Source organism: Streptomyces sp. NPDC006140, assembly GCF_040628815.1.
Taxonomy (GTDB): domain Bacteria; phylum Actinomycetota; class Actinomycetes; order Streptomycetales; family Streptomycetaceae; genus Streptomyces.
Map to the genome: position 1 here is coordinate 56,551 of NZ_JBEXTS010000015.1, position 112,233 is coordinate 168,783.

At 73.0% G+C, this 112,233-nt stretch carries 99 protein-coding genes and 1 pseudogene (2 of these 100 cut by a window edge); 45 read left to right on the plus strand and 55 right to left on the minus strand.

Going from position 1 to position 112,233, the window contains the following annotated elements:
• The 4 genes from ABZ386_RS32410 to ABZ386_RS32425 form a co-directional block, all read right to left on the minus strand.
• A protein-coding gene (locus ABZ386_RS32410) for a DUF6458 family protein (protein WP_114254201.1) crosses the window boundary here: on the minus strand, positions 1-179 show its 5' portion. 70 nt of this gene lie to the left of the window's left edge; the window shows 179 of its 249 coding nt (coding positions 1-179); the start codon lies at positions 177-179; its stop codon lies beyond the left edge, outside the window.
• An 86-nt stretch (positions 180-265) separates the two neighbouring features.
• Positions 266-1,564 carry a M18 family aminopeptidase gene (locus tag ABZ386_RS32415; RefSeq protein ID WP_351340264.1) on the minus strand — a complete coding sequence of 433 codons (1,299 nt, stop codon included), beginning with the start codon at positions 1,562-1,564 and terminating at the stop codon, positions 266-268.
• 74 nt (positions 1,565-1,638) lie between these two features.
• Positions 1,639-3,465, minus strand: coding sequence for an acyl-CoA dehydrogenase (locus tag ABZ386_RS32420; protein ID WP_351340262.1), 1,827 nt, complete (start codon positions 3,463-3,465; stop codon positions 1,639-1,641).
• A 135-nt stretch (positions 3,466-3,600) separates the two neighbouring features.
• Positions 3,601-4,425: an intradiol ring-cleavage dioxygenase gene (locus ABZ386_RS32425; RefSeq protein ID WP_351340259.1), complete on the minus strand. Its 825-nt coding sequence runs from the start codon at positions 4,423-4,425 to the stop codon at positions 3,601-3,603.
• 132 nt (positions 4,426-4,557) lie between these two features.
• Here ABZ386_RS32425 and ABZ386_RS32430 point away from each other — a divergent pair, with 132 nt between their 5' ends.
• Complete coding sequence (locus tag ABZ386_RS32430) at positions 4,558-5,022, plus strand: SseB family protein (RefSeq protein WP_351340256.1); 465 nt, start codon at positions 4,558-4,560, stop codon at positions 5,020-5,022.
• 30 nt (positions 5,023-5,052) lie between these two features.
• Here ABZ386_RS32430 and ABZ386_RS32435 read toward each other — a convergent pair whose 3' ends face one another.
• A complete protein-coding gene (locus ABZ386_RS32435; protein WP_351340254.1) occupies positions 5,053-5,790 on the minus strand; it encodes a TetR/AcrR family transcriptional regulator C-terminal domain-containing protein in 738 nt (245 codons plus the stop codon).
• Between the two features lie 138 nt (positions 5,791-5,928).
• Between ABZ386_RS32435 and ABZ386_RS32440 the strand changes: the two genes are divergently transcribed.
• The 3 genes from ABZ386_RS32440 to ABZ386_RS32450 all read left to right on the plus strand — a co-directional run bounded on the left by ABZ386_RS32440 (position 5,929) and on the right by ABZ386_RS32450 (position 9,839).
• On the plus strand, positions 5,929-7,431 hold the full coding sequence (locus ABZ386_RS32440; protein WP_358967127.1) for an MFS transporter: 1,503 nt from the start codon (positions 5,929-5,931) through the stop codon (positions 7,429-7,431).
• Positions 7,432-7,590: 159 nt separating this feature from the next.
• Positions 7,591-8,568 (plus strand): pirin family protein, encoded by a 978-nt coding sequence (locus tag ABZ386_RS32445; protein WP_351340249.1) that lies wholly within the window; start codon positions 7,591-7,593, stop codon positions 8,566-8,568.
• A gap of 182 nt (positions 8,569-8,750) precedes the next feature.
• The gene (locus ABZ386_RS32450; protein ID WP_351340246.1) at positions 8,751-9,839 is read left to right on the plus strand and encodes an AI-2E family transporter; all 1,089 of its coding nucleotides are present in this window, start codon (positions 8,751-8,753) and stop codon (positions 9,837-9,839) included.
• Positions 9,840-9,850: 11 nt separating this feature from the next.
• Here the strand turns inward: ABZ386_RS32450 and ABZ386_RS32455 are convergent, their stop codons facing one another.
• Entirely contained in the window at positions 9,851-11,989 is a 2,139-nt protein-coding gene (locus ABZ386_RS32455) for a SpoIIE family protein phosphatase (RefSeq protein WP_351340243.1), read from the minus strand.
• 167 nt (positions 11,990-12,156) lie between these two features.
• Between ABZ386_RS32455 and aspS the strand changes: the two genes are divergently transcribed.
• Both aspS and ABZ386_RS32465 read left to right on the plus strand, forming a co-directional pair.
• Positions 12,157-13,920 (plus strand): aspartate--tRNA ligase, encoded by a 1,764-nt coding sequence (aspS, locus tag ABZ386_RS32460; protein WP_358967129.1) that lies wholly within the window; start codon positions 12,157-12,159, stop codon positions 13,918-13,920.
• A 180-nt stretch (positions 13,921-14,100) separates the two neighbouring features.
• Positions 14,101-15,444: an MFS transporter gene (locus ABZ386_RS32465; protein WP_351340238.1), complete on the plus strand. Its 1,344-nt coding sequence runs from the start codon at positions 14,101-14,103 to the stop codon at positions 15,442-15,444.
• A 61-nt stretch (positions 15,445-15,505) separates the two neighbouring features.
• Here ABZ386_RS32465 and ABZ386_RS32470 read toward each other — a convergent pair whose 3' ends face one another.
• The 4 genes from ABZ386_RS32470 to ABZ386_RS32485 all read right to left on the minus strand — a co-directional run bounded on the left by ABZ386_RS32470 (position 15,506) and on the right by ABZ386_RS32485 (position 20,786).
• Entirely contained in the window at positions 15,506-16,420 is a 915-nt protein-coding gene (locus ABZ386_RS32470) for a hypothetical protein (RefSeq protein ID WP_351340235.1), read from the minus strand.
• A gap of 86 nt (positions 16,421-16,506) precedes the next feature.
• Entirely contained in the window at positions 16,507-16,872 is a 366-nt protein-coding gene (locus ABZ386_RS32475) for a PH domain-containing protein (RefSeq protein ID WP_351340232.1), read from the minus strand.
• 129 nt (positions 16,873-17,001) lie between these two features.
• Complete coding sequence (metG, locus tag ABZ386_RS32480; RefSeq protein WP_351340229.1) at positions 17,002-18,618, minus strand: methionine--tRNA ligase; 1,617 nt, start codon at positions 18,616-18,618, stop codon at positions 17,002-17,004.
• 89 nt (positions 18,619-18,707) lie between these two features.
• On the minus strand, positions 18,708-20,786 hold the full coding sequence (locus ABZ386_RS32485; protein ID WP_358967132.1) for a VWA domain-containing protein: 2,079 nt from the start codon (positions 20,784-20,786) through the stop codon (positions 18,708-18,710).
• Positions 20,787-21,066: 280 nt separating this feature from the next.
• On the opposite strand from ABZ386_RS32485, the gene ABZ386_RS32490 reads away from it, so the two are divergent.
• A complete protein-coding gene (locus tag ABZ386_RS32490; protein ID WP_351340224.1) occupies positions 21,067-23,157 on the plus strand; it encodes a PhoX family protein in 2,091 nt (696 codons plus the stop codon).
• A gap of 43 nt (positions 23,158-23,200) precedes the next feature.
• Here the strand turns inward: ABZ386_RS32490 and ABZ386_RS32495 are convergent, their stop codons facing one another.
• Positions 23,201-24,202 carry an endonuclease/exonuclease/phosphatase family protein gene (locus ABZ386_RS32495; protein WP_358967135.1) on the minus strand — a complete coding sequence of 334 codons (1,002 nt, stop codon included), beginning with the start codon at positions 24,200-24,202 and terminating at the stop codon, positions 23,201-23,203.
• A gap of 43 nt (positions 24,203-24,245) precedes the next feature.
• The gene (locus ABZ386_RS32500; protein WP_351340219.1) at positions 24,246-25,073 is read right to left on the minus strand and encodes an alpha/beta hydrolase; all 828 of its coding nucleotides are present in this window, start codon (positions 25,071-25,073) and stop codon (positions 24,246-24,248) included.
• A gap of 108 nt (positions 25,074-25,181) precedes the next feature.
• Between ABZ386_RS32500 and ABZ386_RS32505 the strand changes: the two genes are divergently transcribed.
• The gene (locus tag ABZ386_RS32505) at positions 25,182-26,528 is read left to right on the plus strand and encodes a PLP-dependent aminotransferase family protein (protein WP_356503929.1); all 1,347 of its coding nucleotides are present in this window, start codon (positions 25,182-25,184) and stop codon (positions 26,526-26,528) included.
• On the opposite strand, the gene ABZ386_RS32510 is transcribed toward ABZ386_RS32505, so the two are convergent.
• Both ABZ386_RS32510 and ABZ386_RS32515 read right to left on the minus strand, forming a co-directional pair.
• Entirely contained in the window at positions 26,425-27,393 is a 969-nt protein-coding gene (locus ABZ386_RS32510; RefSeq protein WP_356503927.1) for a hypothetical protein, read from the minus strand. The two genes, ABZ386_RS32505 and ABZ386_RS32510, sit on opposite strands and share 104 nt — an antisense overlap.
• A 104-nt stretch (positions 27,394-27,497) precedes the next feature.
• The gene (locus ABZ386_RS32515; RefSeq protein WP_355727889.1) at positions 27,498-27,938 is read right to left on the minus strand and encodes a hypothetical protein; all 441 of its coding nucleotides are present in this window, start codon (positions 27,936-27,938) and stop codon (positions 27,498-27,500) included.
• A gap of 196 nt (positions 27,939-28,134) precedes the next feature.
• On the opposite strand from ABZ386_RS32515, the gene ABZ386_RS32520 reads away from it, so the two are divergent.
• From ABZ386_RS32520 to ABZ386_RS32535, 4 genes are all read left to right on the plus strand, one after another.
• Positions 28,135-29,196: a hypothetical protein gene (locus ABZ386_RS32520; protein WP_356503926.1), complete on the plus strand. Its 1,062-nt coding sequence runs from the start codon at positions 28,135-28,137 to the stop codon at positions 29,194-29,196.
• 125 nt (positions 29,197-29,321) lie between these two features.
• The gene (locus ABZ386_RS32525; protein ID WP_351340207.1) at positions 29,322-29,657 is read left to right on the plus strand and encodes a hypothetical protein; all 336 of its coding nucleotides are present in this window, start codon (positions 29,322-29,324) and stop codon (positions 29,655-29,657) included.
• 4 nt (positions 29,658-29,661) lie between these two features.
• The gene (locus ABZ386_RS32530; RefSeq protein WP_358967138.1) at positions 29,662-32,187 is read left to right on the plus strand and encodes a substrate-binding domain-containing protein; all 2,526 of its coding nucleotides are present in this window, start codon (positions 29,662-29,664) and stop codon (positions 32,185-32,187) included.
• On the plus strand, positions 32,187-33,587 hold the full coding sequence (locus tag ABZ386_RS32535; RefSeq protein ID WP_355724656.1) for an extracellular solute-binding protein: 1,401 nt from the start codon (positions 32,187-32,189) through the stop codon (positions 33,585-33,587). The genes ABZ386_RS32530 and ABZ386_RS32535 overlap by 1 nt, the downstream gene beginning before the upstream one ends.
• Before the next feature lie 2 nt (positions 33,588-33,589).
• Here ABZ386_RS32535 and ABZ386_RS32540 read toward each other — a convergent pair whose 3' ends face one another.
• Together ABZ386_RS32540 and ABZ386_RS32545 are read right to left on the minus strand one after the other, a co-directional pair.
• Positions 33,590-34,552 carry a hypothetical protein gene (locus ABZ386_RS32540; RefSeq protein ID WP_356615979.1) on the minus strand — a complete coding sequence of 321 codons (963 nt, stop codon included), beginning with the start codon at positions 34,550-34,552 and terminating at the stop codon, positions 33,590-33,592.
• Between the two features lie 89 nt (positions 34,553-34,641).
• Entirely contained in the window at positions 34,642-34,794 is a 153-nt protein-coding gene (locus tag ABZ386_RS32545; protein ID WP_351340196.1) for a hypothetical protein, read from the minus strand.
• Positions 34,795-34,922: 128 nt separating this feature from the next.
• Between ABZ386_RS32545 and ABZ386_RS32550 the strand changes: the two genes are divergently transcribed.
• The 4 genes from ABZ386_RS32550 (at position 34,923) to ABZ386_RS32565 (ending at position 39,271) form a co-directional block, all read left to right on the plus strand.
• Positions 34,923-36,266, plus strand: coding sequence for a tetratricopeptide repeat protein (locus ABZ386_RS32550; RefSeq protein WP_356520748.1), 1,344 nt, complete (start codon positions 34,923-34,925; stop codon positions 36,264-36,266).
• 70 nt (positions 36,267-36,336) lie between these two features.
• On the plus strand, positions 36,337-37,344 hold the full coding sequence (locus ABZ386_RS32555; protein ID WP_351340194.1) for a permease: 1,008 nt from the start codon (positions 36,337-36,339) through the stop codon (positions 37,342-37,344).
• Positions 37,341-38,132 (plus strand): TIGR03943 family protein, encoded by a 792-nt coding sequence (locus ABZ386_RS32560; protein WP_358967140.1) that lies wholly within the window; start codon positions 37,341-37,343, stop codon positions 38,130-38,132. The genes ABZ386_RS32555 and ABZ386_RS32560 overlap by 4 nt, the downstream gene beginning before the upstream one ends.
• A 425-nt stretch (positions 38,133-38,557) precedes the next feature.
• Positions 38,558-39,271: a GAF and ANTAR domain-containing protein gene (locus tag ABZ386_RS32565; RefSeq protein WP_358967244.1), complete on the plus strand. Its 714-nt coding sequence runs from the start codon at positions 38,558-38,560 to the stop codon at positions 39,269-39,271.
• A 17-nt stretch (positions 39,272-39,288) separates the two neighbouring features.
• Here the strand turns inward: ABZ386_RS32565 and ABZ386_RS32570 are convergent, their stop codons facing one another.
• Positions 39,289-40,071 carry a hypothetical protein gene (locus tag ABZ386_RS32570; RefSeq protein WP_351340188.1) on the minus strand — a complete coding sequence of 261 codons (783 nt, stop codon included), beginning with the start codon at positions 40,069-40,071 and terminating at the stop codon, positions 39,289-39,291.
• A 506-nt stretch (positions 40,072-40,577) separates the two neighbouring features.
• Here ABZ386_RS32570 and thrS point away from each other — a divergent pair.
• A complete protein-coding gene (gene thrS, locus ABZ386_RS32575) occupies positions 40,578-41,798 on the plus strand; it encodes a threonine--tRNA ligase (protein WP_351340186.1) in 1,221 nt (406 codons plus the stop codon).
• 342 nt (positions 41,799-42,140) lie between these two features.
• Here thrS and ABZ386_RS32580 read toward each other — a convergent pair whose 3' ends face one another.
• Positions 42,141-42,965 (minus strand): nucleotidyltransferase domain-containing protein, encoded by an 825-nt coding sequence (locus ABZ386_RS32580; protein ID WP_358967142.1) that lies wholly within the window; start codon positions 42,963-42,965, stop codon positions 42,141-42,143.
• 47 nt (positions 42,966-43,012) lie between these two features.
• Positions 43,013-43,942: an RNA polymerase sigma factor SigJ gene (sigJ, locus tag ABZ386_RS32585; protein ID WP_355717057.1), complete on the minus strand. Its 930-nt coding sequence runs from the start codon at positions 43,940-43,942 to the stop codon at positions 43,013-43,015.
• A 156-nt stretch (positions 43,943-44,098) separates the two neighbouring features.
• Here sigJ and ABZ386_RS32590 point away from each other — a divergent pair, with 156 nt between their 5' ends.
• Entirely contained in the window at positions 44,099-44,638 is a 540-nt protein-coding gene (locus ABZ386_RS32590) for a YceI family protein (protein ID WP_351340180.1), read from the plus strand.
• A gap of 157 nt (positions 44,639-44,795) precedes the next feature.
• On the plus strand, positions 44,796-45,773 hold the full coding sequence (locus tag ABZ386_RS32595) for a nucleoside hydrolase (RefSeq protein ID WP_358967145.1): 978 nt from the start codon (positions 44,796-44,798) through the stop codon (positions 45,771-45,773).
• An 85-nt stretch (positions 45,774-45,858) separates the two neighbouring features.
• Here the strand turns inward: ABZ386_RS32595 and ABZ386_RS32600 are convergent, their stop codons facing one another.
• Positions 45,859-46,803, minus strand: a complete 945-nt coding sequence (locus ABZ386_RS32600; protein ID WP_351340174.1) for an LAETG motif-containing sortase-dependent surface protein — start codon at positions 46,801-46,803, stop codon at positions 45,859-45,861.
• Positions 46,804-47,099: 296 nt separating this feature from the next.
• On the opposite strand from ABZ386_RS32600, the gene ABZ386_RS32605 reads away from it, so the two are divergent.
• Entirely contained in the window at positions 47,100-48,782 is a 1,683-nt protein-coding gene (locus ABZ386_RS32605; protein WP_356669663.1) for a glycoside hydrolase family 13 protein, read from the plus strand.
• A gap of 175 nt (positions 48,783-48,957) precedes the next feature.
• Positions 48,958-49,740, plus strand: coding sequence for a carboxypeptidase regulatory-like domain-containing protein (locus ABZ386_RS32610; protein ID WP_358967149.1), 783 nt, complete (start codon positions 48,958-48,960; stop codon positions 49,738-49,740).
• 69 nt (positions 49,741-49,809) lie between these two features.
• On the opposite strand, the gene ABZ386_RS32615 is transcribed toward ABZ386_RS32610, so the two are convergent.
• Entirely contained in the window at positions 49,810-50,184 is a 375-nt protein-coding gene (locus tag ABZ386_RS32615; protein ID WP_351340166.1) for a DUF6479 family protein, read from the minus strand.
• 265 nt (positions 50,185-50,449) lie between these two features.
• On the opposite strand from ABZ386_RS32615, the gene ABZ386_RS32620 reads away from it, so the two are divergent.
• Positions 50,450-50,863 carry a DUF5994 family protein gene (locus ABZ386_RS32620; RefSeq protein ID WP_351340163.1) on the plus strand — a complete coding sequence of 138 codons (414 nt, stop codon included), beginning with the start codon at positions 50,450-50,452 and terminating at the stop codon, positions 50,861-50,863.
• Here ABZ386_RS32620 and ABZ386_RS32625 read toward each other — a convergent pair whose 3' ends face one another.
• The gene (locus tag ABZ386_RS32625; protein WP_351340160.1) at positions 50,864-51,226 is read right to left on the minus strand and encodes a DUF1304 domain-containing protein; all 363 of its coding nucleotides are present in this window, start codon (positions 51,224-51,226) and stop codon (positions 50,864-50,866) included. It lies immediately after the preceding gene.
• Positions 51,227-51,436: 210 nt separating this feature from the next.
• Positions 51,437-52,834, minus strand: coding sequence for a glycoside hydrolase family 43 protein (locus tag ABZ386_RS32630; RefSeq protein WP_356615969.1), 1,398 nt, complete (start codon positions 52,832-52,834; stop codon positions 51,437-51,439).
• 362 nt (positions 52,835-53,196) lie between these two features.
• On the opposite strand from ABZ386_RS32630, the gene ABZ386_RS32635 reads away from it, so the two are divergent.
• From ABZ386_RS32635 to ABZ386_RS32645, 3 genes are all read left to right on the plus strand, one after another.
• Positions 53,197-54,522 carry a serine hydrolase domain-containing protein gene (locus tag ABZ386_RS32635; RefSeq protein WP_351340155.1) on the plus strand — a complete coding sequence of 442 codons (1,326 nt, stop codon included), beginning with the start codon at positions 53,197-53,199 and terminating at the stop codon, positions 54,520-54,522.
• A gap of 73 nt (positions 54,523-54,595) precedes the next feature.
• Positions 54,596-56,500, plus strand: coding sequence for a hypothetical protein (locus ABZ386_RS32640; RefSeq protein ID WP_358967152.1), 1,905 nt, complete (start codon positions 54,596-54,598; stop codon positions 56,498-56,500).
• Between the two features lie 401 nt (positions 56,501-56,901).
• The gene (locus ABZ386_RS32645; protein WP_358967155.1) at positions 56,902-57,774 is read left to right on the plus strand and encodes a putative RNA methyltransferase; all 873 of its coding nucleotides are present in this window, start codon (positions 56,902-56,904) and stop codon (positions 57,772-57,774) included.
• Here ABZ386_RS32645 and ABZ386_RS32650 read toward each other — a convergent pair.
• Genes ABZ386_RS32650 through ABZ386_RS32665 form a run of 4 tightly spaced genes read right to left on the minus strand, consistent with a single transcriptional unit; the run spans position 57,768 to position 61,437 of the window.
• Complete coding sequence (locus ABZ386_RS32650; protein ID WP_358967158.1) at positions 57,768-58,427, minus strand: DUF4328 domain-containing protein; 660 nt, start codon at positions 58,425-58,427, stop codon at positions 57,768-57,770. The two genes, ABZ386_RS32645 and ABZ386_RS32650, sit on opposite strands and share 7 nt — an antisense overlap.
• Positions 58,428-58,431: 4 nt before the next feature.
• A complete protein-coding gene (locus ABZ386_RS32655) occupies positions 58,432-58,794 on the minus strand; it encodes a DUF952 domain-containing protein (RefSeq protein ID WP_355726585.1) in 363 nt (120 codons plus the stop codon).
• 7 nt (positions 58,795-58,801) lie between these two features.
• Positions 58,802-59,761 (minus strand): class A beta-lactamase, encoded by a 960-nt coding sequence (gene bla / locus ABZ386_RS32660; RefSeq protein WP_358967161.1) that lies wholly within the window; start codon positions 59,759-59,761, stop codon positions 58,802-58,804.
• A 35-nt stretch (positions 59,762-59,796) separates the two neighbouring features.
• A complete protein-coding gene (locus ABZ386_RS32665) occupies positions 59,797-61,437 on the minus strand; it encodes a penicillin-binding transpeptidase domain-containing protein (protein WP_356615965.1) in 1,641 nt (546 codons plus the stop codon).
• 84 nt (positions 61,438-61,521) lie between these two features.
• Between ABZ386_RS32665 and ABZ386_RS32670 the strand changes: the two genes are divergently transcribed.
• Together ABZ386_RS32670 and ABZ386_RS32675 are read left to right on the plus strand one after the other, a co-directional pair.
• A complete protein-coding gene (locus tag ABZ386_RS32670; RefSeq protein WP_351340135.1) occupies positions 61,522-62,562 on the plus strand; it encodes a LysR substrate-binding domain-containing protein in 1,041 nt (346 codons plus the stop codon).
• A complete protein-coding gene (locus tag ABZ386_RS32675; RefSeq protein WP_358967164.1) occupies positions 62,559-63,431 on the plus strand; it encodes a serine hydrolase in 873 nt (290 codons plus the stop codon). The genes ABZ386_RS32670 and ABZ386_RS32675 overlap by 4 nt, the downstream gene beginning before the upstream one ends.
• A 46-nt stretch (positions 63,432-63,477) precedes the next feature.
• Here ABZ386_RS32675 and ABZ386_RS32680 read toward each other — a convergent pair whose 3' ends face one another.
• Positions 63,478-64,053 carry a TerB family tellurite resistance protein gene (locus tag ABZ386_RS32680; RefSeq protein ID WP_351340129.1) on the minus strand — a complete coding sequence of 192 codons (576 nt, stop codon included), beginning with the start codon at positions 64,051-64,053 and terminating at the stop codon, positions 63,478-63,480.
• Between the two features lie 169 nt (positions 64,054-64,222).
• Here ABZ386_RS32680 and ABZ386_RS32685 point away from each other — a divergent pair, with 169 nt between their 5' ends.
• Positions 64,223-65,206 (plus strand): cytochrome c oxidase assembly protein, encoded by a 984-nt coding sequence (locus tag ABZ386_RS32685; protein WP_356503986.1) that lies wholly within the window; start codon positions 64,223-64,225, stop codon positions 65,204-65,206.
• Between the two features lie 21 nt (positions 65,207-65,227).
• Here the strand turns inward: ABZ386_RS32685 and ABZ386_RS32690 are convergent, their stop codons facing one another.
• The 4 genes from ABZ386_RS32690 to ABZ386_RS32705 are packed head-to-tail and all read right to left on the minus strand — an operon-like array spanning position 65,228 to position 67,299.
• Positions 65,228-65,788 carry a hypothetical protein gene (locus ABZ386_RS32690; RefSeq protein WP_358967167.1) on the minus strand — a complete coding sequence of 187 codons (561 nt, stop codon included), beginning with the start codon at positions 65,786-65,788 and terminating at the stop codon, positions 65,228-65,230.
• Positions 65,772-66,263 (minus strand): RNA polymerase sigma factor, encoded by a 492-nt coding sequence (locus tag ABZ386_RS32695; protein WP_351340123.1) that lies wholly within the window; start codon positions 66,261-66,263, stop codon positions 65,772-65,774. The genes ABZ386_RS32690 and ABZ386_RS32695 overlap by 17 nt, the downstream gene beginning before the upstream one ends.
• On the minus strand, positions 66,260-66,877 hold the full coding sequence (locus ABZ386_RS32700) for a class F sortase (protein ID WP_356503896.1): 618 nt from the start codon (positions 66,875-66,877) through the stop codon (positions 66,260-66,262). The genes ABZ386_RS32695 and ABZ386_RS32700 overlap by 4 nt, the downstream gene beginning before the upstream one ends.
• A complete protein-coding gene (locus ABZ386_RS32705; protein WP_351340117.1) occupies positions 66,874-67,299 on the minus strand; it encodes a sortase-dependent protein in 426 nt (141 codons plus the stop codon). The genes ABZ386_RS32700 and ABZ386_RS32705 overlap by 4 nt, the downstream gene beginning before the upstream one ends.
• Before the next feature lie 179 nt (positions 67,300-67,478).
• On the opposite strand from ABZ386_RS32705, the gene ABZ386_RS32710 reads away from it, so the two are divergent.
• The 4 genes from ABZ386_RS32710 (at position 67,479) to ABZ386_RS32725 (ending at position 72,707) form a co-directional block, all read left to right on the plus strand.
• Positions 67,479-68,654 carry an FAD-binding oxidoreductase gene (locus tag ABZ386_RS32710; RefSeq protein ID WP_356503894.1) on the plus strand — a complete coding sequence of 392 codons (1,176 nt, stop codon included), beginning with the start codon at positions 67,479-67,481 and terminating at the stop codon, positions 68,652-68,654.
• 107 nt (positions 68,655-68,761) lie between these two features.
• Positions 68,762-70,183: a hypothetical protein gene (locus tag ABZ386_RS32715; protein WP_358967170.1), complete on the plus strand. Its 1,422-nt coding sequence runs from the start codon at positions 68,762-68,764 to the stop codon at positions 70,181-70,183.
• A 44-nt stretch (positions 70,184-70,227) separates the two neighbouring features.
• On the plus strand, positions 70,228-71,448 hold the full coding sequence (locus ABZ386_RS32720) for an AAA family ATPase (protein ID WP_358967173.1): 1,221 nt from the start codon (positions 70,228-70,230) through the stop codon (positions 71,446-71,448).
• On the plus strand, positions 71,445-72,707 hold the full coding sequence (locus ABZ386_RS32725; protein WP_351340109.1) for a VWA-like domain-containing protein: 1,263 nt from the start codon (positions 71,445-71,447) through the stop codon (positions 72,705-72,707). Before ABZ386_RS32720 ends, ABZ386_RS32725 begins: the two co-directional genes overlap by 4 nt.
• Positions 72,708-72,720: 13 nt before the next feature.
• On the opposite strand, the gene ABZ386_RS32730 is transcribed toward ABZ386_RS32725, so the two are convergent.
• From ABZ386_RS32730 to ABZ386_RS32750, 5 genes and pseudogenes are all read right to left on the minus strand, one after another.
• A complete protein-coding gene (locus ABZ386_RS32730) occupies positions 72,721-73,359 on the minus strand; it encodes a response regulator transcription factor (protein WP_356503888.1) in 639 nt (212 codons plus the stop codon).
• Positions 73,356-74,546, minus strand: a complete 1,191-nt coding sequence (locus ABZ386_RS32735; RefSeq protein ID WP_358967176.1) for a sensor histidine kinase — start codon at positions 74,544-74,546, stop codon at positions 73,356-73,358. The genes ABZ386_RS32730 and ABZ386_RS32735 overlap by 4 nt, the downstream gene beginning before the upstream one ends.
• Positions 74,547-74,551: 5 nt before the next feature.
• Positions 74,552-76,775, minus strand: a pseudogene (locus ABZ386_RS32740) (MMPL family transporter).
• A 109-nt stretch (positions 76,776-76,884) separates the two neighbouring features.
• Entirely contained in the window at positions 76,885-78,876 is a 1,992-nt protein-coding gene (locus tag ABZ386_RS32745; protein ID WP_358967179.1) for a glycoside hydrolase family 97 catalytic domain-containing protein, read from the minus strand.
• Between the two features lie 178 nt (positions 78,877-79,054).
• Positions 79,055-80,722 carry an alpha/beta hydrolase gene (locus ABZ386_RS32750; protein WP_358967184.1) on the minus strand — a complete coding sequence of 556 codons (1,668 nt, stop codon included), beginning with the start codon at positions 80,720-80,722 and terminating at the stop codon, positions 79,055-79,057.
• A 335-nt stretch (positions 80,723-81,057) separates the two neighbouring features.
• Here ABZ386_RS32750 and ABZ386_RS32755 point away from each other — a divergent pair, with 335 nt between their 5' ends.
• Positions 81,058-81,552 (plus strand): signal peptide protein, encoded by a 495-nt coding sequence (locus tag ABZ386_RS32755; protein ID WP_356671981.1) that lies wholly within the window; start codon positions 81,058-81,060, stop codon positions 81,550-81,552.
• Positions 81,553-81,633: 81 nt separating this feature from the next.
• On the opposite strand, the gene ABZ386_RS32760 is transcribed toward ABZ386_RS32755, so the two are convergent.
• The 3 genes from ABZ386_RS32760 to ABZ386_RS32770 form a co-directional block, all read right to left on the minus strand.
• A complete protein-coding gene (locus ABZ386_RS32760; protein WP_358967192.1) occupies positions 81,634-82,437 on the minus strand; it encodes a cation transporter in 804 nt (267 codons plus the stop codon).
• Between the two features lie 2 nt (positions 82,438-82,439).
• Entirely contained in the window at positions 82,440-82,775 is a 336-nt protein-coding gene (locus tag ABZ386_RS32765) for a metalloregulator ArsR/SmtB family transcription factor (RefSeq protein WP_351340088.1), read from the minus strand.
• Between the two features lie 85 nt (positions 82,776-82,860).
• Positions 82,861-83,463 (minus strand): hypothetical protein, encoded by a 603-nt coding sequence (locus ABZ386_RS32770; RefSeq protein WP_358967195.1) that lies wholly within the window; start codon positions 83,461-83,463, stop codon positions 82,861-82,863.
• Positions 83,464-83,657: 194 nt separating this feature from the next.
• On the opposite strand from ABZ386_RS32770, the gene ABZ386_RS32775 reads away from it, so the two are divergent.
• Complete coding sequence (locus ABZ386_RS32775; RefSeq protein ID WP_356615949.1) at positions 83,658-84,071, plus strand: hypothetical protein; 414 nt, start codon at positions 83,658-83,660, stop codon at positions 84,069-84,071.
• Between the two features lie 188 nt (positions 84,072-84,259).
• Here the strand turns inward: ABZ386_RS32775 and ABZ386_RS32780 are convergent, their stop codons facing one another.
• From ABZ386_RS32780 to ABZ386_RS32810, 7 genes are all read right to left on the minus strand, one after another.
• Positions 84,260-84,607, minus strand: coding sequence for a hypothetical protein (locus tag ABZ386_RS32780; protein ID WP_351340079.1), 348 nt, complete (start codon positions 84,605-84,607; stop codon positions 84,260-84,262).
• 152 nt (positions 84,608-84,759) lie between these two features.
• Positions 84,760-85,395, minus strand: coding sequence for a hypothetical protein (locus tag ABZ386_RS32785; RefSeq protein WP_351340076.1), 636 nt, complete (start codon positions 85,393-85,395; stop codon positions 84,760-84,762).
• 290 nt (positions 85,396-85,685) lie between these two features.
• Entirely contained in the window at positions 85,686-86,255 is a 570-nt protein-coding gene (locus ABZ386_RS32790) for a hypothetical protein (RefSeq protein ID WP_356673308.1), read from the minus strand.
• Between the two features lie 207 nt (positions 86,256-86,462).
• Positions 86,463-86,813 carry a hypothetical protein gene (locus ABZ386_RS32795; RefSeq protein ID WP_351340071.1) on the minus strand — a complete coding sequence of 117 codons (351 nt, stop codon included), beginning with the start codon at positions 86,811-86,813 and terminating at the stop codon, positions 86,463-86,465.
• Positions 86,813-86,983: a hypothetical protein gene (locus tag ABZ386_RS32800; protein WP_356615943.1), complete on the minus strand. Its 171-nt coding sequence runs from the start codon at positions 86,981-86,983 to the stop codon at positions 86,813-86,815. The genes ABZ386_RS32795 and ABZ386_RS32800 overlap by 1 nt, the downstream gene beginning before the upstream one ends.
• A 277-nt stretch (positions 86,984-87,260) precedes the next feature.
• Entirely contained in the window at positions 87,261-88,445 is a 1,185-nt protein-coding gene (locus ABZ386_RS32805; RefSeq protein ID WP_351340065.1) for a helix-turn-helix transcriptional regulator, read from the minus strand.
• 105 nt (positions 88,446-88,550) lie between these two features.
• Entirely contained in the window at positions 88,551-89,027 is a 477-nt protein-coding gene (locus ABZ386_RS32810; RefSeq protein WP_351340063.1) for a MarR family transcriptional regulator, read from the minus strand.
• Between the two features lie 59 nt (positions 89,028-89,086).
• On the opposite strand from ABZ386_RS32810, the gene pip reads away from it, so the two are divergent.
• On the plus strand, positions 89,087-90,046 hold the full coding sequence (gene pip, locus ABZ386_RS32815) for a prolyl aminopeptidase (protein WP_351340060.1): 960 nt from the start codon (positions 89,087-89,089) through the stop codon (positions 90,044-90,046).
• On the opposite strand, the gene ABZ386_RS32820 is transcribed toward pip, so the two are convergent.
• On the minus strand, positions 90,033-90,935 hold the full coding sequence (locus ABZ386_RS32820; RefSeq protein ID WP_355718168.1) for a LysR substrate-binding domain-containing protein: 903 nt from the start codon (positions 90,933-90,935) through the stop codon (positions 90,033-90,035). The genes pip and ABZ386_RS32820 overlap by 14 nt on opposite strands.
• Before the next feature lie 122 nt (positions 90,936-91,057).
• Here ABZ386_RS32820 and ABZ386_RS32825 point away from each other — a divergent pair, with 122 nt between their 5' ends.
• Entirely contained in the window at positions 91,058-91,402 is a 345-nt protein-coding gene (locus tag ABZ386_RS32825; protein WP_355718195.1) for a nuclear transport factor 2 family protein, read from the plus strand.
• Positions 91,403-91,801: 399 nt separating this feature from the next.
• Here the strand turns inward: ABZ386_RS32825 and ABZ386_RS32830 are convergent, their stop codons facing one another.
• Positions 91,802-92,788, minus strand: coding sequence for a LacI family DNA-binding transcriptional regulator (locus tag ABZ386_RS32830; RefSeq protein ID WP_351340812.1), 987 nt, complete (start codon positions 92,786-92,788; stop codon positions 91,802-91,804).
• A 336-nt stretch (positions 92,789-93,124) separates the two neighbouring features.
• Between ABZ386_RS32830 and ABZ386_RS32835 the strand changes: the two genes are divergently transcribed.
• A complete protein-coding gene (locus ABZ386_RS32835) occupies positions 93,125-95,173 on the plus strand; it encodes a glycoside hydrolase (RefSeq protein WP_351340054.1) in 2,049 nt (682 codons plus the stop codon).
• Between the two features lie 157 nt (positions 95,174-95,330).
• Here ABZ386_RS32835 and ABZ386_RS32840 read toward each other — a convergent pair whose 3' ends face one another.
• From ABZ386_RS32840 to ABZ386_RS32850, 3 genes are all read right to left on the minus strand, one after another.
• Positions 95,331-95,879 carry a DUF1062 domain-containing protein gene (locus ABZ386_RS32840; protein WP_358967200.1) on the minus strand — a complete coding sequence of 183 codons (549 nt, stop codon included), beginning with the start codon at positions 95,877-95,879 and terminating at the stop codon, positions 95,331-95,333.
• Between the two features lie 221 nt (positions 95,880-96,100).
• A complete protein-coding gene (locus tag ABZ386_RS32845; RefSeq protein ID WP_351340049.1) occupies positions 96,101-96,778 on the minus strand; it encodes a response regulator transcription factor in 678 nt (225 codons plus the stop codon).
• The gene (locus tag ABZ386_RS32850; protein ID WP_358967202.1) at positions 96,775-98,013 is read right to left on the minus strand and encodes a sensor histidine kinase; all 1,239 of its coding nucleotides are present in this window, start codon (positions 98,011-98,013) and stop codon (positions 96,775-96,777) included. The genes ABZ386_RS32845 and ABZ386_RS32850 overlap by 4 nt, the downstream gene beginning before the upstream one ends.
• A 198-nt stretch (positions 98,014-98,211) precedes the next feature.
• Between ABZ386_RS32850 and ABZ386_RS32855 the strand changes: the two genes are divergently transcribed.
• Positions 98,212-99,582 carry a glycosyltransferase 87 family protein gene (locus ABZ386_RS32855; RefSeq protein WP_358967204.1) on the plus strand — a complete coding sequence of 457 codons (1,371 nt, stop codon included), beginning with the start codon at positions 98,212-98,214 and terminating at the stop codon, positions 99,580-99,582.
• 6 nt (positions 99,583-99,588) lie between these two features.
• Positions 99,589-100,725, plus strand: a complete 1,137-nt coding sequence (locus ABZ386_RS32860) for a glycosyltransferase family 4 protein (protein ID WP_358967206.1) — start codon at positions 99,589-99,591, stop codon at positions 100,723-100,725.
• A gap of 224 nt (positions 100,726-100,949) precedes the next feature.
• Here ABZ386_RS32860 and ABZ386_RS32865 read toward each other — a convergent pair whose 3' ends face one another.
• Complete coding sequence (locus ABZ386_RS32865; protein WP_351340037.1) at positions 100,950-101,612, minus strand: helix-turn-helix domain-containing protein; 663 nt, start codon at positions 101,610-101,612, stop codon at positions 100,950-100,952.
• 171 nt (positions 101,613-101,783) lie between these two features.
• On the opposite strand from ABZ386_RS32865, the gene ABZ386_RS32870 reads away from it, so the two are divergent.
• Genes ABZ386_RS32870 through ABZ386_RS32880 form a run of 3 tightly spaced genes read left to right on the plus strand, consistent with a single transcriptional unit; the run spans position 101,784 to position 105,963 of the window.
• Entirely contained in the window at positions 101,784-102,563 is a 780-nt protein-coding gene (locus ABZ386_RS32870; protein WP_358967208.1) for an SDR family oxidoreductase, read from the plus strand.
• A 47-nt stretch (positions 102,564-102,610) separates the two neighbouring features.
• On the plus strand, positions 102,611-104,407 hold the full coding sequence (locus tag ABZ386_RS32875) for an NAD(P)/FAD-dependent oxidoreductase (RefSeq protein ID WP_358967211.1): 1,797 nt from the start codon (positions 102,611-102,613) through the stop codon (positions 104,405-104,407).
• Positions 104,404-105,963 carry a hypothetical protein gene (locus ABZ386_RS32880; protein ID WP_358967213.1) on the plus strand — a complete coding sequence of 520 codons (1,560 nt, stop codon included), beginning with the start codon at positions 104,404-104,406 and terminating at the stop codon, positions 105,961-105,963. Before ABZ386_RS32875 ends, ABZ386_RS32880 begins: the two co-directional genes overlap by 4 nt.
• 15 nt (positions 105,964-105,978) lie before the next feature.
• Here ABZ386_RS32880 and ABZ386_RS32885 read toward each other — a convergent pair whose 3' ends face one another.
• Positions 105,979-107,424 (minus strand): DEAD/DEAH box helicase, encoded by a 1,446-nt coding sequence (locus ABZ386_RS32885; RefSeq protein WP_351340027.1) that lies wholly within the window; start codon positions 107,422-107,424, stop codon positions 105,979-105,981.
• Positions 107,425-107,577: 153 nt separating this feature from the next.
• Positions 107,578-107,781 (minus strand): cold-shock protein, encoded by a 204-nt coding sequence (locus tag ABZ386_RS32890; RefSeq protein WP_033323720.1) that lies wholly within the window; start codon positions 107,779-107,781, stop codon positions 107,578-107,580.
• Positions 107,782-108,131: 350 nt separating this feature from the next.
• Between ABZ386_RS32890 and ABZ386_RS32895 the strand changes: the two genes are divergently transcribed.
• From ABZ386_RS32895 to ABZ386_RS32905, 3 genes are all read left to right on the plus strand, one after another.
• Positions 108,132-110,336: an MMPL family transporter gene (locus ABZ386_RS32895; protein ID WP_358967215.1), complete on the plus strand. Its 2,205-nt coding sequence runs from the start codon at positions 108,132-108,134 to the stop codon at positions 110,334-110,336.
• Between the two features lie 105 nt (positions 110,337-110,441).
• On the plus strand, positions 110,442-111,680 hold the full coding sequence (locus ABZ386_RS32900; RefSeq protein ID WP_351340022.1) for a sensor histidine kinase: 1,239 nt from the start codon (positions 110,442-110,444) through the stop codon (positions 111,678-111,680).
• A protein-coding gene (locus ABZ386_RS32905; RefSeq protein ID WP_114254276.1) for a response regulator transcription factor crosses the window boundary here: on the plus strand, positions 111,677-112,233 show its 5' portion. It continues 121 nt past the right edge of the window; the window shows 557 of its 678 coding nt (coding positions 1-557); the start codon lies at positions 111,677-111,679; its stop codon lies off the right edge, out of view. The genes ABZ386_RS32900 and ABZ386_RS32905 overlap by 4 nt, the downstream gene beginning before the upstream one ends.

A 112,233-nucleotide genomic window follows, 5' to 3' on the forward strand; every position in this document is an offset into this window, starting at 1 on the left:
GGTGGCACCACCACACGCCGGCGCCGGGCGATGCTGCTGAAGGTCGTGACGCCGATCAGTCCGACGATCATCAGGATGACGCCGACCAGGTCGAGGTTGACCCCCTGCATGTCCCAGTCGGTCGCGAACGTGAGGATGGCTCCCACGGCGATGAGAATGATGCATCCGCCGAGGCCCATGAGTGTCGCCTCCCTGTACGGTCCGGTCGTTCCGGTCCGCACACCGGGTACCCCCGTGGGGAACACCCATGCGGCGGCGGCCAGTTCTATCCCTCCAGGAACGCCGCGAGCGCGTTCGCGAGCAGGAACGGGTCGTCGGCGCCGCACAGTTCGCGCGCGCTGTGCATCGACAGGATGGCCACGCCGATGTCGACGGTCCTGATGCCGTGCCGGGCGGCGGTGATCGGGCCGATCGTGGTGCCGCAGGGCATGGAGTTGTTGGAGACGAAGGACTGGAAGGGCACGTCGGCCCTCTCGCAGGCCGCCGCGAACTCCGCGCGGCCCGAACCGTCCGTGGCGTAGCGGTTGTTGACGTTGACCTTGAGGATGGGGCCGCCGTTGACGCGCGGGTGGTGCGTCGGGTCGTGCCGCTCCGCGTAGTTGGGGTGGACGGCGTGGCCCGTGTCGGAGGAGAGGCAGACCGTGCCGGCGAAGGCGCGGGCCCGGTCCTCGAAGGAGCCGCCGCGGGCGAAGACCGAGCGCTCCAGCACGTTGCCGAGGAGCGGTCCGTCGGCGCCCGTGTCCGACTGGGAGCCGTTCTCCTCGTGGTCGAAGGCGGCCAGCACCGGGATGGACGCCGGCTTGGACGCTCCGGAGGCCACGGCCGCGAGGGCCGCCGTGCCGGCGTGCACGGACAGCAGGTTGTCCATGCGGGGGCCGGCCAGCAGTTCGCGGTCGCGGCCCAGGTAGGCGGGCGGTTCCACGGAGTGCGTCATCAGGTCCCAGCCGGTGACCTCGCCCGCCGGGATGCCGGCCGTCTCCTCCAGGAAGGCGACCAGGTCGCCGTCCCGGACGTCGTTGCCCAGGCCCCAGACCGGCTGCATGTGCCGCTGCTTGTCGAGCTTGAGGCCGTCGGCCGTCACCGAGCGGTCCAGGTGGATGGCGAGCTGCGGGACGCGCAGCAGCGGCCGGTCGACGTTGACGAGGCGTGTCGAGCCGTCGCGCAGGGTGAGGCGGCCGGCGATGCCGAGGTCGCGGTCGAGCCAGGAGTTCAGCAGCGGTCCGCCGTAGATCTCCACGGCCACCTGGCGCCAGCCGTGCGCCCCGCTGTCGGGGAGCGGCTTGACGCGCAGGTTGGGGGAGTCGGTGTGGGCGCCGACGATCCGGAACGGCGTGTGGGGCGCGGCGCCCTCGGGCACGTACCAGGCGATGATCGCGCCGCCGCGCAGCACGTACTTGCCGCCGCTGGTCCCGTCCCAGGCGTCCGTCTCGGCGACCTGCCGGAAGCCGGCCTTCTCCAGCCGTTCGGCGGCGGTCGCCACGGCGTGGTACGGCGAGGGGCTCGCCGCCAGGAAGGTCATGAGGTCGTCGGTGTGGCCGCGGTCGAAGCGCGCTGGTTCGGTCATGCCCTCACCTTAACGACGGACGAGGGCCTGTTCCCGGGGTAGGGGAACAGGCCCTCGAACAGAGGACGTGAGGATCAGAACGCGGCCTCGTCCAGCTCCATCAGGTCCAGCTCGACGCCCTCGGCGACCTTGCGGGCCAGGGTGACGCCCGGCAGGACGTTGGCCGCGAAGAACTTCGCCGCGGCGATCTTGCCGGTGTAGAAGGCCTTGTCCTTGGCGGAGGCCGTCTGAAGCTTCTCGGCGGCGACCGCGGCGCCCTTGAGCAGCAGGTAGCCGACGACGACGTCACCGGAGGCCATCAGCAGGCGGGTGGTGTTGAGCCCGACCTTGTAGATGTTCTTGACGTCCTGCTCGGTGGCCGCGAGGTCGGTGAGCATCAGGCCGACGATGGCCTCCAGCTCGACGGCGGCCTTGGCGAGGTGCTCGCGGGCCCCGGCCAGCTCCTCGCCGCCGGTGCCGAGGGCGAGGAACTTCTTGATGTCCTCGGCGAGGGAGTTCAGCGCGGCGCCCTGGTTGCGGACGATCTTCCGGAAGAAGAAGTCCTGGCCCTGGATCGCCGTGGTGCCCTCGTAGAGGGTGTCGATCTTGGAGTCCCGGATGTACTGCTCGATCGGGTACTCCTGGAGGAAGCCGGAGCCGCCGAAGGTCTGCAGCGACTGGGCGAGCTGCTCGTAGCCCTTCTCGGAGCCGTAGCCCTTGACGATGGGCAGGAGCAGGTCGTTCAGCGCGTGCTCGGCGGTGGCGTCCTCGCCGGCGGCCTCCTTGATCTGGATGGCGTCCTGGATCGAGGCGGTGTACATCACCAGGGCGCGCATGCCCTCGGCGTACGCCTTCTGCGTCATGAGGGAGCGGCGCACGTCCGGGTGGTGCGTGATGGTGACCTTGGGCGCGGTCTTGTCCATGAAGTTCGCCAGGTCCGGGCCCTGGACGCGCTCCTTGGCGTACTCCAGCGCGTTCAGGTAGCCCGTGGACAGCGTGGAGATGGCCTTCGTGCCGACCATCATGCGGGCGAACTCGATGATGCGGAACATCTGGCGGATGCCGTCGTGCTTGTCGCCGATCAGCCAGCCCTTGGCGGGGTGCTGGTCGCCGAACGTCATCTCGCAGGTGTTGGACGCCTTCAGGCCCATCTTGTGCTCGACGTTCGTGGCGTAGACGCCGTTGCGCTCGCCCAGCTCGCCGGTCTCGAAGTCGAAGAGGTACTTCGGGACGAGGAAGAGGGACAGGCCCTTGGTGCCGGGTCCTGCGCCCTCGGGGCGGGCCAGCACGTAGTGGAGGATGTTCTCCGACATGTCGTGCTCACCGGAGGTGATGAAGCGCTTCACGCCCTCGATGTGCCAGGAGCCGTCCTCCTGCTGCACGGCCTTGGTGCGGCCGGCGCCCACGTCGGAGCCCGCGTCGGGCTCGGTGAGCACCATCGTGGAGCCCCACTGCTTCTCCGTGGCGATCTTGGCTATGTGCTTCTGGACCTCGTTGCCCTCCTCGAAGAGGATGCCGGCGAAGGCCGGGCCCGAGGAGTACATCCACACGGCCGGGTTGGCGCCCAGGATCAGCTCGGCGTACGCCCAGATCAGGGAGCGGGGCGAGGTGGTGCCGCCGATCTCCTCGGGCAGGCCGAGCCGCCAGTACTCGGAGTCCATGAAGGCCTGGTAGCTCTTCTTGAAGGACGCGGGGACCGGCGCGGTGTTGGTCTCCGGGTCGAAGACCGGCGGGTTGCGGTCGGCGTCGGTGAAGGACTCGGCCAGCTCGTTCTCGGAGAGGCGGGTCAGCTCCTCCAGGATGCTCTTCGCGGTCTCGACGTCCATCTCCTCGAACGGGCCGGTGCCGTACACCTTGTCCCGCCCGAGTACTTCGAAGAGGTTGAACTCGATGTCGCGGAGATTCGACTTGTAGTGCCCCATGGCGACGGCTCCCGGCTCCGTAGAGAGATCGGCGAGGCACTGGATCCTCGCGCTAGTTCACGTACCAACAAGTAGCTCCGATGATGCTACCCGTCGGTAATAAGAAGCAACCCCGATCCCGTCATCTGTGACAGGTCACACCGGAACGGTCAGCGTCGCGGTGTAGCCCTCGCCGGTGCTGCCCCGCACCGTCGCCAGCTGCTGGGCGTGGCCGTCGCTGAAGATGTTGTCCGTCTCCAGCGAGAGGCTGCTCAGGTTCCGCACGCTCGCGTCGTAGCCGTCCGTGGCGTACACGGTGTCGCAGACGTCCTTCGGGAAGGCGAGCTGCGAGGTGTTCGTGACGGACGTGGCCGCCGTGGCGTCGGCCAGGCTCCCGTAGACCTCGAAGTGGACGTGCGGCCAGCGGCCGGAGTAGCAGCCGGGGAAGACGCTCGTGAAGGTGACCCGACCCTGGTCGTCGGTCTCCTGGACGCCCCGCAGGTAGTTCTCGTCGGTGACGCCCTCGGAGTACAGGGAGTAGTTGCCCTCCCGGTCGCAGTGCCAGAGGTAGACGGCGGCGCCCTTCTTCGGCGTGCCGCAGCCGGAGGCCGCGTCCACCACGGTCAGCGTGATCGTCAGGGGGACGCCCTCGGCGGTGCCGCCCGCGGAGTCGCCGAAGCTCTTGGTGATGTCGCTGCGGACGACCCCGCTCTCCTTCAGGACGTTCACACCGTTGGAACCGTCGCCGGGGAAGGGCCCGGCCGTCTCCTCGGGGATCTCCGCGCAGGCGGCGGACGACGAGGAGGACGCCGGGGACGACGAGGAGGACGCGGGGGTCTCCTCCTGCGACGTGCAGCCCACCAGCGGTATCAGGCTCGCTCCGGCCATCAGCCGGATCATCCGGCGGCGGGCGAGGACGGGAAGGTCGTGGGAGAGGCCTCGGTCGTGCTCGTGCGGGCCCTCGTCGCGGCGTTCGGTCATGGCTCCGACGCTATGAGCCGAGGCTGTGCCGATCCATAGCGGCGGCTGTCAAGTGGCTGTCGGGTCACTGTCGGTTCGCCCTCACCGCCGTACCGCACCGCCCGCCCGGCCGCTCTCGGTACGCTTGCGCTCATGTACGGCTACGACCAGACAGCGGGCGCGCAGCAGCAGTACGCCCCTCCGCAGCAGCCGATGTCCGGCGGGTACGGGCAGCAGCCGCCGCTGTACCCCGAGCCGTCCCCGCCCTCGCTCGCGGACGCGGTGCGCGCGTTCACCACCGGGCAGATGGCCGCCGAGGACTTCCAGCAGGTCTTCGCGACGTCGAAGGTCTACTGCCCGCGCGGCGACAACCCCGGCTTCCTCGCCCTGCACAACACCCAGCAGCCGGTGATCCCCATGTTCACCACGCTCAAGGAGCTGCGCCGGTACGCGGGCAAGGAGTCCAAGTACTTCGTGATCACCGGCGCCGAGGTGCTGGACCTGCTGCCCACCGGCTACGGCTTCGTCCTCGACATGGAGGGCGAGCACCGGATGGTGTTCGACGCGAAGGCCGTGGAGCAGATGGTCGAGTTCGCGATGCGCCGGATGTATGGCTAGACGCCATTGCTGCGCAGACGGCGGCTGACCCTACTTCGCGAGGCGCAGCGCCAGGCCGTCCAGGACGACCTCCAGGCCGTAGGTGAACTTGTCGTCGCGGAGCCGGGCGGGATCCACGGCCTGGGCGGCGGTCTCGGCGTCCGCGGCCGCCAGGTGCTCGTAGCCGGCCGAGACCTGCTGGGCCGTGGGCAGCAGGCGCGCGACGAACTCGGACTCCGTCTCGCCCGAGCGGGCGACCGTGGTGAGCCACGCGGCCTCGGTCGTGCTCATGCCGATGACGTACGAGAAGACGGCGTCGATCGCCCGGCTCGGCTCCGGGAATCCCGCGGCGGTGAACAGCGCCGCCAGCCGCTCCGAGAAGTTCATGTAGTTGGGGCCCAGGTAGGCGAGCCCCGCCTGCCCCAGGACCAGGGTCAGCCAGGGGTGCCGTAGCGCCGTCGTGCGGAAGGACCCGGCCGCCTCGGTCACCGCCGCGCGCCAGTCGGGGCCGCCGGCCGGCGGGACGTGGATCTCGGCGGCGACCTCGTCCACCGCGAGTTCCATCAGCTCGTCCTTCGTCGCCACGTGCCGGTACAGGGAGGTCGCTCCCGCGTTCAGGCGCGCGCCGAGCTTGCGCATGGAGAGCGCCTCGATGCCCTCGGCGTCGAGCATCGCGATCGCCTCGCGCACGATCGCGTCCCGGCTGAGCGCGGGCTGGTCGGTCCGGCGCTGCTCCCGGGTCCATACGGACGGGATCGGGTTCTTCTCCGTCGCCTTGCTTCTGCTCATGGGTGCTCCTCCTGAATGACCCTCGCGTGCGAACAGCGTGCGCAATCAGCGTACAGAACTCAAGGGTTGCGCACACTGTTCCTCTATGCGTACAGTGTGCGCATCGAAGGAACGGTGTTCGCGGGAGGGGAAGAGGACATGGAAGCTCGCAATCCACGCCGCTGGTGGATCCTGATCGTGCTGTGTCTCAGCACGCTGGTCCTGGTCGTCGACAACATGGCGCTGACGGTCGCGGTGCCCGCGCTGACCGAGGACATCGGGGCGAGCGCCCAGGAGACCCAGTGGATCCTCGACTCCTACGTCCTGGTCTTCGCCGGGCTGCTGCTGACCTCGGGCAGCCTGGGGGACCGGTTCGGGCGCCGGAAGGTGATGCTGATCGGCCTGCTGCTGTTCGGCGCGGCCTCGCTGGGGGCGGTGTTCTGCTCCAGTCCGGGTGAGCTGATCGCCGTGCGGATCGCGATGGGCGTCGGCGGGGCGCTGATCATGCCGTCGACGCTGTCGATCCTGATCACCGTCTTCGACGAGGACGAGCGGCCCAAGGCCATGGCGGCGTGGGGCTCGGTGTCGATGCTGGGGCTGGTCGGCAGCCCGGTGCTGGGCGGGGTGCTCATCGACCACTTCGCCTGGCAGGCGATCTTCCTGATCAACGTCCCGATCGTCGCCCTGGCGCTGCTGGCCGGTGTGCTGCTGATGCCCGAGTCGAAGGCGCCCTGGCAGAAGCCGGACCCGCTGGGCGCGGTGCTGTCGGCGGTGGGCATGACGGCCCTGGTCTGGTGGATCATCGAGATCCCGCAGCACGGCGCCTTCGAGACCCGCTCCCTGCTGGTCCTGGCCGTCGCGGTGCTCGCCCTGGCCGGCTTCGTGGTCTGGGAGAACGTCACCTCCGCGCCGATGGTCCCGCTGGTCCTGTTCCGGCACCGCAACTTCAGCGGTGGCTCGCTCTCCCTCGCCCTCGTCCAGATCGGCAACGCCGGTCTGCTGCTGGTACTGACCCAGTACCTGCAGTTCGTCCTCGGCTGGTCGGCGGTCAAGGCGGGCCTGGCCTTCCTGCCGCTGGCCGTGGCCGCGCTGGCCGGCAACGCGGCCGGGGCGCAGCTCGCCGTGAAGGCCGGCAACCGGTTCGTCATCCTCGGCGGGATGCTGCTGATGGCCGTCTCCTTCGGGCTGCTGACCACGCTCACCGCCGACAGCGGCTTCACCGTCCCGGCCGTGGCGCTGGGGATCCTGGGCCTCGGTGCCGGTCTGGCCATGCCGGCCGCGGTGGCCGCGCTGATGGGCACCATCCCGGAGGAGAAGGCGGGCGTCGGCTCCGCCCTCAACGACACCATCCAGCAGTCCGGCACCGCCCTCGGCATCGCGATCCTCGGCTCCCTGCTCTCCGGCGGCTACCAGGACGAGATGCCGGCCGGCGCCCCCGAGCAGGCCAGGGAGTCCATCGGCGGGGCCCTCGCCGTCGCCGGCGGGGACGCGAGCCTGGTGCGGGCGGCCCGGGAGGCCTTCACCGCCTCGATGTCGACGACCTTCACGATCAGCGCGGTCGGTGTCCTGGCCGCGGCCGTCGTCGCCACGCTGGTGATGCGGGACCGCAAGGCGGCCGAGCCCTCCGGAGCCGGGAGCGAGGAGCGTGAGCTGGTGGCCTGACCAGGGCGGACGAAGGCCGGCACCCCCGGGGTGCCGGCCTTCCGGCTGCTGCGGGGTTGGCTCCCTCCTTCGCTGGGAATGCCCTCCCGGTTTTCTCTGTTTGGGGTGGCAGAAAGTTCAACGCTCAACTAAACTGGGCGTACACGAGGAGGAACCGACATGCCTGCAGTGACCGTCGAGAACCCGTTGACGCTGCCCCGCGTGACCGCGCCGGCCGACGCCGTGGCCCGTCCCGTGCTGGCCGTCACGACCGCTCCGAGCGGTTTCGAGGGCGAGGGCTTCCCGGTGCGCCGGGCCTTCGCGGGGATCAACTACCGCCACCTCGACCCGTTCATCATGATGGACCAGATGGGCGAGGTGGAGTACGCGCCGGGCGAGCCCAAGGGCACCCCCTGGCACCCGCACCGCGGCTTCGAGACCGTCACGTACATCATCGACGGCATCTTCGACCACCAGGACTCCAACGGCGGTGGCGGCACCATCACCAACGGCGACACCCAGTGGATGACCGCGGGCTCGGGCCTGCTGCACATCGAGGCGCCACCGGAGCACCTCGTCATGTCCGGCGGGCTCTTCCACGGCCTCCAGCTGTGGGTGAACCTCCCGGCCAAGGACAAGATGATGGCCCCGCGCTACCAGGACATCCGCGGCGGCTCGGTCCAGCTGCTCACCACCCCCGACGGCGGCGCGCTGCTCCGCGTCATCGCCGGTGAGCTGGACGGGCACCAGGGTCCGGGCATCACGCACACGCCGATCACGATGATCCACGCGACCCTCGCCCCGGGCGCGGAGATCACCCTGCCGTGGCGCGAGGACTTCAACGGCCTGGCGTACGTGCTGGCCGGGCGCGGCAGCGTCGGCACCGAGCGGCGCCCGGTCCACATGGGCCAGACCGCCGTCTTCGGCGCCGGTTCCTCGCTGACCGTCCGCGCGGACGAGAAGCAGGACTCCCACACGCCGGACCTGGAGGTCGTCCTGCTCGGCGGGCAGCCGATCCGCGAGCCGATGGCCCACTACGGCCCGTTCGTGATGAACACCAAGGAAGAACTCATGCAGGCCTTCGAGGACTTCCAGAAGGGCCGCCTGGGCACGGTCCCGGCGGTGCACGGCATGACGGCGGGCGGCCCGCAGGGCTGACGCCCACCCAGGGCTGACGCCCACCCAGGGCTGACGCCCACCCAGGGCTGACGCCCACCCAGGGCTGACGGGCCGATGGGGCTGACGGCCCTTGGTGCTGCCGTGCCCTTGGGCTGACGCCCCGTCACCCGGGCGGGCCGTCCTGACGGGACGGCCCGCCCGGCGCGTGTTCGGCTGGGGGCGTGCAGGTCTCCAAGCCGCCCCTCCCCGGCCCCGGGCCCCTCCTGCCGGACCCCCTCCGGCGTCTCGCCGCCTGGTGCGTGCTCCTCCTGCTCGTCTCCGGAGTCGTCTACGTCGGGATCCGGCTGTGCGACGAGTTCCGGACCGCCGTCGTGCCCGTGCTGCTCGCGCTGCTCGGGACGGCACTGCTCCGGCCGCTGCACCGGCGGCTCGTGAAGGCCGGGGTGCACCGGTCGGTCGCGGCCGGGCTCACCTGTGTCGCCGTCGTCGCCGTGGTCGGCGGGGCCGTCTACATCGTCGTCGCGGCGCTCATCGACACGGGGGACGAGATCGTCGCCTCGCTCAGACAGGCCGCGCGCGGCGTCTCCGACCACTTCGGGGCCGCGGGGACCTCGCTGGACGACATCGCCACCAACGCCCGCGAGCTGCTCGGCAAGTTCGGCGGTACGGCCGCCTCCGGCGTGATCAGCGGGGTCAGCGTGGTCGGCGAGTCCCTCGCCATGGCCGTGCTCGCGCTGCTGCTCGTCTTCTTCTTCCTGCGCGACTCCGACCAGGCCACCGCGACGCTGCGGGCGCTGGCCCCGCGCGGCTCCGCCGACACCCTGGAGGCCATGGCGCGACGGGCGTTCCACGCCGTCGAGGGGTTCATGCGCGGCACCACCCTCATCGCCCTCATCGACGCCCTCTGCATCACGGTCGGACTGCTCGTCCTCGACGTGCCCGGGGCGGCCGGGCTCGGGGCGCTGGTCTTCGTCGGGGCGTACATCCCCTACCTCGGCGCCTTCGTCTCGGGAGCCGTGGCCGTGCTGGTCGCGCTCGCCGACCGGGGGTTCGTCATCGCCCTGTGGGCGCTCGGGGTGGTGCTCGCCGTGCAGGTGCTGGAAGGGCACGTGCTGCAGCCGGCGATCCAGAGCCGGACCGTGCAGATGCACCCGGCGGTGGTGATGGTGACGATCACGGCCGGGGCGTCGGTCGCCGGCGTGCTCGGCATGCTGCTCGCCGTGCCGCTCACCGCGGCCGCCTTCGGGGTCGTCCAGGAGCTGCGCCTCCGCTACGGCGACCAGGAGCCGTCGCCGTCCGAGAAGTCCTGACCCCTGCGGCGCTACGGCGACCAGGAGCCGTCGCCCGAGCCGTTCACGGACTCGTAGAGCTCGAACCAGATGCTCTTGCCCTCGCCCCGCGGGTCCACCCCCCAGGCGTGCGCGAGCAGTTCGATCAGCACCAGGCCGCGGCCGGAGGACGCCAGCTCCCCGGGTCTGCGCTTGTGCGGCAGGTCGTCACCCGCGTCGGTGACCTCGATCCGCAGCCGCCGGTCTCCCACCTCGCCGGTGATCTCGGCGACGAGCAGCGCGTCGGAGTCGGTGTGCACCAGGACGTTCGTCAGCAGCTCGGACAGCAGCAGCACCGCCGAGTCGACCTGGTCCGTCGAGGCCCAGTCGTGCAGCAGCTCGCGCAGCTGCTGCCGGGACACCGCGACCCGCTCGGGCTCGGCCTGCGCGACCGTCAGCACCGAGCGCCGCACCGGAGGCCGCACGATCGAGGACCCGCCGCAGCCGCAGCCCTCGCCGTCCCGGCTCAGCAGCAGCATGGCGATGTCGTCCTCGCGGCGGTCGGCCAGCGGGCCGGTGGTGTGGTGCGAGGACGGCCCGTGCACGGCCTGCACCAGCGCGTCGGCGAGCTCCTCCAGATCGCCCTTGTGCTCCTCCAGGATCGCCCGCAGCCGCCGCCAGCCGGTCTCCAGGTCGTGGCCGCCCGTCTCGATCAGGCCGTCCGTGCAGATCAGCATGGTCTCGCCGGGCTCCAGGGCGAGCCGGGTCGTCGGGTAGTCGGCGTCCGGGTCGATGCCCAGCGGCAGTCCGCCCGACGTCGGCCGCGTCAGCACCGTGCCGTCGGCCATCCGGATCGCCGGGTCCGGGTGCCCGGCGCGGGCGATGTCCAGCACCCCCGTCGCCGGGTCCACCTCGACGTACACGCAGGTCGCGAAGCGCGGGTCGGCCGGGTCCTCGTCGCTGATGCCGTGCAGGAAGCGCGAGGCGCGGGAGAGCACCGCGTCCGGGCGGTGCCCCTCCGAGGCGTAGGCCCGCAGGGCGATCCGCAGCTGGCCCATCAGCCCCGCCGCCCGTACGTCATGGCCCTGGACGTCCCCGATGACCAGGGCGAACCGCCCGCTGGGCAGCGGGATCACGTCGTACCAGTCGCCGCCGACCTGGAGTCCGCCGCCGGTGGGGACGTAGCGGGCGGCGACGCTCATGCCCGGGATGCGCTGCGGGCCGAGCCTCGGCAGCATCGTGCGCTGGAGCCCGTCGGTCAGGGCCCGCTCGCTCTCGGCCACGCCCGCCCGGGTCAGCGCCTGGGCCAGCATCCGCGCCACCGTCGCCAGCACGGACCGCTCGTCCGGAGTGAACGCGACCGGGTAGGCGAAGGCCGCCATCCAGGCGCCCATCGTGCGGCCGGCCACGGTCAGCGGGAGGAACGCCCAGGATTTGCGGCCGAACCGCTCGGCGAGCGGCCAGGTCAGCGGATAGCGGGCCTTGTACTGCTCGGCCGAGGACAGGTAGACGGCCCGGCCGGTCCGGGCCACCTCGGCCGCCGGGTAGTCCGTGTCCAGCGGCATGTCCGAGAACGGGTTCTCGTCCCCCTGCTGCTGCCCGTGGTGGCCGATGACCGTCAGCCGGTCGCCCTGCACGCCGAACACCGCCAGCCCGTCCGGCGAGAACCCCGGCATCGACAGGTTTGCCGTGACCCGCAGGACCTCCTGCGTGGAGCGCGCCTCGGCCAGGGCCCGGCCCGCGTCCAGCAGGAACGCCTCCCGGGAGCGCCGCCAGTCGCCGGTGACCGCGCTGCGCCCGGCCGGGGTGCCCGGCGTCGGCTCCGTGACCTCCTGGAGGGTGCCGATCAGCCGGTACGCCTTGCGGGCCCGGTCGAAGGACGGCTTGGAGCGGCTGCGGACCACCCGGACGACCCGGCCCTGCTCGTCCATGATCCGGATCCGCACCTCGGCGAGGGTGCCCTCGGAGACGGCGAGCTGGATCACGCCGGTGATCTCGTTCCAGTCGACCGGGTGCAGCCGGGCCCGGGCCTGGGCTTCGGTGAGGCTGACCTGTTCGGCGGGCAGCCCGAGCAGCCGTGCCGCCTCGGCGTCGACCGTGACCAGCCCGGTGGCGGTGTCCCAGTGCCACAGGCCGGTCGCGAGGGCGGCCAGGGCCTCCCCCACGGCGGGCAGGGGCTCGCCAGTGCGCATTGCCCTACTTTAAGAAGACGCGCTCGAACGATGCCACCGAAAGCGGAAGCGTGCTCGATCGTCACCTGTGGAGAACTCGGGCGAGTCGATCTTCGCCTGCCCGGTACGCTGGGGACCAGTTTCACGTGAAACACAGACCCCGATCAGCGAAGACTGGATGAACGACGATGCATCGGTACAGGTCCCACACCTGCGGCGAGCTCCGCTCCTCTGACGTCGGCACCGACGTCCGGCTGAGTGGCTGGCTGCACAATCGGCGCGACCTGGGCGGCATCCTCTTCATCGATCTGCGCGATCACTACGGCATCACGCAGCTCGTGGCCCGTCCCGGCACCCCCGCCTACGAGGCCCTCGACAAGCTGTCGAAGGAGTCGACCGTCCGTGTCGACGGCAAGGTCGTCTCCCGGGGCGCCGAGAACATCAACCCCGAGCTGCCGACCGGTGAGGTCGAGGTCGAGGTCGACGAGGTCGAGCTGCTCGGCGCCGCCGCGCCGCTGCCCTTCACCATCAACACGGAGGACGGCGTCAACGAGGAGCGGCGCCTGGAGTACCGCTTCCTGGACCTGCGCCGCGAGCGCATGCACCGCAACATCATGCTGCGCACGGCGGTCATCTCCGCCATCCGTCACAAGATGACGGCCCTCGGCTTCAACGAGATGGCGACGCCGATCCTGTCCGCGACCTCCCCCGAGGGCGCCCGCGACTTCGTCGTCCCGTCCCGCCTGCACCCGGGCAAGTTCTACGCCCTCCCGCAGGCGCCCCAGCAGTTCAAGCAGCTGCTGATGATCTCCGGCTTCGACCGCTACTTCCAGATCGCGCCCTGCTTCCGCGACGAGGACGCCCGCGCCGACCGCTCGCCGGGCGAGTTCTACCAGCTCGACATCGAGATGAGCTTCGTAGAGCAGGAGGACGTCTTCCAGCCCGTCGAGAAGCTGATGACGGAGCTGTTCGAGGAGTTCGGTGGCGGCCGCCACGTCACCTCGCCGTTCCCGCGGATCCCGTTCCGCGAGGCGATGCTGAAGTACGGCTCCGACAAGCCCGACCTGCGCGCCAAGCTCGAACTCGTCGACATCACCGACATCTTCGAGGGCTCCGAGTTCAAGGCCTTCGCCGGCAAGCACGTGCGTGCCCTGCCGGTGCCGGACGTCTCGGGCCAGCCCCGCAAGTTCTTCGACCAGCTCGGCGACTACGCCGTCTCGCAGGGCGCCAAGGGCCTGGCCTGGGTCCGCGTCGGCGAGGACGGCTCGCTGTCCGGCCCGATCGCGAAGTTCCTCACCGAGGAGAACGTCGCCGAGCTGACCAAGCGCCTGTCGCTGGCCCCCGGTCACGCGGTGTTCTTCGGCGCGGGCGAGTTCGACGAGGTCTCCAAGATCATGGGCGCGGTCCGGGTGGAGGCCGCCAAGCGCGCCGGGCACTTCGAGGAGGGCGTCTTCCGGTTCTGCTGGATCGTCGACTTCCCGATGTACGAGAAGGACGAGGAGACCGGCGCGATCGACTTCTCGCACAACCCCTTCTCCATGCCGCAGGGCGGTCTGGAGGCCCTGGAGACCCAGGACCCGCTGGACATCCTCGGCTGGCAGTACGACATCGTCTGCAACGGCGTCGAGCTGTCCTCCGGCGCGATCCGGAACCACGAGCCGGAGATCATGCTCAAGGCCTTCGAGATCGCCGGCTACGACCGCGACACGGTCGAGGAGAAGTTCGCCGGCATGCTGCGCGCCTTCCGCTTCGGCGCCCCGCCGCACGGCGGCATCGCCCCGGGCGTCGACCGCATCGTGATGCTCCTCGCGGACGAGCCCAACATCCGCGAGACCATCGCCTTCCCGCTCAACGGCAACGCCCAGGACCTGATGATGGGCGCGCCGACGGAGCTGGAGGAGGCGCGGCTGAAGGAGCTGCACCTGTCGGTGCGCAAGCCGCAGCCGAAGTAGGCGTACGGCGCACATCGTGTGAGTGGCCCGGAACCGGCGTCGGTTCCGGGCCACTTCTCTATCCGCAGCGTTCATGTATATGAATATCTGTCAACCCATTGACCCGGAAGCGGGCCCTCCGTAATCTTCCCGCCTACGTGATTGCTGTTCACGCATGCGTATGCCCCAGGGGAGACAACGATGTCAGACGCTGCGATATCCATACCCGAGGCCGAGCAGCGCGCGGTGAGCAAATTCCTGCGCCGCATGCTGCCGATCCTGGTCCTGATGCTGCTGGTCAACCAGATGGACCGGACGAACGTGGGCTTCGTCCAGGACGAACTGCGCGCCGACGTCGGGGTGAGCGCCACCGCCTACGGGCTCGGCGCGGGCCTGTTCTTCATCGGCTACGCGTTGTTCGAGGTGCCGAGCAACATGTGGCTGGAGCGGTTCGGCGCGCGGATCTGGCTGACCCGGATCATGATCACCTGGGGCGCGGTGATCGTGGCGATGTGCTTCATCCACAACGTGTGGATGTTCTACGCCCTGCGCTTCCTGCTCGGTGTCGCGGAGGCCGGGTTCTTCCCCGGGGTGCTCCTGTACTTCACCCAGTGGCTGCCGGACTCCAGCCGGGGCCGGGCCGGCGCGATCTTCCTGGGCGGCTCGGCGACGGCGTACATCGTGACCGGCCCGATCACAGGCGCGCTGCTGGAGCTGCACGGCGCCGGGGGCATCGCCGGCTGGCGCTGGATGTTCGCCCTCGAGGGAGCCTTCTCCATCCTGGTCGGCTTCATCGCCGGGTTCTTCCTCGTCTCCCGGATCCAGGACGCGAAGTGGCTCACACAGGAGGAGAAGGACGCGCTGAGCGAGGCGGTGGCCCGGGACAAGGAGGCGCGGGACCGGGCGCCGTCGGTCTCCCGCTGGAAGCTGATCCTCCACCCGCAGGTGGCCGTACTGACCGCCGTCTTCTTCGCGATGGCGCTCACCGGCTACGCGATCACGTTCTGGCTGCCGAGCCTGGTGGAGGAGATCGGCGGGCTGTCGTCCTTCCAGATCGGGCTGCTGTCGGCGATCCCGTGGATCTGCGCGGTGATCGCGATGTACACGATGAGCCACTTCACGGACCGGGCCCCCGACCGGCGCCCCTACCTGGCGATCGCCCTGGTCCTCTCCGCGACCGGCACGTTCCTGGCGACACTCGGGTCCCCCTGGTTCGGCCTCGCCGCCCTCACGCTGGCCGCGGTCGGCGGCAAGTGCGCGGCGACACTGTTCTGGCCGATGGCCCAGTCGGGCCTGGACCTGAAGATCGCGGCGCCGGGGCTGGCGCTGGTCAACTCCATAGGAAACCTGGGCGGTTTCGTCTCGCCGACCCTCTTCGGCTACCTGAAGGACACCACGGGGAGCACGAACGGGGGGCTGTACACGCTGTCGGCGGCGTCGGTGCTGGCGGTGGTGGGGGTGGCGTTCGTGCGGCATACGAACCGGAGGCAGATCAGCGGGCAGCCCACCGTGACCGGCAAGCCGGTCGCGGAGGAGGCGCACTGACCCGACCCGCCTCAGGGCCCGCTCCTGGTGAGGGGCGGGCCCGAGCTGCTTTCCGGTCCGCTCACTCCTCGACGAACAGATCCTCCGCCGCGGTGGCCGTCAGGGAGCGGTCGAACCACTGGGTGAGGGTGTCGAGGTCGGTGCAGGAGGTGATGCGGTCGCGGGTTTCCTCGGGGACGGGGATGCCGCGCTTCTCCAGGACGCGCAGAGTGGCTTCGGCCTTGCCCTCCGCCTTGCCCTCCGCCTTGCCTTCGGCTTTGCCTTCGGCCTTGCCCTCCAGGTATGTCTCCTCGAAGAGGGTTCCCCTGCCCGGGAAGTATGTGGCGACCATCTTCTCCAGCTCTCTCCATGTCTCCCGGACCGGAGTGTTCTCCAGCCCGACCTCAAGCCATTCGCACCAGTACTTCGCTGTTGCCTTGTCGAACGACCGCATCCCGCGGGCCAGCATGCCCAGTATGGCGGGGGCGTTTTCGCTTTCGCTATGCACGATGGCGGAGAACGTGGCCATCGCAGGTTCCCGGGCCACCAGGGACTCGTCGGTGATCTCCGGAACATTGTCCGGGCCCAGAACGAACGGGCGCGTGACCTGGGTCGTCCAGGTGCCGACCCGGCACTCGAAGGGACCGGCGGCCCAGGACGCCGTCCGCCGGTTTCTGCAGACCGCGACGAGCAGCACCGGCAGGTCGAACTTCGCGCGCAAATACGCCACGTAGTACGACCAGCTCGCATCCTTTCCCCGGACTCGGGATGTCTGGGCCTCGATGGCGATGAGAAAGGCTTCGCCCTCGGACGGCTCGACCTTCAGCACCGTGTCCGCACGGCGTTCCAGGGGCTTGAGCTCCGTGGCATCGGGGGTGAGTGCCTCGATGATCGCCTTGGCGGGCGGGGGTAATCCCAGTGCCTCGAAAGCGGGAGTGAGAACCTCCGGATGGTCCTGGAAGATCCGGTGTGAGGTCTCATGGGTTGATGTGACCATGTGTGCACGCTAGGCCGATCGAGGTCTGGCATATGCAGCACACAGGGCTTGTTCACCCTTTCGAGGCTGGAAGAAACGTTCAGTGGCTACCTCGCCACGAACTGGGTCAGGATGGCCTGGACCTCGTAGATGTCGACGCCCTTGGTGAAGGTTTTTTCGATGGGGGTGGGGGTGCCGGAGATCCAGATTTTCAGTTCGGCGTCCAGGTCGAACGTGCCGGCCGTTTCCACCGCGAAGTGGGTGATGCTGCGGTAGGGGACCGAGTGGTACTCGACCTTCTTGCCGGTGATGCCCTGCTTGTCGATCAGGATCAGGCGGCGGTCGGTGAAGAGGATGGTGTCGCGGATCAGCAGGAATGCGGCGTGGACCTGTTCGCCGTGGCCGAGGAGGCGGGCGTAGTCCTGCTGGGCGGAGGCGGGGTTGATGGTGTGCGCGTTGCCGAAGAGTGCCATGAACGAAAACCCCCCAGGTGATGTGCGGCGGCCGGGTGGCCGTCCTCAGGGGATCTTCGCAAAGCGCGGGGCCCGGGAGAAGCTTCTCGTTCTCCCGGGCCCCGTGCTGTAGCGAGCGTGTTACCGCTGTTACGCGGTCGGCTTCTCCTCCAGGCGCGGGAAGAGGACCGCGCCCTTGGTGACCGTCGTGCCGGCGGGGAGCCTGCCCCAGGTGCCGGCCTCCTGGACCTTCTGGTCCGCGAGGGCGCCGAGGGAGGCCTCCGCGCCGAGGGAGTCCCAGAGCTTCTGGGAGGTGTCAGGCATGACCGGGTTGAGGAGGACCGCGACGGCGCGGAGGGACTCGGCGGCCGTGTAGAGGATCGTGGCCAGGCGGGCCTTGCCCTCGTCGGACGTGTCCTTCGCGACCTTCCAGGGCTCCTGCTCGGTGATGTAGCCGTTGACCTGCTTCACGAAGTCGAAGACCGCGAGGATGCCGCCCTGGAAGTCCAGGTCGTCACCGATCCGGCGGTCCGCCTCCGCGACCGCCTTCGCCAGGCCGTCGTGGATCGCCTGCTCCGCCTCGCCGTCGGCCGTCGACGCCGGCAGCTCGCCGCCGAAGTACTTGCCGACCATCGCCGCGACGCGGGACGCCAGGTTGCCGTAGTCGTTCGCCAGCTCGCTGGTGTAGCGGGCCGAGAAGTCCTCCCAGGAGAAGGAGCCGTCCTGGCCGAAGGCGATGGCGCGCAGGAAGTACCAGCGGTACGCGTCCACGCCGAAGTGCGAGGTCAGGTCCTGCGGCTTGATGCCGGTCAGGTTCGACTTCGACATCTTCTCGCCGCCGACCATGAGCCAGCCGTTGGCCGCGATCTTGCCGGGGAGGGGGAGTCCTTGCGCCATCAGCATCGCGGGCCAGATCACCGCGTGGAAGCGGAGGATGTCCTTGCCGACCAGGTGGACGTCGGCCGGGAAGGTCTCCTCGAACTTGGCCTGGTTCTCGTTGTAGCCGACCGCCGTGGCGTAGTTCAGCAGGGCGTCGACCCACACGTAGATGACGTGCTTGTCGTCCCAGGGGATCGGGATGCCCCAGTCGAAGGTCGAGCGGGAGATGGAGAGGTCCTGCAGGCCCTGGCGGACGAAGTTCAGCACCTCGTTGCGCGCGGACTCGGGCTGGATGAAGCCGGGGTTCGCCTCGTAGTGGGCGAGGAGCTTCTCGCCGTACTCGCTCAGCTTGAAGAAGTAGTTCTCCTCGCTGAGGATCTCGACCGGCTTCTTGTGGATCGGGCAGAGCTTCTGACCTGCGAAATCGCCCTCGCCGTCGAGCAGCTCACCCGGGAGCTTGTACTCCTCGCAGCCGACGCAGTACGGGCCCTCGTAGCCGCCCTTGTAGATCTCGCCCTTGTCGTACAGGTCCTGGACGAACTCCTGGACGCGGTCCGTGTGCCGCTTCTGCGTGGTGCGGATGAAGTCGTCGTTCGCGATCTCCAGGTGCTCCCAGAGAGGCTTCCACGCTTCGGTGACGAGTTTGTCGGCCCACGCCTGGGGGGTGACCCCGTTGGCCTCGGCCGTGCGCATGATCTTCTGACCGTGCTCGTCCGTGCCGGTGAGGTACCACACCTTCTCGCCGCGCTGACGGTGCCAGCGGGTGAGCACGTCGCCTGCGACGGTCGTATAGGCGTGGCCCAGGTGAGGAGCGTCGTTGACGTAGTAGATGGGGGTCGAGACGTAGTACGCCTTCGCCCCCTGCTTCTCGGATCCAGTGGCCGCCATGGTCGAAATCCTACTGGCCCGCTGAAGATCGACTCACATGCGTTTCGGGGGGTGGACAGGGGTTTCTGTCCTGTCCACCCCGGGTGGGGCTACGGGCGCCAGTTCGCCAGTACGCCGTCGTAGAGCTGCTTGTCCGTGAGTTCTCGGGGGGTTTCGCCCGCGAGGAAGTGGGACGTGTTGGGGGTCTTGAGCTTGCGGAGGTAGTCGAAGGCCTTGTTCTCCGGGTCGCCGAAGGCGACGAAGGAGAAGAAGACGGTGGGGTGGGTCTTGGCGGCGTTCGTGAGGGCCTGGGTGGCGGGGGTCTTGGCGTCGGGGGCGCCGTCGGTCTGGAAGATCACCAGGGCGGGGGTGTCCGGGGTGGCTTCCTTGTCGTGGTGGGCGAGGACTGCTTCGACCGCTGCGTGGTAGCTGGTGCGGCCCATGCGGCCGAGGCCGGCGTGCAGGTCGTCGATCTTGTTCTCGTGGTCGGTGAGGGTGATCTCGCCGGTGCCGTCGAGTTCGGTGGAGAAGAAGACGACCGGGACGGTGGCCTCGGGGTCGAGGTGGGCCGCGAGGGCGAGGGTCTGCTCGGCGAGGGCCTGGGCGGAGCCGTCCTTGTAGTACGGGCGCATGCTCGCGGAGCGGTCGAGGACGAGGTAGACCTTGGCTCGGGTGCCGGTGAGGTTGTGGGTCTTGAGGGTGGTGGTGGCTGCGCGGTAGGCGGTGGCCAGGGTGGGGGCGTGGGTCTTGAGCTGGGCGAGGGTGAGGGCGGGCTTGGGAGCCTGGGGCTCGGCCTCGGCCTCGGCTTCGCCTTCGGCCGTGTTGTTCCCACCCGCACCACCCGTGCTGCTTTCGTCGTCGGGTGCGGGTGGCCCCTGCGGGGGCTGGGCGCCGTCGGCGGCTGCGGGATCGGGGGTGGCAGACGGTTCGGGGTCGGCTGTGGCCTCCGCGTCTGCCGTGGCCTCCGCGTCCCGCGTGGCTTCTGCGGCTGTCTCGGCGTCCGGTTCCGTGTCGGCCTTCGGCTCCGTGTCGGCCTTCGGCTTCTCGGCGGGTGCCGCCTCCGCCTCCGCTTCAGGTGCCGGTTCCGGCTGCGGCTCGGTCTCGGGTGCCTGCTCCGGCTCCGGCTGGGCCGGGGTGGGCTCGGCTTCCGCCTTCGGGGCGGGGTCCGACGTCTCCAGCGGTGCGTCGGTCTCGGCCGCAGCCTTCGCCTCCGGCTGGGCCTCGGGCTCGGGCTGCGCCTCGCCCTCCGGGACGGCCTCGGTCTGTGCCGCCGAGGTCTCGGGCTCCGACGACGACTCGGGCTCGTCGATCGTGTGGGTCTCGGTGGCACGCGTGGTTTCCGCGTCGGCCGCCGGCTCCGCCACCGTCGGCTCGTCCGCCACCGGCTCCTCGGCGATCTCCGGCTCGTCGGCCTTCGCCTTCTCGGCGACCGGCTCTGCCACGACGTCCGGCTCGTCGGCACTCGGCTGCTCGGCAACCGGCTTCTCGTCCGTGGCCGCCCCCTCCGCCTCCGCCGTCGGCGTCACGGGCTCCACGACGGTCGGCTCCGCAGCGCCCGCCGGTTCCTCGGCAGCCGTCGGCTTCTCGGCGACCGGTTCCTCGGCGGCCTCCGGCCCTGCGGTCTCGGGCTCCACGACGGCCGACTTCACGCCGGTCGGCTCGTCCACGGCGTCCGGCCCTGCGGTCTCCGGCTCCACGCCGGCCGGCTCGGCGACGGCCGGCTCCGCAGCCGCCGGCTCCTCCCCGGCCGTCGGCGCCTCCGTAACCGCGGACTTCTCCGCCCCCGCAGAGTCCCCCGCACCCGCCGGCTCCTCAACCCCGGTCGACTCCCCCGCAGCCGCCGACTCCCCGAACCTCTCCCCCTCCGCCGGGCGCGAAGGCCTCGGTACTGTCACGTTGTCGAAGGCCGCTGCCACGAGGTCGTGTTCGTCGGGGGACGACGGGCGGGGGTCGGGGACCGTGGCCGAGGGGGTGGGGGTCGTCGGCTCGGTGGTGGGGGACGGGACCTTCGGGTCCGGGGTGGTGGGGGGCGTCGGGGTCTGCTGGGACGGGACCGTGTTCGGGGACGCCGGCGGCTCCTGTGCGGGCGCCGCCCCCGTGGTCGTCGTCTGCGCCGCACCCTCCGCCTCGGCGGTCCGCGACTTGCGGGACCGTCCGAACGCGTTCCGCAACCGAGTGAGAATGCCCATGTGCGCGCAACCCTTCGCGTGAGTTGAAGCCCGTCAATCCCTGGCCAGGACGGACACGTAAGGTTAGCGGCCCTCCTGCGCGATCTTGGGCAGGGTCAGGTGTGCGGGATCCACCCTGTCAAGGGGCACATCCGGCCTGCGCAGGTGTCGCCACGCTGAATCGCCGCAACCCCCGTACGGCTGCTGTGGGTTCACTCGTTGTTCATCCGGGCGCCCGGCTCCCGCACGTATGTGCCCCTACGGTCACGCTGACACCATGGGCATCCAAGGAGAGAGCAAAGTGCGAAAGCTGCTGCCGTTGATCGGAACGCCGTCCGGTTCGCATCCCGGCGGCCGGTCCGCCCTGACCTGTCGTTTCCGGTGTGGTGACGCCTGCTTCCACGAGGTGCCCAACACCAGCTCCAACGAGTACGTCGGTGACGTGATCGCCGGGGCCCTCAGCCGCCGTTCGATGATGCGCGCCGCCGCCGTGGTGACCGTGGCCGCCGCGGGCGCGGGGGCCGTGGGTGTCGCGCAGGCCCCGCAGGCCGGTGCCGTGCCGACCGACGTGCCGGCCGACGCCGCTCGTGAGGCCGCCCGGGGCAAGGCGAAGGGCGCCCGCGGCCTGCGCTTCGCGCCCGTCGCGCCGAACACCGCCGACGCCGTGACCGTGCCGGAGGGGTACCGGCAGAACGTCGTCATCCGCTGGGGCGAGCCGATCCTGCGCGGCGCTCCCGCCTTCGACCCGGAGCGGCAGAGCGCCAAGGCGCAGGCCGGGCAGTTCGGGTACAACTGTGACTTTCTCGCCCTCCTGCCGCTGCCAGGGGAGCGCGGCCGGCAGCTGCTCGTCGCCAACCATGAGTACACCGACGAGATCCTGATGTTCCGCGGGTACGACGCCGCCAACCCGACCCGCGAGCAGGTCGAGATCGCCTGGGCCGCGCACGGGCTGTCCGCCGTAGTCGTGGAGGAGGACCGCAGGAGCGGGAAGCTCACGGCCGTTCCGCGGCACCAGCTCAACCGGCGCGTCACCGCCACCACCGAGTTCCGGCTCACCGGGCCCGTCGCCGGGTCCGACCTCGTGAAGACCTCCGCCGACCCGAGCGGCACCAAGGTGCTCGGCACCCTCAACAACTGCTCCGGTGGCGTCACCCCGTGGGGCACGACCCTGCACGGCGAGGAGAACTTCAACCAGTACTTCGCCAACAGCAGCCGGGCGACCGACAAGCGGTACGGCATCGGGACCGGGGCCAGCGAGCGGAAGTGGGAGAGGTTCGACAAGCGGTTCGACGTCGCCCAGGAGCCGAACGAGGCGCACCGGTTCGGGTACGTCGTGGAGTTCGACCCGTACGACCCCGCCTCCACGCCGCGCAAGCACACCGCGCTCGGGCGGTTCAAGCACGAGGCGGCGAACATCAGGATGACGGCGGACGGGCGGCCCGTCGTGTACACCGGTGACGACGAGCGGTTCGACTACTTCTACAAGTTCGTCAGCAGCAAGCGGATGAAGCGCGGGACCTCCCGGGCCGTGCGCGAGCACAACCTGTCGCTGCTCGACGAGGGCACGCTGTACGTCGCCAAGCTCACCGGCGACTCCCCGGCCATCGAGATCGACGGCACGGGCAAGCTGCCGAGCGACGGTGAGTTCGACGGCAGCGGTGAGTGGATTCCGCTGGCCACGGCCACCGCCGACGGTGCCGTCTCGCATGTGGAGGGCATGAGCGCCGAGGAGGTGTTCGTCTTCACGCGGCTCGCCGGTGACAAGGTGGGAGCGACGAAGATGGACCGGCCCGAGGACATCGAGCCGAATCCGGTGACCGGCAAGGTGTACGTCGCCCTGACCAACAACAGCAACCGGGGTGTCGGGTCCAACGCCAAGGCGGACGAGGCCAACCCGCGCAACGCCAACAAGCACGGGCACGTGCTGGAGCTCACCGAGCGGTGGAACCGGCCCGAGAGCACCAGGTTCGCCTGGTCGCTGTTCCTGGTCGCGGGTGACCCGGACGACCCGGCGACCTACTTCGCCGGGTTCCCGAAGGACGGCGTCAGCCCGATCTCCTGCCCGGACAACGTCGCCTTCGACCCCTACGGCAACCTGTGGATCTCCACCGACGGCGCCCAGCTCGGCTCGCACGACGGGCTGTTCGGCGTGGCGACCCGGGGTGAGCGGCGCGGTGAGCTGAAGCAGTTCCTGACCGTGCCGAAGGGCGCCGAGACCTGCGGTCCGATCATCCAGGAGCGGCGGGTCCTGGTCGCCGTGCAGCACCCGGGCGAGATCGACGGCGCGTCCGTGGAGAAGCCGGCCAGCACCTGGCCCGACGGGCCCGGCACCTACGTCCGGCCGGCTGTCGTGGCCGTGTGGCGTGCCGACGGGGGCGACATCGGCTGCTGAGCGGGCCGCACCGCGGTGACAGGGGGCGTCCGCCGGGCGTCCCCTAACCGTTCTCGTGCAGCGTGAGGTCCGTGACCACCGCCCGGTGGTCCGTGTCGGCCAGGTCCAGGACGCGGGTGCGGTCGGCCGCGAACTCCTCGGACACCAGCACGTGGTCGATCTGTGTGCCGAACGTCGGGGCGGTCGGGGCCGGCCAGGTGGCCGTGCGGTCGGCGCCGTCCAGGCGGGCGGCGTCGTACAGGCCGGTGTCGAGGATGCGGCGGAAGGCGGCGTGGTCCTGGGAGGCGTTGAAGTCGCCGGCCAGGACCAGGGGGGTGCCCTGGTCGGCGGCGGCCGCGTCGCGTACGGCGTCGAGTTCCCTGTTCCAGAGGTCCACCTGGCCGGGCAGCGGGGGCATGGGGTGGGCGAGCTGGAGCCGTACGGGGTGTCCGTGCACGTCGGCGATCGCGCCGGGCATGCCCATCGTTGCGCGCACGCCCTCCGTGGGGCGGAGCGGGTGGCGGCTGAGGATGACGGAGCCTTCGGAGCCGCCGCCCTCGACGGCGTTGCGGTGCGGGTAGTCCCGGGACAGGTCCGCCTTCAGCCGGGCGTCGCACGTGTACTCGCACTCCTGTACGAAGACGAGGTCCGGTTTCTCGCGCCGGACGGCGGCGACCAGGGAGCCGGTGCCCTGGCCGAACTCGACGTTCGAGGTCAGCACGCGCAGCTCGGCGACCGGGCGACCCGCGGGATCCCCGGTCTTGCCGTACGGCTCGATGAACCAGGCCAGCAGGCCGAGCACGACGACTCCCCAGAGCGTCCCGAGCCACCAGCGGGACAGCAGGGTGAGCAGCAGCGCCAGGGCCGTGGGTGCGAGCAGCCAGGGGAGGAAGGCGAGGACCTGCGGGACGGGGGTGATGCCGTCGCTGTCGGCGGCCCGGAAGCCGACGATCACGCTCACCCCGGCGAGCAGCAGCCCCGCGCACCAGGCGCCGAGCCGCCGTCCGGGGGGCCGGCGCTCCGGCCCGTCGGCGGTGGCGGTCCACTCGGCAGCGGCGGTGTCCAAGGCCCGGCCCTCCGTTCACGGGGTGCGATGCCCGAATCCTCCCTCAAAGACGGGGCGGGGCGGGGGAAGGTTGCCGCTCGTCGACGCGGGCCAGGAAGTCCGCCAGTGCCCGGTCGAACTCCGCCGGGCGTTCCAGGTTCGGCATGTGGGCCGTGCCCTCGATGACGTGCAGGACCGCGTCCGGGAGGGCCGCGTGCATGGCCCGGGCGTCGGAGACCGGTGTGAAGGTGTCGTCGGCCCCGACGACGACCAGGGCCGGGACGGCGACGCGGGTGAGCAGGGCGCCGTAGTCGGGGCGGCGGGCGCGGGCGCGCAGGGCCGCGGCGGCGCCCTCGGGGGAGGTGGCCGTCATCATGCGGTGGACGTGTGCCTTGACCTCGGCCGGGGCGTACGGGGCGACCATCCGCTCCAGGACCTCGTCGGCGTAGCCGCGCATGCCTTCCGCGAGGAGGCGGTCGGCCATGGCGTCGCGGGTGCGGACGCCCTGCGGGGTCTCGGCGGAGGGGAAGGTGTCCGCGAGGACCAGGCCGCGGACGCGCTCGGGGAAGAGGCGGTAGCAGTCCATGACGATCTGGCCGCCCATCGACAGGCCCGCCAGCACGCAGGACTCCACCTCCAGCTCGTCCAGCAGGGCCTCGATGTCCCGGGCGAACCCGGAGAAGTCCGTGACGGCCGGGGCGGTCGGGGAGGCGCCGTAGCCGCGCAGGTCGGGGGCGATGACGCGGCGGTCCGCCGAGAACGTCCGGAGCTGCGGGGTCCACATCGTGCGGTCGAAGGGGTGGCCGTGGACGAGGACCAGGGGAACCAGAGGGACAACCGGCTGCCGGGGTGAGACGGGGCCTTTGTCCTCGTATGCGAGGAAGGGTGCCATGACGTCGACCCTAGGCGGCCCAACTACTCGGTGCAATAAGATCTTTGCTCTCGGTGCAATCCGAGATTCAGGGTGCACGGTTCTAGGTCCAGAGGGGGAGACCGACCGATGGGTGACTACCGGCGTATCGCCGACCGCATCGCCGACGACATCGCCGGCGGGCGGCTCAAGCCCGGGCAACGGCTGCCGCCGCAGCGGGCGTTCGCCCGGCGCCGGGGCATCGCCCCGTCGACGGCCGGGCGGGTGTACGCGGAACTGGTGCGGCGCGGGCTGGTCGTCGGCGAGGTCGGGCGCGGCACGTTCGTGCGGGCCGCTCCGGCCGGGCCGGAGGGGCGGGCGCTCATCGAGGCCCGTCCGGGCGCCGTGCCCGTCAACCTGGAGCTCAACTACCCGTCCGCGCCCGGCCAGCCGGAGCTGCTCGCCCCCGTGCTCGCGCCGCTGCTGCGCCCCGACGTGCTGGCCGAGGCCCTGCTGCCGGCGGCCGCCACCGGCACCGCGGCCGCCCGGGAGGCCGCGGCCGCCCTCCTCGCCACCCCGGGCTGGCGCCCCGGCCCGGAGCGGCTGCTGTTCACCGGCAACGCCCGCCAGGCCATCGCCGCCGTGCTGGCCTCCCTGGTCCGGCCGGGCGGCCGGGTCGGCGTGGAGCAGCTGACGTATCCGCTGGTCAAGGAGATCGCGGCCCGGCTGGGCATCACCCTGGTGCCGCTGGCGGGTGACGCGGCCGGGCTGCTCCCGGAGGCCGTCGCCGCCGCGCACCGGTCGGCGCGGCTGTCCGCCCTGTACGTGCAGCCGACGCTGCACAACCCCACGTCCCTGACGACGGGCCGCACCCGGCTGCTGCAACTCGCCGGGCTGGTGCACGACTTGGACCTGCCCGTGGTGGAGGACCGCATCTGGTCCTTCCTCCACGCCCCCGGCGATCCCTTCGCCGTGCACGCCCCGGCCCTCACCCATGTCGTGGACGGCCTCTCCAAGCGGGTCGCCCCGGGGCTCACGGCCGGCTTCCTCGTCGTGCCGCCGCACCGGGTCGCCGCCGTGGCCGACGCGGTGCGCTCGGGCGGGTGGAGCGCGGGGCGGTTCGCGCTGGAGGCGGCCGTGCGGTGGGCCGCGGAGGGGACGGTGGCGCGGCTGGTGGAGGCCAAGCGGGCCGACGCGGCCCGGCGCCAGCGGATCCTCGCCGAGGAACTCGCGGGCTTCGCGGTACGGTCCGACCCGCACGCCTACTTCGCCTGGTGGGAGCTGCCCGCCCCCTGGCGCGCGGACACCTTCACGGCCGCGGCCGCCGCGCACGGCATCGCCGTCACGCCCGGCCCCGCGTTCGCCGTCTCCCCCGGCCACACGCCCGACGCGGTCAGGCTCGGGCTCGCGTCGGCTCCGGAGCCGGATCTGCGCCGGGCCCTGCGGACCCTCGCGCACGTCGCCGCGCGGCGAGCCGGGGACCGTACCGTCCCGTGAGCCACGCGCCGAGCGCCACCGCGAGGCCCAGGGCGCACAGCAGCCAGGACATCGAGCGCAGGGTGGCGGTGAGGGCGTCGTAGACCGCGCCCGCCGCGGGGCGGTGCGGGGCGTCGTGCAGGTCGGCGAGGGTGAGGCGGCGGCCGATCGCGACGGCGAGGACCAGCAGCGCGCCGCCCAGGGCCGTGCCGAGGCCGAGGGCGGTGACCGCGCGGCGGCGGCAGGCGGCGACGGCGATGCCGGTGGCGGCGAGGACGGCGGCGGCGAGCGGCAGCCAGAAGGCGGCGGTGTCCAGCACGTGGAACCCCTTGCGCAGTCGGTCCGCGTCCGCGGCCGGGAGCACCGGGACGCGCAGGTGCGTGACCGGGATGCGGTGGGCGAACGGCACGTGGTCGGCGGAGAGCCGGTGTCTGACCCGGCTGACGACCGGGGCGATGTCGACGGTGACCGGGCCCCGGTGCGCGGCGTCCTCGCGCAGGGCGCGCAGCACGGCGGCGTGGACGGCCCGGTTCGCCGCGTCCCAGCCCGTGCGGTACGCCTCGGTCCGGGTGAACGACCACAGCGCGTCACGCACGAAGGGTTCGGCCGCGCCGGGCGGCGGACCGGTGTCGAACCTGTGTCCGACTTCCCGCAGGAGGCCGTCCCCGACGGCGTCCGCCACCGCGCGCCGCACGTCCGGGTCGGCGGCGAGCGGCGCCATCGTACGGACGTAGCGGCCGGTGTCGGTCAGCCCGTGCGCCGCCCAGGACGCCAGCGCCCCGAACGGCAGGAGCAGGCACGCGAGGGCCAGCAGAACGGCCGACAGGACGTTCCGCGGTCGTGGGGGCGCCTTGGCGGGTACGGGCGCCCGGTCGCGCTCGGACACCCCTCCAGGCAAGGCGCACCGGGCCCGGTCCGCGAGCCGGATGACTGCATTCGGCCCCACAGGCCGAGCCGGACGGGCGCCCGGGAAGCCCTACCGGCACCGGATCAGTCGACGCGGCGGCCCGCGGCGTCCTCGTGCGTGTAGGAGCGGTAGAACAGCGTCGCGAGGACGCCGGCCCCGACCACCGCCCCCAGCCCGGCCGACTTGAGCACGGACTCGTCGGACTGGCTGATGAGGAAGCCGACCGCGCAGCCCGTGAACACGAACCAGACCAGCGCGCGCAGCTCGCGCCCGAGCCGGGGGGCCACTTTCCACAGGGCGGCGAACACCACGGCGAACACGAGCGCCGTGAGGAAGCCGAACAGCAGGTTCCAGCCCGTGATGGGCCCGGAGTCGCGCCGGTTGGCGGCGGCCCAGTAGCCGTAGACCAGCCCGAGGACGACGGGCAGCGCGACCTTCGCGGCGGCGTGGGTCCGCGCGCTGAACACATCGGGCCTGCGCCGCTGCCGGGTCGCCCCGCGTGAGGCGGGTGCCGCATGAGCCATGAGAGCTCTCCTCTCTCTCCCTGCCCCTGCCTCCAGGGCACACCGCCGTGCGAGCGCGGGCAAGTCGGCGGAGCGCCGCACACCGCGACGAGAGGGGCGAAGCACCCGAAGGCGGGCGTTTGCGGTCCTGGGGCTCACCTTTGCAGCCGCAGCGGTTACGGTGCTGACGTACGTGATCGACACAGGGGGAGGGGCGATGCCCGGAACCGTGCTGCTGCTGGCGGCCTCACCGGTGGGCAAGGGGCGCCTGGTGGACGCCGCCTCCGTGCTCCCCGTCCTGGCCGCCGTGCCGCCCGCCGTGCTGGCCGGTACGGACACCGCGAACGTCGTCGAACTCGCCGACCCGCTGGAACCACAGGCCGTCCTCACCCGGCTGCGGGCCGCCGCCGCGGCCCCCGGACCGCTCACCGTGTACGTCACCGGGCAGCTCCAGCTCGACCGCCGCCAGCGCCTGCCCCACCTGGCGCTGGCCCGCACCACCCCCTCCACCGCCCGCTACACGGCCTTCCCCTGGCACTGGTTCCGGGAGGAACTGCGGCTGAGACCCGCCGGGGCCACGACCCTCCTGCTCGACCTGCACGCGGACGCCGAGACGTGGGAGCTGCTGCGGACCACACCCCTGGACTCCGGCCGGGGCAACGCCGTGCACGGGCGGATCGCGCCGCCGCCGTCCCGGCGCACGGTCGCGGCACCGGCGTACATGAAGGCCGTCGCGACGATCCTGCGCAGCGGGTTCCGGCCGCCGGCGGAGCAGTTGCACCAGCAGGCCCTGGCCCGGATCGCGCCCGAGAGCGCGGGCGCCGACCTCGTGGTGAGCACACCGGGCCCGACGGCCGGGGATCCGCACGCCGTCATCACCGCCGCCGTCCAGGCCGGCCGCCACTCCGACGCCGACGCGCTCGCCGCCCGGCACCAGCAGGCCGCCGTCGCCGCGCACGGGCCCGCCTCCGAGGAGGCCCTGCACTGGGCGGAGGTCCGGGCCGACCTGGCGATGTTCGCCGGGGACGCGGCGCGCAGCTGCCGCACCTGGCTGACGATCGCCACCGCCCGCCTGAACGCCGGGCAGGCGCCGGACGCGCCCGCCGTCGAGGCCGCCGTGGACCGGGCGCACCACCAGTGGGGCCAGGTCCGCGACACCACGCGGGCCCGCGAACTGGGCGCGGCGCTCGCCGAGTTGCGCGGGCGGGTCCCCGGGCGGCGCGAGGGGGCGCTCGATCATGTGCAGCGGCAGTTGAGGCAGTTGCAGACCCAGCCCTGAACACGCGTGCGCCGTGTGCGCCTGGCGTGAAGGGGGCGCGCAATCGCTTGCACGGGTCGCGTCACAGGTCTGCCGCCGAGGCCTGACCCGGTGTCATGATGGCGAGCATGACAGAGGGGGACCAAGTGGCTGTCTTAGGCGTACGCGTGCGGCTGGGCGCCGGCGCGACCGTGGACGATGTCAGAGCCCTGAGGACGTGGCTGGAGCGGGAAGAGTCGCTGGAGGAACTCGTCGCCACCGGGCAGCTCAGCATCGAGGAGCAGGCCGGCACGGACGAGGCCGACGGGCGGCTCGGGCCGGACATCGAACTCGTGCTGAAGGTACTCGGTGACGTCGTCACGGTCGCGGCCCTGACCGAGTACACCGCACGCGCGGTGAAGACCTGGACGAACAACCGCCGCAGGCTCCAGCGCGGCGATCCCGACCCACAGATCCGCTCACTGGACCCCGACGGGGAGTAGGCCGGTGAGCCGCTACGACCCGCGCGGCAGGGGGAACCGGGCGCTGCTGGTCGGAGTGTCCGAGTACGACCACACGGCGCCGGATCCACAGGGCGTCAACGGCCAGCTCCCCGCCGTGCGGCGCAACCGGACGAGCCTCGAGAACGCCCTGAACCGGGGCAACGTGTTCGGCGCGGGTGAGGTGCGGGCCCTGGCCTCGCCGACCCCGGACGAGTTCACGGGAGCGCTGCACCAGGCCTGCGAGGAGGCCCGGGGGCTGCTGCTGCTCTACTTCGCCGGGCATGCCGTGACCTCCACCTCCGGCAACGAGCTGCACCTGCAGCTGCGCACCGCTCGGGTGCTCACGGGCCAGGGCCTGCCCGGCTCGGTCAGCTTCAGCCAGGTGCTGGGCGAACTCGCCGAGAGCAAGGCCGAGCAGGTGGTGGTCATCCTCGACTGCTGCTACGCGGGTAACGCCGCCGGTATCTGGCACCGCTTCGACGACCCGAAGCGGAAGAAGCACAAGATCCTGCTGCTGATGAGCGTGCAGCCCAACCGCTGCATCCTGGGCGGGAACGCCGACATCGCGACGCCGTTCACGCGCGAGATGGTGCACGTCCTCGACGGCGGCGGGGAGGTGTGGCTCTCCCAGCTGTACGACGCGGTGAAGCAGCGGATGGCCGAGGCCAAGTACAAGGCCGAGGACAACGACCCGCAGCGGCCGCAGGCCCTGGCCCCGCCCTGGAACCGGGACGACGTGCTGCTCGCCGCGGGCCCGCTGCCCTGGCCTCGGGTGGACCCGGACCGCGACCGGTTCGCCCGGCTCCGGAAGCTGCTCGCCCGCCCCCGGAAGATGTTCGACCGGCTCGGCCGTACCGCCCTGTCGGTGCTGCTGGCGCTGGTCGCCACCGGCGCCGGCGGCTACGGCGTCCTGGTCCTGACCGGCGACTCCGGCCCCTGCGAACCGCCCCCGGAGCTGCGCGTACTCACCGACCCCGACCTGGAGCCGGCGATGCGGGCGGCGGCGGACACCTACCTCGCCTCGGCGGCCAACACCACCGACGAGGGGTGCCGGCGCAGCGGCATCACCGTCTACAGCGCGGGCGCCGCCCACGTGGTGACCGCCCTGCGCGAGGATTCCGACCCGTGGCAGCAGCCGCGTGACGACCTCAACCCGCAGCGGGACATCGGCCCGCAGCCGGACGTGTGGATCCCCGCGACCCGCGCGGACGTCGGCCGGGCCACCGAGGCGCAGGTGGGCCGTGTCTTCGCCCGGCTGGAGCCGGACGCCGAGCCGCTCGCGTACTCGCCCGTCGTACTGGCCGTCCCGGAGGACCTCGGTGCTGACCTGCCGCCCACCCGGCGGTCGCTGACGGAGCTGATCAACGCCCTCGAGCAGGCCGACCCCAAGGCCGAAGTGCGCAGGCCCGACCCCGAGTTCGGCGACTCGGCGCTGCTGGCGACGGTGGGGCTGTACGGCGACGGGGCCGATGTGCGCCGCGCCGAGCAGCTCATCGACCGGGCCGGACGGCCCGAGTCCTCGGCCGTCAGGCTGCTGTGCACGCTGCCCGAGGACGACGCCGCGGACGGCCGCAGCGCGGTCCTGGTCCCGGAGTTCCTGCTCAGGAGCGGTGTCGGCTGCCATTCGCTGACGCGCGCCGAGCGCACCGCCGCCTACCCCGACGACGTACCCGGACTGGAACCGACGTTCGTGCGGGTGCGCTGGGAGGGCGGTGACAAGGACGCGCAGGCACGGGACGACGAGGTGGACCGGTTCCGCGACTGGCTGACGGGCGAGGACGGCCGGAAGGTGCTCGGCGAGCACGGGTTCAGGTCCGCGACGGGCGAACGCGGCCTGCTCGGCGGGAAGGCGGCCGAGCACGGGCTGACCGCTTCCGTCCCGCCGGCGGACTCCGCCGACGCGACCCGGCTGGACAGGACACTCGAGTCGTACGGCAACGCGCACGGACCCGGCCGGGTGCTGTACCTCCTCGACAGCTCCGGCTCGATGGCCGGCCTGTGGGACGGCCCCAGCGGCGGCCCCGGCATCCTCAAGCAGACGCTGACGGGGCTCGGCCGGGGCGACGAGTACGGGATCTGGGCGGTGCACGGCCTCAAGGGCCGCACGCACACCGAACTGCTGGACTTCGGCACGCACCCCCGCGCGCGAGGGGAGAACGCCCTCAAGACCGGCAAGGGCGGCGCCGAGGTGCGGGACGCGGAAGCCGATCCGCACGCCGCCCTGCTGGACGCGCTGGCGTTCATGCGGGAGCGCGGTGCCTCCGACGAGCGGCCGCAGCTGATCGTGTACCTCACCGACGGCGAGGACGACGAGCGCCTGACCGGCGACCGCCTCCGCGAGGTGGAGGAGCGGGCCCGCACCTCGGGGGTGCCCGTGGTCATGGTGACGCTGAACAGCGGGGGCTGCGACCGGGACCGCCCCGGCACACGCGTCGCTGAGGCCGCCCAGGGCCGCTGCCTGGACGCCGGGGACGACCTCGTGCCCGCGCTGCGCGACGAGGTCGCCCGCACCGGAATGGGGGAGGAATGATGGCCCGACGCCTGCCGGCGGCCGCGCTGGCGCTGCTGTCCTTGCTGTCACTGGCCGCCTGCACCGGCGGTGACGTGCGGGAAGAGCCGACGGCAGCCGACGACCGGCGCCCGATCGTGGTGGCCAGCGGCCAGGACGTCACCGGCAAGAACGGCATACGGCAGCAGCTCATCGACGCCTGGAACGCCGGGGAGAGAGCACAGGGTTACGAGGCCCGGCTGGTGGAACTGCCCGGCTCCGCCGACCAGCAGCGCAGCCAGCTGCTCGGCGCCCTCCAGTCGGGCAGCGCCGACTACGACGTGGTCAACCTGGACGTCACCTGGGTCCCGGAGTTCGCCGCCGCGGGTCTGGTCCGTCCGCTGACCGACGCGGCCGTCAGGGCGCCCGACGACATCATCCCCTCCGTCGACAGCACGTCGTACTGGGACGGCAAGCGGTACGCGGTCCCCTTCAACAGCGACGCGGGCCTGCTGTACTACCGCAAGGACCATCTGCGCAAGGCCGGTGTCTCCCGGGCCGACCTCGGCGACGACGAGATGACCTGGGACGAGCTGCGGCGCATGTTCGACGCCGTGAACGGCGTCGGCACCCAGGCGGACTGGACCACCCAGCTCGCCGCCTACGAGGGCCGGACCGTCAACGCGATCGAGGCGTTCGCCTCGGCCGTGCCGGGCTTCGAGCTGACCGACGCGGACGGTGAGTACACCGCCGACGAGGAGCAGTTGACGGCCGGGGTGACCGAACTCCGCGAGCGCACCGTGTCGCCGTACACCCTCAAGGAGGCCTCCGCGTCCCGCGAGGGCGAATCGCTCAGCGCCTTCGCGGAGGGCCGTACGACGTTCCTGCGGCACTGGCCGTACGTCTACCCGACCCTGTACGAGACCTTCAAGGAGGACCTCGGGGTGGCCCGGCTGCCCGGCAAGGCCGTGCTCGGCGGCCAGAACCTGGCCGTCACCTCGGCCACGTCCGAGCGGCGGGCCGCGAAGGCCGCCGAGCTGATCGCGTTCCTCACCGACCCCGACAGCGAACGCTGCCTGCTGCGCGCCGGGTTCGCCGCGACCCGCGTCTCCGCCTACCAGGAGGCCGGTATCGCCCCGGCCTGCCGGCACGCCCACGCCTACGCCGAGGGCCCCTCGGCGTCCCCCACGGGCGAGAGCGCCGAACGCACGGCGCCCGACCGGATCGCAGGCGGCCACAGCTACTCCCGAGACATCCTGCTCCCGGCCCTCCGCAAGGCGGTCCACCGCCCGCGCACGCCCCTGTACGGCGCGGTCACCCAGACCCTCATCACCGAACTGGACGCCCTGTACGGCCCCCGGGCCGAAACGGACCGCCCGGGGAACGCGGAACTGGGCAAGCGCCTGCACGAGGCGCTGCGCAAGGTCCTGTCGAACCAGTGACGTCAGCCGGGGTGGGCCGCCGGCCGGGGCCGCGACGCCGGCGACTGGCGGTGGGGCGACTGGATCAGCAGCTCGCGGAGGACGCGGCGGCCCTTCTCGTCCAGTCCGGCGACGAACCGCTCGTGGTCGGCGGGGACCGCGGCCCCCGCGAAGGCGACGAGGTTGACGTAGCGCTTCACCAGATGGGGATCCGGCTGGAACAGCTCGGCGTAGCGCGAGAGGGGACGCCGGGAGACTTGCCGGGCCTGTTCCAGCACGCCTGTCGGGGACACCCGCGGACCGGCGTCGGCCCCGACGATGAGCCGGGCTATCACGCCGAGTGACGCATGCAGGTCTTCGGCGCACAGGTAACCGAACTGGTCGCAGGTGTACTTCGAGCAGCGCCAGTAGGGAAGCATCCAGGGCATGACGAACGTCAGCCACCTCAGGTAGTCGAGAACGACCACGGAGAGGGTCAGCCGCCCGTGCCGGGCCTTGAGCCAGCCGATGTAATGGCCCAGCAGGAAACGCAGGGACGCGGGCCCGTCATCCTGAAGGGCGGCCGCCAATTCCCCTTTGATGAGGAGCACCCGCGTCCCGAGCAGGCTGGTCACTTCCATATTGCCTTTGACGTCGTCGAGGATGTAGACGTCGACGGGCCGGTGGTAGTCGAGTCTCCGTCGGAGCTCGGCGATTTCCGCGTGGATCTCCGGGAAACTGTCGGGTGTCACCTTGATCGCCTGGCCGAGAAGCCGCGCTTTCCGCATGCGGTGGAAGAGCCACTCGGAACCGATGACGAAGAGGATCGCCAGGAGGAGGAACAGAAGGCCTGTACCGCCCCCCGGCGCCATCGCGATGACCAGGGCGATGAAGAACGCGATCCACACGGTGCCCACGGCCACGACGAGCCGGGCGCGTTCATGCGGATGTCGTGCGAGCGAATACCGGATATGCGGCTGGGCATCCGGGACAAAGGGATGGGCCATGATTCCTCAGCTCCCTCCGTCCCATTCTCCTCCTGACGTGCCCGTTTCGCCTGCGGAGGGGGGGCGAGGGCGGCGCCGCGCCCGGTGGGTCAGCGGGTGTTGGTGACCGGCTGGGGGGCCTGTTGGGGGGCCGTGGCCCGGGCCGGGCCCGCGTTTGCTGCCAGCAGGAGGGTCGCGACGGCGACCACGGCGGCGGCGAAGCCTCTGGCGTACCGCTCGGCGGTGCGTGTGCGTTCGAGCACGGCGACCTCGCAACAGGGGCGGCGACTATGACGGGAGCGTATTAAGCGAGTCCGACACTGCGGCTTAACACTCCGTTTAACCTAGGGGCTGTCCAGGCCGAACGGCAAGAGGCACAGGGGGAGTTGGCGTGGGGGAACGTGACGATCCGGGGACCATCGGCCGCCGGGTGCAGCGGTTGCGTACCGAACGCGGGCTGACCCAGCGGCAGTTGGCGGAGCCCGTGTACACCCCCGCCTACATCTCCACCCTGGAGTCCGGCCGGGTGCGCCCTTCCGACGACGCCCTGCGGCATCTCGCCGAGCGGCTCGGCGTCGCCTTCGACGAACTCGCCAGCGGGCACTCGGCGCGGCTCGTCACCGAGCTGCGGCTGCGGCTGACCGAGGCGCAGCGCACCCTCGCCGTCGGCGAGGCCGAGGCCGCGGCGGAGCAGTACGCCGGGCTGCTCGCCGAGGCCGAGACGCACGGCCTGGCCGCCGAGCAGGCCGCCGCGCTGCTCGGCCTCGGCGAGTGCGCCCTGGAGACGGGCGAACTGCCGGCGGGCCGGCGGTACTTCGAACGGGCCGAGGCCTGCCTGGCCGGCGCGCCCCTGCCCGCCCGGGTCCCCGCGCTGCGCGGCCGGGCCGTCGCGCACTACCTCGCCGGGGAACTCCGGTACGCCGTCTACCTGCTGGAGAGCACGCTCGACGAGCTGAACCGGGGCGGCCTGCACGACCCGGACGCCCTGCTGCTGCTCTACGCCAGCGCCATCGGCCCGTACATGGACATGGGCGCGCACGCCCGCGCCGCCCAGGCGGCCGAGTTCGCCCTCGCGCTCGCCCCGCAGTCCGGCGACCCCGCCCTGGTCGCCCGGATGCACCGGTCCGTCGCCCGCACCCTGGTCGCCGAGGGCCGCCTCGCCGAGGCCGACGCCTCGCTGGCCAAGGCGGCCGAACTGTACCGGGGCCTGCAACTGCGCACCGAACTCGCCAACTGCCACTGGATGCGCGGCTACGTCTACGCCCAGGACGGGCAACTGGAGCGCGCCGAGGAGGAGTTACGCCGGGCCCTCGGGATGCTGTCGGACAAGCGCGCCGCCCTGTACAGCAGCCAGGTCGCCGTGGAGCTGGCCGACGTGCTGCACCGGCGCGGCAGGTCCGACGAGGCCGCGGCCCTGCTGCACGACGTCCTCGGGCACCTGTCCCCCGAGCGCGGAGCCGTCCACTCCGCCGCCGCGCACCGGCTGCTCGGCATCATCGCCGAGGACGCCCGCCGCACCGAGGACGCCGAGGAGCACTACGTCCGCGCCCTGAGCCTGCTGGAGCGGGCGGGCGCGGCCGGGGACCTGGCCGACCTGTGCCGGCTGCTGGGCGACCTGCTGCGGCGCACCGGACGGGTGGAGGCGGCCCTGGACGCCTACCGGACGGGCCTGGGGCACCGTACGGCCCCCGGCACCACCACCCTCGGACCCGCGCCCGCACAGCCTCCTCTGTGAGGAAGCAACGGCGGCGCACAGCCGTGCGGGTTAGCCTCCTGCGGGGATGTGAACGATCAGGGCGGGGCGCGTGGAGAACCAACGGACGGTGGCCGACGGCATACGGCTGGGCCTGCGCGCCCTGGTGTACGCCGTCCTCGGGGGCGCCGCGCTGATCGCCGTCGTGACGGTGGTGTCGGTGCTCGGGCCGATGGTCGCGCTCGACCTGTACACCCCGCCCGTCGCGGCCTGGTGGACGGTGTTCACCGCGATCGCCGTCCAGGGCGTGCCCTTCCTGCTGCTGGGCACGGTCGTGTCGGCGGCGATCGGGGCGTTCGTGCCCGAGCGGGTCTTCACCCGGCTGCTGCCCCGCCGCGAGGTGCTCGCCGTGCCGGTCGCGGGAGCGGCGGGCGTCGTGCTGCCCGGCTGCGAGTGCGCGTCCGTGCCCGTGGCGGGCAGCCTGATGCGGCGGGGCGTCGCCCCGGCCGCCGCGCTCGCCTTCCTGCTGTCGGCGCCCGCCATCAACCCCGTCGTTCTGGTGGCGACCTCGGTCGCCTTCCCCGGGCAGCCGGAGATGGTCCTCGGCCGACTGGCCGCCTCGCTCGCCACGGCCGTGGTGATGGGCTGGCTGTGGGCGCGGTTCGGGCGGGAGGAGTGGCTGCGGCCGCCGAAGCGGAGCGGCGCGCACGCGCCGGGCGGCGGGCCGCGGGCCTTCGTCGCCGGGCTCCAGCACGACTTCCTGCACGCGGGCGGCTTCCTGGTGGTCGGCGCGGCGGCCGCGGCGACCTTCGCCATCGTCGTGCCGCGGTCGCTGCTGGAGGTGTTCACCGGATCGGCCTGGCTGTCGGTGCTGCTGCTCGCCCTGCTGGCGGTCGTGCTGTGCGTGTGCAGCGAGGCCGACGCGTTCGTGGCGGCGTCGCTGAGCGGCTTCTCGCCGACCGCGCGGCTGGCGTTCATGGTGGTCGGGCCGATGGTGGACCTGAAGCTGATCGCGCTCCAGACGGGCACGTTCGGCCGGGCCTTCGCGGTGCGGTTCTCGGCCGCGACCTGGGTGGTGGCGGTGGGCAGCAGCGTCCTGGTGGGGTGGTGGCTGCTGTGAGGCACTACGGACCGGCCGTACTGCTCACGCTCGTCGGGGCGGCGATCCTGCGGGTGTCGGCCTTCAGCGAGCTGTACCTGCGGTATGTGCAGGCGGGGTTGCGGCCGTATCTGGTGGTGTCGGGGGTGGTGCTGGTGCTGCTGGGCGTGGTGGTGGCGGTCCTGGCGCGAGCGGCCTGGGAGCGGGACGGCCACGACGACGTCCAGGGGGGCGACGACCACGACCAGGGCGGCGACGGCCGCGACCAGGGCGGCGACGACCAGGATCTCGGCCACGGTCATGAGCACGGCCCCGCCGGCCCCCGGGTCGCCTGGCTGCTCACCCTCCCCGCCCTGGCCCTGCTGCTCTTCCCACCGCCCGCCCTCGGCTCCTACAGCGCGCAGCGCGAGGCGGACCAGCGGGCGGCCCAGGGCGTCGGCACCTTCCCGGCGCTGCCCACCGGGGACCCGGTCGACCTCAGCCTCGGGGAGTTCGGCTCCCGGGCGGTCTACGACAGCGGCCGCTCCCTCGACGGGCGCACGATCCGGCTCACCGGCTTCGTCACCCAGGACGGCGACGGCACCTGGTACGTCACGCGCCTCCTCGTCTCCTGCTGCGCCGCCGACGCGTCGACCGCCAGGGCCGAGGTGCGCGGCGCCGACGCCCCGCCCGTCGACACCTGGGTCACGGTCACCGGCACGTGGCGTCCCGAGGGGGCGCTGGGCTCGGACGCCGCCTGGCCGCCGGTCGTCGACGCCACGTCCGTGCGGCAGGTGGCGCAGCCGGACAACCCGTACGAGAAGCGCTGACGCCGGACCCCGCCGCGAGGGCCGCGCTGGGGTTTCGCCCTACCCGCCTCGGGTAGTCGGGGCACGATTCCGGGAGGGCTCCGGGAGGGCTCGGAGCACGGTCGGGGCGGGCACCTGGTGCGGAGCGTGCGGAGTCGGCGCCGGGAGCCGGGAAGCCGGAACCGGGCCCGGTTCCTCGCGGCACCGGTCGTCCGCGGCGCCGGTCGTCAACGGGCGCGGTCGTCCACGGGGGCGGTCGTCCGCGGGGCTGTCGTGCCGGTCCGTCGTCGCCCCGGCCAAAGGGGCCCGCCCCGGAAGTCCGTCAAGCGTGCAGGCCGCGATGATCAGAGGAGGCGGTGGTCGTGCGCCCCAGGGACGATCTCGGAGGCGCCTCCGGCGGTGACCCCGGCGGTGACGCCGGTGGCCGCCGCGCCGGGGGCGGTGACCTGGACCTGGACGGGGCCCGGGCCGCCGACGCGATCGCCCGGGGCGTGCGCGGGGCCGAGCCGGCAGAGGTGCCGGGGCGGCTGTGCGAGGTGGCGGTCGACCTGCTGCCGGTGACCGGCGCCAGCGTGTCGCTGCGCAGCGACGGCATGCCCGTACGGCTGAGCGCGAGCAGCGAGCACGCCGCGCACTTGGCGGAGATCCAGGCGACCCTGGGCGACGGCCCCTGCCAGAGCGCGCTGGCGGCGGGGGAGCCCGTGCTGGCCTGCGACCTGACCAGGGGCCGGGACGCCGGACGCTGGCCCGTCTTCGCCCAGCAGGCCACGGCGGCCGGGGTACGGGCGGTGTACGCGGTGCCGCTGGGCAGCGACGCGGTGTGCGTGGGGACGCTCGACCTCTACCGCGACCGCCCGGGCGGCCTCACCGACCGCCAGTTGCACGTGGCGCTGCTCGTGGCCGGTGTCATGACGGTGGCCCTGATGGCGCTGCCCCGCGAGGCCGAGGCCGAGGCGCAGGGCGGGGAGGCGTGGCTGAGCGGTCTGGCCGCGGACCACCACGAGGTCTACCAGGCCGTCGGCATGATCATGGCGCAGCTCGGCGTCGGCGCCGACGACGCCCTGGCGCGGCTGCGGGGCGACGCCTTCGCGCGCGGGCGTACGGCGCTGGACGTGGCGCGCGACGTGATCGCCCACCGCAGGAGCTTCGACCGGGACTGACGAAGGGCCGGGGCACGTCAGATCTGTGCCCGCCCCTGTCTGCCGATCTCCACGAGCCGCTGTGTCCCGAGTTCCACGGCCTGCTGGGTGACCTCCGCGTACACCTCGTCGAGACCGCCGTGGGTGAGGACGATGGCCTCCTCGCCGACGCGCACGGCGGCGAGGTCCATGGTCAGGTACGTCAGCTCCCCCTCCTCCGTCTCGCCGGCCAGCGTCACCCGCAGGGCCTGGCGGGCGTCCCCCAGCGGCGGCAGCGGCAGGTCGCGGACCTCCACGCCCTGGACCCCGCCGCGGGTCGTCGAGGCCGTGAACTGGCCGCACCTGCCCGGCAGCGACTTCAGCCACTCCAGGGTGCGGTCCACGTCCGCCGGCGGGTGCGCGGCGACCTGGTAGCGCACCTGGGCGTCGGTCTCGGCGTCGTCGAACGCCGAGGTCGCGTGCGGGCCCTGCGGGACGCCGAACAGCTCCTCCGTGTACAGGGCGTCGAGCAGCCGCTGGCACTCCCCGTCCTCCGTGGTCGCCTTGAGCAGACCGTCCCGCCAGGTCCGGGCGCCCCGCGTCGGCCCCCACGGCTCCCCCAGATCGGCCTCGGTGATCAGCGCCGCCCGGGCCTGCGCCTCGGTGAGGGCGGCCCCCGGCCCGGCGGGCTGCTCGACGGCGGGCGAGGCGGCGGAGGCCGAGGCGGAGAACCAGCGCGGCCGCGGCTCGTCCTCGACGGAGCAGCCGGCCGTGGCCAGCAGGGCGGTCACGGACAGCGCGGAGGCCAGGAGGGCACGGGCGGCGGCCGGCGGGTGGGACATCGGGGTGCCTCCTGGTGGGGCGGGCCCGGTGGGAGCGGGCGGGCCAAGATCGGGTACTGCTCTTACGGCACCACCACGACCGCCCGCCCACCAGCGCGACGGGCCGTCCGGGTGAGGCCCCGGCGCGGCGACGCCACGGCGACCGCACGGGAACGGAAAATCCGTCGCCCGATGCCGACGCGGCCGCGCGGGGACGGAAAACCCGTCGCGCCGATGCCGACGCCGCCGCGCGGGGACGGAAAACCCGTCGCGCCGACGCCGCCGCACGGAACGGAAACCCGTCGCACCGACGCCGACGCCGCAGCTCGGGGCGAAAACGCGTCGCCCCGGCCCCGCTCCCCCTGCTACGGTCCCACCCATGAAGCGCGCCCAGTCGTTCCCGTCTCTCACGACGACGCCGGAGAGTGTCCCGGCGCGCTGACAGCTGACCTGAGTGTCCGAAGCCCCGGGGCGAGTGCCCCGGGGCTTCGTCGCGTGGTGCTCGTCCCAACCCTGGAGGAGCCACCATGCACGACCACCGCCGACTCGGCCGTGAACTGGACCTGTTCGACACCGACCCGCTGATGGGCGCGGGGCTGCCGTACTGGCTGCCCGACGGCGCGCTCGTGCGGCACACCCTGGAGGAGTACATCCGGGAGGCGGAGCGGCGGGCCGGCTACCGGCACGTGTACTCGCCCGTCCTCGGCAAACGCGAGCTGTACGAGATCTCCGGCCACTGGGACCACTACGGCGACGACATGTTCCCGCCGATGCAGCTGGGCTCCGAACAGGTCCTGCTGCGCCCCAGCCTCTGCCCCCACCACGCCCTGATCTACCGCTCCCGTTCCCGCAGCTACCGCGAACTCCCCCTGCGCATGGCCGAGCTGGGCGGCATGTACCGCTCGGAGCTGTCCGGCGTGCTCGGCGGACTGACCCGGGTGCGGGCCATCACCCTCAACGACGCGCACATCTTCTGCACCCTGGAGCAGGCCGTCGAGGAGGCGCGGGCCGCGCTGGAGCTGATCGGCCGGGCCTACGCCGACCTGGGCATCAGCGCGTTCCGCCACCGCCTGTCGCTGCCCGGCGAGGGCGGCAAGTACGTGGCCGACCCGGAGCTGTGGCGGCGGGCCACCGCGCTGCTCCGGGAGGTCCTGGACGGCTCGGGCATCCCCTACGAGGCCGCCGAGGGCGAGGCGGCCTTCTACGGCCCGAAGATCGACGTGCAGATCACCGACCCGGCCGGGCGGGAGGCGACCCTGTCCACCGTCCAGATCGACTTCCACCAGCCGGAGCGCTTCGACCTGCACTACATCGGCGCCGACGGGGCGAAGCACCGCCCGGTGATGGTGCACCGCAGCGTCATCGGCAGCGTGGAACGCGCGGTCGCCCACCTCATCGAGGCGCACGGCGGCGCGTTCCCACCGTGGCTGTCCCCCGTACAGCTGGTCGTGCTGCCGGTCGGGGAGGAGCAGGCCGGGTCCGCCCACGCCCTCGCGGACCGGGCCCGGGAGCTCGGTCTGCGGGCCGAGGTCGCCGGGCCCGAGCAGGGCACCCTCGCTGCCCGGATCCGCGCGGCCCGGCTGGTCCCCTACCAGGCGGTGATCGGCGGGCGCGAGGCCGAGGCCGGGCTCGTGGCACCGCGCCTGCGGGACGGCCGCCGGCCGGACGCACTGCCCGCCGGGGAACTGCTGCGGCGCATCGCGGACCGGGTGTCGGCACGCGGCCCCGGCCTCTGGGAACCGGCGTAGGACGGGCGCCGGGCCGGGGTCAGCGCGGGGCGCCCGGGAGGCCGGGGGCGGCGCGGGGCGTCCGGGAGGCCCGGCATAGGACGGGCGGCGGGCCGGGGTCGCCGCGGGGCGTTCGGGAAGCCGAGTCAGCGTGAGGCGTCCAGGAGGCCGGGCAGCGCCGGGCGTCCGGGAGGCCGGGGGTCGGCGCCGGGCGGCCAGAGGTCAGTCAGCGCGGGGCGTCCGGGAGACCGGGTCAGCGCGGGGCGTCCGGGAGGCCGGGGTCGGCGTCGGGCGGCCGGGTGGCTCGGGTCGGCGTCGGGCGGCCGGCAGGACACGTCAGCGCCGGGCGCCCAGGAGGCCGGGTCAGCGCGGGGCGTTCAGCAGGTCGGCGATCTGTTCGTGCAGTTCGTGTGGCAGGTCGAACGTCCAGCGTCCGGCCGCCTCGCCGGCCAGGTCCCGGCTCCAGCGCCAGCTGTGGCGCGCGGCCGTACGCACCTCCTGCTCGCGCGCGGCGGCCGTGGTGGAGACGTAGCGGTCGCGGTCGGCGGCCGGCAGGTCCTGCTCCAGGGCGCGGCTGGGCGTGAGCCAGTGGGCGGTGCTGCCGCGCAGCAGGCGGCAGAGCTGGAGCTGCAGCGGGGCGACGACGGTGTGCAGCCCCGCGTGGGCGCGGGCGATCTCGCCGCGGGCCAGGAGGTGGGCGACCATCAGCGTCCAGTTGGCCAGTTCGTCGGTGAGCTGCCGGGCGGTGGACGCCGGCTCGGGCGGGCGGAACTCGGCCAGCTGCCGGGCGGCCCGCGTCAGCCGTCCGGTGCGGTCGAGCAGGACGGCGTCGTCGGGCTTGGGCAGGTGCACCTGGCCCTGCCAGGTGGGGACTTCGTCGATGCCGGGCCCGGCGGGGGTGAGGTGGAACTCGCCGCGCATGAGGTCGTCGAAGACGACGGCGAGGATGCCGTACATGTTGGTGTACGCGAGCCGGAGGGGCGCGAGCTGCTCCAGGAAGGCGCGGCCGTCGAAGCCGTCGGCCTGGTCGTCCTGGATGTACAGGTACGCCTCGATGTCGGAGTGGGCGTCGGCCTCGCCGAGGGTCCACGAGCCGTAGAGGAGGACGCCTTCCAGTCGGGGATCGGCGTGGGCGAGCTCGCGCAGGCGGTCGATGCGGTCGTCGAGGGTGGGGGAGGCGGAGGGCATGGGCGCGATGCTAGGCAAGGTGCTTCCGAAACGCAGCTGATTTCCCGTCAGGCCGCCGTCCAGGGGCGGAGCTTGTCGGGGTTGAGGACGGCCCAGATGCGGGTGATGCGGTCGCCCGCGACGTCGAACGCCAGCACCGACACGGTGACGCCGTCCTTCCGGGCCATCAGGCCGGGCTGGCCGTTGACCGCGCACTCCTGGAGCGTCACGCCGGGGACCGCGCGGGCCCGGTCGACGAAGAAGCGCGCGATCTGCTCGGCGCCCTCGACCGGGTGGAGCGCGGCCGTGGCGAGTCCGCCGCCGTCGCCGGTCGCGGTGGCGTCGGGGGCCAGCAGGCCGATGAGGCCGTCGATGTCCTGGGCCTCCCAGGCCTGCCGGAAGGAGCGGACGAGGCCGGCCCGGTCGGCCGCCGGGGGCGCGGGAGGCCGGGCCGCGCGCACGCGGCGGCGGGCCGAGGAGGCGAGCTGGCGGCAGGCGGCCGGGGTGCGGCCGACGATCTCGGCGACCTCGGCGAAGGAGTAGCGGAACACGTCGTGCAGGACGAACGCGACCCGCTCGGCCGGGGTCATCGACTCGAGCACGACGAGGAAGGCCATGCTGACGGACTCGTCGAGCGTGACGCGGTCGGCGGGATCGGCCGGGTCGGCCGGGGTGCCGCCCCACCGCCCGCTGACCCACTCGGTGCGGCTGGGCAGCGGCTCCGGGACCCATGCGCCCACGTACCGCTCGCGTCTGGCCCGGGCCGAGCCCAGCAGGTCGAGGCAGACGCGGCCGGCGACGGTCGTCAGCCAGGCGCCGGGGGAGTCGATGGCGTCCCGCTGCCCCGGGGTCAGGGCGTACCAGCGGGCGTAGGTCTCCTGCACGACGTCCTCGGCCTCGGCGAGCGAGCCGAGCAGCCGGTACGCGAGGTTGAGCAGCTTCCGCCGCTCGCGGGTGATCGCGCTCAGGTCGTCTGCGGGTCCGGACGGTGTGCTCATGGTGCGGCTGGCTCCCTCGGTCGCGCGGGTCCTCACCTCTTCGACGGGACAGCGCCCCGGAATGTGAGGCCGGACCGCGCCGCCTCACATTTTCCGGGGCTGTGTCGTCGTACCGCAGAGACCCGCACCAGGCCTTCCCTTCCAGGAGACACCACCATGACGACCACGAGCACACTCGGCGAACTGACCGGCGACTACGTCCTCGACCCCGCCCGCACCCGCATCGGTTTCGTGGCGCGGGCCCTGCTCGTCAGCAAGGTGCGCGGCACGTTCGGCGCGTTCGAGGGCGGCGGGCGGCTGGACGGCGACGACCCGTCGAGGTCCGCCGTGCGGCTCGCGATCCGCGCGGAGAGCATCCGGACCGGCAATGACAAGCGGGACGACCATCTGCGCGGGGGCGACTTCCTCGACGCGGCCGTCCACCCGGCCCTCACCTTCGCCTCGACCCGGGTGGAGCGGGCCGGCGCGACGGGCTTCAGGGTCACCGGTGACCTGACCGTCCGCGGCGTGACCCGCCCGGTCACCGTGGACGTCGAACTGACGGGCTCGGGGAACGACCCGCAGGGCGCCTTCCGGGTCGGTTTCACCGGCCGGGCGACCATCGACCGCGACGACTGGGGCGTGAGCGGGGCCCGGGGCATGGTCGGCCGGAAGGTGGCGCTGGAACTCGACATCGCGGCGATACGGCGGCCCTGAGCAGCCTTACGGCGGCCCTGAGCACCCATACGGCAGCCCTGAGCAGCCTTGGCGGGGCACCTTGCGCCACCGGGGGCGTCGTCCGCGCGCCTCCCGGTCGTAAGGTCGCTGGTACGGCCCCCGCCCGGGGAGAGCCGCAGCGGAAGGAGTCCTCGCCGTGACGGACGGTCAGCGCATCCCGGTGGTCATCGACTGCGACACCGGCGTCGACGACGCCCTCGCCCTGCTGTTCGCCGTCCGGCACCCGGCGCTGGACGTGCGCGCGATCACCTGCGTGGCCGGGAACACGGACGTGGAGGGCGTCGTCCGCAACACCCTGACCGTGCTGGAGCAGGCCGGCGCCCCCGACATCCCGGTCGCCCGGGGCGCCGAGCGGCCGCTGATCGAGGCGCCCCGCTCGGCGCGGCACGTGCACGGCCACGACGGCATGGGGGACCTGGGGCTGCCGGCCCCGGCCCGCAGGCCCGCCGACGTGGACGCGGTGACGCTGCTGCGCCGCGAGATCCTCGCCTCCCCGCGCCCGGTCACCCTCATCCCCACCGCGCCCCTCACCAACATCGCGCTGCTGCTGCGCACCCACCCGGAGGTGGTGCGCAACATCGAGCGGATCGTGTTCATGGGCGGCGCGGCGGCGGCCGGGAACGCCTCGCCCGTCGCGGAGTTCAACGTGTGGCACGACCCGGAGGCGGCGGCGATCCTGCTCACCGCCGGGGTACCGATCACCATGTACGGGCTGGACGTGTTCACCCGGGTCGTCGTCCCGGCGGCGGACGTGCGCAGGCTGCGTGCGAGCGCCGAGCCGGGCGCGCGGCTGGCCGGCGACCTGCTCGCGCACCGCCCGGCGCACCCGGGCAGCCGCCCCGACGACCCCGAGGAGACGGCCGGCGGCCTCGGTGACGCGGGCGCGGTCTGCGCGGTCGCCGACCCCGAGGGCCTGACCACCCACCGCCTCCCCGTCGAGGTCTCCCTCGCCCCGGGCCCCACCCGCGGCATGACGATCGTCGACCGCCGCCCCCGCCCCGGCGAGTCCGAGATCCACGAGGGCACCCGCGAACAGCCGCTGGTGGACGTGGGGCTGGACGTGGACGTGGAGCGTTACGTGAAGCTGTACCTGTCGACGGTCGAGGCCGGCTGACCGCGAGCGGCACACGGACGGCCGCCCCGTCGTCCTCGGGGGAGGACGACGGGGCGGCCGTTCACACGTGGGGTGACCCGGGTTTCTAGGCGTTGCCGCGCTTCGCCGCGCGTCGACGGGTCACGACCAGCATCGCCGCGCCGCCCGCGAGCAGGGCCGCCGCGCCGAGGGCGATCGGGCCGGTGCTGCTGTTGGCGCCGGTCTCGGCGAGGTCGCCGCCACCGCCGTTCGGCTTGGGCGCCGGGGGCGAGGTCGACTCGGAGGCGGACGGCGTGGGCGTGTCCGTGCCGGAGGACGGCGGCGTCGAGGGCTCGGCCGGCTCGGACGGGGAGGCCGGCGGGGTGGTCTCCTCGGCCGGCTCGGAGGGGCTGGCGGGCGGCGTGGAGGCGGGCGGCTCCTCCTCCGCCGGCGGCGGGGTCTGGGTGCAGTCCTTGGTGCCGCCGTTCCAGGCCGCGATCAGCTTGTCCTTGATGACCGGGCGGTCCGGGCCCTTGGGCAGCTCGCCGTGCTCGAAGCCGTCCTTCGCGTCGAGTTCACCGTCGAACTTCACCGCGCCCCGGTAGAGGTCGATCTGCCCGAAGCAGCCCTTGTCCGGGATGGCGATGTCGAGCGAGTCGGTGCCGCCCGGCTTGACCGTCACCGTGTCGAAGTCGACGAAGACCTGCTCGCCGGAGGTCGCGAAGGTCGCGCCGTGCGCCAGGTAGGAGGCGAGGGAGGCCGTGCAGGTGGCCGCGTCACCGGCGGTGCGGACCTTGATGTGGACCTTGCCGTCCTCGGTCGGCTTCAGGTTCTGGTCGTCGACCTTGACCGAGTCCTGGAACGTCGTGCCGTCGAGCGAGAACTGGCAGCGGTCCGTCCCCGTCTCCGTGCCCGCGCCCGTCCCGGGCTTGTAGCTGCCGCCGGACGACCAGCCGTCGCCGCCGGGCGCACCGTGCGCGAACGCGGTGGTGGCGGAGGCGGCGCAGAGGGCGAGGGCCGCGGCGCCCGTCCCCAACAGGCGGCGCGCGGTGACACGTCTCGCTATGGACATGCGTATCCCATTTCTTGGCGTGTACAGGAACCCCGGGTGACGGCATGCGGGCAGCGCGCGGCGCACGGCTGCCGGGGCCGCACCGGGGGTGAGTGGTCTGAGAAACACTGGGCTCATTGGTCACATGCGCCACAGTGAGCCCCCATCGTGGCGGGGCGGCAGCACGCTGTCAACCTGCGGGAATGCAAAGAGAGTTGCCTCTCCATCACACTTCCATCACGTCGGGAACGGCTTGCTCCGCTCGGTCCGGTGGTTCCTTTTTCCGCCAATCTGGACAGGTTTCCTGCTGTCGTCCTATGCACGGAAGAGGAGACCGCGTGACCGATCGCTCCACCCTCGACCTGTCGTCCCGGGATCCCGACTGGTGGCGCCAGGCCGTCGTCTACCAGATCTATCCCCGCAGCTTCGCCGACGCCGACGGGGACGGCCTCGGTGACCTGCGCGGCATCACCCGCCGCCTCACCCACCTCTCCGCCCTGGGCGTGGACGCCCTGTGGCTGAGCCCCTTCTACCCGTCCGAGCTGGCCGACGGCGGCTACGACGTCGCCGACCCGCGCGGCGTCGACCCGCGCCTCGGCACGCTCGACGACTTCGACGCCCTGGTCGCCGAGGCCCACCGCCTCGGCCTGAAGGTCATCGTCGACATCGTGCCCAACCACTCCTCCCACCAGCACGCCTGGTTCCAGGAGGCCCTGCGCTCCGGCCCCGGCTCGGCCGCCCGCGACCGGTACGTCTTCCGGGACGGCCGCGGCGAGCACGGCGAACTCCCGCCCACCGACTGGCAGTCCGTCTTCGGCGGCAGCGCCTGGAAACGCGTGCCCGACGGGCAGTGGTACCTGCACCTGTTCGCCCCCGAGCAGCCCGACCTCAACTGGGAGAACCAGGAGGTCCGCGCCGACTACCGCACCACCCTGCGCTTCTGGTCCGACCGGGGCGTCGACGGCTTCCGCGTCGACGTGGCCCACGCCCTCGTCAAGGACCTGAGCGAACCGCTGCGCGACCTCGGCGCGCCCGAGCTGAGCCGAGAGGAGGCGCTCACCGCGATGCCGCCCGGCACGCACCCCTTCTACGACCGCGACGACGTGCACGAGATCTACCGCGACTGGCGCAAGATCCTCGACGCCTACCGCCCGCCCCGCATGGCGGTCGCCGAGGCGTGGGTGCCCGGGGCGCGGCGCGCCCTGTACGCCCGTCCGGACGAACTGGGGCAGGCCTTCAACTTCGAGTACCTGGAGGCCGGCTGGGACGCCGACGAGCTGCGGCAGGTCATCACCGACTCGCTCGCCACCGCCCGGGCGGCCGGCGCCTCGGCCACCTGGGTGCTCTCCAACCACGACGTGATCCGGCACGCCTCCCGCCTGATGCTCCCGCCGGACACCGACCTCAACGCCTGGCTGCTGTCCGGCGGCCACGCCCCGGCCGTGGACGAGGCGGCGGGGCTGCGCCGCGCCCGGGCCGCCACGCTGCTGATGCTGGCGCTGCCCGGCTCGGCCTACGTCTACCAGGGCGAGGAACTCGGCCTGCCCGAGGTCGCCGACCTGCCCACCGAGGTGCTCCAGGACCCGATCTGGGAGCAGACGGGCCACGTCCGCAAGGGCCGCGACGGCTGCCGGGTGCCACTGCCGTGGACGGCGACCGGACCGTCGTACGGCTTCGGGCCCGGGGGCGCCTGGCTGCCCCAGCCGCCCGGCTTCGCCGCCCACGCCGTCGAGGCGCAGGACGGCGTCGAGGGCTCGACCCTGGAGCTGTACCGCACGGCCCTCAGGCTGCGCCGCAAGCTGCTCGACGGTGAGGAGCTGACCTGGGCGGCGGACGCCCCGGACGGCGTGCTCCAGTTCGACCGCTGGGAGGGCTGGCGGTGCGTGACGAACCTGTCCGGTGCGCCGGTCCGCCTGCCGGCCGGTGAGGTGCTGCTGAGCAGCGCCCCCCTGGAGGACGGTCTGCTCGGGCCGGACACGACGGTGTGGCTGGGACGGTAGCGGCCACGCTCGTGTGCGGCGGCGTCGTGGCTGGTCGCGCGGTTCCCCGCGCCCCTTGCGGGGCGCGGTACCACTCGCGTGGCTCAGCAGCGGGTGCCACCTGCCCGGACGCCCGCGAGAATCGGCGGCGGAGTGTCTTCGACCAGGCCGTGTCCGACAGGGAGCCTCGCCCGCGATGAACAGGTCCAGCAGGTCAGCAGCCGTGGCGGGGGCCGTCGTCGCGGGGGTGCTCGCCTGTGCGGGGACGCCCGCGCAGGCCCGGGACGGCGCGCTGTGGGGCGCCGCGACCATCGCGCCCGGCCGGGAGGGCGCCCTGTGGGGCGCCGCGACCATCGCGCCCGGCCGGGAGGGCATCGTCGAGGTCGCGGGCGTCCCGGAGACCGGCCCGGGGGCCACCCTCACGCTGACCGCGCCCCGGGGCACCCGGGTGACGGGCACGCCGCTCGACGCGTCCGGCTACCGGGGGTCGGTCACCGCCGACGGGCGCAGCGGGTCGTACAGCATCACCGGCGACAGCGCCGCCCGGTCCGAGCCGGACCGTGCCTTCCCCTTCGTGCTGGCGGTGGCCGCAGACGCCGTGCCCGGCACCCGGCTGCGCGACTGCGTGCTGCGGGTCACCGACGGGCGGGGGCTACGGCGGGCCGCCGGCCGGTGTGCCGTGACCGTGGGTCTGGCCGCGCCGACGCTGACCCGCCCCCTGTCCGGCGTGCCGCTGGACACCCGGCCGGAGATCGCCGGCACGGCCCATCCGGGCGCCCGGATCACCGTCCGGGACAAGGACGAGCGCGAGGCCTGCGCGACCACCGCCGCCCCCGACGGCACCTGGACGTGCACCCCCGGCCCGGCCCTCCCGCCCGGCGCCAACCGGCTCCAGGCGGTCGCCGCCCTCAACGGGGTGAACGCCATGAGCGAGCAGATCGACATCGCCGTGACCACCGAGGCCACCGCGGGTCAGTAGCGCAGCGCCCGGGCCACCTCGGCCCGGACCTCTCCGGACAGGCCGTGCGGGCCGCGCGGCCCTACGGCGTCACGTGTGGCCGAGGCCGCCGCCGCCGAAGGATCCGCTGGATCCGGGCAGCCAGCGGCGCGGCTTCTGGTCCTTGCCGGTCCTGGTGCTCGCGTGGTGCAGCTCGTGGGGCAGCAGCCGCTCGCCGTCGCGCGTCACGAGCGGCATCTCGTCCGGCTCCCGCATCTCCCGCATCTCGCGGACCGGTCCGGTCTCCGGGAGGTGCGGCTGCTCGGCGGGGTCGGGGTGGTGGGTGTCCTTGTCCATGACGCGCATCCCGACCCGCACGGCCCAGATCAGTGCGCAGGCCACGATCAGCCCGCCGATGAAGGCGATGGTCACGGCGACCGCGTGATCTGACGACGCCGCCAGCACTTCGTACGTTGCCGTTGTCATAGCTCCGATTATCGCCGACGGATTGCCATAAAGCGCCCGGAATGTCCGAGGCGGGCGGCCGGGCAACCCGCGCGACCCCGGGCGGCGCGGGCGGCCCCGGCCCCCGCGCCGCCCCGCACGGTACGGTGGAGGAACCGGGGGTATGACGCAACCGGTGGCCGAACCGGTCTCGCCCTCGGCGCTCGACGAACCCCCGCCTCCGTACACCGGGCTCGCGGCTTCGCCACCTCCTGGCCACGCACCCCGTCCGCAGCAGGAGCCCCCGATGACGTCCGCATCCTCACCCCCGCCGCCCGTCCCCGCACGGCCCGAGGTCCGGCTCCGGCTCGCGGCCCAGCCGCGCCAGGGCCGCACCGCACGCCGGATCGACGGGGCGTGGTGGCCCCGCTCCTACGACCTGGCCGCGGAACTTCCCGGGCTGCTCGGCGTGCTGCCGCGGGCCTGGGGCCGGATCAGCAGCGTCCTGGTCAACGGGGACGCCTGGCCCGCCTGCCCGGAGCGGTTGCTCGTCGCGGGGCAGGCCGTCCACGTGGGCCGGAAGGACTCGCCGACCGCCCCGCACACCGTCTGCCTGCTCGCCCCCGGCCGCGGCCGCTGGGACCTGCTGGTGGTGCCGCCCGCCACGGCGGAGCCGGAGGCCGGCCGCCTCATGGAACAGGCCGTGGAGCAGGGCGCCTGACTACCCCGCGATCAGCACCAGGGCCAGGGCGGCCAGTGCCGGGACGGTCTGTACGAAGAGGATCTTCCGGCTGGCGGTGGCGGCGCCGTACACCCCCGCGACCGCCACGCACACCAGGAAGAACACCGAGACCTGGAAGCCCACAGGGTCGGACGCCACCGCGCCCCACACCAGCCCGGCGGCGAGGAAGCCGTTGTAGAGGCCCTGGTTGGCGGCGAGGGCCTTCGTTTCGGCGGCGAACTCGGCGGTGGTGCCGAAGGCGGCGCGGGCCCGGGGTGTGGTCCACAGGAACATCTCCAGCACCAGGATGTAGGCGTGGAGCGCGGCGAGGGCCAGGACCGCGAGGGTGGCGAGGGTCGACATGCGCGCATCATCGCAGCTTCGCCCGCCCACCCCGTTCGGGCCTCCCCGGGAGGCGCCGCGGGGTGCCGGGTGGCAGATTGCGGCCAGAGGAAGGCCGGCCGGGCCGTCGCGTCCCCGCGTGTGCCGCTCGGGAGCCCGGTCCGGCCTTCCCGCCCGCCGGGGGTGGCGGATCAGTGGCCGATGTGGCTTCCCGCCCGTCCGTGCGGCGGGTCAGTAGCCGATGCGGAACGTCGCGTCCGCGCGGTCGGTGGCGGTGGCGACGGGGTCGATGCGCAGGGCGTAGCCGGAGTGGCGGAGGTAGCGCGTCGGGTGGTTGTGCGAGCGGAACGACGTCCAGGCGGGGTCGGCCAGCCCGGCGACCTTGTGGAAGGTGGCGTCCTGGGCGAACACGGACGTGCCGTCGTTCACGTCCAGCCGCAGGGCGTAGCTGTAGTGCCGCAGGTACCGGTCCGGGTAGTTGACCGACTGGAAGGACACCCCGGACGCGTCGGCGAGGCCCGGGACGAGCTTCCACTGGGAGTCGGCGTACGGGTCGAGGGGGTAGGGGTCGATCCGGCCGGCGAAACCGGCGTGGCGGACGTAGCGGTCCGGGTGGTTGTACGACTTCAGCCGGTTCCAGGCCGGGGCTCCCCAGTGCGCGAGGAGGTTGTCGTACTGCGTGCCGGTGAGCGGGGCGATGCTGCCGTGCTTGGAGTTCAGCGGCTGTGTGTAGCGGCGCTGGTCGACCGGGGTCCAGGTGCCGGAGGCGAGGTCGGCGGTCTGCCAGGCGTAGAAGACGCCGTTCGGCGTGTACGTGTCACCCCAGAGGTACCAGGTGCCGGTGGAGTGCGACCGGACGAGGATCGGCGCCTCGGTGCCGCCGTGGGCCACCGGGGTGCTGAAGACCTGCCAGCTGCCCGGGGCGAGCGTGGCGGAGCGCGCGCCGACCAGGGTCTGCTTCGAACTGTCCTTGAAGTACATGTAGTGGGTGCCGCCGACGCCGAGGGCGAAGCTGCCGTCGATCACGTCGTAGCCCGGGTCGAAGTAGACCTGGGGCGCGGAGACCGTGCGGAAGTCGGTCGTGTAGTTGACCATCAGCACGTTGTGGCCGCTGGAGTTCACGGACGAGTAGACGATCCCGTACTGCCCGCGTGAGGCGTCCCAGAAGGCCTCCGGGGCCCAGCTGTGCGTGGCCATGTCGTGCAGCTTGAGCAGCCGGTAGCCGGTGAGGGAGCGCAGGTCGGCGGAGTCCCAGACGTGGATGTACGGGCTGTTGCGGTTCCAGTCGGTGCCCTTGAGGTCGGTGGCGAGGACGGTGAAGGTGCCGTCCTGCTTGCGCAGGATGAACGGGTCGCGCAGGCCGCCGGCGCCCTGGGTGGGGGTGACGACCGGCCGGTTCTGGTTGAGCGGCGTCCACTCCAGGCCGTCGAGGCTGACGGCGAGGTGCAGGCCGTACTCGGTGCCGGCGCCGAGGTTGGTCGACTCGGTGAAGTAGCCCATCACGTACGCCGGTCCGGTCGCCGCTCCGGCCGTACCGGCGCCCAGGGCCAGATCGGTGGTCAGGGCGAGCGGCAGGGACGCGGCCATGCCGAGGACGTGGCGGCGGGAGGGTCTGCGGGGGGCGGTCATGGTGGCTCGGCCTTCCGTCGGGGGTCCGGAACGAAGCGATGACGCACGGCTGGATGTCTGAAATACCGAACGGGGTTCGGCAATTCGGCCAGACCGTAGGGCCGGTGACCGTACGGCGTCAATGGCCCGGACGCGAACTCCCGCTGTGCTGCGGGCCTGCTCCGCACCGGCGTCTGACCCTGCCGTGAAGTCGGGGGAAAGCAGCGGCCGTTGACAGTGATTCGGCCGACCGGGGCCGGTTTTCGATCACCCCCTGGAAGGATGTGGGGCCCGCCCGCTCCCCACGACGATGATCCCCGACCTGTTCGAACACGACGTACTCGCATTCCGACGTACTCGAACACCAAGGAAGGGGCAAGCCGTTGCGCATCGCCCGGCTTCTCGGCACCGTCCTGGGCACCACGCTGCTGACGACCACCGCCGTACTGACCGCGCCCGCCCAGGCCGCACCGCCCGCACCACCGTCCACCTCCTCGGACCGCACCTCCCTCGACGAGGCCGGGCTGCAGGACTCGCTGGACGCCGCGCACGAGGCGGGCTTGTACGGCGTCTTCTCCGCCGTCCGGGACGGCCGCGAGCGGTGGACCGGCGCCTCCGGAGTGGCCGACGTGGTCACGGGGCGGCCGGTCACACCGGGCATGCGGCAGCGGGTGGGCAGCATCAGCAAGACCTTCACCGCCGTGGCCGTGCTCCAGCAGGTGGAGCGGGGCCGGCTCCGGCTGGACGCGCCCGTCGCCGACTACCTCCCCGGCCTGATACCCGGCGAGCGCGGCCGGCAGATCACCGTCCGGATGCTCCTCAACCACACCAGCGGGATCGGCGACCACGTCCTGCCCGCCTTCCCCTCCCTGCTGCGGAACTCGCCGGCCAGCCTCGACGAGGAGCGCTTCCGTGCCATCCCGCCCGAGGAACTGGTCCGGCTGGGCCTCGACGCCCCCGCCACCGGACGCCCCGGCGAGGTGCCCGGGACGTACTCCAACACCAACTACGTCATCGCCGGGCTGCTGTTGGAGCAGGTCACCGGCCAGGATTCGGACGCCTACATCACCCGCCACGTCATCGACCGGGCCGGGCTGCGCCACACGTACCTGCCGCGCACGCCGTACATCAAGGGCCCGCACCCGCGGATGTACGAGGCGCTGTACGGCCTGATCGACCCGCCCCGCGACTACAGCGTCTACGACATGTCCTGGCTCCGCTCGGCGGGCGCGCTCGTCTCCACGATGGACGACCTGAACCGCTTCTACCGCGCGCTGCTCGGCGGGAAGCTGGTCGGCAAGTCCGCCCTCGGCGAGATGATGCGCACGGTCCGCGTCGGCGGCATGGAGTACGGCCTCGGCATCCACACCGTGGAACTGCCCGGCTGCGGCCGCTTCTGGGGTCACAGCGGAGCGGTGTTCGGTGCCGGCGCGTTCGCCCTCACCAGCCAGGACGGCAAGCGCCAGATCGCCTTCGCGCAGAACCTGATGAAGTACCAGAGCCTCGACGAGAACGGCGTCCCGCAGTCGCACGCGATCGACGACGCCCTCCGCCTGCACATCGTCCGTGCCCTCTGCCCGGACGCCGGCGAGCCCGGTGTCGCGGCCCGGGACGCCCGGGACGCCCGGGACGCGCTGTCCCGGCTGCTACCCGGAATGGAGCATTCGCAGTTGACCAACCGCATCAAGTTTGATCAGGTGTCTCATTAGTCTTGTTCGATTCTGATCGAGCGATGTCTGGCTCCCAGGGGGGGAGCTTGTGACAAGTTGGGGAGTTTCCTTGATGCATCACGATTCCGTCGTGCTGCGCCGGGCCGGGGTCCGGCGCGGCGCGGCCGCCCTGGCCTTCGCGGCCCTGGCCGCCGGCACGGCACTGACGGGCGCTCCGGCCGCCACGGCCGCCGGCAGCGAGGTGCTCGCCGGGAAGGCGTGCACACCGACGCAGGGCTTCTCCGGGTGCCGGCTCTTCGATCCGACCGGTGCCCGCGAGGAGTTCCAGGTCCCGGCCGGCGTCACGGCGCTGGACGTGCGGGCCTGGGGCCAGGGCGGCGAGAGCACCCCCCACGCCAACGGCGGCGCGGGCGGCTACACCGCGGGCTCGCTCGGCGTCACGCCCGGCGAGCGGCTGTCGGTCGCGGTCGGCGTGCAGGGCTTCGGTGACGCGCTCGGCGGCAAGGGCGGCGGCAAGGGCGGAGCCGTCGGCGGCAACAGCAGCGGCGTCCGCGACGGCAACGGCAAGCCGCTGCTCATCGCCGCCGGTGGCGGCGGCGGTGGATACGGCTACGGGGAGACCGGCCAGGGCGGTCCCGGCGGCGGTGAGCGCGGCCAGGACGACACCGAGTCCGAGCGCGGCGGCAAGGGCGCGGCCGGTGACAGCGGTGGCGCGGGCGGCGGCAACGGCTCCTCGGGCGCCGACGCGTCCGGCGGCGGCAAGGGCGGCTCGGGCGGCTCCGGTTCGGGCGGCGAGGGCGGTGGCGGCGGCGCCGGTTACGCGGGCGGCGGCGGTGGCGGCGGCACCGACGAGGAGCGGGGTACCGTCGGCAGCGGCGGGGGCGGCAGCAGCTACGTCGACCCGGAGCGCGTGAGCGACGCCCGGCTGCTGACCGGCAAGCGCACGGTGCCCGCCGCGAAGGACGACCCGTTCTGGCAGGGCTCCGGCGAGCCGGTGCGCGGCGGGATCGGCGAGGGCGGCGTCAACACCGACCGCTCCGGCCACGGTCGCGTCGTGTTCCAGTGGAAGACCCCCGCGATCGCGGAGCTGGTCCAGGTCTCCGGCGCCGGCCAGACCACGCAGCCGGGCGGCGGCGCCGACCCGGTGGCCGTGGTGGCGCGGGACAAGGCGGGCAAGCCGGTGGAGAACGCCTCCGTCACCTTCACCATCGACGACCCGGACAAGCTGGGCGCCTACTTCTACCTCAAGGGCGGTGCCGACACCACGAAGCTGGCGGTGCCGACCGACGCGCGGGGCCGGGCCCAGTCCCCGCTGATCGAGTCGGGCGGCGGCTCCCGGGAGGGCGAGTTCGCCATCCGCGCGGAGGTCGACGGCGTGTCGACGGTCTTCACCGTGACGGTGAGGAATTCGGCCTACGTCGTGTCCGCGGTGGGCGGTGACGACCAGCAGGCCGAGCAGGGCGAGGACTTCGCCGAGGCCCTCCGGGCCAAGGTGGTCAAGTCCGGCGCCTCGGCACCGGCCGGCACGGAGGTCGAGTTCCGCGTCGAGGACGACAGCGAGGACGCGCCCCGCTTCGAGGGCGGCGAGCAGGTCGTCCGCGTGAAGACCGACGAGCAGGGCGAGGCCACGGCCCCGGCCCTGACCGCCGGCAAGGGCACGGGCACCTACACCGTCGCCGCGTCGGTGGGCGACGCCATGACCCAGTTCGCAGTCGAGGTCGTCCCCGGTGACGGCACCGGCGACCCGAGCCCGGACCCCTCGGGCGACCCGATCCCCTCGGCGACCCCGAGCCCCTCGCCCAGCACCAGCACGGGCCCCTCGGGCACGACCGGCGGCACCGGCACCTCCGGCACCTCCACCACGGGCGGCACGTCGACCAACCTCGACACCGGCAGCCTCGCCTCCACGGGCGCCGGCGGCATCGGCCTGCTGCTCGCGGCGGCGGCGGGCCTGGCAGCGGTGGGCTTCGCGGCCTTCCGCTTCGGGCCGCGCCTGCGGCTCCGCTCGCGCGACTGACGTAGCGTCACCCGACTGCCCGCACCCGGTCCACCGGGTGCGGGCAGTCGGCGTTCCGGGGGGGGGCCGGGGTGCCGGGCACCGTGACCGCTGCTCCTCCTGCGCCGGTGACCCGTGCCGGCCCTTCGCCTCGGGCGGGCGGCTCGTGGTGACGTTGGCGGCGGCCGGTAGCCTTGCCGTATGGCTCTGGCATGCAACGCCCTGCCGCACTGCTTCCTCTGACGCGGCGGCGAGGACGGCGACGTGAACCGCTCACGTCGCCGTCCTCGGCGCGTCCGCCTCCGGCCGCCGCCGACGCCCCGCCGAGGGCGTCGCGGCCGGACCGCGGGCGCCGTGACGCACCGTCCACCGCCCGCACGCGGCCCGGCGCTCCGCCGCGCCGCGTCGTCCTGGAGCATGCCATGCCCTCGGGTCCCACCCGCCTGCCGTCCGATCGGCTGCTGACGATCCTGACCTGCCCCCTGTGCCGAGCCGGCCTCGACCGGGCCGACGGCGCCCTGCGCTGCCCCGGCCGGCACACCTTCGACATCGCCCGCCACGGCTACGTCAGCCTGCTGACCGGCCACCGGCGCGCGCCGAGCGCCGACTCCGCCGACATGGTCCGGTGCCGCGCCGCGTTCCTGCGCGCCGGGCACTACGACCCGCTCGTCCGCACCCTCGCGGGCCTCGCCACCGAACTGGCCCCGCCCGACGCCACCGTGCTGGACGCCGGCGCGGGCACCGGCCACTACCTGGCCGCCGTCCTGGACGCCCTCCCCGGGGCCCTGGGCGTCGGCCTGGACACCTCCGCCGCCGCCCTGCGCGCCACGGCCCGCGCCCACCCCCGCGCGGAGGCCGCCGGCTGGGACGTCTGGCGGCCCTGGCCCGTGCGCACCGGCGCCGCCGACCTCGTCCTCAACGTCTTCGCGCCCCGCAACGGGCCGGAGTTCCACCGGGTCCTGAGGCCCGACGGCGCCCTGCTCGTCGTCACGCCCACCGGCCGGCACCTGCGCGAACTGCACGAGCCGCTCGGGCTGCTGGGGGTCGACGCCAGGAAGGAGGAACGCCTGCGCCGGACCCTGTCGGCCGCCTTCCGGCCCGACCGCGCGGAGCCGCTGGAGTACGCCATGACCCTCACGGCCGAGGACGTCACCAGCCTGGTGGCCATGACCCCGACCGCGCATCACCTCGGCCCGGAGGAACTGCGGCGCAGGGTCGCGGAGTCGGGGACGCCGGTGCGGGTGACCGCCTCGTTCCTGGTGTCGGTGTACCGGCCCCGCCGCTCAGGTCAGTAACCCCCGCGGGCGATGTGCTCCTGCTGCGCCGCCGTCAGCGTGCGGACCACGAGGGCGGCGGCCGCCGCCGCGGCGATGATCACCAGGTCGGCGACGAGCAGGGGCACCACGCCGGTGTAGGCGCGGGCGATGACCTCGTCCGTGGAGTCGGAGTAGACCAGCCCCACTCCGCCCGCCATGCCGGCCAGCCACAGGCCCCACCACCAGTTGACGACGGAGGGCAGCCGCCGGTCGGGGAAGACCGACCGGTGAACGTCCGCGACCATGCCCCGGGGGATCCAGAGGTTCCCGACGGGCACGACCCAGCCCAGGAAGAGCCAGCCGTACGCGTAGCGCGGCTCCGTGCCCGACAGGGCCCGCGCGTTGTCCCGTACGCGGTCCAGCCAGAGCAGGAACGCGACCGCGCAGACCAGCGCGACGGCGGCGCTCAGGGAGGCGACCACGTGGTAGGAGTCCTCCAGGGCGGTCGGGAGCCGGTGCTCCGGCGGGCCGGACGCCGGCTTCCCGGCCAGGGCGAGCCGGACGTGCCACACCGCCCGGGCCGCCAGGACGACCGCGACGAGCCCGAGTCCGACGACGGCACAGTGGGCCGCGCCGCGGATCGGACGCAGGGCGGGAGCGGGGGCGGCGGGGCGGGTTTCCTGATCGGTCACCCGCTCATCTTGTCGTACTGAGTTTCGAGGCCCTGCCCGCCCCGTCCCACCGCACCTCCAGGACGTGGTCGACCGCCTCCCGGTCGAGGGGGCCGAACACGTGCGGGAACAGGGTGTCACCGCTGACTCCGGGCGGCGGGGCGGGGGCCGCCGCCTCCCACTCCACCCTCGCCGTGAGGCGCGCCTCGTCGAGGGCGAGGACCAGCAGCGGCCTGGGCGCGTCCCGGTAGAAGGCGTTGACGACGGCCAGCGTGGTCGCCTCGTCCGGGGAGCAGTGCACGAAGCCCTCCTCGGCGAGGGAGGCGGGGGCGTAGGGCCGCTCCGGGTCGCTGTTCCAGACGGTGTGCGGCACGACGTGATAGATCATGGCCCCGTTATAGCCCCCGGCCGAGGGCGGCGACCGTCCGCCGGGTCGTCTCGGCGATCAGGGCGTCCGAGGGCTCGGCGTCGCGGCCGGGGCGGTCGGTCATGACGGCCAGCACGAGCGGTTCGGCGCGCGGCGGGTGGACGACCGCGATGTCGTTGGCCCGGCCGTAGTCGCCCGTGCCCGTCTTGTCGGCCACCTTCCAGCCCCGGGGAAGTCCGGCCCGGATGCGGCGGGCGCCGACGGCGGTGGCGTTGCGGGAGAGCCAGTCCATGAGCAGCGCGCGGTCGCGGGCGGGCAGGGCGGTGCCCAGGAGGAGCCGGTGGAAGTCGGTGGCGATCGCCCGGGGGGTGGTGGTGTCGCTGGGGTCGTCCGGCGGGACGTCGTGCAGTTCGGGCTCGTAGTGGTCCATGCGGCTCACCTTGTCGCCGAGTCCGCGCAGGTAGGCGGTGAGCTGCGCGGGGCCGCCGATCTCGCGCATCAGCAGGTTGCCGGCCGCGCCGTCGCTGAAGCGGACGGCGGCGTCGCAGAGCTGGCGGAGGGTCATGCCGGTCGCGAGGTGCCTGCCGGTGATCGGGGTGGTGGAGCGGAGGTCGGCCCGCGTGTAGGTGACGCGCCGGTCCAGGTCGTGCGGGGAGCGGTGGTGCAGGACCGCCGCGGCGGCCAGGGCCTTGAAGGTCGAGCAGAAGGCGAAGCGCTCGTCGGCGCGGTGCACGACCGTGGCGCCGGTGCCGGTCGCGAGGGCGTGGACGCCGATCCGGGCGCCGTACGCGCGCTCCAGGTCCGCCAGCCGGGGGCGGTGCACCGGCGGGGGCTCCGACGCCGGGGCGGACCGGGTGGCCGGGGCGGATCGGTCCCCGCGGCCGGCGGGCGGGTCGTCCGTGCCGCAGGCGGCGACGGGAAGCAGGGCCGCGGCGGCCAGGAAGGCACGGCGGGAGGAGGAGGCGGACGCGGACCGGTCGGCGGACATACGGGGTGCTCCGTTCACTGGGGTTCCGTTCGCTCTCACTCGGGATCGCCGGGCACGGCCGCCAGCAGGGCGCGGACGGCCGGTCCGGCCGAGCCGCCGCCGGTGACGCCCTCCTCCACGACGCAGGCCACGGCGACGTTGCCGCGGTGGGCGACCAGCCAGCCGTTGTTGTCCTGCTCCTCGGACACCTCCGCGGTGCCGGTCTTGGCGCCCACCTCGCCGGGCAGGTCGGCGAGGATCCGCGCGGTGCCGTCGGTGACGGTGGCCCGCAGCATCTCGCGCAGCTGCGTGACGACGCCCTTCGGCAGCGGCGTCGTCTCGGTCGTGTCCTCGGTGCCGTCGACGAGCGAGGGCTGGCGGAAGCTGCCGGAGACGGCCGTCGCGGTGACGGACGCCATGATCAGCGGGTTGGCCTGCACCCGGCCCTGCCCGATCATCGAGGCGGCCTTCTCCGTCTCGTCCTTCGGCACCGGCACCGAACCGTCGTACGAGGGAGCCCCGATGTGCCATTCCTGGCCCACGCCGAAGTAGGTGCGGGCCACGTCGCCCAGCTCCCCGTCGTCGAGCCGGTCGCGCAGGCTGATGAAGGCGGTGTTGCACGACTCGGTGAAGTCCTTGCGGAAGGTGGCGCCCGGATGTTCGGACAGCTCCACGTTCTGGAACCGCTTGCCCACCGTGAGGTACTTGGGGCAGTCCACCACGTCGTCCGGCGCTACGGCGTCCCCGATCAGCAGGGCGCTGCTCGTGACGATCTTCCAGGTGGAGCCGGGCGCGTAGGTGCCGGACAGGGCGCGGTTGAAGCCGGACGAGGGTGAGTTGGCCACGGCCAGGATCTCGCCGTCGTCGATGCGCAGCGCGACCAGCGCGGCGTTCTTGCCGTCGGCGTGGGCGGCGAGAGCCTTCTCCGCGGCGGACTGCCAGTCGGCGTCGAGGGTCGTGCGGACGGGGCCGTCGTCCCGGACGGTCCGCGCGCCGAACCTGGCCTCCGTGCGCTCCACCTTCCCCGTGGCCCGGTCGACCAGGTGGATCGCGCCGCGCCCGCCCGAACCGGCGCCGTCACCCCCGCCGAGCCGGGTCATGAGGGGCGCGAGGGAGGGATACGCGTCGCCGGGCATGCGCGTGCCCTGCCGGTCGGTGACCTCGGGGGGCCTGGTCTCCTCGCGTTCCAGGCGGAACTTCTCGGTGTCGCTCAGGCGCGGGTGGACGAGGGACAGCGTCCAGTCCACCTTCCAGGTGCCGTCGCTCTGCTCGCGCAGCGGCAGCTCCGACTTGTACGTCCAGGTGCCGAGGCCGGTGACGGGCATCCTGGCGGTGAAGGGCACGGTGACCCTGCCGTCCTCGGCCTCGGCCGCGGGCCCGGCGGCGAGTTGGGGCTTGTCGATGTCGAGTCCGGCGGTGAAGCTGTCCAGCACGCGCTCGGCCGTGCCCGGGCTGGTCGTACGGCCCGCCGCGCTCGGCATACGGCCGGCGGCCCAGTCGGCGAGGAACGCGCGGGCCTGTTTCCCGGCCGCCGGATCGGGCCCGGTGTCCCGCTCGAAGGGCCCGAGGCCCGCCGCGTACGCCCCGCCCGCGACGGCGGCCGGCACCACCGCCCCGGCGATGACGGCCCGCAGGGCCCGGCGGCGCGGCCGCGGTGCGCCGGTGGTGACGCGCGTGTGGTCGGCATGAGTGTCCATGCGCCGAGGACAGCAGCGGCCCGGCATCCTGTCCAAGACCGGTATCGGTGTCGAATCAATATCCAGTCGATATGATCGCTGCTCGTGGACCTGGTGCGGCACCTGGAGTGCTTTGTGGCTGTTGCAGAAGAGTCACACTTCGGCCGGGCCGCGGCTCGTCTGGGCATGGCCCAGCCACCCCTCTCGCAGCGCATCCAGCGCCTGGAGAAGCACCTGGGCGTCCGCCTCTTCGAGCGCACGAGCCGCCAGGTGACCATCACCGAGGCCGGGACCCTGCTGCTCGCTGAGGCGCGCGAGGTGCTGGCCCGCTCCGAGGCGCTGATGGCCACCGCGCGCCGCATCCGGGACGGCGAGACCGGCCTGCTGCGGGCCGCGCTGCCCCCGGACCTCTCCGGCGAGACGGTCGCCGCGCTGCTGGCGGGCTTCGCCGAGGGCGCCGCCGGCTTGGAGGTGGAACTGCACGAGCTGTCCACCGCCCAGCAACTGGCGGCCTTCGCCGCGCACGAACTGGACGTCGGACTGATCCACCACCCCAGCGACGTCTCCGGCCTGGAGCTGGGGCCGGTGCTGCGGCGCGAACTGGGCGTGCTGCTGCCGGGCGACGCCGCGGCGGCCGGGCTCGACGAGGTCCCGCTGGCCTCCCTCACCGGCCACGACCTGATCCTCTTCCCCCGCGCCGCCGCCCCCGCCGTCTACGACGACCTGCTGACCACCTGCGCCCGCAACGGCTACACGCCACCCGCCGTACGCCACGCCCAGGGCGCCAGCTTCGTCCGCGGGCTGGTGCTGTCGGCGCGGGCCGTGGCCTTCGGCCCGCGTGACGCGCACGGCGACGCGGAGGGGGAGGCTCCCCAGGGACCTTCCCAGGGACCTTCCGAGGCACCTTCCCCGGGACTGTCCCAGGGGCTTCCCCGGAACCCGGCCTCCGGCGTCGTCTGGCGCCCCCTCACCGGGGCCCCGCTCGCCCTGCGGCACTCCGTCGCCTGGCCCGAGGGGCGAGGCGACCCCGCCGTGGCCGCCTTCGCCGGGGCCGCGACGCACGCGCTGCGCACCACCGCCGGCGCGACCCCCGACCTGCCCTCCCGCCCGCTCCATCTGCGCCCGGCCTCGGAGTACTGGCTGTGACCGACGCCCTCGCCCGCATCCACGCGGCCTTCGCCGACGCCGGGGTCACCGGCCGGCTGCACGCCGTCGACATCGACACCGGCGCGCAGCTCGACGCCGGTGCGGACCAGCCGGTGTGCACCGCCAGCGTCCACAAGCTGTGTCTGCTCGTCGCGCTGCACGAGCAGGCCGCGCAGGGGGCCCTGGACCTCACCGAGCAGGTGGACTGCCCGCCGGAGGGCCGCACCACCGGCCCGACGGGGCTCGCCGCCATGCTCGACGGCGCCCGGCTGTCCCTGCGGGACCTCGCGTACCTGATGATGTCCGTCAGCGACAACGCCGCCGCCGACCTGCTGCTGGGGCGCGTGGGTCTCGACGCCGTCAACCGCACCACGGCCGGGCTCGGCCTCACCCGCACCCGCGCCGTCCACACCTTCGGCGAACTCCTCGCCACCATCAAGGAGGACGCCGGGCCCGGTGGCGCCGGGGCGCTCGCCGACCCGCACGTCGTCACCCGGCTCCGCGCGCTCGACCCGGCCCGCACCAACCGCAGCACCCCGCGCGACATGACCCGGCTGCTCGCCGCCGTCTGGCGCGACGAGGCCTGCCCGCCGGAGCACGGCGCGGCCATGCGCCGCCTGCTGGGGCTGCAGGTGTGGCCCCACCGCATGGCGTCCGGCTTCCCCTTCGACGACGTCCACGTCGCGGGCAAGACGGGCAGCCTGCCGACCGTGCGCAACGAGGTCGGCGTCGTCGAGTACCCCGACGGGGGCCGCTACGCCGTCGCCGTCTTCACGCGCACGGCCCGCACCTCCGCGCTGCTGCCCGCCGCCGACGCCGTCATCGGCACGGCGGCGCGCCTGGCCGTGGACGCCCTGCGCGCTCCCTGAGAGCGCCGCGCGGTCCGCTGCCCGCTCGGCGACCCGGGGAACTCGCTCAGAGCTGGAACTCGGCGGGATTCACCCCCAGCGCCGCGCAGGCCTCGCGCAGGACCGCCGCCTCGGCCTGGGAGAAGTGGCCGTCGGCACCGGCGATGACCATGCCGGTCTGGATCACCGCCCGGGCCTCGGTCGGCTTCTTGGCGGCCTTGGCGATCTCCTGCATCGCCTCCGCCTTGCCGTGCTGGAAGTTGTGGGTCAGCTGGTCCACGTGCTTGTTGAAACGCTGGCGCAGCTGCTCCGGCGGGAAGTTCTGCAGGACGTCGTTGCTCAGGATCATCGACTCGACCTGCTGCCGCTCGGCCGGGTCCACCTGGCCGTCGGCCGCCGCGACCAGGGCGCACACCGCCATGCTCGCGTCCCGGTAGGCACCGCTCTTCAACTCGTTCTTCAGCGAGCCGAGCTGCGTCTTCAGCAGGCCGACCAGCTGGGCCTTGCTGCCGCCGCCGGACCTCGTCCCGCCGCTGTGTCCGCCGCTGGGTCCGCCACTGTGCCCGCCGGTCGTCGCGCCTCGCCCGGCCTGACCCTGCTGGAGAGCCTTGGCCTGGTCCTTGAGCCGGTCCCACACTGCCATTGCCGCCACCTCGGTATTCGTCAGCATCAACTGGCGCACTCGCTCACGCGCGCACACCCTTCCAACGCCCGGCCCACGGGCAAAGGTTCCGCAAAACGAGTTCCTCTCACCCTGGATTGACCTTCCGCGGCTACCGTCCGCCCTGGCCGACAGGGAAGGGGCGTGGAACATCGTGGGCGGACATCTGCCGGAGCCGACCTTCGGGCGGCTGCTGGGGTCGTGGCGGTGGGACGTCCCCGCGCTGGTGCTGGTCGTGGTGCTGGGCGGGCTCTACGTGTGGGGCGTCGCGCGGGTGCGCGGGCGGGGCGGGACCTGGCCGCTCGGGCGGCTCGCCGCCTTCGTGGTGCCCGGGCTGGGGACCGTCGTCGTGGCCACGATGTCCGGGCTGGCCGTCTACGACCACGAGCTGTTCTGGCCCGCCGCCGTGCAGAACGTCGGGCTCGACCTGCTCGCGCCGCTGGGACTCGCCCTCGGCGACCCGCTGCGGCTCGCCGTCGAGGCGCTGCCCGAGGGCGGTGCGACGCGGGTGCGGCGGGTGCTGACCGGCCGTCTGGTCAGGGTCCTGACGTTCCCCCTGGTCAGTACGGTCCTGGTGCTGGCCACGGAGCTGTCCGTCTACTTCACGCCGTACTTCGCCACCGCCCTGCGCGTGGGCTGGCTGCACGAGCTGATGTACCTGCACCTGCTGGCGGCCGGCTGCCTCTTCGTCCTCCCGGTGCTCACCCGCGAGCAGGCCCTGCCCGCCTGGTGCACCCACCCCGTCCGGGCGGCCCTGGTCTTCCTGGACGGCGTCGTCGACGCGGTCCCGGGACTCGTGGTCATGACGCACGGCACGCTGATCGCGGGCGCCTGGTACCTGCACCACGCGCCGCCCTGGTCCCCCGACGTCCACCACGACCAGCAGCTCGGCGGCGGCGCCATGCTGGGCATCTCCGAACTGGTCGCGCTGCCCTTCCTGCTGACGGTCCTCGCCCAGTGGGTCCGGGCCGAGCGCGCCCAGACGGCCGCACTGGACGCCCGTCTGGACGGCGAACTCGCCCCGGCCGTGCGGGAGGCCGGGGCGGCAGGGGCACCCGAGCTGGTCCGGCCGTGGTGGGAGACCGAGACGGGCGAGGTGGCGGAACGGGTGCGGCGACAGGGGACGGGTGGCTGAGCCGGGCCCCGCCGGGGCCGGTCACCGGCTTTCGGCCGCCGACGGCTGGTCCGTGGCGGGACGGGCCGCCGTCGGGAGGGGAGCCACCGGGGTCGGGACGGCCGAGGGGGCGCTGGACGGGACCGCCGGGCCGGTCGGCTCGCCGGGGCCGCGGGTGGCGGGGCCGGTCGTGCGAGGGCTCCCGGTGCCGGGGCGGGTCGAGTCCGCGGCGGGCGCCCGGGAGTCGGAGGGGGACGGCGTGCGGGAGTCGGAGGGGGACGGCGCCGGGGTGTCGGACGCCGAGGGAGCGGGCGGCGCCGGGCTCGTGGCGGGCGGGGCCATCGGGACCGTCGGGGCCGAGGGGCGCTCGGGTGCCGTGAGGCGCAGGGGGAGCGCGACGAGGGCGGCCACCGCGCAGCACACACCGGCGGCTCCGGCCGCGGCGCGCAGCAGGCGACGCCGGGAGGCCCTGCGGCGGACCGCCTCGAACCGGCCGGGCGGCGCGCCCAGGTAGTCGGGCGAGGAGGGGCGCAGGAGCACGGCGAGCGGGTCCTCGGGGCCCGGCTCCGCGTCGCCAGGGTCGTCGTCAAGGCGTGTGGTCAAGGCTTCTCCTCAGGTGGACGCGGAGCAGTTCCCGGGCCGCGTGCAGGTCGGCCTTGACGGTTCCCTCCTTGCGCCCGGTCAGCACGGCCACCTCCCGGATCGGCATGTCAGCGTAGTAGTGGAGGAGGATCGGGACGCGCAGTCGCTCCGGCAGCGACCGCACCAGCAGCCGCACCGACGGGTCGGCCTGCTCGGGGTGCGGGCGTACGGCGGCTTCCGAGGTGACGCGGCGCAGGACCCGGCGCTCGCGCTCCAGTTTGCGCCAGTGGTCCCGGACGAGGTTGGCCGCGGTGACGTAGAGGAAGCCGCGGGGCTCCTCCACCTTCGTCCAGCGGGCCCAGAGCCGGGTGAACGCCTCCGAGGCGATCTCGTGCGCCGTCTCGTCGTCGTCGACGAGCCGGCGGCACCAGCCGGCCAGGCGCGGGTAGAGGGCGGCGAACAGCTCGGACGCGGCCTTCTCACGGGACCGTTTCAACGCTCTCCAGGGGTGGGGGACCCGGCGCCGCGCAGCGCGGCGAACACGATCACGTTGTCCGCGTAGCCGTCACCGGTCCGCGCTCCGCCGCATGTGATCAGCCGCAGCTCCGGGCGGTCCACGTTCCCGTAGACGTCGTCCGCCGGGAAGTCGTCCTTCGGGACCGTGCGGACGGCCGTGACGGTGAACTCCGGCGCCGTGCCGTTCTCCAGGCGCGCCACGACGAGGTCGCCCCGGCGCAGCCGGGCCAGATGGCGGAAGACGCCGTCGCCGTACCGGCCGACCGTGACATGGCCGAGGATCACCGACGGGCCGGTCCGGCCGGGCGGCGGCGAGTGCCGGTACCAGCCCGCCCGGTCGTCGGCCGTGACCGGCGGCACCTCCACCGTGCCGTCCTCGGCCAGCCCCAGCCGGATCACCGGGGTGTCGACGCCGATCGCCGGGATCAGCAGCCGGACCGGGACCGGACGGGCCCCGGAGCGCCTGCGTCCGGCCGCGACCGGCGGCGGTGCCGTGCGGGAGGCGCCCCCGTCCGTCGCGGGGCCGCCGCCGCAGGCCGTCACCAGGGAGGCCAGGGCCCCGGCCGTGAACGCGCGCCTGGAGAACGCGGTCATGCCCCGGTCGCCCGGCGGCGGCGTACGACGAAGACCGTGCCGCCGCCGAGGGCGAGCACCGCGGCGGCGCCCGCGCCGATCGCCGTGCCGCCGCTCCCGGAGCCCTGGGACGCCGCCGTCACACCGGTGTCGGGCGCGCCGCTCGGCCGGACGGAGACCTGGTCCTCGGCCGGTGCCCGGGTCGGTTCGGCACTGGGCGCCGGACGGGCCGGTTCGGCAGTGGGCGCCGGGGCGGTGCTCTCCGCCGGCCGGGTCGGTTCGGCGCTGGGCGCGGGTACGGCGCTCTCGGCCGGCCGGGCGGTGGGTGCCGCGGACGCCGGTGCCGGGCTCGGGGCCGTCGTACCGCTCGCGAACGCGGGCCCCGTGCCCATCAGTACGGCGGTGCCCGTGAGGGCCAGGACGGTGAGGACGGTTCGGCGCATGGAGTCGCACTCCCAGGTCGGGTGACAGGTCGTGCGAAGAGACGAGGCGGGGTCGGGGCGGGTTGTAAAGAGCCGGCAAAGTCGCCCGGGGTGGCGGTCGGGTGACGCCCTGTCGACGCCGAGGGCCGGTCCGGCGCACGATGGCCTCCCGACGCGCAGCACCCGGAAGGGACGGCCCGTTGACCTCCTCACCCGCCTTCCCCACCGTGCCCCGCACCGCCGACGTCGTGATCATCGGCGGGGGCGTGATGGGTACGAGCATCGCCTTCCACCTGGCCGAGGCCGGTGTGCGGGACCTCGTCGTCGTCGAGCGCGGCGAGCTGGGCCGCGGCAGCTCGGGCAAACCCATCGGCGGCGTACGGGCGCACTTCTCCGACCCGCTCAACATCGAACTGGGCAGCCGCAGTCTGCGTGCCTTCCGGGACTTCCCGGAGCGTCCCGGCGCCGACATCCGGCTCGACACCGTCGGCTACCTCTTCCTGCTCAGCACCGAGCGGCAGGCCGCCGACTTCGAGGCCGGCGTCCGGCTCCAGAACTCCCTCGGCGTCCCCAGCCGCATGACCGGCCCCGAAGAGGCCCGCCGCCTCTGCCCCTACGTCAGCACCGACGGGCTGGTGGCCGCCGCCCACTCGCCCGCCGACGGGCACGCCCGGCCCGGCCTCGTCGTCCGGGGCTACGCGCGGGCGGCGGCCCGGGCCGGGGCCGTCCTCGCCACGCACACCACCGTCACCGGCCTCGACACCGCGGGCGACCGGGTCACGGCCGTGCACACCGACCGGGGGCGGATCGACTGCGCCACGGTCGTCTGCGCCGCCGGCGCCTGGTCGGCACGGATCGGCGAGATGGCCGGCGTCCCCCTGCCCGTGCGGCCGGTGCGCCGCCAACTGGCCTTCACCGTCCCGCTCACGCCGCCCGCCCCGCGCATCCCGTTCACCATCGACTTCACGTCCTCGGCGTACTTCCACAACAGCGACGACGGACTTCTGCTCGGCCTGGCCGACCCCCGCGAGCCCGACGGCTTCGACACCACCTGGACGCCGGACTGGCTGGAGCTGTTCCGCGAGGTCGTCCGCCACCGCGCCCCCGCCCTCGCCGGGATGGAGACGGCCGGTGGGTGGGCCGGGCTCTACGAGGTCACCCCCGACCACAACGCGCTCATCGGCCGCTCGTCCGACGTCGTCAACTTCCTCTACGCCACCGGCTTCTCGGGCCACGGCTTCCTCCAGGCCCCGGCCGTGGGCGAGATCGTCCGCGACCTGTGCCTGGAGCGCACCCCCTGTGTCGACGTCGGCCCGCTCGGCGCGGACCGCTTCCGCTCCGGTGCGGGGATCCGGCCCGAGGCGCACGTGGTGTGAGCCGGTGAATAATCCGTCGCGCCGGGGGGCGGGCGGCGCTAGCCTCCCCGCGTGACGACTCACTCTGTGAACAGATTGGGGGTCCCGTCCGCGCAAGGTGAGTGCTGATGCTCACCGAGACCGCGAACGGGGAATCCCCGCGTACTGACGGACCGCCCTCGCCGGAGCTGTTCTCTTCGGCGCCGTTCTCCTCCGGGGCGGCTGCCTCCCCGTCGTTCTCCTTCTGGCCGCGCGTGCGCGAGTTCGCCGTGCCGCCCGGCATGATCGAGACCGCGACCGCCCGGCGTCGTACCGGGGACTGGGCGGGTGCCTGCGCCGCCGCCAACATCGACGTCGACCTCCGGCCGCGTGCCGTGGCACGGCGGCTCGGCACGGAGACCGCCGCCCTGCTCCGCGCCGACCTCCGCCACCTCGCCCCCGACCTGCTGCGCTGGCACATGCCGAGGATCGCCCCCGACGGGCTGCTGCGGCCGGGACTGACCCTCACCCTGGCCCGGTACGACACGGCGGGCGCGGGGGAGTTGCACCTCGTGGTGCGGACCCCGCCGGCCTGGGCGGACGCCGGTCAGCGCATGAGCCTCGCGCTGTGGGACCCGTCCCGCACGGAACAGGCCGGCCGCGGCCACCCGCACCCCCGGCCCAGCCGGCGGTTCCGTCTCGACCTGCACCGCCACCTGTGGGACGCGCGCCGGGCCGGTGAACTACGGGAGCGGTGCGGCGAGGGCCGTACCGACGGGGACGCGGAGCTGTCCGGGCTGCTGCCGCGCGGGCACCGGTGTGCCGTCGACCGGTGGGCGGCCGAGGCGGAGATCCTGCTGCGGGCCGAGGGGCGCCGGCCGGGCAGTGGCAGGGTCGCCGTGCGGCTCGGCGCCCGGAACCGGCTGGTCCTGGACGTGTCCGACGGGGCCGTCGTCCCCTGCGGGCACACCGCCGGGCCCGCCCTGCCCGTCCTCCCCGACGCCGCGACCTGGGTGCTGCCCGACCTGGAGCTGCTCCGGGCCGGGGCGATCGACGCCGGACGGCTGCATCCGCTGGTCGCCTCGGCGCTCGGGGCGGAGCGGGCACCGGCCGGCTCGCCCCGGGCCGCGGAACGGGCGGGCGATCCACGGCTGGTGGAGTGCCGGGGCGCCCGGCACCGGATCGGCCTGGTCGACGGCGTCCTGGCCGCGCTGGACCACGCCCCGGACGAGATCCGGCGGGAGGAGCTGCTGACCGCCCTGGGCGGTACCCCCCTGCCCTGCCTCCAGGCCATCGACCGGGCGCATCGCCGCCCCGACTGCCTCACCGGCGTCCGCGAACGCCTCCGGCACGGCGATGTCGCCGGTGCCCTGGCCGCCGTGGAGAGCCTGCTGGGCCCCGACGCGGCACTGCGCGGCGGCCCGTTGCGGGACGCGCTGGAGACGGCGGCGCGGCGGTGGATCGCCCACGGGCTGTTCCGGGCGGGCCTGGACGGGCCCTCGCCCGGCAGCCTGCGCCCCTGGGACCGCCGCCGCTCCCGTGACCACGGCCCGCACCCGCGCCACATGTGACCCGGGCCCTTTCCGGCCTCCTCCTACACCCAAGGTGATCACCCATGCCCATGAGCACTCCCCTTTCCCGACTCGATGTCGCCGGTGACCTGCTGACCCTGCTCCGGGACACCACCACCGAACCCCGCCCCGACACCCAGCTGGAGGCCCTGACCCTCGCCGTGGCCGCCGACCTGCCCGTGCTGCTGTGGGGCGAGCCGGGCATCGGCAAGACCGCGGCCCTGACCCAGCTCGCCGCAGCCCTGGACCTGCCGCTGACCACGGTGATCGCGAGCGTGCACGAGCCGTCCGACTTCTCCGGGCTGCCGATCGTCGGCGACGACCCCGCCGAGCAGGGCGTCCCCATGGCCCCGCCGGACTGGGCCGTACGGCTGGTGCGGGCCGGGCGGGGGCTGCTGTTCCTCGACGAACTGTCCACCGCGCCGCCCGCCGTCCAGGCCGCCCTGCTCCGGCTCGTGCTGGAGCGGCGGATCGGGGCGCTGCGGCTGCCGCCCGGGGTGCGGATCGTCGCCGCCGCCAACCCGCGCTCCTCGGCCGCCGACGGCTGGGAACTGAGCCCGCCGCTCGCCAACCGCTTCGTGCACCTCCAGTGGACCCACGACACCGACGTCGTCGTCCGCGGCCTCGGCGGGATCTGGCCCCGGGCGACCCTGCCCGCGCTCGACCCGCAGAAGCTGCCGGAGGCCGTGGACTTCGCACGCCGGGCCGTGTGCGGGCTGCTCACCGCACGCCCCGGGCTGGTGCACCGGCTGCCCTCCGGGGAGGCCCGCCGGGGCGGGGCCTGGCCGTCCCCGCGCAGCTGGGAGATGACGCTGCATCTGATCGCCTTCGCGACCGCGGCCGGTTCGTCGCGTGACGTGCTCTCCCTGCTGGTCCGGGGCACCGTCGGCGACGGGCCCGGCCTGGAACTGCTGGCGAGCCTGGACCGGATGGACCTCCCGGACCCCGAGACGCTGCTGGCGGACCCGGACGGCGCGGAGCTGCCCCAGCGGGGGGATCTGCGCCAGGCCGCGCTGGACGCCGTCGTGGCCGCGGTCCGCAGCCGCCCGGAGCGGTCCCGCTGGGACGCGGCGTGGACGCTCCTGGTCAGGGCGGTGGAGACCGGGCCCCCGGACGTGGTCGTCGTCCCCGCGACCACGCTCGCCGCACTGCGCCGCGAGGACTGGGACGTACCGGCGTCCATCGAGCGCCTCGCCGGGGTGGTGTCCCTGTCCCGGCGGGCCGACCGCGCGGGCGCCCGGACGGCGGCGAAGGCGGGCCGATGACGACGCGGACACCTGGGGCCCCCGAGCCCCCCGCCGCCCTCGACCGCGGCAAGCTCTTCGCCGCCCGCCTGCACGCCGCCCGGGCCCGCCCCTACCTGGCGACGGCCCTGTTCGCGCTGCACGTGGTCGAGTCGCGGCGGGTGCCCACGATGGGCGTCGACCGGCACTGGCGCTGCTACGTCTCACCGGCGTTCGTCGACCGCACGCCCGTCGAGGAACTGGCCGGCGTGTGGGTGCACGAGGTCTCCCACCTCCTGCGCGACCACCACGGACGCAGCGACCGCGTCGCCCGGGAGCGCGAGCTGCACGGCCCGGGGGAGCGGCTGCGGATGAACATCGCCGCCGACTTCGAGATCAACGACGACGTCTACGGCGACGGCCTCGCCCGCCCCGAGGGAGCCGTCGAACCGCGTCTGCTGGGCCTGCGCGAGGGCCAGTTGATGGAGGACTACCTGCGGCAGTTCGGCGTGGGCCCGCGGACGCAGGACCTGGCCTGGCTGGACTGCGGCAGCGGCGCCGACGGCCTGGACCGGGAGTGGGAGCTGGGCCCGGACGGCGCGCAGGGCCTGAGCGAGCAGGAGCGGGACGCGGTCCGCTTCCGGGTGGCGCAGGGCATCACGGGCCGCCCCGGCAGCGCCCCGCAGGGCTGGCGCCGCTGGGCCGAGGAGGCCTTCCACCCGCCCCAGCCGTGGCGGGAGCTGCTGGGCGCGGCGGTCCGCTCGGCGGCGTCCGGCCCCGGCGCGGGCGAGGACTACACCTACGGCCGCCCGGCCCGCCGCTCCACCGCCGTCCCCGGCACGATCCTGCCGAGCCTGCGCCGCCGCCCGCCCCGCGTCTGCGTCATCATCGACACCTCCGGATCGGTCAGCGACGCCGAACTGGGCAGCGCGCTCCTGGAGGTCGCCGCGATCGCCCGGGCCGTGGGCGGCCGCCGCGACCTGGTCACCGTGGTGCCCTGCGACGCCTCGGCGGGATTCGCGCGCCGCCTGTGCCGCGCCGAGGGCATCCCGCTGACGGGCGGCGGCGGCACGGACCTGCGCGCCGGCTTCACCCGCGCGCTGCGCTCCCGCCCGGCCCCGGACGTCATCGTGGCCCTCACCGACGGCCAGACCCCCTGGCCGTCCACCCGCCCGCCCTGCCGGACGGTGGTGGGCCTGTTCCCCCGCCGCCACACAAGCCACTCCTACGACGAGTCCGACCCCGAGTACGCCCCCGACACCCCACCGCCGTGGGCCCGCGTGGTGGACATCGGCTCATGACGCTCATGACGTCCTACGGCCTGTGCAGCAGCCCCCGTTCCATCGCCACCACCACCGCCCGCGTGCGGTCGTTGACGTCGAGTTTGGCGAACAGGCGGAGCAGGTGGGTCTTCACCGTGGCCTCGGCGATGACCAGGCGGCGGCCGATCTCGGCGTTGGTGAGGCCGTCCGCGACCGCGTTGAGGACGTCCGCCTCGCGGGCCGTGAGCGGGATCTGCGCGGGCTGGCGCATGCGGGCGACCAGGCGTTCGGCGACCCGGGGGGCCAGCACGGTCTCGCCGCGGGCCGCCGCGCGGATCGCGTCGGCCAACTGCTCGCGGGTGGTGTCCTTGAGGAGGTAGCCGATCGCCCCGGCCTCCACCGCGCGTTCGATCTCCGCGTCGGTGTCGTAGGTGGTCAGGATCAGGACCCGGGTGCGGGGGAAGCGCGTCACGATCTCGGTCGTCGTGGCGACTCCGTCCAGCACCGGCATCCGCAGGTCGACCAGGGCGACATCCGGCTCGTGGCGTTCGACGAGGGCGAGGGCGGCGCTGCCGTCGCCCGCCTCGCCGACGATCTCGATGCCGGTGTCGGAGGCGAGCAGGGCCACGACGCCGGCCCGCATGACGGTGTGGTCGTCCACGACGACGACCCGGAGCGGTCCCCCGGTCATGCCTGCACCCCCAGGGGAATCAGCGCCTGCACCCGTGTCCCGTCGCCCACCGAACTCGTCACCGTCAGTCTCCCGCCCAGCTCCGCCAGCCGCTTGCGCATGCCGTCCAGGCCGAAGCCCGCCGACTCCTCCACCACGAACCCGGTCCCGTCGTCGGTGATCTCCAGCTCCACGCCGTACGGCTGCCGGGCCAGGACCACGCCGACCGTGGAGGCGCGGGCGTGCTTGCGCACATTGGCCAGGGACTCCTGGGTGCAGCGCAGCAGCGCGATCCGGGTCTGCTGGTCGCACTCCAGGTCGGCGAGGTCGGCGTCGACGGTGAGGCCGGTGTCCTCGGCGAAGCGGTCCAGGACCCGGCGCAGGGTCCGGGCCACCGGACCGGCGGCCGCCTGGCCGGGCCGCCGGGGCGAGCCGACCAGTTCGCGGGCCTCGGCGAGGTTCTCCCGCGCGGTGGACTCGATCGACCGCAACTGCTGGGCGCTGCGCGCCGGTTCGGAGTCGAGGCCCGCCCGGGCCGCCTCGGCCAGCACGATGATCGAGGCGAAACCCTGCGCGAGGGTGTCGTGGATCTCGCGGGCCATGCGCTCCCGCTCGTCCGCCGCGCCCTGGCGCTGGTGGGCCTGCGACAACTCCGCCTGCGCCTGCTCCAGTTCGGAGATCAGCCGGGCCCGCTCGGCGCTCTGCGCGACCACCGAGTGTGCCCACAGCCCGATCAGCACGCCCACGGCGACGACGATCAGCGTCGACACGAGGACCTCGGTGAAGAACTCCACCGTCCAGCCGTCCTGCCGCAGCACGTTCCCGGCCAGGGTCGCCACCGTGGCGAGCCCCAGGAACACCATCGAGGCCCTGGGGGTCCGCCCGAACATCCAGTAGTGCGGCAGCGTCACCATGAACAGCGCCGCGTAGTTCCCGCGCAGATACGCCAGCCCGCCCAACACGACCACCAGCACCGAGAGATACCCGTGCGGCCGGACCACCGGGTTGCCCGGGAAGCGGTCCAGGACCGCGTAGCACAGCACCATCGCGCCGAGCAGGGCCAGCGCCGCGTACTTGCTCCCGCCGGGCCGGTCGATGGCGACCAGCCCGACGGCCATCACGGCGAACAGCACCCAGCACACCGCGTTCCAGCGGCGCAGCGACGTGGCCCAGAAGGCGTCGGCGGAGGACCCGGCGAGAGCGGTCATGCGGATCAACGTACGTCGACCGCCGGGCGGGAGGCCGAGCTTTTCTCCTGGGCGGCCGTCTTCCCCTGGCCGGCCGTCGCCGGGCGCCCCGGGCGCGAGGGCCACCAGCTCGCCTCGCCCAGCAGCAGCATCGCCGCCGGCAGCACCAGGACCCGCACCACGAACGCGTCGATCAGCACGGCCGCCGCCAGCACGAAGCCGATCTGCTTCATCTCGATGATGTGCAGGAAGACGAAACTGGCGAACACCGTCGTCATCACCACCGCCGCGCTGGTCACCACGCTCGCCGAGGAGCGGATGCCGTCCAGCACGGCCCGCCGCGTGGGCACGCCCGCGAGGACCGCCTCCCGGATCCGGCTCACCACGAACACCTGGTAGTCCATCGACAGGCCGAAGAGGATCACGAAGAGGAACAGCGGCACCCGCGACCCGATCGACCCGGTGGAGTCGAAGTCCAGCAGGCCCTCCGCCCACGTCCCCTGGAAGACCAGCACCAGCAGCCCCAGCGCCGCCGCCGCGGACAGCAGGTTCAGGGCGACGCCGAGCAGCCCGAGCACCACCGAACGGAAGGCGTACACGGTCATCGCGAACGTCACCAGCAGCAACGCGCCCAGGACCAGGGGCAGTTTGCCGTTCTGGTGGGCGGGATAGTCGGCGTAGCGGGCGACGTCGCCGCTGACGCCGTACTCGGCGCCGCTGATCCGGCCCACGGTCGCGGGCAGGAAGTCCTCCCGCAGCCGGTCCAGCGAGTCGTACGCCTCGTCGGAGTTGCCGAGGTGCGGGACCTTCAGTTCGAGGGTGTGGGTGCGGTCGTCGGCGGACGACCGGGTCCGCGAGCCCTCGGTGAACAGCGGGTCGGCTCCGGCACGCCGGACCACCTCGCGCAGGGCGGCTGCCACCTCCCCCGACCGCGAGGCATCGGCGCGCACCACGACCTGGTGGGTCACCCGCCGCTCCGGGAACGCCTCGTTGAGCCGGTCGTAGACCTGCATCGCGGGAATGTCGCGGGAGTGCGTGTCCCGGCTCATCTCGGTGATCTTCAGTCCGGCGAGCGGGACGACGAGCGCGAGCAGGGCGAGGACCGAGACGCACAGGGTCGCGAGGGGATGCCGGGCGGCGGGCCGCAGCAGGGCGCTCCACACCCGGCCGCCGCCCGTCCCGCCCCGCACCCGGCGCACGGGCTTTCCGCGCTCTGCCCGCCGCAGTGCCCGGCGTTCCGCCCGCCGCCCCAGCTTGACGAGCAGCGCGGGCAGGGCCGTCAGCGAACTGGCCACCGAGACCAGGACGACCACGATGGTGCCGGTGGCGAGGGAGGAGAAGATCACGTCGGAGGCCAGGTACAGCGTCGCCGTGGAGGCGACCACCGCCAGCCCGGAGACGACGACCGCCCGGCCCGACGTGGCGGCGGCCAGCTCCACCAGCGCCTCGGAGGAGAGCCGCCCGCCGGAGCGGGCCCGTTCCTCCCGCTCGCGCTTGAGGTAGAAGAGCGAGTAGTCGACGCCGACCGCGAGGCCGATCATCAGGATGACGTTCGTGCCGACCCCGGAGTCGGGCGACAGGTGCGAGACGACCATGGACAGCCCGACCGCCGCCGCGATCGACGACAGCGCCAGCAGCAGCGGCACCCCGGCCATGGTCACCGACCCGAACACCACCAGCAGCGTGAGCAGGGTGACCGGCAGGGTGATGGCCTCGGACAGGGCCAGGTCGTCGCTGCGCTGCTGGTCGACTCCCTTGCTGACGGAGGGACTTCCGGTCTCCTCCAGCAGCAGCGCGGGGTGGCTCTTCTGCACCGCGGCCGTCTGCGCCAGGAGCGCGTCGACCTTGTCCTTGGCGTCCCGCTCCTCGCCTTTCAGGGACACCTCGACCATGAGGACCCGGCGGGTCGTCGGACAGCAGCGGGCCCGCCACGCCCGCCACGTCGGGCAGCCCCCGCATCCGGTCGGTCAGGTCCTCGGCGGCGGACCGGGCGGCGCCCTCGTCGAGGGCACCGCCCGAACGGGAGGAGATCAGCACCTGTTCGGCGGCCCTGCGCTCCAGATGTGCCTCGGCCGCCAGGGCCTCGGCGCGGCCGGCCTCGCCGACCCGGTAGTCGGCCGTCGTCGCACTGTTCGTGCCGACGGCACTGCCGATCCCGAGACACAGCGCCACGAACACCAGCCAGCCGACGATCGCCCGCCAGGGATGCCGCGCACTCCAGCGCGCCACCCGCACAGATAATGAGTTCATGCCCAAAAGCCTGGCTGAGCTGGGCAGTTGTCGGACAGAGGCAGTCGGTTGAACCTGTCGTCCACCGGCCGGTGGACCCGGGCCCTGGGGATAACCCCCGTACTGCGGATCAGCTCGGCGTCAGGACGACCGCCTGCCCGCCCGCCGGGGCCATGGCCACGTCGAGCGTGTCGGCGGCGGTGACGGTCCGGGTGCCGACCACGACCGGCGTCTGGTACGGCTTCGCGCCCGGGGTGCCGTCGGCGTAGACCGTCGCCGTGTACGTGCCGCTGCCGAGGAAGGACAGGGGCAGGGAGAGGGTGCGGGAGGACTCGTTCGTCATCGCGCCGAGGTACCAGTCGGAGCCGCTGCGGCGGGCCACCGCGATGTACTCGCCGATCGATCCGGCCAGGGTGCGGCTCTCGTCCCAGGTCACCGGGACGGCGTTGAACCAGGGCAGCCCGGGCCAGGCGGCCGGGTTGCCGTACTTGGACGGCTTGTCGTACCAGAACAGGAAGTTGAGCGGCTGGTAGTAGACCGCGGCCATCGCCATCTGGTGGGCGTTGGTCGTCTTGTCGCGGGACTGGCCGTAGCAGATCGTGTAGTCCATCGGGCCGCCGATGTTGCGGGCGAAGGGCAGCGTCACGTTGTGCGTGGCCGTCGGGAACTGCTCGTTGCCGCGCACGCCCTCCAGGCTGATCCAGTTCGGGTAGGTCCGCTCGTAGCCGAACGGCCGGACGTCGTCGTGCATGTCGATCAGCAGCTCGTACTTCGCCGCCGTCTTCGCCCAGTCGACGATCTGGTTGGTCATCGACTGCGTGCCGTCGTTGATGAACCCGAGCTTGATGCCCCGCACGCCCCAGCTCTTGTACAGGCCGAACAGCGAGTCCGCGTCGGTCAGCGCGAGCCGGTTGACGTAGAGGAAGACGCCGATGCCCTTGCTCGTGGCGTACGAGATGACGGAGGGCAGGTCGATCGCGGGGATCGGCTTCGTGGCGTCGGGGGTGGTGAACTCCGGGCCGTACCAGCCGGCGTCGTACTCGATGTACTCCAGGCCCCGGGCCACCGCGAAGTCCACGCCCTGGAGGCCGGCGGCGGTGGAGAGCTCGCAGCGGAAGACCTTGCCCGGCCTGATCCACGAGGTGTCGGACAGGGCGTTCGGCGGGGCCAGGTTGAGCACCAGTTCGGCGTTGTCGACGAGTTCGGCGTGCGTGGCGCCGACGACCACCGCGCGCCACGGCGTGGCGAAGGGGGTGGCGACGGTGGACGTCGTCTCGGCCGGGCCGGTGCCGCGGGCGGTGTGCTCCATGAGGAAGGCGGCGAGGGTGTTCGGCTCGCCGGGGACGGAACTCAGCATCAGCCGGGGGTAGTCGACCCGGGCGGACTCGCAGACGCAGGCGATGAGACCGTCGCCCAGCGTCGCCGTCAGCGGCAGGTCGGTCAGCGGGCCGTTGTCCGTGGTGGAGGTGCCGGTGACGGGTATGGCGCCCGGCGCCACCGGCTCGTAGGCGTTCTCGTCACGGGCGCTGTAGACGGTCGTGCCGTCGGGGAAGGCGAACGACGTCAGCTCGTCGGCGATGGTCGCGGTGCCCTCGTCGAGGAGGAGGTACCGCAGGGCGACGCCCGTCCTGTACGCCCGGACCTGCACGCCGAAGCGGATGCCCGTGGCCCGGTCCCGGAGGTCCCAGCGCTGCTCCTGGTAGTGGTCGGTGACGGTCGCGTTGCGGCCGTAGACCGGGGTCCAGGTGGTGCGCCGGGTGCGGTAGCGCCGGCCGGTCACCCTGACGTCGTCGCCGAGGACCGTGCCGTCGCCGAGCCGCAGGCCGAGGGCGGAGTCGTCGAGCACCGTCCTGCCGCCGCGACGAGCCGACCAGCGCAGGGCGCCCCCGAGGAGGGAGAGGGTGACGGAGGTGCCGCCCATGCGGGCGGTGACGCTCTCCGCTCGGCCGCCGTCGCCGGCGTGGGCGGGCCCGGCCGCGGTGAGGCCCGCGGCGGCCAGCCCGGCGGTGACGGCGGCGCCCTTCAGCACCGTCCGGCGGGAGGCCGGGGCCGGCGCCGGCTGCCCGACGGCTCTGCCCGGGGTGGGCTCTTCCTGCTGTCGTGACCCTCTGGTCGGGCTCATGCGCGGACCCCTCTCGCAAACAGGTAGTAAACGGTTTCTACCGGATGTCAGTTGTAGGGCCTGCCGCGAGAGGGGGTCAAGACCTCGGAACGCCGGAACCCCGGACGCTGGAACGCCGGAACCCCGGACTCCCCGTGCGGTACGGGGAGTCCGGGGTTCCGAGGCGGCGCGGGGCGGGTCAGCGCAGGGTGCCGATGCGGTCGAGCCGCTCGTTGACGCCGTTGCGCAGCTCGCCGAGGGTCGTGCCCGCGGGGACCTTCGTCGGCGTGGAGGAGGGCGGCTGGGTCTCGTCCGCGCAGGTGGTGCCGCGCGCCGGGACCTTTCCGTCGACGAGGTAGCTCGTCACGGCGTCCGTCGCGCAGGCGCTGCGCCCGAAGGCGGTGTGCCCCTCGGCCCGGAACGTGAGCAGCCGGCCGTTGTCCAGCTGCCGGGACAGGGCGACCGCGTCCCGGTACGGGGTGTCCGGGTCGCCGGTGGTGCCGAGGACCAGGATCGGCGCGGAGCCCTTGGCCCGGAAGGACCCGTCGTAGCGGCTGGGCTTGTCGCCGGTCCACTGGGCGCACGTGGTGGCGTGCTGGTGGTCGTAGAGCGGCGGGCCGTACGCCAGGGCCGGGCCGAGCAGCGGGGCCAGTGCGGCGTTGGTGGTGACCTGCCGCTTCAGCAGGGCCGGGCTGCGCGGGTAGTCCTTGTCGACGCACTCGACCACGATGTTCGGGTTGAGGAAGTCGTAGCTGGCCGGGGACGGCGGCCGGAGCAGGAACGAAGTGGTGTCGCGCTGCTGGGCCTTGCGCAGGGCCTCGCCGAGGGACGGCCAGATGACCTTGCCCTCGTTGATGTTGAACATCAGGCGGTAGACGACGGTGTAGCCGTTCGCCTGACCGCCGTTGGCCGTCGGTACGGGGTTGGCGTCGAGGTCGGCCTTGAGCTTCTCGAACGCGGCGCGCGGGTCGCCGTCGCCGAACCCGCACGTCGCCTGGTCGGCCTCGCACCAGTCCAGGAAGCGGCTCATCGCGCCGTCCAGGGCCAGGTACTGGGGCCGGTCGTAGGCGTAGGGGTGGTTCGCGTAGCGCTCGGGGTCGTAGGCGCCGTCGAGCACCAGGGCGCGGACGCGCTCGGGGAACATGGCGGCGTAGACGGTGCCGATGTAGCTGCCGAAGGAGCGGCCGTAGTAGGTGAGCTGCTCCTCGCCGAGGGCCTGGCGCAGCAGGTCGATGTCGCGGGCGACGTACCCGGTGCCGACGAACGGCCGCAGCGCGCCCGCCCGGTCCTGGCAGGCTTGGTCGAACGCGGCGCCCTGGCGCACGGCGTTGTCGTAGGCGTCCGGCCCGGGCGCGCCCTTGGCCTCCCTGATGGCCTTCGTGTACGTCGCGTCGTCCCAGCACTCCACCTGCGAGCTGCGGGCGACGCCCCGTACGTCGTACCCGAAGACGTCGAAGGAGTCGCGCAGGTCGGCGGGCAGGTCGGCGTAGTTGTTGCGGACGAAGTCGACGCCCGAGTTGCCCGGTCCTCCCGGCTGGAGGAAGAGGGTGCCCTTCTTCCGGCCCTGGTCAGGGGCCTTCTTCCGGATCACCGCGAGGGTGATGGTCCTGCCCTGCGGATCGCGGTAGTCCAGCGGCACATCGGCGTTCGCGCACTCGAAGCCGCCCTGGCAGTCGGACCAGGTGAGGTTCGGTACGGGCGGCTGCGTCGATGCCGCCGCGCCCTCGGCCGCCTGCGCGGCCGTCGCCTGGACCCCGCTCCCGGCGACGACGAAGGCGGCGGCGGTGGCCAGGGCGATTCTGAGCCGTGGGATGCGTCTGCGCGTTCCGGAGCCGGAGCGGCGCGAGGTGTGGTCGTGTGTGGTCACTCTTTCCGTTCCCCCTTGGGCGGATGCGCCGACTGGCGCGTCCTGATGCCGGCGTGTTCCGCCGCATGTCTAGCCCAATCCGACGGGGCGCGCGACCCGATCCGGCGAGTCCTTCCACCGCATCTCCCCAGTACCCGGCGGTAGTTACCGCGACGTTCACCTTCGGAACGGCTGGAAGCTACCCGACGGGGGCGGTTTTCCGCCTCGGCCGGCAGGCTGATCCGGCCCGTATCCACCACTGCCTACGATGACCGCAGCGGCCTTGCGGCGCCTGGCGTCCAAGGGCCGTGCAGGAACCCCCAGTTCGCCCGAGCGAATCCTAAGGACCGACGCCCATGCCGTTCAGAAACCGCCGTATCCGGTTCACCCTCCTCGCCCTCGCCGTAGCGGTCACCGGCCTGAGTGCGGCCGGTCCCGCCGTGGCGGCCACGCCGCCGCCCGCGACGTCACAGACGCGGGAGACCGAGCCGCCCACCGACTTCGTGGACCTCGCCCCGAGCCCGCTCCGGGCCGAGGGCAGCCGGCACGTCACGGTCACGTACCGCAACAGCGGGACGACGACGGTCATGGTCGCCCCGCAGCTCCTGCTGCTGTCCCCCGACGCCGGTCCGTACCTGACGCCGGCGGACCTCACGGTGGAGCGGCGTACGGGGCACGGCTGCTGGGTTCCGGTGGAACTGGGCAGCCAGACGGGGACGCTCTACACGGACCTCACGGGCGCGCAGCGGAGGTTGGACGCGGGAGAGACGCTGACGGAGCGGTACCGGGTGACGGTGGCGAATCCGGCGGCGCGGGGTGTGGTCCAGCCGCGGGTGGCGCTGTACGGCTGACGGCGCGGGGCTGTTGGGGCGCTGCTGTCGCGGGGGCGTCCGTGAGGCGGGCCAGGCCGGTCAGGCGGGGGCGGGGAACGGTCAGGGCCGCGGTGCCGGTGCGGGACGCGTTCGGCGTCCGGTCGGGGCGCAGCAGGAGCAGCTCGGGCGGCACCCGCACCCGTCCTGCTCGGCGGCAACGTCCTGCTCCGCGGCAACGTCCGACAGTGTGACGGTGGTTGGCGCCTTGGTGGTGGTCGGCGGCGTGGCGCAGCAGCCCTCGCCCCGCCAGGCGTCCCGCCCCTCCTTGACCGCGACGGCGGCGATCACGAGGGCGGCGATCGGGTCGGCCCAGGACCAGCCCAGTGTGGCGTTGAGGACCAGACCGGCCAGGAGGACGGCGGACAGGTACGTGCACAGCAGGGTCTGCCGGGAGTCGGCGACCGCGGAGGCGGAGCCCAGTTCCCGGCCGGCACGGCGTTGCGCGGCGGACAGGAACGGCATCACCGCGAGGGACAGGGCGGCGAGCACGATCCCCGGGACGGAGCGCTCCGCCTCGCCGGTGCCGGCGAGCGCCCGTACCGCGTCGACGGCGACGTACGCGGCGAGCGCGAAGAAGGACACGGCGATGATCCGCAGGGCGGTCTTCTCGCGCGCCTCGCGCACGGCGTGGTCGGCCGCGGAGAACTGCCAGGCGACGGCCGCGGCGGAGGACACCTCGATGACGGAGTCGAGGCCGAAGCCGATCAGTGCCGTGGAGGAGGCGAGGGTCCCGGCGGTGAGGGCGACGATCGCCTCGACGGCGTTGTAGGCGATGGTCGCGGTGACCAGGAGCCGTATCCGGCGGGTGAGCGCGTCGCGCCGGGCCGGGGCGGGCCCGAGCGTGAGAGGAGTCTCGGCGGCCATGCTCAGCAGCAGCCCTTCGCGTCGGCGTCCGGGCAGCTGCGGTCGGTCTCGACGGCCACCACGGCGGTGCGCAGGTCGTCGAGGGCGTGGCCGAGCCGTTCGTCGGCAAGCTCGTAGCGCGTGCGCCGGCCGTCCGGGACGGTGACGACGAGCCCGCAGTCGCGCAGACAGGCCAGGTGGTTCGACAGCCGCGTCCGGGAGACACCGAGGGCGTCGGCGAGATCGGCGGGGTAGGCGGGGGCGTCGCGCAGGGCGAGCAGGATTCGACAGCGGATCGGATCGGCGAGCGCACGCCCGAACCGGGCGAGCACGTCGATGTCGGAGGCGACGGTCAGCATGTGACGACAGTACACGCATCTCTGAATTCAGGAAACCATGGACTGTTATGTTCGGAGGGGTGGGGACAGGTACGTCCGTCTTCCGTCAGAGAAGGTCCCGCCAAAAGGGGACCGTCGCCTGCGGGTTCCAGTTCTCGTCGACCTCGCCTCGCGCCTCGTCGAACTCGTGACGTACGTAGTCGAGGAGGTCCAGGCCGTAGTAGATGATGTCGGTCTGCCACATGGAGAGGACCGGATGCCCGAAGCTCCCCCGGCCGGCGGGCAGGTACCGGTGGGCAAACACGGGCACCAGCACCGGTGCCTCCGCCAGGAGACGCCGCGCCGTATCCAGTGCCGCCGTCCCGTCGACCGGACGCTCACCCCAGCCCTCGTACCAGAACCCGTTGTGCTCGACGCCGAGCAGAACACCCTCGACCGGCCAGTCGAGCTGCCGACGCAAGCTGTCCGCGTCACCGCCGCGCCACTCGGGCCAGGGCTTGGACCAGGTCTCCCCGTCCTCGGGAGGCACGTTGACCGGGAGGCCGGCCGCGAGGAACGCCCGGTGATCATCCGCGAACTCGAAGCCGTACTCGCGCTCTATGCGTGTGAACTCGGCCTCCGTCAGACCGGGTTCGAACGCGTACAGACCCGTCTCCGCCAGACGGCGCGCGGCCTCCGCGCCCAGGCGTAACCCCTCGTTGCTGATCACCGCCACACGTTAACGCCTGCGGCGCCTTGCCGTCAGCCGAGTTATGCGCGACCACCGAACGGCTTCACGAGGCGCTGCTCAAAGCAACAGCCCTTCGCCGACTCGCCGGTCTCCTCGGTGATGGTCAGGGGGCTTCGGGGATACTCGTGATCGACGGGATCAACAAGACTGCCGACAGGGGGTGGCGAAGCGTCATGACGAGCACCAAGGCACGTACAACGGCGCTGATCACGCCCGTCGAGCAGGGAGCACAGCACGAGGCGAAGGCGTTGGCGGGTGAAGGGCGTACCGCCAAGGCCATCCGTCGACTGCGCAAGGATTCGGGCCTCGGGCTGGACACGGCCTCCGTGGCCCTGGACCTGTTGGCGCAGGGGCACGCACTGCCCACCACCTACAGCCAAGCGCTGGATGCCTTACGGCAACTCGATGCCCCGCTGGTCACCGAGTTGACCGATCTGCTCAGCAGCAGTCGTCGTGACACCGCGATCAAACTGCTCAGGGAACGGACGGACATCGATCTCGCCGGGGGCTACCACCTCGTTACGGAGCTGAGCGGCCAACTCGGCACGGAGTCCCTCCAGATCGAAACAAGGCGGATGACCGGCTGAGGCATGAAGCGAAGCGCCGATGGGCCGTTGCTCCCGACGGCCCGAACGAGGCGGACGGAAGCTGCTGCCACGTGCATGAAGCACCTACGACGGCACCGTCGGTTCGGAGGCGACCCCTCCGAACCGACGGCGGTCACGACTGGCCCAGCATCCCAGGAGTTGATGCGAAGACCACTTGCTGTGGATGCCTACTTGGCTAGTTCATCGATTCGCCAGCCAATGATTCCGGATGAGCCTGCAAGGCCGTCGACATCGGTCTCGACATGCTCAGGGGCATCGGTGATGCGCTGACGGATCGGGACGCTGTCGCACTCCACAGTCTGCCGCACTGGGCGATCTGTGGTCACAGTAAGGCGGACTTTCCCTGCTCCCGAGCAGACAACGGCAAGCGTGTACGACTTGCCGTTCTCCAGGGTTGAGCGGGTGTGGATTCCGTCGCTTACGCGTTCCAGTCCCGACTCTACGAACAGGCTGTCGGAGTCATCCGTGTCGTCAAGCTTCAGCGCCTTTTCCGCCTTCTTCTCCAGTGCCTTCATCTGATCACTGGTCGCAGAGGGGGTGGGCTTCGGCGTGGGCTCCTTTGACTCCCTGCCGTCCCCGTCGTCGCTACTGCAACCAACGATGAGCATGGTGGCCAGAGCCGAGGTGACAAGGACCGCGCCGCGGCGTGAATGCCGGAGGCCTTGAATCATGTCCGGGTTTCCCAGTAACGCCAACCGACCTTCTTGGTCGGCATCTTCGTGGTGCCGGAACCGAGCTTCTTCTTCCCGCAGCGGTTGGCACTTGTCTCGTATTTGGTCCAGTTGTACTTCTCGCCCCAGGTACCGTACTGCACATTCCCGTAGTACCCGTTCTTGATGTCGCGAGAATACTTGTGCCCTGTGGCGATGCCGACCTCGGCAAGCACCTTGGCGCCAAACTCTGTCTTGGCCTTCGCGAGGAGGACGCCGGCCTCGGCCGAGACGCTTCCGCTCAACTCGATACCGATCTTTCCGGATTTCAGGACCTCGACGGTCACCGTCCCGCCCGGGCCGTCCTTGTAGGAGGTGCCGTTCCACCAGGACGGGATGTGATAGTGCCTCTTCCGGCCCGAGAGCGTATACCACTTCTTGTAGGGATTGTCGCAGCGCTGTGTCCCTATATCGCCCTCGTCGGTCACTTCTGGCAGGGCGTTGAGCTTGTTCTCGGCGGCCAGTTCTTGGGCCGACATCACAGGGCCCTCGACCGCGCTGCTGCTCAACTCCTCGGTGGCGACCTGGTCCGGCGACACGTCCTCGGGAGCTGGACCAGCTGGTACTTCGACCGCATAGGAAGCCGCGGTCATCGCTGCCCCCAGAGCCAGAACTGTGCTCGAGACAAGTAAGCGTCGCAGCGGTGCTCTACGCAAGTGATTTCCCCTCCCCTTGCCGCCTGCACTGGCGGATGAGTGGAATGTATAGAGCTGCGGCTGCGTCAGCGCTCGAAAAGCTGATCTTCTGAGGCAGACTTGAGGTTGAGAGGCCGCTATTTCATAAATCTGCCGTGGCTGGTGCCACCCCGGGCGCTGGTGTGCACGGGGGTCAGGGATGCTCGTGCTGGTCGCGGTCCGGTGACCTCGGACCGTCCGTCCGGCCCTCAACCCCGAGGGTCCTGGGACAGGTCACCCCGCCAAGGCGGTGGCCAGGGAACCGACTCCGCTATGCGTGTCCCTCGCACGCCGAGGCCGGCGCGTGCCAGCTCCAGGAAGTGATGCCGCGCCTGTCGGAAGTCCTGATACGCCTGGTCCCAGCCGCCCTGCTCTCTGGTCGGAAGCTCGCGGGCCAGCCACTCCAGATGCCACAGGCAGTGGTTCAGCCTGACCGCGGCCGTGTTCGTCTTCACGTCCCCCAGCAGCCACACCGTCTCCGCGAGCGCCGAGCGTCGCAACTCGGCCTCCACCACTTCGGCGAGGACCTCCGCCGTGGGCTCCAGCGGTGCGGCTCCGCTCGCGGCGATGCCCTTGGCGACCGCGATCCGCCGGTAGCGGTGCGCGAGTTCCTTCACGGCGTGGGCGTACTCGGCATAGGCGCTCAACCGTCGCTCGTCCCACCGGACGGACTGCTCCCGCCGCCATCGTGCCTTCTCCACGACCATGGTTGCCGCCATCGACAGCACGGCGCCCAACGCTACGGCGAGCAGCGTCGCCAGTTGACCAGTCAGAGCCATGAGTGCTTCATAACCCACCGGCCCAAGCGGCAACCTCGGCCGGATCGAGTGCCGTTTCCCGTGAAGCCGACGTCAACCGGGACGGTAGGGCCTCGGCCCCGTGGGGCGGGAGTCGAGGCCCAGCGTCTTGCTCCTCTCACCTCCTCCCGTGTCCGTGCGGTTCGACACCGGGACCGGTCATGGCGGCGCTGACGTACTGGGACGCGCTCAACCGCGTGCCCCGGCCGGGAACTGCGTCTGCTCACCATCCGGCTGGGAGAGGCGTGCGCCTCGACTGTCGGCGACACGCAGCACGTTGCCAAGGCACTGGGTGGCCGCTCGCAGGGCGTTCCTCAGCGCGTACTCTCCGGCCTTGCCGTCGTGCAGCACGGCTCGGGCGCCCTTGAGGACGTCGCCGCCGTCGCGCAGTTGGTCCTCCTCGATCTCGTCCGCGAGCCGGGACAGCGCGCCCTGGCTGCTGTCCGTGGACAGGAAGCACGGCTTGCCGGTGTCGGTCTCCCAGGGCAGCAGCCGTAGGCCAGGGCCGAGCGTGGGGACGGCGTCCCGGTCGTAGGTCATCAGGCCGCCACCTCCATGCCGTGAGCCCGACGGGGGCGGATGTCGATGCCGCGCGGGGCGAGCACCAGTGTCCGCTGCCGTGTGCGCCGCCGCCGTTCCGCCTCGCGCCGCTCATGCGCGACGAGGTAGGGACGGACGAGGCCGATGTCCTCGCCGCGTAACGCAGGCACGCGCGGCAGGCGGACGAACGGCGCGTTTGAGGCCCGCCCGGACCGTGACGTCTGGGGGGACCGATGGCGGCCTCGGGCGGGCAGCAGCAGCCGTAGCAGCGGTGCGAAGATCCACGCGATAGCGTGACGCATGTCGTCAACCTCCACGGGGTTGGTGGCCACGCCCCCGGACCGGTCGCACGGTCGCGGGGGTCTTCCGACCCTGGCATCGTGCCGACATGCGAAGGCCGGAACTATCAGACCTTGCTGATAGCCCCGGCCATGGCCTGGCGTTACGTCATATCCCGAGCCAGGAGCCGTAATTGCCGAAGCTTTCCGGCATCCGGCGCTTGGCTGCCTCCAGGCCGGCGTATGTCTCGCGCACCGTCGGGTGGTACTTCGTCTGCTGCGGGGCGAGCTTCCGCGCCTTCAACAGGCTTCTGAACGCCGCGTCCGTACGGCCCGTCCACATCTCGGCCCGCGCCACCTCGGCGTGGTGATGCGCGAGTCGGGACGGCGGCCACCCTTCCGGAATCCTCATCTTCTGCGCGGAGTCCACGGCTTCGGCGTAAAGGTCCAGTTCGGTGAGCACGCTGATCCGGTGCACGCCGACGTTGGTCGGACCGAACGACAGCCACTGGACCTTCTCGGCCGGACCGGTCCGCCCTGCGATACGCTCCGCCTCGCCGAGATGCCCTTCCGCGGTGTCCCTGTCCTTGTCCCGGCCCGCCATCACGGCGGCGCCGAGATGGAGTTGTCCCGTGACGACATCGGTGACGCGCCCCGGCTCCGCCTGCTCCAGGGCGGCCATGCCCAACCGGACCAGCCGCTTGCCCGTGCGGTAGTCGCTCGCCCGGAGGTAGGCAAGGGCGCGCAGGTACTGGCGCATCCCGCTCAGCAACGGGTCGGAGGCCCGCTGTGCGGCCCATTCCATGCGGTCCAGCGCCACCATGCACAGGTCGGGAAACCCGAGCTTCGTCGTCACGTCGTAGGCGGTCCGGTACGTGCTCGCCAGCAAGCGCCAGGTGCGGTCCGCCGGGTGTGTGTGAGCTGTCGTGGTGACCTCGTGGATGAGGCCGGGAAGGTCGGTGGCGACCTGCTTGATGTCCGTGGCGCGGACCATGGCGCACAGCTTCTCCGCGTGCCTCTCCAACTCCTCGACCGGACGCGGGCTCACGTCCGGGTCGGGCCCGAGGTCGTAGATGTTCAGGGCCTCGCGGATCGGGTTGATCAGGCCGTCCAACTGGTCCTGTCTCAGTTCTTCGAGGTAGGGCTGCCCGGTCAGTTCGGTGACGGGCACGGAGAGCGCGCGGGCAAGTGCGCCGATCACCGACGGGCTCGCGGGCAGGACGCCCTGCTCCACCTTGGTCAGGGTGCTGTAGGAAACGTGCGAGAGATCGGCCAACTCGCGCTGCGTCAACCGGCGGACTTTGCGCACGTGCGCGATGCGTGCGCCCGCGCGCTCGTCAGTGTTCGGGGACATCCTGGTCTCCGTTCTGCGTCGACACCGGAACGGTACCCCCGGCCCGTCGCCCGGCAACTGCGATCGCGCCCTGCCACGGCCCGTCACGTCGACGAACCCGCCCCCTCACAGCCGATACGCCGCCGCCACCCGCTCCCGGAACGGCCGTCGCCCCACCGCCTCCGTCACCTCCGTCAGCAACGCGGCCAGCGGCATCGTCAGCTCCGCGTCCAGTTCGGCCATCGCCGTCCGTGTGGCCTCCCACTCCGCCTCGATCCGGGGCAGCAGGGCACGGGCCTTGGGGGTGAGGGCGATCAGCCGGCGGCGCGCGTCCAGGGGGTCGGGGGTGTGGGTGACCAGGCCCGCGCGGGCCATCTGCGCCGCCGTCTGGCTCGCGGCGGAGTGCGTGACACCCACCGAGGCGGCCACGTCGCGCACGGAGAGCGGGCCTTCGGCCACCAGGGCCCGTACGACCGGGGAGAACCGGGGCCGGTACTCGGCGAGGCCCTGCTCCTCGTAGACCTTGGCCACGTCCGCGTCGAGGAGTTCGAGGACGTGCCGGAGCAGGGTGCCCACGGCGACGGGATCCGGATGACCGCTCATGTTGTTAATCTAACAGTGCTGTTATATCCCAGCGCATCCCACCGCGAGAGGCGGCGCACATGCCCGGGCTCCATCCCCCCGTCGAACCGTACGAGCACGGCATGCTCGACGTCGGCGACGGCAACCGCGTCTACTGGGAGACCTGCGGGAACCCCGCCGGCAAGCCCGCCCTCGTGCTGCACGGCGGGCCGGGATCGGGTGCGGGGCCGTTCTGGCGGCGGCTGTTCGACCCGGCGGCGTACCGGATCGTGCTGTTCGACCAGCGCGGGTGCGGGCGCAGTACGCCCGACGTCGCCGATCCGGACACCTCGCTCGCCGCCAACACCACGCACCACCTCATCGCCGACATCGAGCTGCTGCGGCGCCACCTCGGCATCGACGACTGGCTGGTCCTGGGCGGCTCCTGGGGCGTGACCCTCGCCCTGGCCTACGCCGAGCGGCACCCGGAGCACGTCGGCGAACTGGTCCTCTTCAGCGTCACCAACACCACCCGCCGTGAAGTCGAGTGGGTCACCCGGGACATGGGGCGGATCTTCCCCGCGGAGTGGGCGCGGTTCCGGGACGCCGTGCCGGAGGCCGAGCGCGACGGCAGCCTGGTGGACGCGTACGCCCGCATGCTCGCCGACCCCGACCCGGCCGTGCGGGAGCGGGCCGCGAGGGAGTGGTGCCGGTGGGAGGACGTGCACGTCTCCACCCACCCGGGGCACAAGCCCGACCCCCGCTACGAGGACCCGCGCTTCCGTTTCCGCTTCGCCCGTCTCGTCACGCACTACTGGCGGCACGCCGCCTTCCTGGACGACGGGGCGCTGCTGCGGGACGCCGGGAAGCTCGCCGGCATCCCGGGCGTGCTGATCCACGGGCGCCTGGACATCAGCGGGCCCCCGGACATCGCCTGGCGGCTGGCCCAGGTGTGGCCCGACGCGGAACTGGTGCTGATCGGCGGGGAGGGACACGGGCTGTCGGGGGACGCGACGACCGATGCCGTGCTGGCGGCGACGGACCGGTTCAAGGGCGTCTGACGGATGCGTCGGCGAACGCCCGTCGGCTGTGCGCGAGCAGTTCCCGTACCGCCGGGCCGTGCGAGCTCCGCCAGACCAGGGCGAGCAGGGCCGGTGCCGTGACGTCGTCGATCGTGCGGGCGACCAGTCGGCCCAGGGGGCCGCGATGGCCCGCCGCCATCGACTCGCTCAGCACGGCGACGCCGAGCCCGCGGGCCGCCAGGTCCGCGACGGCGTCCGCGGCGCTGGCCTGCAGGGCGATCACCGGCCGGAGGCCCTGCGCGGCGCAGGCGCGGCCGAAGACCGTGCGCAGGCCGGTGCCCGGGGGCATGCACACGAGGGGATGATCGGCCAAGTCGGCCAGCAGCACCCGGCGTTGCTCTGCCAGCGGGTGTCCGGCCGGGACCGCCACGACGAGCCGCTCGCTGACCACCGTCAGCGATTCCAGATCCTCGGGCGCGCCTGCCGTCCCGACGAGTGCCAGGTCGACGGTCCCGTCGCGCACCGCCTCGACCAGCCGGTCGGAGTTGTCCTCCAGCAGGGAGAGCTCCACTCCCGGATGCGCCCGGTGGAAGGCGGAGAGGGCGTCGAACAAGGGCGTGAGCGTGCAGCCGATGACCATCCCGACCGCGAGCCGGCCCCGGATCAGGTCGGTCACCTCGCCCACCGCCTGCCCGACCGCCCCGGCCGCGGCGAGTGCCGCACGGGCGTGGTCGAGCGCGGCCCGGCCCGCGGCGGTGAGGGTGGCGGTACGCGTCGACCGGTCGAACAACTCGGCGCCCAGCTCCCGCTCCAGCTGGCGGATCTGGGCGCTGACCCCGGACTGGCTGATGTGCACCCGCTCGGCGGCCCGCGTGAAGTTCCGCTCCTCGGCGACCGCGACGAAGTACTCCAACTGCCTCAGTTCCATGACTGGGAATTCTAGCTGTCAGCAGATCCATCTGTTGGACTTCTGCTCGGGGGCGGGAGACGCTGGAAGCACCAAGGAGCCCGTCCCGTCCGTCCTCAGGAGAAGCCGTGTACGAGAAGGCCATGCGTCCCGAAGACCTCACCCGCCTGTTCGTCGAACGGTCCAACGCCGGTGACGCGGCCGGGGTCGCCGCGCTCTACGAGGAGGACGCGGTGTTGGCCTACCCGCCCGGCGAGCGCACGGTGGGCCGGGAGGCTATCCGCGCCCTCTGGGAGAAGGTCCTGGCCGACCGCCCGCACTTCGAGCCGGAACCGCCCCTGCCGACCCTGGTCAGCGGCGACATCGCCCTGACGGCGACCCCGCCCAGGGACGGGGCCGGGGCCCGGGCGCAGGTCGTACGGCGTCAGCCCGACGGAAGCTGGCTGCGCGTGCTGGACCAGCCGGAATTCCTGCCGCCCGCCCGCTGAAACGGACAGTGGACCAGCCCGGCCCCGCCTCGGCCGGCAGGTCGGTCGGTCCAGGCCGCCTCGGTCGGCGGGCCTGCCGATCCCGTCCCCGCCTCGGCCGGCAGGTCGGTCGGTCCAGGCCGCCTCGGTCGGCAGGCCTGCCGATCCCGTCCCCGCCTCGGTCGGCAGGCCTGCCGATCCCGTCCCCGCCTCGGTCGGCAGGTCGGTCGGTCCAGGCCGCCTCGGTCGGCAGGCCTGCCGATCCCGTCCCCGCCCCGGGTCGGCAGCCCTACCGGTTCCACCCCGCCCCGGTCGGCAGCCCTACCGGTTCCACCCCGCCCCAGTCGGCAGCCCTCGATCCCGTCCCCGCCCTGGCCGGCAGCACCATCGCCCCCGCCCCCGCCCCGGCCGGCAGCCCCGTCACCCCACCCTCGGCCCCGTGCTCCCCCGCCGGACCAACCGCGTCGGCACCAGCGTCGTCCCGTGCTCCGTTCCGTCCTGCCGCATCTTGCTCAGGACCCCCTCCACGCACAGCCGTCCCACCTCGGCGAAGTCCTGGTGGATCGTGGTGAGGGGTGGGAGGAAGGACGCGGACTCGGGGATGTCGTCGAAGCCGATGACGCTGATGTCCTCGGGGACGCGGCGGCCCCGTTCGTGCAGGGCCCGGAGCAGGCCCAGGGCCATCTGGTCGTTGGCCGCGAACACCGCCGTGCAGTCCGGCTCGTCGGCCAGGCGGAGGCCGGCCCGGTAGCCGGAGTCGGCCGACCAGTCGCCGCGGACCAGGGGCGGCGGGGTACGGCCCGACTCGGTGAGCGTCGCCCGCCAGGCGTTGGCCCGGCGCTGGGCGGCGAAGGAGCCCTCGGGGCCCGCCAGGTGCCACACCGTGTCGTGGCCGAGGTCCAGCAGGTACCGTACGGCGTCCCGCGCGCCGCCCGCCTGGTCGGTGTCGACGACGGTGTAGCGGTCGCCGGCGTCGGAGTCGGCCACGACGACCTGCACCCCGGGCGGCAGCGAGACCGTCGCCGCGTCGAGCAGGTGGATCTCCATGATGACGATGACGGCGTCCACCGCGAGTTCCCCGAGGCGCGAGAAGGCGCCGTTGACCTCGTCCTGGGTGGGGACGGCCACGGGCAGCAGCGTGACGGCGTAGCCGTGCTGCGCCGCTGACATGGCGATGGCCTCCAGGGTGCGGATGTTGCCCATGGTGGACAGGGTGAAGGTGATCACGCCGAGGGTGCGGAACTCGCCGCGGCGCAGTGCCCGGGCCGCGCTGTTGGGGCGGTAGCCCAGTTCGCGCATGGCGTCCAGGACCTGGCGGCGGGTGTCCTCGGTGACTCCGGGGAAGCCGTTGGAGACGCGGGAGACCGTCTGGGACGAGACCCCCGCGAGCCGGGCGACGTCCGCCATCGACGCGCCCTGGCGGGGACGGGCCGCACGCCGTCTCGTACGGCTCGTGCCCCCCGGCACGCTCTCGCCGTCCACGGTGCCCACCTGCCCCTCGCTGCCCTCGCCGCCCGACTGGCGCGAATTTCGGTCCGGAACGACTCCTTGACCCCTGAGATTCGGACAGTGTAGACATCCCGCCAGTGGATGTTTACGTAAACATTGCCTAGTCGAAACCGTACGAGAAGCCGACAGATCCCCACCAGTCGCACCTCGAATCCGTACCACTCGCACCCCGTAGGCCCCGATCTCTGTGTCCCGCCGGGACGCGCGGCACGCAGAAGAGCTGGAGTACTCGAGATGGCACACCCCACCCGTAAGAGAAGGCTCCTCGGGGCCATCGGCGTCACCGCCCTGGCGACCGGAACCCTCCTGGCCACGACGACCCTGCCGGCCGCGCACGCCGATCCCGCGGTCCAGGCGGCCGGGGTCACGGTCCGGCCGGACCCCTCCTACTCGGGGGAGAAGTTCGAGGGCTGGGGCACGAGCCTGGTCTGGTTCGCCAACGCCACCGGCGACTACCCGCCGGCGATCCGCGAGAAGCTCTACCAGCTCCTCTTCGGCGACGAGGGCCTCAACCTGAACATCGCCCGCTACAACATCGGCGGCGGCAACGCCCCGGACGTCAAGGACTACCTGCGCGCGGGCGGCGCGGTCGAGGGCTGGTGGAAGGCCCCGGCGGGCACCACCCGCGAGGACGTCGACTGGTGGGACGCCGAGGACCCGGCCGACTGGAACAAGAACGCGGACAAGACGCAGCGCTGGTGGGTCGACCGCATCAAGAAGGACATCACCCACTGGGAGACCTTCAGCAACTCCCCGCCCTGGTTCATGACCGAGAGCGGATACGTCTCCGGCAACTTCGACGCGGGCAAGGACCAGCTGAAGCCCGAGTCCGTCGAGGACTTCGCGAAGTACCTGGTGGGCGCCACCGAACGGCTGGAGAAGGCGCACGGCATCAAGGTCGACACCCTCGACCCGTTCAACGAGCCGAACACCAACTACTGGGGCACCAAGCTGGGCCCGGACGGCGAGCCGACCGGCGGCCGCCAGGAGGGCGCCCACATGGGCCCCGAGCTCCAGCAGAAGGTGCTGCGCGCGCTCGCCCCGGTCCTGGAGCGGTCGAGAAGCGGCGCGGAGATATCCGCGATGGACGAGACCAACCCGGGTACGTTCGCCACCAACTGGAACTCCTACCCCCAGGACGTGCGCGACCTGGTCGGCCAGATGAACGTCCACACCTACGGCACCGGCCAGCGCACCACGGTCCGCGACCTCGCGAAGGCCGCCGACAAGCCGCTGTGGATGAGCGAGGTCGAGGGCGACTGGGGCGACGGCCAGAGCTTCACCGACATGCGGCCCGGTCTCGGCCTCGCCCAGCGCATCGTCGACGACCTGCGCGAACTGGAGCCCAAGGCCTGGGTGTTCTGGCAGCCCGTCGAGGACTACGACAACATGAAGCCGGGCGGCGAGTCGGCGAAGGGCGGCAACTGGGGCGAGATCCAGCTCCCGTTCAGCTGCACCGCCAAGGACACCCTGGAGACCTGCCCGGTCTACACGAACACCAAGTTCGACACGGCCCGCAACTTCACGCACTTCATCAAGCCCGGCGACCGGCTGATCAAGACGAACGACACGTCCAGCACCGCGGCGGTCTCCCGCAAGGGCGACGCGGCGACCGTCGTCCACGTCAACAGCGCCACCGAGGCCCGTGAGGTCACGCTCGACCTGTCGAAGTTCGGCCGGGTCTCCTCCCGCGCCACCGTCACCCCGGTGGTGACCAGCGCCGACGGCAAGCTGGAGAAGCAGAAGGCCGTCCGGGTCACCGGCAAGCAGGCCACGATCGCCGTGCCCGCCCAGTCGGTGACGTCCTTCCTCGTCAAGGGCGTCTCGGGCGTCGCGAAGGACGCGGCCGAGCTGCGGAAGGGCCACACCTACCGCCTGACCGGCGTCCAGAGCGGCAAGGACCTCACGATCGCGGACAACGGCACGGGTCTGGTCATCCGCGGCGCTTCCGCCGACCCGGCCGGCCGGCAGTGGCAGGTGGAGCAGATCCGCGGCAGCGACAACCGCAAGCGGTACGTCCTCACCGAGACGTCCTCGGACAAGCGCCTGGCCGTCCGGAACGGCGCGCTGGTGGCGGAGCCCGACGAGGGCCGCCGCGACAAGGCCACCGAGTGGATCATGTCGACGACCGGTGACGGCACCTGGACCCTGGTGAACGCCGCGACCGGCCAACTCCCCGACGTCTCCGGCCAGTCCACGACCGACGGCGCGTCCGTGGGCCTGTGGCAGCCGAACTCCGGGGCGAACCAGCGCTGGAAGGTGACGGAGGTGACGGGCGGCTAGCGCCTCCCGCCGCGCAGCAGCCGCGCAGTAGCCGCGCAGTAGCCGCACAGCAGCCGCACGCGACGCCCCCGCCTGCCACCGCCGGACGACGGTGGCAGGGCCGGGGGCGTCGGTGTGCCCGGGGGCGCAACTCGTTGACGAGGCCCCGGGGGCGGGATCAGCGCTTGAGCGTGAAGCTGAAGTCGCTGGAGCGTTTGCCGCCCAGCCGTACCGCCGACACGACCTTCCCCTCGGTGATCAGTCTCTCCACCTCGGCCCGGGGCAGGCCGCAGCCCTCGGCGATCAGCCGCACCGGCCGAACGGGGATGCGTGCCGCGAAGCGGACCGAGACGTCGATGACCTCGCGGTCCAGGTGATCCGACCCGCCGGTGTCGAGCCTCCAGGCGTCGTCCCAGTCGAGGCTGATGTGGTTCCGGCGCCGCACGGCCGGATCCTGGAGCAGTTCGGCCGTCAGTCCGAGGTCGTTGTGGTGCAGCCGCTCGAGCAGCTCAGGTCGTACGGAGCGTACGTTCACCCGCTCCAGGACCGTGACCTTCGTGGTCTCCCCGCACCCGGTACAGAGCGCGAGGAGCCAGACGTCGAGGAGCTTGTGGTGGGCGTTGACGCGGAATGTGCCGTGGGCCCGGAAACGCTCCGACACGCAAGAGTGGCAACGGCGGGCGATGAGCGGCAGGCAGGTGGGCATGACCACCCAGTCTGTGAGCACAGAAGTACACCGGTTTCAGTGAGAAGTCCGCAGCAGAAAGGAGCGCGGCGCGGATGCGCGACGCGCGACGAATCAGTGCTCGGGGTGTCTCACGCGGTGTACAACGGCCTGCCTTTGCCTGGACGACGTGGTTCGGCAGCACGGTAAGGGCACCCGGCGGCGCCACTCGACTGGTTTTCGGATGCCTCGGCGTCAGGTTCCGGCCCGGGCGCCCGCGCCGCTCACCCGCCTTGCCCCGGCGTCACCAGCCCCGCCTCGTACGCCACGATCACCGCCTGCGCCCGGTCGCGCAGCTCCAGCTTCGTGAACAGGCGGTTGATGTGGGTCTTGACCGTGTGGTCGGTGATGGTGAGGCGGTCGGCGATGTCCGCGTTGGACAGGCCCTGCGCGATCAGCAGGAGGACCTCGACCTCGCGGGCGGTGAGGCGGTCCAGGAGGGCCTTGGGGGCGGTGACCGGTCGGCGCGGGGCGAACTCGGCGATCAGGCGGCGGGTGATGCCGGGGGCGAGCATGGCGTCACCGGCGGCCACCACCCGTACGGCGTGCAGGAGTTCGGGAAAGGTCGCGTCCTTCAGGAGGAAGCCGCTGGCGCCGGCCGCGAGGGCGTCGAAGACGTACTGGTCGAGGTCGAAGGTGGTGAGCATCAGCGCCTTCGTGGCGCCCTCGGTCTGCCGCAGGATCGTGCGCGCGGCCTGGATGCCGTCCAGCTTCGGCATGCGGATGTCGAGCAGCGCGATGTCGGGGCGGTGGGTGAGCGCGAGGGCGACCGCCTGTTCGCCGTCCTCCGCCTCGCCGACGACGTCGATGTCGTCCTGCGTGGACAGCAGGTTCACGAAGCCGGTCCGTACCACCGCCTGGTCGTCGGCCACGATCGCGCGGATCGGTTTCCCCGCCGTCACTCGTACACACCCTCCGCGAAGCTCTTCGCCCTTGCCCGCACCGGGAGTTCGGCCTCGATCAGGAAGCCGCCCCCGGGACCGGCCGGCCCGCAGGTCAGACGCCCGCCGAGCAGGTTCGCACGCTCCCGCATGCCGCTCAAGCCGTGCCCGCCCGAGTCGTGGGGGGACCCCTGGGGGCCCGGGCCGTCGTCGGTGATCCGGATGCGGACCTCGTCGTCCGCGTAGGCGAGGCGGATGTCGACCGCGGCGCCGCGGGCGTGGCGGCGGGCGTTGGTGAGGGCTTCCTGGACGATGCGGTAGGCGGTGAGTTCGAGGGACGGGGGGAGGAGCGGGGGGCGGGTGCCCTCCGTGTGCAGGGTGACCTCCCCGCCGCCCGAGCGGTGGGCCTCCAGCAGCGCGTCCAGGGAGTCCAGGGTCGGCTGGGGGAGGAGGGGCGCGTCCTCGGCGGCGTCGTCCGCGCGCAGCACGCTCAGCAGGTGGCGCAGTTCCGTCAGGGCCGAGCGGGCCGAGGCGGCGATCTGCTGGAAGCCGTCGCGGGCGGGCGGGGACAGGTCGGGCGTGGTGTACGTGGCGCTCTCCGCCTGGACGGCGATCACGGACACCGAGTGCGCCACGATGTCGTGCAACTCCCGTGCTATGGCGGCCCGTTCCTGAGTCGCGGCGTGCCGGCGCTCCATGGCGATCAGCTCCCGCTGGGCGGCCTCGCGCGCCTGCCGGGACTCCTCCCGGCTGCGGAAGGCGTCCGCCACGCCGACCGTCGCCACCACGCCCACGGCGAGGACGAAGGACTCCGTGAAGTACGACAGCGAGCCGTCGGCGCCGACGGCGGGCGCCCGGCCCCCGAGGTCGTACACGCCCATCGCCACGTGGCCCGCGTTGACGAGGAGCGCGCCGGTGATCGTGCCCGTGATCAGTACGGCGGGGTGCAGGACGCGGTGGCGGGCGAGCGAGTAGAGGCCCATGACCCCGGCCACGGCGACCGTCAACAGCAGTTCGGGGCGGCAGAGGAAGTTCAGCAGCGCGGCGGGCACCACCAGGAGTCCGACGCGGGGCTCGCTCCGGCGCCAGAGGAGCGGCGGCACCACGAAGGGCAGCGTCGCCAGGACCGTCGTCGAGGTGATGCGGGAGTGCAGCACCTCGGCCACCGCGAGGAGGACCAGCAGGACGCCGGTGACGTACGGGTAGCGGGGCGAGCGCGGCCAGGCGGTGGGGCGCAGGGTCGGCGACTGACGCATGCCCACATTGTCGGCCGGGGGCGTTCCGCCCGCGTCACCGTACGGGTTGACCCGGGCGCCGGGTGAGTACCACGGGTCGACGCCCAGGATCGGAATCCGGTGTGACGCTTCTCGTCCGCCCCTTGCGAAGACTTGCCGACACGAGTGACGGCTGACAAGGGGAGCGGTATGCAGGGGACTTGGCGGGGAGCGGGCGGCGTGTCCAGCGGTTCGGTGATGGCCGTGCGTACGTCCTCGGTGGTAGCCGTGCGTACTGCGGAGTCGGTGCGTCCGGCGCCCGGGCCCGTGCCCGTCTCCCCCGTGCGGCTCCGGCGCCGTGGCTCCGCCCCGCGCTGGGAGACCGCCTGCTGGGGGGCCTGCGCGGTCTTCGCGCTGCTGCTGTGCCTGTGGACGACGCTCACCCCGCACCGCGTCTGGGGCGCCTGTGCCGCCGTCGGGTACGGGCTCGCCGCGCTCGTCGCGCACCGTTCCGCACGGGCCTGGGGGCGGGCGAGCGCGGCCGTGGCGGCGGCCGGGTCGGTGCTCGTGCCGCTGGTGTTCCTGGTCGCCCACGGGTGGCGCCAGATGGAGGTCGCGGTCGTGGAGCGGTCCGGGCGGCTGCTGCTGGAGTCCGGCACGCCCTACGTACCGCATCCGTCCGAACTGGACGACTACAACCCGTACCTGCCCGGCATGGCGCTCTTCGGGCTGCCCCGGGCGGTCCTGGGCGACGTCCCGCTCGGGGACGCGCGGGTGTGGTTCGCGGGGGTGTCGCTGGGCGCCATGGGGCTGGCGGCCGTGCTGTGCCGCGAGGCCGTTTCTCCCCGGAGCCGCGAACTCCGCGCTCCGCACCCGGGCATCGAACGCCCGCGCACCGAGCCGTCCCCCGCCCAGCCCCTCTCCACAACCCCGCAAGCCACCCCTGCCCGAGCCCTCCTCTGGGTCGCCGCCACGCCGGCCGTAGCCCTCCCCCTCGCCGTCGGGGGCGTGGATCTGCCCGTCATCGCGCTGATGTGCCTCGCGCTCGCCCTCGCGGGGCGCGGCAGCCCCGTTGCCGCCGGGCTCGCGCTGGGAGCCGCCGCCTCGTTGAAGTGGACCGCCTGGCCGCTGCTGCCCGTCGGGCTCGTCCTGCTCGCCGTGACCGCCGGGCGGCGGGCCGCCGTACGGGCCGGTGCCACGGCCCTCGCGCTGGGTGCGCTCGCCGTCGTGCCGGTGGCGCTGGCCGACCCGAGGGCGTTCGCCGAGCACGTGCTGCTCTTCCCGCTGGGCCAGGGCGGCACCGCGTCCCCGGCGGCCAGCCCGCTGCCGGGACACCTCCTGGCGAGCCGGGTGCCGGGCGGCTTCGCCCTCGCGGTGGCGGCGCTGGCGCTGGGCGCGGTCGCGGTGGCCGTGTCCCTCGTGACGCGTCCGCCGCGCACCACCGTCGCCGCGGCGGACCGGCTGGCGCTGGGTCTCGGCATCGCCATGTGCCTGATCCCCGCCACCCGCTTCGGATACGCCGTCTACCCGCTGGTGCTGTTCGGCTGGTTCCGGCTCGCGCCGGCCGGCCGCCGGACCGCCCGGCGCGTCGGAACCGTCGACGAGGACTGACCGACCATGCCGCGCACGCTCGTCGTCACCAACGACTTCCCGCCCCGCCAGGGCGGCATAGAGACCTTCGTCCACGCCATGACGGCACGCTTCCCGGCCGACCGGGTCGTCGTCTACACCTCCGGCACCCCGGGCGACCGGGCCTACGACGCCCGGCTGCCGTTCCCGGTGGTGCGGGACCGCACGCACATGTTGCTGCCGACCCGGCGGGTCACCGCCCGGGCGGCCGAACTGGCCCGCGCCCACGACTGCGACAGCGTCTGGTTCGGGGCGGCGGCCCCACTCGGGCTGATGGCGGGCGAACTGCGCCGTCGTACGGACGTCCGGCGGCTGGTCGCCACCACGCACGGGCACGAGGTGTGGTGGGCGCGCACCCCCGGGGCACGTGCGCTGCTGCGGCGGATCGGGGCCGGAGTGGACAGCGTCACGTACCTCGGGGCGTACACCCGGGCGCGGATCGCCGCCGCGGTCGGACCGGAGGCGGCGGCGCGGATGCGGCGGCTGGCGCCCGGTGTCGACGCCGACGTCTTCCAGGGCTCCGAGGCCGCGGGGGCCCGGGTGCGGGAGCGGTACGGACTGGGCGACCGGCCGGTGGTGCTGTGCGCGGCACGGCTCGTTCCGCGCAAGGGCCAGGACACGCTGATACGGGCCCTGCGCCGGGTGCGCCGCAGCGTCCCCGGCGCGGTGCTGCTGCTGGTCGGGGACGGGCCGTACGCCCGGGCCCTGCGGCGGCTCGCGGTCCGGGAGCGGGTGGCGGACGCGGTCGTCTTCGCCGGCGGTCATCCGCACGAGGACATGCCCGGTTTCTACGCCGCCGCCCAGGTGTTCGCCATGCCGTGCCGGACGCGCCGGGCGGGCCTGGAGGTGGAGGGCCTCGGGATCGTGTTCCTGGAGGCGTCGGCCGCCGGGCTGCCGGTCGTCGTCGGCGACTCGGGCGGGGCACCGGACACCGTCCGGGACGGGGAGACCGGATACCTGGTCGACGGCCACGACGTACGGGCGCTCGCCGACCGGCTCGTCCTGCTCCTCGGCGTTGCCGAACTGGCCCGGGACATGGGCCGCAAGGGCCGCGCGTGGGTACGGCGGGAATGGGGATGGGACCGGGCGCACGAGCAGCTGACGTCCCTGCTCGGGGCGGGCTGAGCCGCGGGCGGGCTGAGCCGCGGGCTGACTGAGCCGCGGGGCGGACTGAGCGCGGGCATCGACAGGCCGGGCCGAGCCGCCGCGACCCGGGCCTCCACCGTCCGTCCTGGGCCTCGACTGCCCTGGGCCTCAACCCTCCTGGGCCTCAACCCTCCTGGGCCTCAACCCTCCTGGGCCTCAACCCTCCCGGGCCTCAACCCTCCCGGGACTCACCCTCGTGGGACTCACTCAACCCCCTGGCCGACGACCGGAGCCCCCCACCCCTCGCGGCTGACCTGCACGCCGTCGACCATCCGCAGTGCCCGCGTCACCGTCTCCGCGAAGGACGGCCCCTGCGACCGGTCCGGTCGCAGTGCCCACTCCTCCACGCCGATGCGCAGCGCGGTGTTGAGCACCCCCGCCTCCACCCGGACCGCCAGGTCGCCGGCGGGCCGGCCCGTCCGTTCGGCGATCATCGCGGCGAACGCCGCCTCCGCGTCGTAGTGCGCCTCCAGCCACACCGCCCGCAGCCCCGGCTCGTCGCGGCACAGCCGCAGCAGGTCGCCCAGGGCCCGCAGGCGGGGGGTGGCCTCGTCCTCGTGCCGGAGGCTCAGGATCGCCTCGGCGAGGGAGCGCCGGCCCTGCGCGGAGTCCCGCAGCCGCTCGGTCAGCAGCTCCAGGCCTGTGGTGAGCAGGGGGCGCACGCACTCCTCCTTGGAGCGGAAGTACCGCCACAGCGTGCGCGTCGACACCCCGGAGGCGGCGGCGATGTCCTCCGCGGTGACCGCCGCGACGCCCTTGGCCGTGAAGAGCCGGACCGCCTCCTCGGCGATCTCCATGCGCGTCTCGGCGCGCCGCCGCTCCGTCAGCGGTGGCCGCCCCGTGGCACCACCTGCTCGTCCGGCCATGCGCCCTCCTCGACTTGCCCTGCTCACCCATTTTAGGTCGCTCCCTGTCTTGGTGGCGTGAAACGACTGTCTGGCGCACCATGTCTTTATGTCGCGCTGTGCCATAAACCAGTACGCTGCCTCTCGCCACACCACACCACCGCGACGAGCAGAGACGAGCAGAGGAGCGCCATGGGTGCCACGAGTGCCACGGGCCTGTCGGGCAAGAGCGTCATCGTCACCGGGGCCGCCTCCGGCATCGGCCGCGCCGCCGCACTGCGGTTCGCGGCCGAGAGAGCGAAGGTCGTGGTCGCCGACCTCAACGCGGAGGGTGCCCGGACCACCGTCGAGGCCATCGAGTCCGCGGGCGGCACGGCCGTCGCCGTCGCGGGCGACCTGAGCGACGGCGCGGTGGTGGACGCGGTCGTCGCCGCCGCGACCGGCACCTTCGGCGGCATCGACGTCCTGGTCAACAACGCGGGCGTCATGGACAGCATGTCCGCCGCGGCGGACGTCACCGACGCCGAGTGGGAGCGGGTCCTGCGGATCAACCTCACGGCCCCGTTCCTGCTGACGCGCGCCGCCCTGCCCCACCTGATCGCGGCGGGCGGCGGCGCCATCGTCAACACCGCCTCCGAGGCGGCGCTGCGCGGCAGCGCGGCCGGCGCGGCGTACACCGTCTCCAAGCACGGCGTCCTCGGACTCACCCGCTCCCTCGCGGTGATGTACCGGGACCAGGGCATCCGCGCCAACGCCATAGCCCCGGGCGGCACGGCCACCGCCATCACGGCCGACGTGCACATCGACCGGGAGGCCCACGGACCGGCCGTCATCGGCAGGCACTTCGTCAACATGGGCCGGATCTGCGAGCCGGAGGAGCAGGCCGCCGCCATCGTCTACCTCGCGTCCGACGCGGCGAGCGGAGTCAACGGCGTGATCCTGCCGGTGGACAACGCCTGGGCCGCCGTCTGACCGCCCCACCCCCACCTCGGGAGTGTCACGAGAGGAAGAGGACCCCCATGTCCATCCCCCACACCCCGCTCGACTTCGACCCGGACGCCCTGCGCGCGCGGTACCGCGCCGAGCGCGACCGGCGGATCCGCCCGGACGGCAACCGCCAGTACCGGCGCACCACCGGCGAGTTCGGCCGCTTCGACGAGGACCCGTACGCCGAGCCCGGGTTCACCCGGGAGCCCCTGACCGACCACGTGGACGTGGTGGTCGTCGGCGGCGGCTTCGGCGGCCTCCTCACCGGGGCCCGGCTGCGGCAGGCGGGTCTGCGCGGCATCCGGATCATCGAGAAGGGCGCCGACTTCGGCGGCACCTGGTACTGGAACCGGTACCCGGGCATCCACTGCGACATCGAGTCGTACGTCTACCTGCCGCTGCTGGAGGAGCTCGGCTACGTCCCGAAGTGGAAGTACGCGCCGGGCGAGGAGATCCGGGAGCACGCGCAGGCGATCGCACGCCACTTCGACCTCTACCGCGACGCCTGCTTCCGTACCCAGGTGCGCGAACTGCGCTGGGACGAGGGCGAGTCCGCCTGGACCGTCACGACCGACCGCGGCGACCGCATGACCGCCCGCCACGTCGTCGTCGCGACCGGGCTGCTCAGCCGGCCCAAACTGCCCGGCATCGAAGGCATCGAGACCTTCAAGGGGCACATGTTCCACACCAGCCGCTGGGACTACGCCTACACCGGCGGCGACGCGAACGGCGGCCTGACGAAGCTCGCCGACAAGCGGGTCGCCCTCATCGGCACCGGCGCCACCGCCATCCAGGTCGTCCCCCACCTCGGCCGGGACGCCCGGCATCTGTACGTCTTCCAGCGCACGCCCTCCTCCGTGGACGTGCGCGGCCAGCGCCCCACGGACCCCGAGTGGGCCGCCTCCCTCCGGCCCGGCTGGGCCCGGCGGCGCCGGGACAACTTCCTCGCGGTCGTCACCGGCGCCCGCACCGACGAGGACCTCGTCGCCGACGGCTGGACCAGCAGCGCCCGCCTCCAGCAGAAGCTCATCCCGAGCGACGGATTCGCCGGCCTCCCGCCCGAGGAACGCGAACGGCTGGAGGAGATCGCCGACTTCCAGAAGATGAACGAACTGCGCGCCCGCGTCGACGCGATCGTCCGCGACCCGGAGACGGCCGAGAAGCTCAAGCCCTGGTACCGCTACATGTGCAAGCGGCCCACCTTCAGCGACAGCTACCTGCAGACCTTCAACCGGCCGAACGTCACCCTCGTCGACACGGCCGACCACGGGGGCGTCGAGCGCGTCACCGAGCACGCCGTGGCGGTCGGCGGCGTGGAGTACGAGGTCGACTGCGTCGTCTTCGGCACCGGCTTCGAGGTCGGCGTCTCCGGCCTGCTGTCCGGGCAGCTCCCCGCGTACGGCAGGGACGGCGTCGCCCTGCTGGACGCCTGGCGGACGACCGGCCCGCGCACCCTGCACGGCTTCTACAGCCGGGGCTTTCCCAACCTGTTCATGCTGGGCTCGGTGCAGTCCGCCAGCTCGGTGAACTACGTGCACGTACTGGACGAACAGGCCACCCATGTCGCCGAGGTGATCGCCGAGGCCCGCAGGCGCGGGTCCCTCCGCGTGGAACCGTCGGCCGGGGCACAGGACGCCTGGGTGGCCACCCTGCGCGAGAAGTCGGTCGACCTGTTCGCGTTCCAGTCCGAGTGCACCCCCGGCTACTACAACGCCGAGGGCATGCCGCGACCGCGCGGCGAGACGTACGGGGACGGCCCGATCGCCTTCTACGAGCTGATCCGGCGCTGGCGCGCGGAGGGCGGCATGGACGAGGTGCTGGGCTCATGACGCCGTGGCGGTCCGAACGCCTCAACCCGCCCAACCCGCTCCAGGGTTCCAACGGCGTCGCGTTCGGCCCCGACGGGCGGCTGTACGTCGCGCAGTTCCTCGCGGGGCGGATCAGCGCCGTGGACCCGGCCACCGGCGACATCGAGATCGTGGTCCCGGCGGACGGCCCGGTGCAGTCGCCCGACGACCTGGCGTTCGGGGCGGACGGCTCGATGTACATCGCCGACCTGGTCCCCGGCCGGGTATGGCGCCGCGGCCCCGAGGGGGAGTTCAGCCTGGTCTCCGACGAGGTGAAGGTGCCCAACGGCATCACCTGCGTCGGCGACCGGCTCTTCGTCAACGAGATGCGGATGAACGGCCGTCTGCTGGAGCTCTTCCCCGGCGGCGGCGACCCGGTCGTCCTCACCGACGGGCTGGCCTTCGGCAACGCGATGCAACGGGGCCCCGACGGCTGCCTCTACTACCCGCACATGGTCAGCCGGCAGGTCTGGCGCATCCCCCCGGACGGCGGGGTGCCGGAGTCCGTCGCCGAGGACGTGCACGACCCGGTCGCGGTCCGCTTCGACCAAGGCGGCGTCCTGCACGTCCTCTCGCGCGGTCCCGAAGGCATCGTCACCCGCGTCGACCTGCACGGCAGCGGCTCCCGCTCGCTCGTCACCAGCGGTGTCACGGGCCTGGACAACGCCGCGTTCGACGCGGAGAACCGCATGTTCGTCTCCAGCTTCGCGAGCGGCGGCATCACCGAGCTGCACCCCGACGGCCGCACCCGGACCCTCGTACCGCGCGGCCTGGACGGCCCCTACGGCGTGACCATCGACCTCGGCGGCACGGTGTACGCGGCGGACCACTACCGTGTGGCCCGCCCGGAACACCCCGCCGGGGACGGCTCGGGCGACGTGGCCACGGAGATCCTCCGGCCCTTCTGCCACGGCATCACCGCCGACGGCGGCCTGCTGCACACCACGTCCCAGTACGGCACCGTCCAGACCTACGACCCCGCCGACGCCTCCACGCGCCTGCGGGCGACCGGCCTGGACCGGCCCCTGGGCATCGCGGCCCGGTCCGACGGCACGCTGGTCGTCGCCGAGACGGGCGCCGGCCGCGTCCTCGCCGTCGACGCGTCCGACACGGTCACCGTCCTCGCCGAGGGCCTCGAACACCCCGTGGACGTGGCCCTCGACGCCGCCGGGCGCTGCTACGTCAGCGACGACCGGCTCGGGGCCGTGCTCCGCGTCGACGACGGGGAGCCGGTCGTCCTCACGGACGGCCTCGGCGCCCCGCAGGGCCTCGCCGTCCACGGCGACGCCCTGTTCACCGTGGACACCGGGCACCGCCGCCTGTGGTCGGTCTCCCTGACCACCGGCGAGTCCCGCGTCGCGGCCGAGGACCTGGCGGTCGGCCCGCCCCGGGCCACCGCGCCCGCCCCGGCCCTCTTCGCGCACGGCGTACCCGGCCTCGCGCCCCCGTTCGCGGGCCTCGCCGCCGCCCCGGACGGCTCCCTGCTGCTGTCGGCCGACGCGGAGGGCACGGTGCTCCGGCTGACGCCGGACGCGTGAGGCCCGGCGGCGAGTTCAGCGGCGGCGGCCCCGGGACGGGCCGCCCCGCCGCCCGCCCGGGGCGGAACCCGTGCGCGCGGGACGGTTCTCGGCCGCCGGCGGGGCCAGGACGACCGGCACGCCGGACGGCTCCCGGGCACCGGTGATCCGGCTCAGCTCGGCCTCGCCGGAGCGGACCCGGGTGATCCGCGGGGAGATGCCGGCGTCGGCCATCAGCCGGCTCATCTCCCGGCGCTGGTGCGGCAGGACCAGCGTGACGACGGTGCCGGACTCGCCCGCCCGGGCGGTCCGGCCGCCCCGGTGCAGATAGTCCTTGTGGTCGCCGGGCGGGTCCACGTTGACGACCAGGTCGAGGTTGTCGACGTGGATGCCGCGGGCGGCCACGTTGGTCGCCACCAGCACCGTGACCTGGCCGTCCTTGAACCGGGCCAGGGTCCGGGTGCGCTGCGACTGGGACTTACCGCCGTGCAGCGCCATGGCGCGCACGCCGACCGCCAGCAGCTTCTTGGCCAGCCGGTCCGCGGCGTGCTTGGTGTCCAGGAACATGATCACGCGCCCGTCGCGGGCGGCGATCCGGGTCGTGGTGGCGTGCTTGTCGTCGTCCTCCACGTGCAGCAGGTGGTGTTCCATCGTGGCGACCGCGCCCGCGGACGGATCGACCGAGTGCACGACGGGGTCGTGGAGGTACGTGCGGACCAGCCGGTCGACGTTGCGGTCCAGGGTGGCCGAGAACAGCATCCGCTGCCCCCCGGGCCGCACCTGGTCCAGCAGGGCGGTCACCTGCGGCATGAAGCCCATGTCGGTCATCTGGTCGGCCTCGTCGAGCACCGTGACGCCGACCTGGTCCAGCCGGCAGTCGCCGCGGTCTATGAGGTCCTTGAGCCGCCCGGGCGTCGCGACGACGACCTCGGCACCGGTGCGCAGCGCGTTCGCCTGCCGGCCGATCGGCAGCCCGCCGACCACCGTGGTGAGCCGCAGCCGCAGCGCCCGGGCGAAGGGCGTGAGGGCGTCGGTGACCTGCTGGGCCAGCTCCCGCGTGGGCACGAGGACGAGCGCCAGGGGCTGCCGGGACTCGGCGCGCTGCCCGTCGACGCGGGCCAGCAGGGCGAGGCCGAAGGCGAGCGTCTTGCCCGACCCGGTGCGCCCGCGGCCCAGGACGTCCCGGCCGGCCAGCGAGTTGGGCAGCGTCGCCGCCTGGATCGGGAACGGGGCGGTCAGGCCCTCGGCGCGCAGCGCCGTCAGCAGCCGCTCGGGCAGGTCGAGTTCGTCGAACGACTCGACGGCGGGGAGCGCCGGGGTGAGGGTGACCGGGGGTGCGAACTCCCGGCCGGCGGCGGGGCGGTGCCCGCCGTTGCCGCCCGCCGGGCGGGCGGTGGTGTTCTGTCCGGCCGCCTTGCGGGAGCGGAACCCGCCGTTGCGGGAGCGGGTGGAGCCGTTGTTCCTGCGAGCCGTGCGGTCCAAGGGGAACCTTCCTCGATGCGGCACGTATCGGGGAATGCGCGGCGGCGCCGGAGCGCCGCAGGATTCGCAAGAGCGAGCCGGTAGGGGAAACGAAAAGAGCCGAGGCCCGCACCGCAAGGGGTGCGGGCCCCGGTCAGGGCATGCGCGCCGACGTCAGGCGGGAACGATGTTCTCGGCCTGCGGGCCCTTCTGGCCCTGCGTGACGTCGAAGCTGACCTTCTGGCCTTCCTGCAGCTCACGGAAGCCGGAGGTGGCGATGTTCGAGTAGTGGGCGAACACGTCGGGACCGCCGCCCTCCTGCTCGATGAAGCCGAAGCCCTTTTCCGAGTTGAACCACTTGACGGTGCCGGTAGCCATATGAATCTCCCTTGAGGGGCAGTACTCAGGGCCCGCACCTTGCGGACCCGTAGTCGCCGAAATGATCACCCTGTGGAGAGATCCGAAAATCTCGGAAACAAAAAAGAGTGCTCGTCGACAAAAAGGTCGATAGAGCACTCGAAGTCTCTGGGAACCAAAACTGCAACAACAACGACGGTAGCACAGGGGGCGCCGGAAGGCCCGGAAAATCTCGTACCCGGGGTGGACCCGGGCGCCGGTTCTACTGCGTGGCGAGTACCCCGGATTGTCGGCAGCCGCACGACGACGGCAGGCCCCTCGGACGGACACGCTGGACGGACGATCGACACGAGATGTGGAGACCTCCTGCCGTGGCTACTTTCCTGTATCGAGTGGGCCGTATGGCCTTCCGGCGACGCTGGTACGTCGCCCTGGTCTGGGCGGCCGTCCTGGCCGCCGTGGGGCTGGGCGCCCTCAAGGCGCCGGGGGCCGTCGACGAGGAGTTCTCGATGCCCGGCATCGAGTCCCAGAAGGCGTTCGACCTGATGGAACAGCGCTTCCCCGGAGCCACCGCCGACGGCGCGACGGCCCGGGTCGTGTTCATCGCGCCGGGCGGCGAGAAGGTCACCGCCGCCGGCAACAAGCAGGCCATCGAGCAGGCGGTCGGCGACCTGGGCGACGGCACCCAGGTCGCGAGCGCCGTCGACCCGTTCCGGGCGAAGACGATCAGCCAGGACGGCTCGACCGCCTTCGCGACCGTCACCTACAAGGTCGGCGCCAACGACCTCACCGACGCCAGCCGCACCCACCTGGAGCACGCCCTCGGCCAGGCCCGGGACTCCGGGCTGACCGTCGAGGCCGGCGGCACCGCGCTGGCCGAGGAGGGCGGCCCAGGCGGCATGGCCGAGGTGATCGGCGTCGCGATCGCCGCCGTCGTGCTGCTCATCACCTTCGGCTCGCTGGCCGCCGCCGGGCTTCCCCTGCTGACCGCCGTCATAGGCGTCGGCGTCAGCATGGCCACGATCCTCGCCCTGTCCAGCGCCCTCGGCCTGTCCACCACCACCGGCACCCTCGCGATGATGCTGGGCCTCGCCGTCGGCATCGACTACGCCCTGTTCGTCGTCTCGCGGTACCGGGAGGAGCGCGCCAAGGGGCGCACGCCGCAGGAGGCGACCGGGCTGGCCGTCGGCACGGCCGGGTCCGCGGTGGTCTTCGCCGGGCTCACCGTCGTCATCGCGCTCGCCGGGCTCGCCGTCGTCGGCATCCCGATGCTCACCAAGATGGGCCTGGCCGCCGCGGGCGCGGTCGCCGTCGGCGTGCTGATCGCGCTCACCCTCGTCCCGGCGTTCCTCGGCTTCTGGCCGAACGCCGTGCTCACCCGCAAGGCCCGCAAGAGCGGCCGGCTCGAGGAGAGCACCGAGGCCAACGGCGGCACCCGCTGGGCCCGGTTCGTGCTGCGCCGCCCCCTGCCCGTGCTGATCCTCGGCGTCCTGGGCCTGGGCGCCCTCGCCGTGCCGGTGACCGGCCTGCAGCTGGGCATGCCCGGGGACGAGGCCAAGCCGACGTCCACCACCGAGCGCCGGGCCTACGACGCGCTCGCCGAGGGCTTCGGGCCGGGCTTCAACGGGCCGCTGACCATCGTCGTGGACGGCAAGGGCGCCGCCGACCCGAAGGCCGCCGCCGCCGCGATCGCCGAGGAGATCGGCGCCACGAAGGGCGTGGTGTCCGTCTCCCCGGCCCGCTTCAACGCCGCCGGCGACACCGCCGTCTTCTCGGCCGTGCCGTCCACCGCGCCGACCGACGAGAAGACCAAGGACCTGGTGACGGCCATCCGGGACCAGCGGCCCGGCATCGAGTCGGACAGCGGCGCGACCTACGAGGTCACCGGCACCACCGCGATGAACATCGACATCGCCGCGAAGGTGCAGGCCGCGCTGGTGCCGTACCTGATCGTGGTGGTGGGCCTCGCGATCGTGCTGCTGCTGGTGGTCTTCCGGTCGCTGCTCGTCCCGTTGAAGGCGGCCCTCGGCTTCCTGCTGTCGGTGCTGGCCTCCCTCGGCGCGGTCGTCGTGGTCTTCCAGGAGGGCCACGGGGCGGAGCTCTTCGGTGTGGAGCAGACCGGTCCGATCATGAGCCTGTTGCCGATCTTCCTGGTGGGCATCGTCTTCGGCCTCGCGATGGACTACGAGGTGTTCCTCGTCTCCCGGATGCGGGAGGCCTACGTCCACGGCGAGACGGCCGCGCGGGCCGTCACGTCCGGGTTCCGGCACAGCGCCCGGGTGGTCGTGGCCGCGGCCCTGATCATGATCGCGGTGTTCGCCGGGTTCATCGGCGAGAGCGACTCCATGATCAAGATGATCGGGTTCGGGCTCGCCTCGGCCGTCCTGTTCGACGCGTTCGTCGTCCGGATGGCGATCGTGCCGGCCGTCCTCGCCCTGCTCGGCGACAAGGCCTGGTGGCTGCCGAAGTGGCTGGACCGGCTGCTGCCCCGCGTCGACGTGGAGGGCGAGGCACTCAGCCGCAGGCCGGAGCCGGAACCGGCCGCCGAGGCCGCACCCGAGCTGGCCCGCACCTGAGGAACCCCACCCCAGGGCCGCCCGTGGCGAAGGACACGGGCGGCCCCCGGGCGTTCGCACCCGGAGTCGACCACGATGGTCACAGCCCACCCACCGGAGAGCACCATGATCACCAGCAGTCAGGAGCGGCGCTACGCGGACCGCCTGGAGGAGTTCGCCGTCCGGCACCCCTTCCTCGTCGATCTGGCGACGGTCCTGGCGCTGTTGGCCTGCGCGACCTTCGGTGCCTCGCTCACCCTGCCCAACGCCGACCCGCCCGACCAGGACAAGACCGCCGTCGCCCTCATGGGCGTGTCCTGCCTCGTCCTGCTCAAGCACCGCGCCTACCCGCGCATCGCCGTCACCGTCACCGGGGCCTGCACCGTCGCGGCGGTCTCCATGGGCTACCTGCTCACACCGCTGCTGCTGGCACCGATCATGGCGGCGCTGTACTGGCTCGCCACCCTCACCGAGCGGAAGACCACCCGCGTCTACGGCATCACCACCCTGGTGGGCGTGATCGGCGCGGCCGTGGTCGCCGACTCCATGGACCACCTCTCGCTGCTGCTGCGGACGATCGGCCCGTTCTTCTGGCTGATGCTGCCCCTCGCCGCCGGCAACATGACCCGGCTGCGGCGCGCCTACCTCCAGGCCGTGCAGGCCCGGGCCGAGCACGCCGAGCGGACCCGCGAGGAGGAGGCCCGGCTGCGCGTCACCGAGGAGCGGGTGCGCATCGCCCGGGAGCTCCACGACGTGGTGGCCCACCACATGGCCCTGGCCAACGCCCAGGCCGGCACGGCCGCCCACCTGGCCCTCACCAACCCCGAGCAGACCAAGAAGATCCTCACCGACCTGACCGGGACCACGTCCTCCGCGCTGCGGGAGCTGAAGGCCGCGCTGGGCCTGCTGCGCCAGGACGACGACGCCCCGGGCGCGCCGCCGCTGGAGCCGTCCCCCGGCCTCGCCCGGCTGCCCGAGCTGGTGTCGGCGTGCCGGTCGGCGGGCCTGGCGGTCACCGTCACCACGGAGGGCGAGCCGCAGCCGCTGTCGCCCGGCGTCGACCTGACCGCGTACCGGATCGTGCAGGAGGCCCTGACCAACGTCAGCAAGCACGCCGACGCCGAGTCCGCCCACGTGCGCCTGGAGTACACCGGCTCCCGGCTGCTGCTCACGGTCACCAACGAGGGCCCCAGCAAGCCGGAGGCCGCCCCGGGCCGCGGTTTCGGCGTCATGGGCATGCGCGAACGGGCCCAGTCCATCGGCGGCGAGCTGTGCGCGGGTCCCCGCCCCCAGGGCGGCTTCGAGGTCACCACCGCGCTGCCGCTGCAACCCGCCGCCCACCTCACGGAAGGACCGACACCTTGAGCATCAGGGTGCTGCTCGCCGACGACCAGGCCCTGCTGCGGGCCACGTTCCGGATCCTCATCGACTCCTGCGCGGACATGGAGGTGGTCGCCGAGGCCTCCGACGGCGCGGAGGCGGTGGAACTGACCCGGACCCACCGCCCGGACATCGTCCTCATGGACATCCGCATGCCCGGCACCGACGGCCTGACCGCCACCTCCGCCCTGTGCGCCGACCCGGAGCTGTCCGCCACCCGTGTCCTGATCCTGACCACGTTCGAGACCGAGGACTACGTCGCCCAGGCCCTGCGCGCCGGCGCCAGCGGCTTCCTCGGCAAGGACGTCACCGCCGACACCCTTCTGACCGGCCTGCGCACCGTGGCCTCGGGCGAGGCGCTCCTCTCGCCCGGTGCCACCCGTTCCCTCATCACCCGTTTCCTCATGGCACCGGCCCCCGGCACGCACCTGGCACCGCCGGAGCGCCTCGCCGACCTCACGGTCCGGGAGCGGGAGGTGATGGCCCTGGCGGCGGAGGGGCGGTCCAACACCGAGATCGCCGAGGACCTCACGCTCAG

What these genes read in the sequence shown, in the direction of transcription:
- ABZ386_RS32415 (WP_351340264.1), bottom strand. Translation starts at nt 1,564, where the DNA reads ATGACCGAACCAGCGCGCTTCGACCGCGGCCACACCGACGACCTCATG.
- ABZ386_RS32420 (WP_351340262.1), bottom strand. Translation starts at nt 3,465, where the DNA reads ATGGGGCACTACAAGTCGAATCTCCGCGACATCGAGTTCAACCTCTTC.
- ABZ386_RS32425 (WP_351340259.1), bottom strand. Translation starts at nt 4,425, where the DNA reads ATGACCGAACGCCGCGACGAGGGCCCGCACGAGCACGACCGAGGCCTC.
- ABZ386_RS32430 (WP_351340256.1), top strand. Translation starts at nt 4,558, where the DNA reads ATGTACGGCTACGACCAGACAGCGGGCGCGCAGCAGCAGTACGCCCCT.
- ABZ386_RS32435 (WP_351340254.1), bottom strand. Translation starts at nt 5,790, where the DNA reads ATGAGCAGAAGCAAGGCGACGGAGAAGAACCCGATCCCGTCCGTATGG.
- ABZ386_RS32440 (WP_358967127.1), top strand. Translation starts at nt 5,929, where the DNA reads ATGGAAGCTCGCAATCCACGCCGCTGGTGGATCCTGATCGTGCTGTGT.
- ABZ386_RS32445 (WP_351340249.1), top strand. Translation starts at nt 7,591, where the DNA reads ATGCCTGCAGTGACCGTCGAGAACCCGTTGACGCTGCCCCGCGTGACC.
- ABZ386_RS32455 (WP_351340243.1), bottom strand. Translation starts at nt 11,989, where the DNA reads ATGCGCACTGGCGAGCCCCTGCCCGCCGTGGGGGAGGCCCTGGCCGCC.
- aspS (WP_358967129.1), top strand. Translation starts at nt 12,157, where the DNA reads ATGCATCGGTACAGGTCCCACACCTGCGGCGAGCTCCGCTCCTCTGAC.
- ABZ386_RS32465 (WP_351340238.1), top strand. Translation starts at nt 14,101, where the DNA reads ATGTCAGACGCTGCGATATCCATACCCGAGGCCGAGCAGCGCGCGGTG.
- ABZ386_RS32470 (WP_351340235.1), bottom strand. Translation starts at nt 16,420, where the DNA reads ATGGTCACATCAACCCATGAGACCTCACACCGGATCTTCCAGGACCAT.
- ABZ386_RS32475 (WP_351340232.1), bottom strand. Translation starts at nt 16,872, where the DNA reads ATGGCACTCTTCGGCAACGCGCACACCATCAACCCCGCCTCCGCCCAG.
- metG (WP_351340229.1), bottom strand. Translation starts at nt 18,618, where the DNA reads ATGGCGGCCACTGGATCCGAGAAGCAGGGGGCGAAGGCGTACTACGTC.
- ABZ386_RS32485 (WP_358967132.1), bottom strand. Translation starts at nt 20,786, where the DNA reads ATGGGCATTCTCACTCGGTTGCGGAACGCGTTCGGACGGTCCCGCAAG.
- ABZ386_RS32500 (WP_351340219.1), bottom strand. Translation starts at nt 25,073, where the DNA reads ATGGCACCCTTCCTCGCATACGAGGACAAAGGCCCCGTCTCACCCCGG.
- ABZ386_RS32505 (WP_356503929.1), top strand. Translation starts at nt 25,182, where the DNA reads ATGGGTGACTACCGGCGTATCGCCGACCGCATCGCCGACGACATCGCC.
- ABZ386_RS32515 (WP_355727889.1), bottom strand. Translation starts at nt 27,938, where the DNA reads ATGGCTCATGCGGCACCCGCCTCACGCGGGGCGACCCGGCAGCGGCGC.
- ABZ386_RS32520 (WP_356503926.1), top strand. Translation starts at nt 28,135, where the DNA reads ATGCCCGGAACCGTGCTGCTGCTGGCGGCCTCACCGGTGGGCAAGGGG.
- ABZ386_RS32535 (WP_355724656.1), top strand. Translation starts at nt 32,187, where the DNA reads ATGGCCCGACGCCTGCCGGCGGCCGCGCTGGCGCTGCTGTCCTTGCTG.
- ABZ386_RS32540 (WP_356615979.1), bottom strand. Translation starts at nt 34,552, where the DNA reads ATGGCCCATCCCTTTGTCCCGGATGCCCAGCCGCATATCCGGTATTCG.
- ABZ386_RS32570 (WP_351340188.1), bottom strand. Translation starts at nt 40,071, where the DNA reads ATGTCCCACCCGCCGGCCGCCGCCCGTGCCCTCCTGGCCTCCGCGCTG.
- thrS (WP_351340186.1), top strand. Translation starts at nt 40,578, where the DNA reads ATGCACGACCACCGCCGACTCGGCCGTGAACTGGACCTGTTCGACACC.
- ABZ386_RS32580 (WP_358967142.1), bottom strand. Translation starts at nt 42,965, where the DNA reads ATGCCCTCCGCCTCCCCCACCCTCGACGACCGCATCGACCGCCTGCGC.
- sigJ (WP_355717057.1), bottom strand. Translation starts at nt 43,942, where the DNA reads ATGAGCACACCGTCCGGACCCGCAGACGACCTGAGCGCGATCACCCGC.
- ABZ386_RS32590 (WP_351340180.1), top strand. Translation starts at nt 44,099, where the DNA reads ATGACGACCACGAGCACACTCGGCGAACTGACCGGCGACTACGTCCTC.
- ABZ386_RS32600 (WP_351340174.1), bottom strand. Translation starts at nt 46,803, where the DNA reads ATGTCCATAGCGAGACGTGTCACCGCGCGCCGCCTGTTGGGGACGGGC.
- ABZ386_RS32605 (WP_356669663.1), top strand. Translation starts at nt 47,100, where the DNA reads ATGCACGGAAGAGGAGACCGCGTGACCGATCGCTCCACCCTCGACCTG.
- ABZ386_RS32610 (WP_358967149.1), top strand. Translation starts at nt 48,958, where the DNA reads ATGAACAGGTCCAGCAGGTCAGCAGCCGTGGCGGGGGCCGTCGTCGCG.
- ABZ386_RS32615 (WP_351340166.1), bottom strand. Translation starts at nt 50,184, where the DNA reads ATGACAACGGCAACGTACGAAGTGCTGGCGGCGTCGTCAGATCACGCG.
- ABZ386_RS32620 (WP_351340163.1), top strand. Translation starts at nt 50,450, where the DNA reads ATGACGTCCGCATCCTCACCCCCGCCGCCCGTCCCCGCACGGCCCGAG.
- ABZ386_RS32625 (WP_351340160.1), bottom strand. Translation starts at nt 51,226, where the DNA reads ATGTCGACCCTCGCCACCCTCGCGGTCCTGGCCCTCGCCGCGCTCCAC.
- ABZ386_RS32630 (WP_356615969.1), bottom strand. Translation starts at nt 52,834, where the DNA reads ATGACCGCCCCCCGCAGACCCTCCCGCCGCCACGTCCTCGGCATGGCC.
- ABZ386_RS32640 (WP_358967152.1), top strand. Translation starts at nt 54,596, where the DNA reads ATGCATCACGATTCCGTCGTGCTGCGCCGGGCCGGGGTCCGGCGCGGC.
- ABZ386_RS32645 (WP_358967155.1), top strand. Translation starts at nt 56,902, where the DNA reads ATGCCCTCGGGTCCCACCCGCCTGCCGTCCGATCGGCTGCTGACGATC.
- ABZ386_RS32655 (WP_355726585.1), bottom strand. Translation starts at nt 58,794, where the DNA reads ATGATCTATCACGTCGTGCCGCACACCGTCTGGAACAGCGACCCGGAG.
- bla (WP_358967161.1), bottom strand. Translation starts at nt 59,761, where the DNA reads ATGTCCGCCGACCGGTCCGCGTCCGCCTCCTCCTCCCGCCGTGCCTTC.
- ABZ386_RS32665 (WP_356615965.1), bottom strand. Translation starts at nt 61,437, where the DNA reads ATGGACACTCATGCCGACCACACGCGCGTCACCACCGGCGCACCGCGG.
- ABZ386_RS32680 (WP_351340129.1), bottom strand. Translation starts at nt 64,053, where the DNA reads ATGGCAGTGTGGGACCGGCTCAAGGACCAGGCCAAGGCTCTCCAGCAG.
- ABZ386_RS32700 (WP_356503896.1), bottom strand. Translation starts at nt 66,877, where the DNA reads ATGACCGCGTTCTCCAGGCGCGCGTTCACGGCCGGGGCCCTGGCCTCC.
- ABZ386_RS32705 (WP_351340117.1), bottom strand. Translation starts at nt 67,299, where the DNA reads ATGCGCCGAACCGTCCTCACCGTCCTGGCCCTCACGGGCACCGCCGTA.
- ABZ386_RS32715 (WP_358967170.1), top strand. Translation starts at nt 68,762, where the DNA reads ATGCTCACCGAGACCGCGAACGGGGAATCCCCGCGTACTGACGGACCG.
- ABZ386_RS32720 (WP_358967173.1), top strand. Translation starts at nt 70,228, where the DNA reads ATGCCCATGAGCACTCCCCTTTCCCGACTCGATGTCGCCGGTGACCTG.
- ABZ386_RS32725 (WP_351340109.1), top strand. Translation starts at nt 71,445, where the DNA reads ATGACGACGCGGACACCTGGGGCCCCCGAGCCCCCCGCCGCCCTCGAC.
- ABZ386_RS32730 (WP_356503888.1), bottom strand. Translation starts at nt 73,359, where the DNA reads ATGACCGGGGGACCGCTCCGGGTCGTCGTCGTGGACGACCACACCGTC.
- ABZ386_RS32735 (WP_358967176.1), bottom strand. Translation starts at nt 74,546, where the DNA reads ATGACCGCTCTCGCCGGGTCCTCCGCCGACGCCTTCTGGGCCACGTCG.
- ABZ386_RS32745 (WP_358967179.1), bottom strand. Translation starts at nt 78,876, where the DNA reads ATGAGCCCGACCAGAGGGTCACGACAGCAGGAAGAGCCCACCCCGGGC.
- ABZ386_RS32755 (WP_356671981.1), top strand. Translation starts at nt 81,058, where the DNA reads ATGCCGTTCAGAAACCGCCGTATCCGGTTCACCCTCCTCGCCCTCGCC.
- ABZ386_RS32760 (WP_358967192.1), bottom strand. Translation starts at nt 82,437, where the DNA reads ATGGCCGCCGAGACTCCTCTCACGCTCGGGCCCGCCCCGGCCCGGCGC.
- ABZ386_RS32765 (WP_351340088.1), bottom strand. Translation starts at nt 82,775, where the DNA reads ATGCTGACCGTCGCCTCCGACATCGACGTGCTCGCCCGGTTCGGGCGT.
- ABZ386_RS32775 (WP_356615949.1), top strand. Translation starts at nt 83,658, where the DNA reads ATGACGAGCACCAAGGCACGTACAACGGCGCTGATCACGCCCGTCGAG.
- ABZ386_RS32780 (WP_351340079.1), bottom strand. Translation starts at nt 84,607, where the DNA reads ATGAAGGCACTGGAGAAGAAGGCGGAAAAGGCGCTGAAGCTTGACGAC.
- ABZ386_RS32785 (WP_351340076.1), bottom strand. Translation starts at nt 85,395, where the DNA reads ATGACCGCGGCTTCCTATGCGGTCGAAGTACCAGCTGGTCCAGCTCCC.
- ABZ386_RS32790 (WP_356673308.1), bottom strand. Translation starts at nt 86,255, where the DNA reads ATGGCTCTGACTGGTCAACTGGCGACGCTGCTCGCCGTAGCGTTGGGC.
- ABZ386_RS32795 (WP_351340071.1), bottom strand. Translation starts at nt 86,813, where the DNA reads ATGACCTACGACCGGGACGCCGTCCCCACGCTCGGCCCTGGCCTACGG.
- ABZ386_RS32805 (WP_351340065.1), bottom strand. Translation starts at nt 88,445, where the DNA reads ATGTCCCCGAACACTGACGAGCGCGCGGGCGCACGCATCGCGCACGTG.
- ABZ386_RS32810 (WP_351340063.1), bottom strand. Translation starts at nt 89,027, where the DNA reads ATGAGCGGTCATCCGGATCCCGTCGCCGTGGGCACCCTGCTCCGGCAC.
- pip (WP_351340060.1), top strand. Translation starts at nt 89,087, where the DNA reads ATGCCCGGGCTCCATCCCCCCGTCGAACCGTACGAGCACGGCATGCTC.
- ABZ386_RS32820 (WP_355718168.1), bottom strand. Translation starts at nt 90,935, where the DNA reads ATGGAACTGAGGCAGTTGGAGTACTTCGTCGCGGTCGCCGAGGAGCGG.
- ABZ386_RS32825 (WP_355718195.1), top strand. Translation starts at nt 91,058, where the DNA reads ATGCGTCCCGAAGACCTCACCCGCCTGTTCGTCGAACGGTCCAACGCC.
- ABZ386_RS32830 (WP_351340812.1), bottom strand. Translation starts at nt 92,788, where the DNA reads ATGGCGGACGTCGCCCGGCTCGCGGGGGTCTCGTCCCAGACGGTCTCC.
- ABZ386_RS32835 (WP_351340054.1), top strand. Translation starts at nt 93,125, where the DNA reads ATGGCACACCCCACCCGTAAGAGAAGGCTCCTCGGGGCCATCGGCGTC.
- ABZ386_RS32850 (WP_358967202.1), bottom strand. Translation starts at nt 98,013, where the DNA reads ATGCGTCAGTCGCCGACCCTGCGCCCCACCGCCTGGCCGCGCTCGCCC.
- ABZ386_RS32860 (WP_358967206.1), top strand. Translation starts at nt 99,589, where the DNA reads ATGCCGCGCACGCTCGTCGTCACCAACGACTTCCCGCCCCGCCAGGGC.
- ABZ386_RS32865 (WP_351340037.1), bottom strand. Translation starts at nt 101,612, where the DNA reads ATGGCCGGACGAGCAGGTGGTGCCACGGGGCGGCCACCGCTGACGGAG.
- ABZ386_RS32870 (WP_358967208.1), top strand. Translation starts at nt 101,784, where the DNA reads ATGGGTGCCACGAGTGCCACGGGCCTGTCGGGCAAGAGCGTCATCGTC.
- ABZ386_RS32875 (WP_358967211.1), top strand. Translation starts at nt 102,611, where the DNA reads ATGTCCATCCCCCACACCCCGCTCGACTTCGACCCGGACGCCCTGCGC.
- ABZ386_RS32880 (WP_358967213.1), top strand. Translation starts at nt 104,404, where the DNA reads ATGACGCCGTGGCGGTCCGAACGCCTCAACCCGCCCAACCCGCTCCAG.
- ABZ386_RS32890 (WP_033323720.1), bottom strand. Translation starts at nt 107,781, where the DNA reads ATGGCTACCGGCACCGTCAAGTGGTTCAACTCGGAAAAGGGCTTCGGC.
- ABZ386_RS32900 (WP_351340022.1), top strand. Translation starts at nt 110,442, where the DNA reads ATGATCACCAGCAGTCAGGAGCGGCGCTACGCGGACCGCCTGGAGGAG.